The 97,379-nt window shown below is 71.0% G+C and carries 78 protein-coding genes and 2 pseudogenes; 41 read left to right on the forward strand and 39 right to left on the reverse strand.

What is annotated here, in order from left to right:
- The first annotated feature begins 194 nt into the window (after positions 1-194).
- A complete protein-coding gene (locus P3T39_RS24890) occupies positions 195-944 on the forward strand; it encodes a glucose 1-dehydrogenase (protein ID WP_280701158.1) in 750 nt (249 codons plus the stop codon).
- Positions 945-996: 52 nt separating this feature from the next.
- A pseudogene (locus P3T39_RS24895) lies at positions 997-1,173 on the forward strand (alcohol dehydrogenase); the annotation flags it as partial.
- A gap of 59 nt (positions 1,174-1,232) precedes the next feature.
- Here P3T39_RS24895 and P3T39_RS24900 read toward each other — a convergent pair.
- Positions 1,233-2,159 carry an MBL fold metallo-hydrolase gene (locus P3T39_RS24900; protein ID WP_280701159.1) on the reverse strand — a complete coding sequence of 309 codons (927 nt, stop codon included), beginning with the start codon at positions 2,157-2,159 and terminating at the stop codon, positions 1,233-1,235.
- A 373-nt stretch (positions 2,160-2,532) separates the two neighbouring features.
- Between P3T39_RS24900 and P3T39_RS24905 the strand changes: the two genes are divergently transcribed.
- The gene (locus P3T39_RS24905; RefSeq protein ID WP_280701160.1) at positions 2,533-3,105 is read left to right on the forward strand and encodes a TetR/AcrR family transcriptional regulator; all 573 of its coding nucleotides are present in this window, start codon (positions 2,533-2,535) and stop codon (positions 3,103-3,105) included.
- Positions 3,106-3,781: 676 nt separating this feature from the next.
- The gene (locus tag P3T39_RS24910; RefSeq protein WP_280701161.1) at positions 3,782-4,687 is read left to right on the forward strand and encodes a C1 family peptidase; all 906 of its coding nucleotides are present in this window, start codon (positions 3,782-3,784) and stop codon (positions 4,685-4,687) included.
- A 360-nt stretch (positions 4,688-5,047) separates the two neighbouring features.
- Here P3T39_RS24910 and P3T39_RS24915 read toward each other — a convergent pair whose 3' ends face one another.
- Positions 5,048-5,698, reverse strand: a complete 651-nt coding sequence (locus P3T39_RS24915; RefSeq protein ID WP_280701162.1) for a hypothetical protein — start codon at positions 5,696-5,698, stop codon at positions 5,048-5,050.
- 392 nt (positions 5,699-6,090) lie between these two features.
- Between P3T39_RS24915 and P3T39_RS24920 the strand changes: the two genes are divergently transcribed.
- From P3T39_RS24920 to P3T39_RS24935, 4 genes are all read left to right on the forward strand, one after another.
- Positions 6,091-7,713 (forward strand): alpha/beta hydrolase, encoded by a 1,623-nt coding sequence (locus P3T39_RS24920; protein ID WP_280701163.1) that lies wholly within the window; start codon positions 6,091-6,093, stop codon positions 7,711-7,713.
- A 630-nt stretch (positions 7,714-8,343) separates the two neighbouring features.
- Positions 8,344-10,452, forward strand: coding sequence for a SpoIIE family protein phosphatase (locus tag P3T39_RS24925; RefSeq protein ID WP_280701164.1), 2,109 nt, complete (start codon positions 8,344-8,346; stop codon positions 10,450-10,452).
- Between the two features lie 239 nt (positions 10,453-10,691).
- The gene (locus P3T39_RS24930) at positions 10,692-11,846 is read left to right on the forward strand and encodes a uroporphyrinogen-III synthase (protein ID WP_280701165.1); all 1,155 of its coding nucleotides are present in this window, start codon (positions 10,692-10,694) and stop codon (positions 11,844-11,846) included.
- A 23-nt stretch (positions 11,847-11,869) separates the two neighbouring features.
- Positions 11,870-12,139 (forward strand): CbiX/SirB N-terminal domain-containing protein, encoded by a 270-nt coding sequence (locus P3T39_RS24935; protein WP_280701166.1) that lies wholly within the window; start codon positions 11,870-11,872, stop codon positions 12,137-12,139.
- On the opposite strand, the gene P3T39_RS24940 is transcribed toward P3T39_RS24935, so the two are convergent.
- From P3T39_RS24940 to P3T39_RS24955, 4 genes are all read right to left on the reverse strand, one after another.
- Positions 12,125-13,084 (reverse strand): hypothetical protein, encoded by a 960-nt coding sequence (locus tag P3T39_RS24940; RefSeq protein ID WP_280701167.1) that lies wholly within the window; start codon positions 13,082-13,084, stop codon positions 12,125-12,127. The genes P3T39_RS24935 and P3T39_RS24940 overlap by 15 nt on opposite strands.
- Positions 13,085-13,168: 84 nt before the next feature.
- On the reverse strand, positions 13,169-13,519 hold the full coding sequence (locus P3T39_RS24945; RefSeq protein ID WP_280701168.1) for a peptidase inhibitor family I36 protein: 351 nt from the start codon (positions 13,517-13,519) through the stop codon (positions 13,169-13,171).
- Positions 13,520-13,708: 189 nt separating this feature from the next.
- The gene (locus P3T39_RS24950; protein ID WP_280701169.1) at positions 13,709-14,671 is read right to left on the reverse strand and encodes a transposase domain-containing protein; all 963 of its coding nucleotides are present in this window, start codon (positions 14,669-14,671) and stop codon (positions 13,709-13,711) included.
- A gap of 282 nt (positions 14,672-14,953) precedes the next feature.
- Positions 14,954-15,082, reverse strand: a complete 129-nt coding sequence (locus P3T39_RS24955; protein ID WP_280701170.1) for a hypothetical protein — start codon at positions 15,080-15,082, stop codon at positions 14,954-14,956.
- An 840-nt stretch (positions 15,083-15,922) separates the two neighbouring features.
- Between P3T39_RS24955 and P3T39_RS24960 the strand changes: the two genes are divergently transcribed.
- From P3T39_RS24960 to P3T39_RS24980, 5 genes are all read left to right on the forward strand, one after another.
- The gene (locus P3T39_RS24960) at positions 15,923-17,689 is read left to right on the forward strand and encodes a SpoIIE family protein phosphatase (RefSeq protein WP_280701171.1); all 1,767 of its coding nucleotides are present in this window, start codon (positions 15,923-15,925) and stop codon (positions 17,687-17,689) included.
- Positions 17,690-17,852: 163 nt separating this feature from the next.
- The gene (pstS, locus tag P3T39_RS24965; protein WP_280701172.1) at positions 17,853-19,040 is read left to right on the forward strand and encodes a phosphate ABC transporter substrate-binding protein PstS; all 1,188 of its coding nucleotides are present in this window, start codon (positions 17,853-17,855) and stop codon (positions 19,038-19,040) included.
- Positions 19,041-19,110: 70 nt separating this feature from the next.
- The gene (gene pstC, locus P3T39_RS24970) at positions 19,111-20,106 is read left to right on the forward strand and encodes a phosphate ABC transporter permease subunit PstC (protein ID WP_280701173.1); all 996 of its coding nucleotides are present in this window, start codon (positions 19,111-19,113) and stop codon (positions 20,104-20,106) included.
- The gene (gene pstA / locus P3T39_RS24975; protein ID WP_280701174.1) at positions 20,107-20,985 is read left to right on the forward strand and encodes a phosphate ABC transporter permease PstA; all 879 of its coding nucleotides are present in this window, start codon (positions 20,107-20,109) and stop codon (positions 20,983-20,985) included. It begins immediately after the preceding gene.
- A gap of 126 nt (positions 20,986-21,111) precedes the next feature.
- Positions 21,112-21,876, forward strand: coding sequence for a phosphate ABC transporter ATP-binding protein (locus P3T39_RS24980; protein WP_280701236.1), 765 nt, complete (start codon positions 21,112-21,114; stop codon positions 21,874-21,876).
- 144 nt (positions 21,877-22,020) lie between these two features.
- Here P3T39_RS24980 and P3T39_RS24985 read toward each other — a convergent pair whose 3' ends face one another.
- The 13 genes from P3T39_RS24985 to galT all read right to left on the reverse strand — a co-directional run bounded on the left by P3T39_RS24985 (position 22,021) and on the right by galT (position 48,790).
- A complete protein-coding gene (locus P3T39_RS24985; protein WP_280701175.1) occupies positions 22,021-23,145 on the reverse strand; it encodes a class I SAM-dependent methyltransferase in 1,125 nt (374 codons plus the stop codon).
- On the reverse strand, positions 23,142-24,350 hold the full coding sequence (locus P3T39_RS24990) for a glycosyltransferase (protein ID WP_280701176.1): 1,209 nt from the start codon (positions 24,348-24,350) through the stop codon (positions 23,142-23,144). The genes P3T39_RS24985 and P3T39_RS24990 overlap by 4 nt, the downstream gene beginning before the upstream one ends.
- Positions 24,347-25,177: an alpha/beta hydrolase gene (locus tag P3T39_RS24995; protein WP_280701177.1), complete on the reverse strand. Its 831-nt coding sequence runs from the start codon at positions 25,175-25,177 to the stop codon at positions 24,347-24,349. Before P3T39_RS24995 ends, P3T39_RS24990 begins: the two co-directional genes overlap by 4 nt.
- Positions 25,178-25,179: 2 nt before the next feature.
- Complete coding sequence (locus P3T39_RS25000; protein WP_280701237.1) at positions 25,180-25,434, reverse strand: phosphopantetheine-binding protein; 255 nt, start codon at positions 25,432-25,434, stop codon at positions 25,180-25,182.
- A 68-nt stretch (positions 25,435-25,502) separates the two neighbouring features.
- Positions 25,503-30,092: a type I polyketide synthase gene (locus P3T39_RS25005; protein WP_280701178.1), complete on the reverse strand. Its 4,590-nt coding sequence runs from the start codon at positions 30,090-30,092 to the stop codon at positions 25,503-25,505.
- Complete coding sequence (locus P3T39_RS25010) at positions 30,089-36,964, reverse strand: type I polyketide synthase (RefSeq protein WP_280701179.1); 6,876 nt, start codon at positions 36,962-36,964, stop codon at positions 30,089-30,091. The genes P3T39_RS25005 and P3T39_RS25010 overlap by 4 nt, the downstream gene beginning before the upstream one ends.
- A gap of 401 nt (positions 36,965-37,365) precedes the next feature.
- Positions 37,366-38,127 (reverse strand): alpha/beta hydrolase, encoded by a 762-nt coding sequence (locus tag P3T39_RS25015; RefSeq protein ID WP_280701180.1) that lies wholly within the window; start codon positions 38,125-38,127, stop codon positions 37,366-37,368.
- 316 nt (positions 38,128-38,443) lie between these two features.
- Positions 38,444-38,815, reverse strand: a complete 372-nt coding sequence (locus P3T39_RS25020; RefSeq protein WP_280701181.1) for a hypothetical protein — start codon at positions 38,813-38,815, stop codon at positions 38,444-38,446.
- A gap of 664 nt (positions 38,816-39,479) precedes the next feature.
- On the reverse strand, positions 39,480-40,340 hold the full coding sequence (locus tag P3T39_RS25025; protein WP_280701183.1) for a nucleotidyltransferase domain-containing protein: 861 nt from the start codon (positions 40,338-40,340) through the stop codon (positions 39,480-39,482).
- Positions 40,341-40,508: 168 nt separating this feature from the next.
- Complete coding sequence (locus P3T39_RS25030; RefSeq protein WP_280701184.1) at positions 40,509-42,734, reverse strand: RICIN domain-containing protein; 2,226 nt, start codon at positions 42,732-42,734, stop codon at positions 40,509-40,511.
- Between the two features lie 437 nt (positions 42,735-43,171).
- Positions 43,172-44,902: an alpha-galactosidase gene (locus P3T39_RS25035; RefSeq protein ID WP_280701185.1), complete on the reverse strand. Its 1,731-nt coding sequence runs from the start codon at positions 44,900-44,902 to the stop codon at positions 43,172-43,174.
- 74 nt (positions 44,903-44,976) lie between these two features.
- Positions 44,977-47,070 carry an NEW3 domain-containing protein gene (locus P3T39_RS25040; protein WP_280701186.1) on the reverse strand — a complete coding sequence of 698 codons (2,094 nt, stop codon included), beginning with the start codon at positions 47,068-47,070 and terminating at the stop codon, positions 44,977-44,979.
- Positions 47,071-47,662: 592 nt separating this feature from the next.
- The gene (galT, locus tag P3T39_RS25050) at positions 47,663-48,790 is read right to left on the reverse strand and encodes a galactose-1-phosphate uridylyltransferase (protein WP_280701238.1); all 1,128 of its coding nucleotides are present in this window, start codon (positions 48,788-48,790) and stop codon (positions 47,663-47,665) included.
- A 200-nt stretch (positions 48,791-48,990) separates the two neighbouring features.
- On the opposite strand from galT, the gene P3T39_RS25055 reads away from it, so the two are divergent.
- The 10 genes from P3T39_RS25055 (at position 48,991) to P3T39_RS25100 (ending at position 59,412) form a co-directional block, all read left to right on the forward strand.
- Complete coding sequence (locus P3T39_RS25055; RefSeq protein WP_280701187.1) at positions 48,991-49,794, forward strand: DeoR/GlpR family DNA-binding transcription regulator; 804 nt, start codon at positions 48,991-48,993, stop codon at positions 49,792-49,794.
- 328 nt (positions 49,795-50,122) lie between these two features.
- Positions 50,123-51,172, forward strand: coding sequence for a substrate-binding domain-containing protein (locus P3T39_RS25060; protein WP_280701188.1), 1,050 nt, complete (start codon positions 50,123-50,125; stop codon positions 51,170-51,172).
- 117 nt (positions 51,173-51,289) lie between these two features.
- Entirely contained in the window at positions 51,290-52,870 is a 1,581-nt protein-coding gene (locus P3T39_RS25065; protein ID WP_280701189.1) for a sugar ABC transporter ATP-binding protein, read from the forward strand.
- Complete coding sequence (locus tag P3T39_RS25070; RefSeq protein ID WP_280701190.1) at positions 52,867-53,907, forward strand: ABC transporter permease; 1,041 nt, start codon at positions 52,867-52,869, stop codon at positions 53,905-53,907. The genes P3T39_RS25065 and P3T39_RS25070 overlap by 4 nt, the downstream gene beginning before the upstream one ends.
- A 483-nt stretch (positions 53,908-54,390) precedes the next feature.
- Positions 54,391-54,987 (forward strand): hypothetical protein, encoded by a 597-nt coding sequence (locus P3T39_RS25075; RefSeq protein WP_280701191.1) that lies wholly within the window; start codon positions 54,391-54,393, stop codon positions 54,985-54,987.
- A gap of 263 nt (positions 54,988-55,250) precedes the next feature.
- A complete protein-coding gene (locus P3T39_RS25080) occupies positions 55,251-55,787 on the forward strand; it encodes a hypothetical protein (RefSeq protein ID WP_280701192.1) in 537 nt (178 codons plus the stop codon).
- Positions 55,788-55,908: 121 nt separating this feature from the next.
- Entirely contained in the window at positions 55,909-57,120 is a 1,212-nt protein-coding gene (locus P3T39_RS25085; protein ID WP_280701193.1) for a hypothetical protein, read from the forward strand.
- Between the two features lie 728 nt (positions 57,121-57,848).
- Positions 57,849-58,064 carry a hypothetical protein gene (locus P3T39_RS25090; protein ID WP_280701194.1) on the forward strand — a complete coding sequence of 72 codons (216 nt, stop codon included), beginning with the start codon at positions 57,849-57,851 and terminating at the stop codon, positions 58,062-58,064.
- 81 nt (positions 58,065-58,145) lie between these two features.
- Entirely contained in the window at positions 58,146-58,385 is a 240-nt protein-coding gene (locus tag P3T39_RS25095) for a hypothetical protein (protein ID WP_280701195.1), read from the forward strand.
- 610 nt (positions 58,386-58,995) lie between these two features.
- Entirely contained in the window at positions 58,996-59,412 is a 417-nt protein-coding gene (locus P3T39_RS25100) for a hypothetical protein (protein ID WP_280701196.1), read from the forward strand.
- Between the two features lie 182 nt (positions 59,413-59,594).
- On the opposite strand, the gene P3T39_RS25105 is transcribed toward P3T39_RS25100, so the two are convergent.
- From P3T39_RS25105 to P3T39_RS25120, 4 genes are all read right to left on the reverse strand, one after another.
- Positions 59,595-60,011: an arsenate reductase ArsC gene (locus tag P3T39_RS25105; protein WP_280701197.1), complete on the reverse strand. Its 417-nt coding sequence runs from the start codon at positions 60,009-60,011 to the stop codon at positions 59,595-59,597.
- A gap of 31 nt (positions 60,012-60,042) precedes the next feature.
- Positions 60,043-60,795: an MIP/aquaporin family protein gene (locus P3T39_RS25110; protein WP_280701198.1), complete on the reverse strand. Its 753-nt coding sequence runs from the start codon at positions 60,793-60,795 to the stop codon at positions 60,043-60,045.
- On the reverse strand, positions 60,792-61,121 hold the full coding sequence (locus P3T39_RS25115) for a metalloregulator ArsR/SmtB family transcription factor (RefSeq protein WP_348534384.1): 330 nt from the start codon (positions 61,119-61,121) through the stop codon (positions 60,792-60,794). The genes P3T39_RS25110 and P3T39_RS25115 overlap by 4 nt, the downstream gene beginning before the upstream one ends.
- Before the next feature lie 67 nt (positions 61,122-61,188).
- Positions 61,189-61,605: a hypothetical protein gene (locus P3T39_RS25120; RefSeq protein WP_280701200.1), complete on the reverse strand. Its 417-nt coding sequence runs from the start codon at positions 61,603-61,605 to the stop codon at positions 61,189-61,191.
- Between the two features lie 691 nt (positions 61,606-62,296).
- Between P3T39_RS25120 and P3T39_RS25125 the strand changes: the two genes are divergently transcribed.
- Positions 62,297-62,917 carry a DedA family protein gene (locus P3T39_RS25125; protein WP_280701239.1) on the forward strand — a complete coding sequence of 207 codons (621 nt, stop codon included), beginning with the start codon at positions 62,297-62,299 and terminating at the stop codon, positions 62,915-62,917.
- 155 nt (positions 62,918-63,072) lie between these two features.
- A complete protein-coding gene (locus P3T39_RS25130; protein ID WP_280701201.1) occupies positions 63,073-63,663 on the forward strand; it encodes a prolyl oligopeptidase family serine peptidase in 591 nt (196 codons plus the stop codon).
- Here the strand turns inward: P3T39_RS25130 and P3T39_RS25135 are convergent.
- On the reverse strand, positions 63,641-64,108 hold the full coding sequence (locus tag P3T39_RS25135; RefSeq protein ID WP_280701202.1) for a MarR family transcriptional regulator: 468 nt from the start codon (positions 64,106-64,108) through the stop codon (positions 63,641-63,643). The two genes, P3T39_RS25130 and P3T39_RS25135, sit on opposite strands and share 23 nt — an antisense overlap.
- Before the next feature lie 121 nt (positions 64,109-64,229).
- On the opposite strand from P3T39_RS25135, the gene P3T39_RS25140 reads away from it, so the two are divergent.
- The 8 genes from P3T39_RS25140 to P3T39_RS25175 all read left to right on the forward strand — a co-directional run bounded on the left by P3T39_RS25140 (position 64,230) and on the right by P3T39_RS25175 (position 70,345).
- Entirely contained in the window at positions 64,230-64,604 is a 375-nt protein-coding gene (locus tag P3T39_RS25140) for a cupin domain-containing protein (RefSeq protein WP_280701203.1), read from the forward strand.
- Positions 64,605-64,663: 59 nt separating this feature from the next.
- Positions 64,664-65,827: an amidohydrolase family protein gene (locus P3T39_RS25145; protein ID WP_280701204.1), complete on the forward strand. Its 1,164-nt coding sequence runs from the start codon at positions 64,664-64,666 to the stop codon at positions 65,825-65,827.
- 181 nt (positions 65,828-66,008) lie between these two features.
- The gene (locus P3T39_RS25150) at positions 66,009-66,662 is read left to right on the forward strand and encodes a transposase (RefSeq protein ID WP_280701205.1); all 654 of its coding nucleotides are present in this window, start codon (positions 66,009-66,011) and stop codon (positions 66,660-66,662) included.
- Between the two features lie 94 nt (positions 66,663-66,756).
- The gene (locus P3T39_RS25155) at positions 66,757-67,026 is read left to right on the forward strand and encodes a hypothetical protein (protein ID WP_280701206.1); all 270 of its coding nucleotides are present in this window, start codon (positions 66,757-66,759) and stop codon (positions 67,024-67,026) included.
- Between the two features lie 215 nt (positions 67,027-67,241).
- Positions 67,242-67,700, forward strand: coding sequence for a hypothetical protein (locus P3T39_RS25160; protein WP_280701207.1), 459 nt, complete (start codon positions 67,242-67,244; stop codon positions 67,698-67,700).
- On the forward strand, positions 67,693-68,937 hold the full coding sequence (locus P3T39_RS25165) for a cytochrome P450 (RefSeq protein ID WP_280701208.1): 1,245 nt from the start codon (positions 67,693-67,695) through the stop codon (positions 68,935-68,937). Before P3T39_RS25160 ends, P3T39_RS25165 begins: the two co-directional genes overlap by 8 nt.
- Positions 68,938-68,951: 14 nt before the next feature.
- A complete protein-coding gene (locus P3T39_RS25170) occupies positions 68,952-69,146 on the forward strand; it encodes a ferredoxin (RefSeq protein WP_280701209.1) in 195 nt (64 codons plus the stop codon).
- Positions 69,143-70,345, forward strand: a complete 1,203-nt coding sequence (locus tag P3T39_RS25175) for an FAD-dependent oxidoreductase (protein WP_280701210.1) — start codon at positions 69,143-69,145, stop codon at positions 70,343-70,345. Before P3T39_RS25170 ends, P3T39_RS25175 begins: the two co-directional genes overlap by 4 nt.
- A 54-nt stretch (positions 70,346-70,399) precedes the next feature.
- On the opposite strand, the gene P3T39_RS25180 is transcribed toward P3T39_RS25175, so the two are convergent.
- Positions 70,400-71,026, reverse strand: coding sequence for a TetR family transcriptional regulator (locus P3T39_RS25180; RefSeq protein ID WP_280701211.1), 627 nt, complete (start codon positions 71,024-71,026; stop codon positions 70,400-70,402).
- 319 nt (positions 71,027-71,345) lie between these two features.
- Between P3T39_RS25180 and P3T39_RS25185 the strand changes: the two are divergent.
- Positions 71,346-71,468: pseudogene (locus P3T39_RS25185) on the forward strand (nuclear transport factor 2 family protein); the annotation flags it as partial.
- Positions 71,469-71,474: 6 nt separating this feature from the next.
- Here P3T39_RS25185 and P3T39_RS25190 read toward each other — a convergent pair.
- Positions 71,475-71,948 carry a hypothetical protein gene (locus P3T39_RS25190; RefSeq protein WP_280701212.1) on the reverse strand — a complete coding sequence of 158 codons (474 nt, stop codon included), beginning with the start codon at positions 71,946-71,948 and terminating at the stop codon, positions 71,475-71,477.
- 74 nt (positions 71,949-72,022) lie between these two features.
- Between P3T39_RS25190 and P3T39_RS25195 the strand changes: the two genes are divergently transcribed.
- Complete coding sequence (locus P3T39_RS25195) at positions 72,023-72,457, forward strand: hypothetical protein (protein WP_280701213.1); 435 nt, start codon at positions 72,023-72,025, stop codon at positions 72,455-72,457.
- Between the two features lie 32 nt (positions 72,458-72,489).
- Here P3T39_RS25195 and P3T39_RS25200 read toward each other — a convergent pair whose 3' ends face one another.
- The 6 genes from P3T39_RS25200 to P3T39_RS25225 form a co-directional block, all read right to left on the reverse strand.
- Positions 72,490-73,512, reverse strand: coding sequence for an alcohol dehydrogenase (locus P3T39_RS25200; protein WP_280701214.1), 1,023 nt, complete (start codon positions 73,510-73,512; stop codon positions 72,490-72,492).
- A gap of 250 nt (positions 73,513-73,762) precedes the next feature.
- Positions 73,763-74,413 (reverse strand): Type 1 glutamine amidotransferase-like domain-containing protein, encoded by a 651-nt coding sequence (locus P3T39_RS25205; RefSeq protein ID WP_280701215.1) that lies wholly within the window; start codon positions 74,411-74,413, stop codon positions 73,763-73,765.
- 1,575 nt (positions 74,414-75,988) lie between these two features.
- Positions 75,989-77,479 carry a HAMP domain-containing sensor histidine kinase gene (locus tag P3T39_RS25210; protein ID WP_280701216.1) on the reverse strand — a complete coding sequence of 497 codons (1,491 nt, stop codon included), beginning with the start codon at positions 77,477-77,479 and terminating at the stop codon, positions 75,989-75,991.
- A complete protein-coding gene (locus P3T39_RS25215; protein WP_280701217.1) occupies positions 77,469-77,627 on the reverse strand; it encodes a hypothetical protein in 159 nt (52 codons plus the stop codon). The genes P3T39_RS25210 and P3T39_RS25215 overlap by 11 nt, the downstream gene beginning before the upstream one ends.
- 334 nt (positions 77,628-77,961) lie before the next feature.
- A complete protein-coding gene (locus tag P3T39_RS25220) occupies positions 77,962-78,612 on the reverse strand; it encodes a transglycosylase family protein (RefSeq protein WP_280701218.1) in 651 nt (216 codons plus the stop codon).
- Positions 78,613-78,896: 284 nt separating this feature from the next.
- Positions 78,897-79,220 (reverse strand): DUF1330 domain-containing protein, encoded by a 324-nt coding sequence (locus P3T39_RS25225; protein ID WP_280701219.1) that lies wholly within the window; start codon positions 79,218-79,220, stop codon positions 78,897-78,899.
- 396 nt (positions 79,221-79,616) lie between these two features.
- Here P3T39_RS25225 and P3T39_RS25230 point away from each other — a divergent pair, with 396 nt between their 5' ends.
- The 3 genes from P3T39_RS25230 (at position 79,617) to P3T39_RS25245 (ending at position 83,659) form a co-directional block, all read left to right on the forward strand.
- A complete protein-coding gene (locus tag P3T39_RS25230; RefSeq protein WP_280701220.1) occupies positions 79,617-80,582 on the forward strand; it encodes a DJ-1/PfpI family protein in 966 nt (321 codons plus the stop codon).
- Positions 80,583-80,610: 28 nt separating this feature from the next.
- Positions 80,611-81,222, forward strand: a complete 612-nt coding sequence (locus tag P3T39_RS25235; RefSeq protein ID WP_280701221.1) for a DJ-1/PfpI family protein — start codon at positions 80,611-80,613, stop codon at positions 81,220-81,222.
- 544 nt (positions 81,223-81,766) lie between these two features.
- Complete coding sequence (locus P3T39_RS25245) at positions 81,767-83,659, forward strand: carbamoyltransferase C-terminal domain-containing protein (protein ID WP_280701222.1); 1,893 nt, start codon at positions 81,767-81,769, stop codon at positions 83,657-83,659.
- Between the two features lie 220 nt (positions 83,660-83,879).
- Here P3T39_RS25245 and P3T39_RS25250 read toward each other — a convergent pair whose 3' ends face one another.
- From P3T39_RS25250 to P3T39_RS25275, 6 genes are all read right to left on the reverse strand, one after another.
- On the reverse strand, positions 83,880-84,053 hold the full coding sequence (locus tag P3T39_RS25250) for a hypothetical protein (protein ID WP_280701223.1): 174 nt from the start codon (positions 84,051-84,053) through the stop codon (positions 83,880-83,882).
- A gap of 689 nt (positions 84,054-84,742) precedes the next feature.
- The gene (locus P3T39_RS25255) at positions 84,743-87,157 is read right to left on the reverse strand and encodes a helix-turn-helix domain-containing protein (RefSeq protein ID WP_280701224.1); all 2,415 of its coding nucleotides are present in this window, start codon (positions 87,155-87,157) and stop codon (positions 84,743-84,745) included.
- A gap of 567 nt (positions 87,158-87,724) precedes the next feature.
- A complete protein-coding gene (locus tag P3T39_RS25260) occupies positions 87,725-88,327 on the reverse strand; it encodes a DUF4291 domain-containing protein (protein WP_280701225.1) in 603 nt (200 codons plus the stop codon).
- Positions 88,328-88,355: 28 nt separating this feature from the next.
- Positions 88,356-88,952 (reverse strand): hypothetical protein, encoded by a 597-nt coding sequence (locus P3T39_RS25265; RefSeq protein WP_280701226.1) that lies wholly within the window; start codon positions 88,950-88,952, stop codon positions 88,356-88,358.
- 29 nt (positions 88,953-88,981) lie between these two features.
- Positions 88,982-93,187, reverse strand: coding sequence for a DUF6531 domain-containing protein (locus P3T39_RS25270; protein WP_280701227.1), 4,206 nt, complete (start codon positions 93,185-93,187; stop codon positions 88,982-88,984).
- The gene (locus P3T39_RS25275; protein WP_280701229.1) at positions 93,184-94,038 is read right to left on the reverse strand and encodes a WXG100 family type VII secretion target; all 855 of its coding nucleotides are present in this window, start codon (positions 94,036-94,038) and stop codon (positions 93,184-93,186) included. The genes P3T39_RS25270 and P3T39_RS25275 overlap by 4 nt, the downstream gene beginning before the upstream one ends.
- Positions 94,039-94,270: 232 nt before the next feature.
- Between P3T39_RS25275 and P3T39_RS25280 the strand changes: the two genes are divergently transcribed.
- Genes P3T39_RS25280 through P3T39_RS25290 form a run of 3 tightly spaced genes read left to right on the forward strand, consistent with a single transcriptional unit; the run spans position 94,271 to position 95,653 of the window.
- Positions 94,271-94,540, forward strand: coding sequence for a hypothetical protein (locus tag P3T39_RS25280; protein ID WP_280701230.1), 270 nt, complete (start codon positions 94,271-94,273; stop codon positions 94,538-94,540).
- A gap of 10 nt (positions 94,541-94,550) precedes the next feature.
- Complete coding sequence (locus P3T39_RS25285; RefSeq protein ID WP_280701232.1) at positions 94,551-94,937, forward strand: nitroreductase family protein; 387 nt, start codon at positions 94,551-94,553, stop codon at positions 94,935-94,937.
- Positions 94,925-95,653: a hypothetical protein gene (locus P3T39_RS25290; protein WP_280701234.1), complete on the forward strand. Its 729-nt coding sequence runs from the start codon at positions 94,925-94,927 to the stop codon at positions 95,651-95,653. The genes P3T39_RS25285 and P3T39_RS25290 overlap by 13 nt, the downstream gene beginning before the upstream one ends.
- Before the next feature lie 163 nt (positions 95,654-95,816).
- Here P3T39_RS25290 and zapE read toward each other — a convergent pair whose 3' ends face one another.
- Positions 95,817-96,893 (reverse strand): cell division protein ZapE, encoded by a 1,077-nt coding sequence (zapE, locus tag P3T39_RS25295; protein ID WP_280701235.1) that lies wholly within the window; start codon positions 96,891-96,893, stop codon positions 95,817-95,819.
- Positions 96,894-97,379: the final 486 nt, after the last annotated feature.

Below are 97,379 nucleotides of genomic sequence, written 5' to 3' on the forward strand. Positions count from 1 at the left end.
ATGACCACTCGCCTGACCGCCAGCCCCGACAAAGTCGGGCAATACCTCCGACCGAGACCCCTCGCGGCAGCCTAAATCGGTATCGAACACCCTCTGAGAGGGAGAACACTCATGAGCAACACCGTGTACGGCCTGAGCGTCGATGCCACCGACCCCGGGAAACCCGCATGACTCACACAGGAAAGGTCACAGCCATGAACAGGCTGGACGGCAAGGTCGCCCTCGTCACCGGCGGCAGCAGCGGTATCGGATTCGCGATCGCGCAGAGGTTCGTGGAGGAAGGTGCTTACGTGTTCATCACCGGGCGGCGCCGACCCGAACTGGACAAGGCGAAAGACGAGATCGGCAGGAACGTCACGACCGTCAATGGCGACGTCACCGTCTCCGCCGACCTCGAGCGTCTCTTCCGGACCATCGCGAACGAGAAGGGGAAGATCGACGTCGTCGTCGCCAACTCGGGTCGGGTCGACCCACAGGAGTTCGGCCAGATCACCGAAGAGAGCTTCGACCGCACCTTCAACCTCAACGCCCGCGGCACCCTCTTCACCGCCCAGGGAGCGCTGCCCCTGATGAACGACGGCGGATCGATCATCCTCGTCGGATCGATCGCCGCCTACACCGGCCTCGACGGATACACCACCTACAGCGCCACCAAAGCCGCCGTGCGCTCCTACGCCCGCACCTGGACCAAGGAGCTCAAGGACCGCGGTATCCGGGTCAACACCCTCAGCCCCGGCCCGATCGACACCCCGATCATGGACAGCCAAGCAGACTCCAAGGAAGGCGCAGACGCGATCAGGGCGGCCTTCGCATCGGTCATCCCCCTCGGACGCATGGGACGCCCCGAGGAAGTCGCCGCGGCCGCCCTCTTCCTCGCATCGGACGAGAGCAGTTTCTGTGCAGGCATGGACCTGAGCGTCGACGGCGGCATGGCGCAAGTCTGAAGCCGGAGCCCGTCAAACCGCCACCGACACCGCCGCCTGGAACACCACGGCCGGCAGTCTCGTCCGCGGCCACCTGGGCGGGACCGCGCGGGACGCGCAGAACACCATGGCGTTCAGCGCCCCGCACGGGATCCGCCCGATGGTCGAGACCGTGCCGCTGGACCAGGCCGACGAGGAAATCCACCTTCTCAGCCGTGGGCCTGCCGGCGCCCGGCAGGTGTCGTGGTGAGCTCGACCGTTGCATGATCGGTCAAGGTGCTGAGGGATTCGCGGTGGCCGGTTGCCCGGTCAGGACGACGTGACGGTGCCGGGAGTGGGCACGAGCCGGTAGCCGCGCCCTTCGGAGACCACCAGGCCGGCGGTCGGTGGTGGGAAGTGGCTGCCCAGAAGCAGGGTTTCGGTGTCGGCGAGCGCGGCGAGGAGTTCCCTGCGTGTGCGGGCGGCCTGGGTGGCGTCGCTGTCGACGCAGCTGGTGATGTCGGGGTGCCGCAGCTGTACGGGGTGGTGAACGCAGTCGCCGGTGATGACGGCAGACTGCCCGGCGCTGCGGAGTCCGACGGCGATCTGCCCCGGGGTGTGGCCGGGAGTGGGCAGCAGGCGGACTCCGGGAGCCACGACGGCGCCCGTTCCGGGTACGTCGGCCAGGTCGAGCAGACCGGCGTCGCGGATCGGGTGGACCGAGTCGTGGAACATCTGCTTCCGTGCCTCCTCCATGTCCACGTCCGCCCAGTAGTCCCACTCGGTGCGGGACGTCAGGTACCGGGCGTTCGGGAAGGTGGGGACCCATGTGCCGCCGTCGTTACGGGTGTTCCAGCCCACGTGGTCGGTGTGCAGGTGGGTCAGGATGACCAGGTCCACGCTTTCGGGCGCGAAGCCCGCGTCGGTGAGCCGCTGGAGATAGGCGGTGTCCAGGTTGTGCCAGGCCGGGTTGGCCCGGGTCTTGCCGTTGCCGATTCCGGTGTCGACGAGGACGCGCAGGCCGTTCACCTCGAAGGCGAAGCTGTGGCTGGCCAGGTGAAGAACGCCGTCGGGTGTGGCGAAGTGCGGCTGGAGCCACGGCGTGCGGTTCACGATGTCGGGGGTGGCGGCGGGCAGCAGCCAGGAGCCGGTCTGCGGGGGCAGGGCGACTTCGTCGACTCGGCGTACGAGCAGATCGCCTACGGTCCAGGTTGGTGCGGCACTGTCAGGGGTGTGCGAGGGCACGGGCTGAGTCATCCGAGGTCTCTTCCGGGTGAACAGGCAGGGGAGGTGAAGTCGGCCGGGAGAACCTTCCACCTGGCCTAAAGCACTTTCTTTGCTTTAGTGGACGGTATCGCCTACGCCCCACTAACGCAAATAATCAGCTTTTGCAGCGGTGAACCGCAGCGCGTCCCTGCAGTGAAAGGGCCCCTCCAGGCCCAGCCCAGATCTCATTCCAAGGGAGGCGGCCCGCTGTGCCCTCCGGGCCGGTCTGCCTCTCGAAGTCGGGCGGCTCGATCCGGCCGCGTGACGCGATCTCTGCCACGGCATCTCCCCTCCGGCCGAATCTCGCCTGGCCGGAGGGGAGATGCCACAGATTAACGCAAGGATTTTGCGTTAAGATTGACGCATGAGCCCCAGATCAGCGGTCCGCCCCGGAGGTCGCAGCGCCCGCGTCCAGCAGTCGGTGCATGCGGCTGTGCTTGAGCTCCAAGCCGAACAAGGCCGCGCCTCCCTCACCGTCCCCCAGATCGCCGCGCGCGCCGGTGTCACCCCGTCGACGATCTACCGCCGCTGGGGAGACGTCCAGGAACTGCTCTCGGACGTTGCGGTGGAGCGGCTGCGCCCCGAGGCACCGCCGGCCGACTTCGGGAACCTGCGCGAGGACCTGGAGAACTGGGCCGTCGACTTCATCGAGGAGATGTCCTCCCCGCCGGGCCGCTCCTACATCCGCGATGCTCTCGCGGGCGACCCGGACGGAAGCAACGCCGGGCAGTGCTCGGCCTATGCCATCGAACAGGTCGAGGCCATCCTGGCTCGCGCCGCACGGCGCGGTGAGCACGTGCCCGACACCGACACCGTGATGGACCACGTCGTGGCACCCATGATGTACCGCGTCCTCTTCCGCCCGGGCCTCCTCGACCCGCAGTACGCCCGCGACCTGGTCACCGCCGTCTTCTACCGGCTCATGCCCCTGCCGTAACGCGATCGGCATCGCCGTCGGCTCGTTGGGCAGCCGCGTGAACCCGTGACCGTGCGCGAATCCCTCGCCATGGCGGCCGACAGGACCGGGCCCTGCTCGGCGCCGCCTGTGCCGTGGTGTCCCTGGCCACCTGCCGGCACCCGGGGCATCGTTCCAGGCGGCCGCGACGGCGCTCCGACGGGCCGAGGTCGAGGGGCCCGGATCCGGGCGAACCGTACACCGGCCTGATCGACCAACAGCGGCCGCAGTCCGGTGATCTGACTGTTCGCCAAATCGGCTGTGGCGCAGACTGCGGTGGTGGTGCGTGAGGGCATCCCGGGGGACAGGCGTCTGGTCGCGGACGCCCGGTGCGGGTGCGCCGCGCGCCAGGCCGCTCACGCTCCTGGACAGGGCTTCGGAGTGGCAGGGGCTCGTGAAGCCGGGCGTGGAGCTGCAGGGTGGCTTTCGAGGACGGTCTGTCAACTGGCGTCCTACGATGGCGGGTTCACGTCATTGGCATGAACTGCTCATGACGGGAGCATGGCGATTCTTCTACGGTGATCCCCAGGCACGGGGTGACGAATCGTCATCTCGGCCTGACCCCCACACTCGCTTCTCCGTGTTCACCACGCCCCCACGTGTGGCGAGCACGGCGTGCCTGCTGTGACCCAGCCGGCAGCCCCCAAGGAGCCCACGCATGCGCATCACCAGAACGATCGGCATAGCCACCGCCGTCGCGCTCTCCTGCCTGACCACCGCGACCACCGCGACGGCGGCGACCACCGCCGAGCACCCGGCCGTCCACCACTCCCACCGGTTGCACGGCCTGGGCCTCGACCTTGCCGCCCTCAAGGCCCACCGGCACGCCGTCCACCCTTCCGCGACAGCCGACTTGAACGCACTCGCCCCGTTCGCCCGGACCGGCGCCGCACCGGCGAGCGCAGACCTGAGCCAGTACGCGCTCTCGCCCGGTGACCAGGGCCAGGTCGGCTCCTGCGTGACCTGGGCCACCGGGTACTCCGCCTACGGCGTCCTGATGAACGAGCAGGCCATCGGCGGCGCCCCGATGGCCCCGATGTTCATCTACTCGCAGATCGCGCAGGGCAACGACCAGGGCACCTATGCGAGTGTCGCGCTGCCGATGGAGCAGGAGCAGGGCATCGACACCAAGTCCGACTACTGGCAGGGCGACTTCGACTACACCACCCAGCCGGACGCCAACGAGCGCGCCAGCGCCGGGCAGTACAAGCTGTCGGGCTTCAACGAGCTGCCCACCAGCGGCTCGGGGGCGGAGTCGGCCATCAAGGACGCGATATCCCGCGGCATGCCCGTGCCGATCGGTTTTCAGGTGCACCAGAGCTTCATGGACATGGACCCGCAGACCGCGGCCAACTACAGCTACCTGCCCGGTGATTCCGGCAGCGACCCCGTCGTCGGCGGCCACGAGGTGACCATCGTGGCCTACAACGACCAGGGTGTGAGGATCGAGAACAGCTGGGGCAGCGGCTGGGGCGACGGCGGCTTCTTCACGGTGCCGTGGAGCTTCTTCAACACCGGCGACGTCCAGGAAGTCCACGCCATGGGCAAGCTCGTCCAAAGCTGACCCAAGGTAGGCCCATCCCACGAGGGCCCCACCCGGTATCGCCGGGTGGGGCCCTCGTCGGCGTAGACGAACATGTCCTCCAGGATGCGAAGCCGCCGCGCTGCCATGTCTCATCCGGCCTTCCGAATCCGCTTGCGGCGGCCGGGGAAGACTGAGCTTCGGCGCCTTCGGGCCTGGGCTCGGCGGGCGTGTCGTCGCCCGAATGCAGGCCAGGCGGATTGTCACCGGTGTGTGGCCTCGCTGGTTCCGGGCACTGCGGTGGGCCGTTGCCGGGGGGCACCTCGTGGCGCAGGGCGAGGATCTCGGCGTTGTCCGCCGCGGACGAGAGGCCACGCGGCACATCCGTACGGGGTGGCGGCTTCAGCCGGTGCACCAGAACAGGATCGGCGTGCAGCTCGGCTTCGTGCTGTCGCTCGGGCTCGGCGCTGCCGAGGTCGGCTCGGGGCGGCTCGGGTGGGTGGCCGGGGAGGTCGGCTGGGCGACCGGGACGGCCGAGGCGTGGACCGGCGCGGGCGAGGTGGACGGCCGGGTCGAGGGGCCGGCCGACGTCGCGTGCGGCTTCGGGGTCGCCGAGATCGGATGCCCGCTCGGGCGAGGGCTGGGGGAGGGGTCGCTCGGCGGAGGGGTGGTCTGCTCGGACGGGGTCGGCTGCACGCTGGGCGAGACGGCGGGAGTCGCCGAGCCGTCTGAGCCGCCCGAGTACAGGGCGATCGCGGCGAAGCCGATGACCGCGAGGCCCACGGCGCCGATGCCGGCAGCCAGCTGCCAGCGCTTCAGCCCGCCGTCGGCGGGCGGCACGTCGGCCGCCGCCTCCAACGGCTCTGCCGGTTCCCCGGGCCGGACGTCGGCCTCGGCTCTCTGCGGCTCTGCCACGTCGTCGGGCCGGGCGTCGGCTGCGGCTCTCTGCGGCTCCGCCACGTCGTCGGGCCGGGCGTCGGCTGCGGGCTGTGCGCAGCCAGGGCAGGGCTGAGCGCTGTCGAGCCGACCCCCACAGGACGAGCAGTTGTCCATGCGATCTTTCCGTACGTGGCGATGGCACCGGCACCGGCCGGTGGCCTTGCTCAAGTGCACAAGCGGAATCGTGTGCTCCGGGAGCCTAGTTCCCGAGGTGTGCAGGGAGCGGACGCGATTGGTGAGGTTTCTGGAAAGATCTGGCGTGTCGGTGGCCCTGCGGGTGCCGATTAATCCTCCGCCGGGGTCAAGCGGCGTGTTGGTACTCGTGGAGGGTTTCCGCCGAGTCGGTCTCGTCGTTGTATCTCCAGCGGTGTGCCCTGCCCTACCCCGGGTCGCCTGCGGCGATGACTTTCCGAGCCCGGCAGTCCCAATGCCCTTGTGGTCACAGCTTGGTAACGCGTCGTCAGCTGCACTGGCTGTAACATTGCACATATCACATCATGCTCCTCATGAGGAAAGTCATAGCCCTGATTTCGGCGGCTGCGGCCGTCGCTGCCATCGGCGGAGCGTTCGCGGGCATCACGCCGGCCTCCGCCTCCCCGTCCGCTTCCGAGGACATCGCTCAAGGGAAGCTCGCCTGGAGTTCCTGCAACGACGCCACCGCCCCTGCGCTGCAGTGCGCCATGCTCGAAGTGCCACTGGACTATGCGCACCCGAGCGGCGCCAAGATCAAAATCAAGGTGAACCGGCTCCCGGCCACCGCGCCCAAGGACAAGCGGCAGGGGCCGATCCTGCTGAACCCCGGTGGTCCCGGCGACTCCGGCCTGTGGATGCCCGCCTACATCTCCGGAAAGGTCCCCCAGGACGTCGCCTCGACCTACGACTGGATCGGTTTCGACCCGCGCGGCACCAACGCCAGCGACCCGCACGTCACCTGCGACGCGCACTACTTCGACGGCGAGCGGCCGGACTATCAAGTCGGCCAGGGCACCTCGCAGGCGTGGCTGGAGAAGTCGGCCAAGTACGCCGCCGACTGTGCCGCGAACTGGAGTTGGCTCCTGCCGCACATGACCACCGTCGACAATGCCCGCGACATGGACGGCATCCGGCGGGCGCTCGGCGTACAGAAGATCAACTTCTATGGTGGCTCGTGGGGCACCTCACTGGGTTCGACGTACGGCCAACTGTTCCCCTCGCACGTGCGCCGGATGGTGCTGGACAGCATCGTCGGCCCGAGCATCACCTGGTACGACCACAACATCCTGCAGGACAAGGAGCACCAGCGCCGTTTCGACGCCTTCGCAGCGTGGACCGCCAAGGCCGACTCGATCTACCACCTGGGCACCGACACGGCCGCCGTGGAGAAGAAGTACTACCGGGTCGAGGCCGCGCTGCGGGACAACCCGGTGGACGCCGCCCCGGCCCCCGGCAAGATCGGCCCCGCCGAGTTCGAGGACACCTTCTACGGCGGCGGCTACAACTTCCTGCGCTGGCCGCGGATGGCGACCGTGCTGTCGGCCTACCTCACCAAGAACGACCCCCGCCCGCTGAACATCGCCTACAACCGCTACGCGGCCCCGGGCGCCGACGACGGCACGTTTCCGGCGTACAACGCGGTCCAGTGCACCGAGAACAACTGGCCGCGCGACTGGGAGTTCTGGAAGAAGGACCAGGCCAAGGTCAACGCCGTCGCACCTTTCTACGCCTACGACAACATGTGGTACAACGCGGCCTGCATGTTCTGGCCCTACCAGGGCGCCCCGGCCGGCCGACTGAAGATCACCGGCAAGGGCCTGCCGCCCGTCCTGCTCTTCCAGGCCACGGAGGATGCCGCCACCCCCTACGAGGGCGGTGTCGCGATGCACAAGGCGCTGCCCGGCTCCAAGTTGGTCGTCCAGAACGGCGGCAGCTTCCACGAGATCCTGTTCCACGGCAACGCCTGCCTGGACGACACCTTCACCGCCTACCTCAGGGACGGCAGCCTCCCCACCGGCAACGGCCTCATCGCCAAGACCTGTGCCCCCGAGTCCGACCCCGCCCCGGTCTATGTGACCCCGGCGCCCGCCACCACCGCGAAGGCCCGTGCCGCCCTCCCGGCCACCGACCCCGAAGCCATCCACGGCCGCATGTAGTGGGACGAGGCGCATCGGAGTAGTGGTTCACACGCTGCTACGGATTTCGCATGCATGACGCCGGAGAACGCCTTCTGTCCGAGTTCGGCGGCCTGGTCGGAGCGGTTCCGGGTGGAGGAGTCCGAAGCCGCCGAGCGCCCGCGCAGCGTGATGCCGGACCTGCTTGCGCCGCTCCAGCGTCCCCGAGCTGCTCGGCCGTCCGCTGCGCCCGGTCGGGGCGGCGCCGGACCGGGCGACGCGGCCGTTCGGCCTTGCCGAGCACCCGATCGGGTGGTCGCCGGTACGCGAAGCGGACAGGGGATGTGTTCTTCGCCGGCGTCGTCAGCGTGGTGGTGGCGTTCGGGGCATGGAAGGCGTTCGGAGGACATGCGGGTGCGGGGTGAGTCGTTTACGCGGTGCGAGAGGTTCTCACCCCGGATCATGTGGCGAAGGCCGGGGAAGCATGCCGAGGCCAGGACCTCGTCCTCGGCCGACCGGCGGAGACGACCGACTGTGCCGCCTTTCTCGCGGGCTGTGCAGCTGGCCGGTGCGGAGAGACGATAGAGGGCACCGAGGCGAAAGGCGGGGGAGAGGAACGGCCTGGACCGGCACGAGGTTGCCGCTACCTGGTGCAGGCGGAAGGAGCCTGGAATGAGCGCGTCCGATGCGTCTCCAGCCCAGCTCGGCCCGGTCGGCGTCTATCCGTCCGCTCCCGGCGCTCTGCTGGACGTGCTCGGCGTGGCTGCCATTGTGCTGGACGCGGATGGGCGGATCGTGCTGTGGAGCCCGCAGGCCCAGGACCTCTTCGGCTGGAGCGCAGAGGAGGCCCTGGGCCGGTACGCGGCGAAGCTGCTGGTCGCCGAGGAAGATGTCGATCTGATCCTCCAGCTGTTCGCAAACGTCATGGGCGGCGGCGGGAGCTGGGCCGGAGTCTTCCCGCTGCTGCACAAGGACGGCAGTACCCGGCCGATGGAATTCCGCAACATGCGGCTGCTGGACGAGCGCGGCGGCCGGTACGCTCTCGGGATCGCCACCGACGAGGCCACGCTACGCAGTGTGGAGCGGGACCTGGCACTTTCCGTTCGCCTGGTGGCCCAGTCCCCGATCGGGCTCGCCGTGTTCGACACCGGTCTGCGGTACCTACTCGTCAACCCAGCGCTGGAGCGCATCAACGGCCTGCCCGCCGAGCAACACATCGGCCGCACTGTCCACGAGGCACTGCCGTTTCTCGACTCCGAGGCCGTCGAGTCCGCGATGCGCCAGGTACTGACCACCGGCACGCCGCTGCTGGATCAGTTCGCTGTGGGCCGCACGGCCGCCGACCCGCAGACCGAGCACGCCTGGTTGGTGTCGTACTACCGGCTGGAGGACCCGGCCGGGCGGGTAATCGGACTGGCGACTTCGGTGGTGGATGCCACCGATCGGCACCGCGCGGCCACGGAGGCCGCCGAAGCCCGCAGGCGGCTGGCCATCATCGCCCACGCCTCGGTGTTCATCGGTACCAGCCTCGACCTCGTCCGGACTGCCGACGAGCTGGCTGACATAGCCGTGCCTGACCTCGCCGATGTCGCTGCGGTGGACGTCCTGGACTCGGTCCTTGACGGCCGCCACACCAGCACCGCGGGCCCTGCCGCCGCGCCCGCGATCTTCCGGTCCCTGGCGGTAGCTGCGGCGTACCCCAATCCTGCGGTCAGCGCCGCCGGCCCTACTGGCGAGATCGCCGCCTACGCCGCGGATCGTCTGATCACCCGCTGCGTGGCCACCGGCCGGCCGGTACTCGTGGCCCACGTCGAGGCCGGCGACCTGCCGCACATCGCTCGCGACGACGAAGCCGCCGCCCTCCTGGCCCGCGCGGGCCTGCACTCCTATCTCGCCGTGCCGCTGATCGCCCGCGGCGAGGTCCTCGGCGCACTCGACCTCAAACGCACCCGAAACCCGCAGCCGTTCAACGACGACGACTGCATCCTGGCCGGCGAACTGGCTGCTCGTGCCGCCGTGTGCATCGACAACGCCCGCTGGTACCAGATGCAACGCCACGCGGCCCTGACCCTCCAACGCCACCTGCTCCCACGCACGCCACCACAACCGATCGGCCTCAAGGTCGCTTACCGCTATGAGCCCGCGGGAACAGTCGGCGAGGCCGGAGGCGACTGGTTCGACGCCATCAAACTGGCCGGTGACAAGACCGCTCTCGTCGTCGGCGACGTTATGGGCCACGGCATCAACGCCGCTGCCACCATGGGTCAACTCCGCACTGCCACCCGCACTCTGGCTGACCTCGACCTCGACCCCGCTGAAGTCCTGCACCACCTCAACCACATCACCGAAGGGATGGACGAGACCATCGCCACCTGCGTCTACGCCGTCCACGACCCCCACACGGCACAGTGCCGCATCGCACTCGCCGGCCATCTGCCCCCCGTCCTGACCCGCCCCGGCTGCACCCCCGCACTGCTGGACCTGCCCACCGGCGCACCGCTCGGTGTCGGCGGCGTACCCTACGAGGCCACCTTCCTCGACCTGAACGCCGGCGATCGCCTCGTCCTGTACACCGACGGCCTGGTCGAAACCCGCTACGAACCCATCGACACCCGCCTCCGGGCCCTCCTCGACCTGCTCGCCGACCCCCAACTCTCCCTGGAAGCAACCTGCGACCGGCTCCTGACCGCCCTGTGCCACCCCGACAGCCACGACGACGTCGCCCTGCTCATCGCCGAGGTCGTCTCGGCATCCCCAGCTGCCGGCCACCCCGAGCCGTGACCGCCTGACTCGCCGTTGCCGGCCGACGCCACCCCGGCACGGGCCGCCCTGCGCACTGCGGGCCTTGACCATTACGCCGCCGGGTCGCCCGTGTTGCGCTCCCGGTTCGCGTCCTTCACGGCACGACCGGGACAAGGTCGGACGAACGACATCTTCCGTAACATCAATCGGCATTCACCTAACGCCCGTGTGACGGCGGTGCAATGCGGGCGAAACCCTGTGGGCTGAACCTGCACACCATGGGAACTGCAACAACGGCCGCCGGTGAGCCGCCGGGCAGAGAATCGACGGGCCCGCTGACCGGTTTCACCGTCGGCGTCACCGCCGCGCGCCGCCGCGAGGAACTCGTCGCGCTGCTCAGGCGCCGGGGTGCGCGGGTGATCGCGGCGCCCACGCTGCGCATCCTTCCGCTCGACGACGACGGGGCGCTGCGCCGCGCCACCGGGCGGTGCCTGGCCGGCCCGCTGGACTACGTGGTGGCCACTACGGGCGTCGGCTGGCGCGGCTGGATGAGCACCGCCGAGGGCTGGGGCCAGGGAGCCCGGCTCGCCCGGGCGTGCCAGGAGGCCGTCGTGCTCACCCGGGGCCCCAAAGCCACCGGCGCAGTCCGCGCCAGCGGCCTGGACGAGACCTACTCGCCCCGCTCCGAGGCCTGCGACGAGTTGCTCTCCTGGCTGCTCGCCCGGGAGCTGAGAGGGCGCCGGATCGCCGTCCAGGAGCACGGCGCACCCCTCGACGGGTTCGCCGCGGCCCTGCGGGAGCGCGGCGCCGAGGTGATCGAGGTCCCGGTGTACCGCTGGGCCCCGCCCGAAGACCCGGACGCCGTGCGGCGGCTGGTCGAACAGACCGTACGCCGCGAGGTGCACGCCCTGACCTTCACCAGCGCGCCCGCGATCACCGCCTTCCTGGACGCGGCCGACGAGGTCGGGCTGCGGACCGAGGTACTGGCCGCGCTGCGCGACGACGTCATGCCGGTGTGCGTCGGGCCGCTCTGCGCCCGGCCGCTGGAAGACGTCGGCGTGCCGACCGTCTCGCCTGAACGCGGACGCCTCGGCTCCCTGGTACGCACCATCGCGGAGGCTCTTCCCGCCCGCAACCGGCGCGAACTGGACACCGGAACGCAGACCGTCGTACTCCAGGGCAACGCGGTGCTGGTCGACGGCGAGGCCTTCTGGCTGCCGCCGGTGCCCGCCGCCGTCCTGCGCGCGCTCGCCGAACGTCCGGGCTGGGTGCTCAGCCGCGCCGACCTGCTGCGCCGGGTCTGGGCCGGGTCCGCGCCGGACGAGCACGCGGTGGAGGCCGCCGTCGGCCGGCTGCGCGGCGCGCTCGGCCCGCACGCGGGGCTGGTACGGACGATCCCGAAGCGGGGGTACCGGCTGGCGGTGAGTACGTGACGCAGGCCCCGACGCTCCTGGCTGTGGCGCACGGCACCCGGGACCGGGCGGGCGTGGCGACCACCGAGGCACTGCTGGACCAGGTCCGGGTGCTCCGTCCCGATCTTCGAATCGAGGTGGGGTACCTCGACCTCGTACAGCCCTCGCTGGACGAGGCGTTGGCCGCGCTGGACGGGGAGGTCGTACTCGTCCCGTTGCTGCTCGGTGCCGGCTGCCACGTGCGCGTCGACCTTCCGGTGACGATCGCCGCCGCCCCGTGGGTACGGGCCCGGATCGCCTCAGTGCGAGGGTGAAGGGGACGCGGACCTCAACACGTCGGAGGCCACCGCGATCTGTTGCTGCATCTGCACCTTGATGGTCCGCAGCTCGCCCGCGTGCTGCGCCATCAGGGCCCGCTGCTGGTTCGCCTCGGAGGCGTACCAGACGCCTACCACGTTGTACTGCTGTTTGCAGGCCAGATCGGCCTGGGCCGTCTGCGGCTCGCCCGGCGCCGGCTTCGGCCCCCCGAACGCCGGGTCGTTCACCGCGTCCATCGGCGTCGCATAGTGGTACCCCTTGCCGGCCATACACGACGACCAGTCCTTGAACACGGCCTGAACCGCCGGTTCCTGCATGGACTGGGAGAATCCCTTGGCATTGATCTGCTTCACCAGGTCGGCCTCCCCAAGAAAGGTCGCACCGGCCGAGAGTTTCTTCGTCATCTGACCCATGCAGCCACCCGGCGGGACCGTCATCGAGCGATAGGTCGTTGGCGTCCCTTCGTTCTTTCCGGGGGTTCCGTTTCCCTTGAGGACCAGCTGGTACCCCTGGTCCCGGTTCTCCGGCTGATCCGGCGGTGGCGTGAAGTCCAGATATCCGGGATCGGCCGGCCCGAAATGGTAGCCGGTGGTTTTCGCCCGAGCCGAGCTCGTCACCCCGTAGCGCATCTCGGTGATCGTGCTCGGCGCGCTCTTGGGGCCGAGATAATGGTCGGGGAAGGAAAGGCCGTACCCTTTCATGCATTCCTGCAGGACGACCTGTGCGCCCTTGCTGTACAGGGTCTGGTCGGCCTGGGACGGAATGTAGTCGGCGATCGGCAGATGCAGGTCGGTGCTCTCCACGGTCGTCGGAGTGGGGGACGGCGCCGGCGCACCGGTGCCGTCGGCACTGGCGGCGGAGCATCCCGACAGCACTGCCAGCGCCGCACAGGCGCCGACGGCTGCGGCAAGGGGGCGGGACAGCGGGGAACGACCGTGCATGCCTGGTTACTCCTCATCCGACTCGGCGGTGACACGGCCGGTGGCCGGCCGGGGCAGCTGCCCCGGCCGGCCACCGGAGTGCTTCTACCACCAGAACTTGAGCGAGGCGTTCTCGTTGTAGGTGTAGCCCAGACGGTTCTCGCCGGAGTTCGGGGCGAGGTAGTCCGAGCTGCCGGCGTAGTTGGAGTTGTAGAAGACGCTGGCCGCGCCCGGGCCCCAGTTGTAGGCCGAGGCGGCGTTGTTCTTGACCGCATCGCCGTTGCTGAAGGTCCAGCCGGCGAAGTTGGAGACGTCGGAGTACACGTCGACCGTCCCGCCGGCGTAGTTCGAGTTCTCGTACAGCGTCACGTCATTCGCGGACGCGACGCCCGCGGCGCCGAAAGTCGCGAGCGCGGCGCCGGCGATACCGAGCGCGAGAATGTTCTTGATGCGCATTGGTTCCCCTCCATCGTTGACGTACTCGAATGTTCTGCCAATATGCGGGCTTCCCCCGTTGGCATTGAGAACGTTACCCACCGGCATTCGAGCCGGGCAACGCCGTTTGGTTAGCGCGTGGAACAAGCAGACGTTCTGTATGAAGCTCGGCCATCACCACCGTATCCGCCTTTCGGTGCGACTCGGCACCTATGTGAGGCATTCGGGCATTCTGCGCAACGCGTGGTGCACCAGCAGCCGTCCGTATACCTCCTGTCGGATGCCCTCCGCGGTCTTACTGGTCAATGGGCCCTTCTTCCGGTCGGAGCCGAGCAGGACGCCGCGGAGCACCTCACGTTCACCGGCGGTGGCCGAGTCCAGGGCGAGCAGCTCAGCGGCCGGGGCGAGCTCGTGGTCCAGCGCCGTGGTGACCAGCCCGGATCCGACGACCCGCAACTGCCGACCGCCCATGACGGTCAGGAACGAGCCGTCCGGCAGCCATCGGTGGGGCTCGAGTCGCCGCCATCCGGCAGGTGGCAGCCAGGCCACCTCTGCGCGCACCGCCGCCACGGCCCGTAACAGGTCATCGGTGAGCGGGCGCCCGGCCACCATCAGCAGCGTGCCCGGGGGGACGGAACGCAAGAGCGCGCGCTCCGTCCCGTCCCCGCCGAGCACGACGTTCACGATCGCACGGCTGCCGCCCTCGACCAGTCCGACCACCTTCAGCCTCGGGCCGAGGTCGGTGCCTTTCGGCAGCTCGACGGTCTGCTCCTGAAGGAGCATCAGCTGTTCTCCCCACCGGTGGGCGTGGGGGATGTCAGGGGTCTCGATCGGTTGGACGGCCGATCGGACCAGCTCCCGCAGCGGCGCGGATCCCAGCCGCTCGCGAGCCTGGAAGATACTCGCCTTGCTCGGCAGGCGCTCGGCGCTCGGCAACTGCTCGTCCCCCCAGAGTCCGCCGCGGCGGATCCCCCTGGTCAGCCTGCTCATCACGTCGAGATAGGGCGCCGGAGAGAAGAGCGCCATGGCGAGGACGAAGTAGACCATGAGGCGTGCCGACAACAGTCGTCGGCGCTGCTCGGTCCGCCCGCAGGAGGCCACGGCCTCGTCGACGAGTTCGGGCGGATAGCTGTGCAACAGCAGGCCGATCCCCGCGGTATCGGCAAAGATCACAATGACTCCTCTACGCACGAGTCTGGGTGGAAGGGTGCGGTACCGCCCGCGGCAGCGGGCTGCCGGCAGCCGCGGTGGCTGCCGGTACGCCGTGCCGGGAACGAGCGGTCGTCAGCCGGACCGGGTCAGACAGGCCCTAGCAGGAGCCGCCCTACTCGACGCCGGTGTTCGGGGCGTACGCGGTGACCGGGCCCGCGTATGGGTGAAGGTGCCCGCGCTGCGCGCCGAGCCGCTGCCCTGGCCGGCCGGTGTCGGGGTCCCCACCATGCCGAAGTCCGCGCATCAGTACGCGGGACGGCCGCTGACGCCGTCGGAACAGCCGATCTCGAACCGGGAACCGCCGAGGCTGTCGTACGTCGGCGTGTTGGTACAAGTACCGACGTTCTTACCGATGTTGGCGACGGCGAGCAAGGTGGCGCCACTGCCCGCAGGGGCCGAAGCGGTGGGCGGCTGAACGATCGTAAGCAGCCCCGCATCACAACTGCGGCTGACAACCCGGTGATCGACGTATGGCACCCGGTTATCACCACGAACCCTCCCTGGGAGCGACGGCATCTGACGATGCGGAAGCGGCTGGCGAAGTCCTGCGCACCAGGGGGCCTTACTCATGCCATCGCCACCGGTCCGACCAGCATCCGCAGACGCCGTATCGTCTCGGTCGCGCGGCCGGCCGTGAGCTGCCTGGCCCTGGTCACGGCGCCGATTCCGAGCCGCTGCCGCCGCGCCGCCCACAGAGCGGATCAGGGCCCCTGGCCTCCACGCTCGTAATTTCGAGCAGGACTGGATCACCCCGATCGTCGCGGCCTGGATGTAGTACTACGGCTGCTTCTACCGATCGGCCCTGTGTCCCGCTCCTCCTGCCCGTCACTGGACACATTCGAAACACGGCGCCGGTCAGCGCGCCGCACCGGCGACGTGTGGACGGCGGGCAGGCCCGTACCGCGCACGTCCCCGATGATCACGCGGATCCCATGACCGGCCCTGGCTGCAGCGGAGCGGCCGCCGCCGACACGGGCCCCGTCCTCTGCGGTCGAGTGGAGCGCTGCGAGTCGCTGCGGCCCTTTCCCACCCTGACCCGGCCGACCCCCGCCCAGTACTGCCCGGCAGGTGCTGCTCGCTCCAGGGTGTCGCCCGGCACAGGATCACTGATGCCTCTGACAGACATTTCCCATAGCAACATAGGCAGATCATCCACCTTGGTCCGACGATTGGACCATGCACTTCCGATACGGCAGACGAGGAGGCAGGCGGGTGTGCAGCGACACCTCCGGCCGGGACAGCGCCAGGGCCCTCCTCGACGCAGCGGCTGCCTCCCTCTCGGCTGACGACCCCGACGAGGTGTTGCGGAGTGTGCTGGACGGTACGCCGGCCGGTGTCGCGATCGTGGATGTGCAGCTGCGCTACTGCTACGTCAATCCCGCCCTCGCCCGGATGACCGGCGTACCGGCTGCCGACCTTGTCGGCCGGTGCGTAGGAGAGGAGCAGCCGGGCATCGGCAGCAGCACGGAGGTACTCCTGCAGGTCTTGCGTGACGGGCAGCCCCGGGAATCGACGACCGGCGGCCATCCCCTGGCCGGCTCCTCCCATGGAGGCTGCCAGTGGCACCGCGCCTACCACCGGCTGGAGGTCGACGACAGCGTGGTCGGCGTCGTCTGCATCGTGCTGGAGGCCGCCGACTCCCTGCAGGAGCAGCACGAGCTGGAGCAGGCTCATGTGCGCCTCGCGCTGCTCGACGACGCCGCCGGCCGGATCGGCACCACCCTCGACATCGACAACACCTGCGAGGAGCTGGCGGACTTCCTTGTCCCGTTGCTGGCGGACCTGGCGACCGTCGAAGTCCTGCCGGCCGGTCCGGCGGAGGGCCACGGCCCGACGAGGACCCAGGCACTGCAGCTGCGCCGAACCGCGTGGGCCTGCGTGCCGGCACTGCGCAGCCGTGCGCAGGAGCTGGGACTGGCCGGTGAGTCCGTCGGATACCAGAAGGGCTCGGCCATCCAACGGTGCCTGGAGACAGGCCATCCGATCGTGCAGAATCTGCTCGCCGGCGACGAGTCGGGCCTTTCGCCGCCGGATGCGGAGGGCCTTGCAGCCCACCGGGCCGCGGGAATTCACTCGACCCTCGTGGTGCCCCTGGCCGCCCGGGGCCACGCCATCGGCACGGTGTCCCTGGCCCGGGCCGGGGACACCCCGGGGTTCACCGACGAGGACGTGGTGATCATCCAGGACCTCGTCGGCCGTGCCGCCATGAGTATCGACAACGCCCGCCGCTACACCCACTCGCAGAAGATCGCGCTGGAGCTGCAGCGAGCTCTGCTCGCCGAGCCGGGCAGCCCGCACCCCAACCTCGAGTTGGCCTCCCGCTACCTGCCGTCCGGCACCAGCGCCATGGTCGGCGGCGACTGGTTCGAGACGGTCCGGCTGGCATACGGACGGACCCTGCTGGTCATGGGGGACGTGATGGGCCATGGCGTCGAGGCCGCGGTCGACATGAGCAGCTACCGCTCGATGCTCCGCTACGTGTCCGCAACCGACCTGCCACCCCACCGGATCCTGCGGCAGCTCGACGCCATGATCTCCGAGAACGAGTCGGGCCGGCCGGCCACCTGTCTTCTGGCCCTGGCCGATCCGGCCCGTGGCCGCTGCACCTACTCCAGCGCCGGTCACCTCCCGCCTGCCGTCTTCGCCGCGGACGGCGACACCGAACTCGTCGATGTCCCGACCGGACCACCCCTCGGCACCGGCTTCGGCGGATACGAACTGTTCACCGGGGCCTTCCGGCCCGGTCAGGTACTGCTCCTCTACACGGACGGCCTGGTGGAACGGCGCGGTGAGGACATCGACGCCTCCCTGGCCCGGCTCGCGGGACTGCGGTTGCCGGTGGCCGGCGACCTCGACGAACTGCTCGACGAGATCCTCGACGGCTTGATGCCCCAGGCCGCGGAGGACGACATCTCGCTCCTTGCCGCACGGGTCCGCCGCCGACCCGCCGATCGCGAGTCGGGTGAGCTGCCGGGGTGATTGTCGGCTGCGTCCGTTTCCCGGACGGCGCGTCAAACCCGGCGCAGCCACGGAACGACCCGACGATGATGGCTGCGGCGGCCGACGACGGCCGCTACCCGCGCCTTGGGCGGGTCTCCACAACCCCGGAGCCGACCCTGCAATCAGCGAGAGAATGGATCCCATGGCTCGCAAGGCGCTCACCGGGCTGGTCCTGGTCGTCGGGGTAGCGCTGCTCGCCACTGGCTGCGGCAGCACGAACGACGTCAGCAACAACCCTCCGGCCGGCAGCAGCTCCGGTTCCGGTACGTATTTCGGCACCCGGATCTGCGACCGGGCCGACAACAGCAGGCCGGGCTACGCGGCGCCTTTCCCGGACCTGCCCGGTGGTGCCAGCACCCTCTCGGGGGCGGGGTCGACATTCATCGCGCCGATGATGTCGTACTGGACCAAGGCGTACAGCACGTCCTCGGGTGTGCAGGTCGCCTACCAGTCGATCGGATCGGGTGGCGGTGTAGCCCAGATCCTGGCCGGGACGGTGGACTTCGGTGCCAGCGACACCGGGATGAGCGTGGCCGACCAGGCCAAGGCCAAGGGCCCGATCCTGCAGCTGCCGCTGCTCCTGGGCGCGGTCGTGCCCGCTTACCACCTGTCCGGTGTGAGCTCGGGGCTGAAGTTCACCGGCGACGTCCTCGGGAAGATCTACGCCGGAAAGATCAGGATGTGGGACGACCCGGCCCTGACCGCGTTGAACCCCCAGGTGAAGCTGCCGAAGGAGCCGATCGCGGTGGTGCACCGCTCCGACGGTTCCGGTACCACGAACATCTGGACGGACTACCTCACCAAGGCGTCCCCGACGTGGGTGAGCACGCTCGGCGGCCCGAGCGGGAGCACGGGCAAGACGGTGGCCTGGCCGACCGGCATCGGCGGCAAGGGCAACGAGGGAGTGTCCGGACAGGTCAACCAGACCGAAGGCGCGCTGGGTTACCTGGAGCTTCAGTATGCACTGGCACAGAACAGCACATACGGACAGGTACAGAACAAGGCAGGCAATTTCATCCAGCCCTGCGTCGCCACCGTCACCAGAGCGGTCAACGGTGTGACGTTCCCGCCGGACCTCAACACGTCGCTGACCGACGGTACCGACCCCGAGGCCTACCCGATCTCGGGCACCACGTACGCACTGATCCACCAGAACCAGACGGACGCGGCCAAGGGAGCCGCCCTCGTGAACTTCCTGGGCTGGGTGCTCTCCAAAGGCCAGGACTTCACCGCCGACCTGAACTACGCGCCACTCGGCACGGGCCTGCAGCAGCTGGCCGTCAACCAGCTGAAACAGGTGACCGTCAACGGCCGGCCCGCCATCCGGTAACCACGGCCCGGTGGTGGGCAGCCACTCCCGGGCTGCCCACCACCGGATCCGACGGACCCCAGGGAGAGAGATGACCCGCCTCGCTGACACCTGCGCCCCACCGCGGCGGATGCGCGCCCGGTGGCCGGGCGGCGACACCGCCTTCCGGGTCGCTGTCACAGCCGCGTCGGCCTTCGTGATCGTCGTGTTGGTGGCCACTGCCGTTTTCCTGCTCCGGCAGGCATGGCCCGCGCTGCGCCATTACGGGGTTCTCAGCTTCCTCGGTTCCGACCGGTGGGCACCGTCCGAGGCCACCGCCTCCTCGGCGCACCCGAACCCCTACGGCATCGCGCAGTTCGTCTACGGATCCGCAGTCACCTCGCTGATCGCCATGGCGCTGGCGGTGCCGGTGGCGGTCGCCGTATCGCTCTACCTGACCGAGATCGCGCCGAGCTGGCTGCGCAAGCCGCTGTCGGGCCTGATCGACCTCCTGGCCGCGATTCCCTCGGTGGTCTACGGGTTCTGGGGCATCTTCGCCCTCATCCCGGCCATCCGCCCGGCCGGAACCCGGCTGTCGCAGACGCTCGGTTCCACGCCGGTACTCGGGCCCGTCCTCGCCGGTCCCTTCTTCGGTGTCTCCTACGCGGCAGCCGGGATCGTCCTGGCAATCATGGTCCTGCCGATCATCACGGCGATCTGCCGCGAAGTCTTCGCCACCGTCCCCACCACCGACAAGGAATCCGCTCTGGCGCTCGGCGCGACGCGGTGGGAAATACTGCGGATGGCCGTCCTTCCCCGCTCGCGCTCCGGTATTGCCGGTGCCGCGGTCCTCGGCCTGGGCCGGGCCCTGGGAGAGACCATCGCGGTCACCATGGTGATCGGCAACAGCGTCCTTTCGATCACCACGAGCGTGCTCGGTCCAGGAGCCACGATGCCCTCGGTGATCGCCAACGAGTTCACCGAGTCCACCGAGCCCTTCCACCTCCAGTCCCTGATGGTGGTCGCGGCCTGGCTGCTGCTCATCACCCTGAGCGTCAACGTCGTCGGAAGACTCGTCGTACGGCGCAGCGGAGAGGAGAGCGCATAGATGGCAGCCGGTCCGTCCACCCTCCCAGGCCGCCGCAGTGCGCGGCGCGGCCTGGCCGTCAACGCCGCGGTGACCGCTGTGCTGGCACTCGCCGCAGTCGCCGCAGTCGCCCTGCTGCTGTGGGTTCTGGCCTACGTGGCCGGCCAAGGGCTGAGGTACCTCGGTCCGACCTTCCTCACCCGGACGCCGCCGGGTGATCCCGCACAGGCCGGCGGCGGATTCGTGAACGGCATCATCGGCTCCGTGATCATCGTGGGCATCGCCACCGCCCTGTCGGCGCCGATCGGCATCGCGGCCGCCGTCCACCTGGCCGAGTACGGCGGCCGCCTGGCCAGGGCGGCGGGCTTTCTCACCGACGTGCTCATCGGATTGCCGTCCATTGTCACCGGGGCGTTCGTGTACGCGCTGTGGGTGGTCAACTTCGGCTTCTCGGGACTGGCCGGGGCAGCGGCACTCTTCCTGGTCATGCTTCCGCTCGTCATCCGCGCCACCGCCGAGGTGCTGCGCCTGGTTCCGGACGACCTGCGTGAAGCCAGCCTGGCGCTCGGGGCCAGTCACGCCCGCACCATCGTCTCGATCGTGCTGCCCACCGCCCGCTCCGGCATCACCACCGGCGTCCTGCTCGCGGTCGCCCGCGCGGTGGGCGAGACCGCACCGCTGCTGCTGACAGCCTTGGGCAACGATCTGTTCGTCGAGACCAACCCGACCCACCGGATGTCCACCCTCTCGCTGCAGATCTTCAACAACGCCGTCACCGGCTTCCGCACCGCCCAGGCCCGTGCCTGGGCGGGCACACTCACCCTCGTCCTCATCGTGCTGGCGTTCAGCTTCGGTGCGCGTCTCCTCGGGCGCCGCGGCATCGCCCACAGCGCGCGATGAAGCGGGGCTCCGAACCTCGGAACCGCCCCCGGCCGCCCGCTCGCGAAGGAGCCCGCAGTGGCACCCCCGACCTCACCCACCGGCCCGTCCACCGACCCGTCCACCTGCCCGGCGGCCGCGGCCCGCATCGAGGTGGTCGACCTCACCGCCTCCTACCACGGCCGTCCCGCAGTGGCGGGCGTGAATCTGAAGATCGAACCGCGCCAGGTGACAGCCCTGATCGGCCCTTCAGGCAGCGGTAAATCCACCCTGCTGCGCTGCATGAACAGCATGCACCTCACTGTCCCGGGCGCCGGCGTGACCGGCAGCGTGCTGCTGGACGACGTCGACATCTACACGGCGAAGATCAGCCCGGTCGAGATCCGCCAACGGGTCGGCATGGTCTTCCAACGACCGACGCCCTTCCCCACCATGTCGATCCGCGACAACGTCCTGGCCGGTCTGCATCTGGGCCGGCGCCTCGGCCGGGGCTCCCACGACGACCTCGTCGAACAGGCCCTCGTCAGGGCAGGGCTCTGGCACGAGGTCAAGGACCGGCTCAAGGCACCGGGCGGACGCCTGTCAGGCGGCCAACAGCAACGCCTGTGCATCGCCCGGGCCTTGGCGGTGGAGCCGGAGATCCTGCTCATGGACGAACCCTGCTCAGCCCTGGACCCGAGCGCCACCCTGACCGTCGAAGACCTGATCAAGGAGATCAAACAGACCTATACCGTCGTCATCGTCACCCACAACCTCCAGCAGGCAGCGCGGGTAGCGGACACCACCGCCTTCCTGACCGTACCGGCCGCAGGCGAGCCCGGACGACTGGTCGAAGTCGGCCCGACCGAGCGCATCTTCAGCACCCCGCGACAACAGGCCACCGAGGACTACATCACCGGGAAGGCCGGGTGACGACCGGAGATCACACCTCCGCACGATCCGTGCCGCATACCGCGGACGCCTCCAGCCGCGGCCGGACTCCGACCATCACGGTCGGACCTCTTCCATCTCCTCGGGCGCCAGAGCCGAGAAGTCGTCGGAAGCCTCCGGGGGCGATCACTTGGGGCATTCGGCGGAGCCCTGCGGGCCGTCGCGGCGCGCGAGCAGACGGTAGGCGTTGGACAGTCCGGCGCGGTCGGCGAAGCGGGCGACCAGGTGGTCGAGCAAGGTCGCGAGCAGCAGCGCCGGAGCGCCGGCCAGGAAGAGTGCGCCGCGCAGCGCACGCGGCAGTCGCCCCGGTGGCGCCCCCGGGAGCCAGGGGGCGTCCTCGCGCGGTGCGACCGCGTCCAGCAGCAGCCAGCAGCCGGCCAGCAGGTCCACCGGGTCGTGCGGCTCGCCGTGCTGCTCCAGCAGTACGGTGAAGCCGAGTTCGCCCAGTCGGTGGCGCAGGTTGGGCGCCGGCACCAGGTTCAGGTGCTGCGGCTGCAGCCAGGGCAGCCACCACCGGCCCAGCAGGCGGGCATAGCGGCATTGCGGATCGGGGACCTCGATCAGCAGGAGCCCGCCGGGGCGCAGCGCTTCCCGGGCGGCCGTCAGCTCCCTTGCCGGGTCGGCGCTGTGCTCCAGGCAGTGGAACATGCTCACCACGTCGTACTGCCCGGCCAGCCCGGGAGCCAGTTCGGGGAGCGAGCCGCGGAAGCCGCGGGCCAGTCGGCCGTGGCGCTCGGCCAGTTCCACGCCCTCGCTGAGGTCCAGTCCGTCGAAGGAGGTGAGCGGGAACACCTCGCGGGCGGTCTCGCAGAAGTGTCCGTGCCCCGTGCCGACATCCAGCCAGCTTCTCGGTGCTGCGTCGAACGGGAGCACCGAGCGGGCGCGGCTGCGGTAGGCCCCGGCACGGGTGCCGAACACGCTGCCGAGCCGCTGCTCGCCCAGACCGTCGTAGAAGTCGCGGTAGTAGAACTCCAGGCCCGGGCCGGTCAGTCGGGGGTTCTGGAAGACGTGCCCGCAGTCCTGGCACTCGTCCAGCACGAACCGTCCCGGCTTGTGCTGCAGCAGGTCGGTGGTGCGTAGCCGTACCCGCAGCCGGGTGGAGCCGCACCAGGGGCAGTCGGTGCGGCGCGGTTCGAAGAACCGGTCCGTCCCGTCGGCGAGTTCGGCCCGGTAGGCGGGGCGGAGGGCGGCCACCCGCCGGGCTCGGGCCGCCGCATTGCCGATGGTGGGGCCTGCGTCCCTGGTGGTCATCGGTGCTCCCTGTCCGTCGGCTGCGGGTCCGGGCCGAGCATGTGCTCAAGGTGGGTGGCGGCGGCGGCCGCGCCGCCCGCGGCCTGGAAGGAGGCGCCGATGCGCCGTGCCGCGGCCCGGTGGGCGGGATCGTCGAGGACCGCGTCCACGGCCCGGCCGAGCCTGGCCGCGCTGGTCCGGCCGAACCGCACCCGGACACCGGCGCCGGACGCCGCCACGTGGCCGGCCACCACCGGCTGGTCGTCGCGGATGGGGGCGACCACCAACGGCACGCCGTGCCACAGGGCTTCGCAGACGGTGTTGTGACCGGCGTGGCAGACCACGGCGGCGGTGCGCGCCAGCAGGTGCAGCTGTGGTACTGAGCGGAGCACCAGGATGTCGGGGTCGGGTGCGGGGGCGCCAAGCAGGCCGCCCGGGTCGACGATCACCGCCTGCAGCCGTGCGGCGCGGGCTCGCAGTGCATCCCGGCAGGCCGTCAGGAACTCCCTGCCTGCGTCGGTATTGGCCGTCCCCAGGGTGACCAGTACCGTCGCGCGGTTCGGGTCCAGCCACTCCCAGGGGAACGACGCGGTGGTGGGACGCGCCGTGATCGACGGACCGACGAAGCGGACCGGGCCTTGCGGTGCGGCGATGGGCCCGGTCAGTTCCGGGGTGGTGAAAGCGAGCGTCAGGTGCGGGGAGAAGCGCGGGTCGGCCGTCTCCGCCGGGTCTCCCAGGCGTCTGCGAAGACTGGCGAGGAGGCCGCAGATCCAGGCGTCCACCAGCGGCATGCCGTCCAGCGCGCCGGTGAACTCCGCCGAGGTCGTCGCCGACGTGACCCACGGCAGGCCCAGCCGCTCGGCGACCAGCGCGCCCGCGACCGCCTGCTGGTCCACCACGAGGACGTCGGGGGCGAACCGTGCCACCGCCGCCGCCACGCCGGAGGCCATCGCCTCGGCGAGCGGGACCAGGAAGTCCTCCCACAGAAACCTCAGCGCCGCCGGGCCGCGCAGTTCCGGCGGCCGCTCGACCGTGCCGCCCGGGGCCGCCCCGGCCGGCACGGCGCAGGGGAAGACCTCGGCGTCCGGGCCAGCCAGGAGGCCGACCAGCTCCGGCAGTCCCGCCCAGGCCGTCGGATGCCCACGGGCGGCCAGCTCGCCCGCCACGCCCACGGCCGGGTTCACATGCCCGACCAGCGGCGGGACGACGAAGAGGAACCGGGTCACCGGACGCTCCCCTCACGTCGCGCGGCCGGGCCGCGCAGCTCGGTGCCGTGCTCGCGCAGCCAGGACAGAGCGAGTTCGCGCACGGTGTCCGGGGCTTCGATCAGTACGGAGTGCTCCCGCCCGGGGACGAAGGTGCTCCGGCAGTCGGGCAGCAGCTCGTCCAGCCAGGCGGCCTGGTCGGCCAGGTCCGACTCACTGCCGTAGACGGCCAGGACCGGGCAGCGGATCGTGCGCAGCTCCGCCTCACTGGGGAGCCGGCTGGCCGGGATGTCCCGGGCCAGCGAGGTGGTGGCCAGCAGCCGGCCGGCCGAGCGGGCCAGCCGGGCGGTGTGCGCGCCGCGCTTCGCTGCGACCCAGGCCAGCGTGGACCGCTTGACCAGCTCGGTCTCGGCCTGCCGCAGGATGCCGTCCAGTTTGGCGGCCCAGGCCCCGGAGGCCGGTTCGGACTCGATGACCAGGATGCTCCTGACCTGCGCCGGGCGCCGGGCGGCGAGACCGAACGCCACGGTGCCACCGAAGGAGTTGCCCACCAGGTGGACGGGACCGGTCATCTCCAGCCGGTCCAGCAGGACCCCCGCGTCGTCGACGAACTGCTCCAGCCGGTAACCGGTCGGCGGCCGACCGCTGCGGCCGTGGCCGCGCTGGTCGTACATCAGGACCTCCACCCCGGAGGCGGCGAGGGCGGGGGCAAGGGTGAAGTAGAAGCTGGCGAGGCTGTCGGTGAGCAGCCCGTGCAGCAGTACGGCCGTGGCGGCGGCCGGGCCGCCGTCCTGCGGGCCGAGCCGCTGTACGTGGAAGGGGAGCCCGTCGAGTTCGAGGAGGGCCATGGTCAGCTCCGCCCGGCGGTCCGCAGCCGGTCCACGACATGGCCGACCAACCGCCCCACCGTCAGGCCGATGATCTCGTCGAGCTCCAGGCCGGCCAGGAACTCGGCGAAGTTCACCCGCTCGCCCCAGCGCTGCTGGAGCCGCCCGGCCAGGGTCACCAGATCAATGCTCTCCAGATCGAGGTCCTCGGTGAACCGGGACTCCATGGTGACCTCGGCCTCGTCGAGGCCGTACTCGTCGAGCACCGCGGCCAGCATGGCGGTGATCTCGGCGAGAACCTCCTGCTCGGTGGGCGGGTGCAGGTCCTCGGTCGGTGCGCTGCTGGTCACTTCTCCGGTGTCCCTTCGTGGTGTTCGGGGTCGTCCGTGCCGTCTGTCCAGGCCACGACGTAGTCGCGGCGCGGCAGGCCGGGCGGGTTTCCGAGCCGGGTGCACCGCACGCGGTGGGTGCGCGGTCCAGCAGATCCTCCGACCGAGACCAGCAGGGCGGACGGGTCGGCGGCGACCACCGCGAAGTCGCGCGGCCGGTACCGCAGTCCGGTGCCCTCGGCCTTGGCCGCCGCCTCCTTCGCGGCCCAGAACCGGGTGAACCAGAGCTCCTGGGAGCCGCCGTACGTCGCGTGGCAGGCCGCCAGCAGCTCCAGCTCGGCCGGCCCGAGCGCGACGCTCAGGGTCTGGGCCGGACGCTCCGTCACCTCCTCCAGGTCGATGCCCACTCCGGAGCCGCCGCCCGGGTGGGCCGGTCGGACGAGAGCCACCGCGGCCTCGGCCCGGTGCGCGAGCGAGACATTCAGGCCCGGTAGCGTCCGGCCGTGCAGCCCGGACACCCGCGGGCGCCCTGACGGGTCGTTGAACACCGCGATCTCGGCGGGGAAGACCGGGCCCTCGCCCTGCTCCCAGAGCCGGCGCCGCACCGCGTCCTTCACCGCGATCCGGCCCAGCAGCCACGCTCGCCGGCCGCGAGGCTGCTGCTGCTCGTACCGGGCCCGCTCGGCGGAGCCCAGGTGGTTCCGCATGATCAGGTCGCGGGAGGCGAGGTCCGGCCAGCGCTCGTGCAGCAGCATCCAGCCGCCGGGCTGCGGTGTGGAGAGGGTGTTGCGGTCGGCGAAGCGCTCGACGGGTCGAGTGTCGGGGTGACTGTCGAAGCGGCGGTCCCGCCAGCCGCGCACCTCCGCCCAGACGGCGCCGCCGGACAGCAGCTGTACGTCGGCTTCGAGAGCGAGGTCGGTGAGGTCGGTGATGCGGATGTGGCAGTGCAGCTCGGTGCCCGGCCGCGGTGGCGGCCCGTAGAAGGTGAGTCGGCGGATGCCGACCGGGAAGACGACGGTGCGCTCGGCGCGACTGGCCATGATCCAGTAGCCGAGCAGCTGGCCGACGTTGTCCAGGATCGCCCCGGGGGCGGGCGGTGCGGTGATCACGCCGCGAACGTGCGTCCGGCCGATCGCGGTCAGCTCGGTCAGACCCCGGAACGCAGGGCCGTGGAACATCCACCGCTCGTCGTAGAGTCCGGCGGCCGTCAGCTCCGGTCGGCGCTCGGCTGCCGGATCAACCGGCCACGGGCTGGGAGGCGTGACATGACTTGTCGTCAGTTCAACGGTGCCGCGTGCGTATCCGCCGAAATCGGCGGTCAGGCGGCCGGGCCCGGCGTCCTGGAGGGCGATCTCCACCTCCAGGGGAGTCGCAGCCGGGACCCATTGCCCGAAACGCAGGTCGTGCACGCCGGTGGCGACCAGACCGGGCCTGGCCCGCTCCGCGGCGTCTGTGAGGTGCTGCACGATCGTGGTGGCCGGGACGACGGGCCAGCGGTCGGTCAGATCGGGCCAGTCGGGGCGCTGCCGGAAGAAGCAGTGGTCGAGCAGGTACGGCATCGCGGTGGGGGAGATGTGCAGGCGGCTGGTGCGCGCGGGCGTGGCCGCGGGCGGGCCGACCGGTCGTAGTGGGGTCGGCGGGCGCGGCGGTGCGGTGCGCGCCCCGGCCTTCCGCCCCGCGTTGATCAGTTCGGCCGCCGTCCGCTCGGTGTCGCGCAGCAGCGCGTCGAGTCCGGCCGCCAGTGGGGAGCCGGCGGCGAGCGAGGACAGGTCCGACGTGCCACGGGCGACCGGATCGAGCGGTGCGGCACGCCGGTGACGGGGCGCCAGGTCGGCGCGGAGCGTGCCGAGGGCGGCCGGGGCCAGGGAGACGAGCGTACCGCCGAGGTCCAGCCGCACCGTCGGGTGCGGCCTCTCCCGCACCGCCTCACGGGCGGGCAGCAGGGCCGCCGCATCCGGTTCCGCGCCGTCCGCCCAGAGCGCGGCTGCGACCCGGCGGAGCTGCGAAAGCCCGTCACGGTTCGGGGAGTTGGCCGCGACCACCAGGTGTTCCCGGTCACCCAGGGTGTCGCCCACCAGCGAGCCCAGCTGCCCGGTGCCCATCTGCACGAAAGCCCGGAAGCCGGCCGCGTACAGGGCTTCGACCAGTGGCCGGAACCGCACCGGCTCCAGCAGGTGGCGGATGAACAGCGCGCGGACCCCGGCCTTGGTCGGCGGGAACGGCGAGGCAGTCGTCCCGGACCACACGGGCACGGTCGGTCGGTGGAGCTCGAAACGCTCGGCCGCCTGCCGGATCGGTCCGAGGTAGGGGCCCAGCATCGGCGTGTGGAAGCCGGACCGGAACGGCAGCACCTGGCCGAGCACGCCCTGCCTGCGGAACCAGCGGACCAGCTCCGTGACGGGCTGTTCGGGACCGCAGACGATCGACTGCTGCGGCGCGTTGTCGTGCGACAGCACGACCTCCGCCATGCCGTCGACCGTCGCCAGCGCCTTGAGCACCCGGTCGGCCGGGGCGCCGAGCGCGGCGAACGAGAGCCCGGGGACGTGCAGCGTGTCGGGGTCGAAGGACTCCAGGAAGGAGTCCACGGAGGCGCCGGAGTACAGGCCGCTGGTGATCATGGCGGTCCACTCGCCGACGCTGTGCCCGGCCACGCCGTCCGGTCGCACACCGATGCGGCGCAGGGCCGCATCCAGCAGTCGGCCGACGGCGACCACGCCGACGCCGTGCCGTCCGATGTCGCCCACCCGGGCGGCGGACCCCGAGGCGCCGTCGGCCGGGAGGGGACGGGGCAGGCCGAAGTGGTCGGCGACATCGTCCACCCGGGGGGTGAACTCGCCCTCCAGACCGGGGAAGAGGAACGCCACCCGGCCGGTACCGAGGAGCGGTTCGGGCACGAACCACACGTCGCCCCGCCCGCGCCAGGCTCGCTCCCCGGCCAACGCGCGGCGGGCCAGCGCCAGCCGTTTCCCGGTCGGATCGACGACCGCCACCCGGCAGCGCGGCGCGGGCCCGCCCCGCTCCGGCAGGCCGGCGGCCAGGACCGCGGAGTCGTCGGCGGTCAGCAGCTGCGCGAGCCGCTCGGGCCCGTCGGCGGCGAGCCTCAGCACCCGCTCGGGTTCGGCCACGGTCACGGCGGGCCGCCCGGCTTTCGGGCGGGCCCGGGCCGGGCCGGGGGCCTGTTCCAGCACCACATGGGCGTTGATGCCGCCGAAGCCGAAGGCGTTCACCCCGGCGCGGCGAGGCGTGCCGCCGGTGGTCTCCCACGGCTGCGCGGTGCCGATGGTGCGGAAGCGGGTGTCGGCCAGGGCGGGGTGCGGGTCGTCGCAGTGCAGGGTGGGGAGCAGCACCCCGTGGTGCACCGCCAGCGCTGCCTTGACCAGCCCGGCGATGCCGGCAGCCGGCATGGTGTGGCCGATCATCGACTTCACGGAGCCGAGCACGGCCCGCTCCGCCCTGACCGCCGCCGGGCCGAACACATCGGCCAGCGTGGCCAGTTCGGCCGCGTCCCCGGCCGGGGTCGCGGTGCCGTGGGCCTCCAGCAGGCCGAGTGCGCCGGGCGCCGCGGGGTCGAGCCCGGCCGCCCGCCAGGCTGCCCGCACCGCCCGGATCTGGCCGCCCGGGTCGGGGTTGGCCAGCCCCGCCGTCCGGCCGTCGCCGGCCACGCCGGTGCCGCGGATCACCGCGTACACCCGATCGCCGTCGCGCTCGGCATCGGCGAGCCGCTTGAGCACCACCACACCGGTGCCCTCGCCGATCAGGATGCCGTCGGCGCCCCGGTGGAACGGGCGGATCCGCTCGGTCGGGGAGAGCGCCCGCAGCTGCGCGAACACGCTCCACAGGGTGACGTCGTGGCAGTGGTGCACTCCGCCCGCCAGCACCGCGTCGCAGCGCCCGGTCGCCAGCTCGCCGACCGCCTGGTCCACCGCGACCAGCGAGGACGCGCAGGCGGCGTCCACCGTGTACGCCGGGCCCCGCAGATCGAGCCGGTTGGCCACCCGGGAGGCGGCGAGGTTGGGCACCAGCCCGATCGCCGACTCCGGCCGGTCCGGTCCCAGCCGGTCGACGAAAGCCTCGCGCACTCGATCGAGTTGACTCGCCGTCAGATCGGGCAGTAGCTCACCGAGGGTGCGCACCACCTGGTGCGCGCTGCGGACCCGCTGGTCGAGTCGGACCAGGCCCGGCGTCAGGTACCCGCCCCGGCCCAGCATCACCCCGACCCGGTCGCGATCGGGTAGCCGCTCGGGGCCGCCCGCGTCCGCGATGGCGGCGGCGGCGACCTGGAGCGCGATCAGCTGGTCGGGCTCGGTGCCGGACACCGAGCTCGGCATGATGCCGAACCGGGTCGGCTGCACCTCGGCCAGCGCGTCCACGAAGCCGCCGCGCCGGCAGTAGAGCCGGTCAGGGGCCGCAGGTCCGGCGGCCGCCCCCGGGTCGTAGTAGCCCGCGTCCCAGCGCCCCTCGGGGACGTCCGTGATCGCGTCGACCCCGCCGACCAGGTTCCGCCAGTAGGTCGCCAGGTCCGGGGCGCCGGGCAGCAGCACCGCCATGCCCACCACGGCCACCGGCGGCAGCTGATGATCCGTCTGCTTCGCCGCGGGCGGGGTCACCAGCCCGACGCCGTGTAGACCACGGACCGGGCCGACTCCTCGCCCCAGGCCAGCTCGCGCAGCAGCGCCAGGTTGCCCGCAGCCGGATCTATCAGTCTGACGCCCCGTCGGGCGTAGTCCTGCGCCAACTCCGGCGAGACCATGCCGCCGTGCTCGCCGGAGGGCGCCCACGGACCCCAGTGCACGGTCAGCGCCCGGCGCCCGGTGCGGCCCGACCAGCGGGTGCCCAGCTCCTCCAGGGCGTCGTTGGCCGCTGCGTAGTCGGCCTGGCCGCGGTTGCCCAGGGCGGCGGCGACGCTGCCGAAGAGCACCGTGAACCGCGGGCCGCCCGGCAGTTCGGCCAACGCGTCGAGCAGCACCCGGGCGCCGTCCGCCTTGGTGGCGAAGACCCGCCGGAAGGACTCCCGGTCCTTCTCCGCGAACACCCTGTCCTCGATCACGCCGGCGGCGTAGACCACGCCGTCCAGCCGCCCGTACGCGGCGTACACCTCCTTGACCGCCTGCCGCAGGGCCACCGGGTCGGCCGCGTCCACGGCCTGGTAGCGGGCCCGCGAGCCCAGCGCGGAGAGCTCGTCGAGCGTCGCCGCGACCTCGCGCCCGGCCAGCAACCGGGAGGCGGCGCGGTCGATTTCCAGCAGTGGCACGCCCTGGCGGGCCAGCGCGGCCCGCAGCGCGGACCGGTCGCGGGCAGCGGCCGTCACCGGATCCTCGGGGCCCTCCGGCGGCGTGGTGCGGCCCAGCAGCTCCAGCCGGCAGTGCGAGGCCGCCGCGAGCGTCGCCGCGAACCGCGCGGTGATCCCGCGCGCGCCGCCGACCAGCAGCACCACGGCGTCCCGGTCGAGGCCCAGGGCGGCGGCCTCCGCCACGCCGTCGCCGGCCGGCCCCGCCCCGGTACTGCCCAGCAGGCCGAGGTCGGACTCCACCAGCGCCATGCCCCGGCGCCCGGACGGACCGCGCAGCACCACCGGTTCGCGGTCCCCGGCCAGCAGCTCGCCGACCAGTGCGTCCGCCGCGTCGGCCGGATCCGCAGCGGCGTCGAACTCGACGAGCCGGACCGCTGCCTGCGGGTACTCGCGGGCCAAGGTGCGGAACAGCCCCCGCAGTCCGTCCGCCCGGCCACCGCCGGACGGCGACGCCGTGCGGGCGGCGAGCAGCCACCGGGGGGAGCAGGCCAGCGCGGCCTGCAGCGCGGGCACGCAGCCCGGCAGCACCGGCGCCCCGTGCTCGGCGAGCGGGTCCAGCAGCAGCACACCGTCCACCGGGCCGTCCGCCGCGGACAGTTGGTGCTCGGCGTCCAGAGCCAGCATCTGCGCACCGGACGAGGCGAGCCGCAGCGAGAGGGCCTCGGTGACTCCGCTGCCGTCCGTACCGAGCAGGGCGAAGCGTCTGCCGGCCAGCGACTGCGGCGCCCCGACGGGTTCTGCCAGCGGCACGGCCGCGAACCGCAGCCGCGTGGGCTCGTGGCCCGCGACCGTCGGCGCCTCGGGCTGCGGCGCCGTCGCCGCCGACGCTGGAGGCTCCGCCCGGGGCGGTCCCAGACGGGTGGTGAGCCAGTCGGTGATGGCTGCGGCGGTGCGGGCACGTGCGAGCTCTTCGAGCTCCTCGTCGCCGAGTGCGCCGATTGCGCCGAGGTCGGCCCCGGGGCCGGCGGCCAGGCGGCGGGCGAGTTGGCCGATGATTTCGGTGCGTTTGATGGAGTCGATGCTGAGGTCGGCTTCGAGGTCGAGGTGAGGCTCGATCATGTCCGCCGGGTAGCCGGTGCGTTCGCTGATCACCTCCACCACGGTGCGCAGCACGTCGGCCTCCCCGAGGGCCGGCGCCGCGCCGATGGTCGGCTGGGCCGGGGGCACGGCAGGCGCCTCGGGCAGCGCCGCCGTCGCCGTCTCAGGAAGCGGCGTATGCGGCGTATGCGGCGTATGCGGGGAGAGCGGGGAGAGCGGGGAGAGCGGCGGAAGCGAAGCTGCGGCCGGCTCGCCCGCAGCGCCGAAGTAGGTCAGCAGCACGTCCCGCTGAGCCGCGATCATCTCCCGGCTGCTGCTGAGGAAGTCCGCCACCAGTGCGTCCCCGCCGAACCGGCGGCCGTTCGCCTGATCGTCCTGTGGTGCCACCAGAGCCTCCGGTACGGGTCGAGCCGGTGCGAGCGCACCGGGCAGCAGTTCTCCGGCAGCGGTGCGTACCAGCTGCCCGTCCACCGTCCAACCGGGCCGGTGCGGTACCCGCGCCCGGCCCGCGTCCACCGCGTCACGGCCGCGCAGCAGCCGGCCGGTCCGCACCGGCACACCCGCGACGGCCAGTTCGGCCAGCGCGTCGAGGAAGCCGGGCAGTCCGCCGCGCCGCCCCTCGACCGGCACCGCCCGGTGCGGCCGCTCCCCGAGCACCGCCGACACCAGCCGGGTCAGCACCGACCCGGGACCGGCCTCGACGAACACCCGGGCGCCCGCCTCGTACATCGCCTCGACCTGTTCCACGAAGCGCACCGGAGCGCCGATCTGCGCTGCCAACTCGGCACGCACCGCGGCCGGATCGACCGGGTAGGCGGCAGCCGTCCGGTTCGACCAGACCGGGAACTCCGGTGCCCGCACCGTACGGCCGGCAAGTGCGGTGGCGAACCGCTCGCCCGCGCCCGCGACCAGCGGGCTGTGGAAGGCACAGGCGACCGGCAGCCGCTTCACCTCGTACCCGGCCTCGCGCAGCAGCTCCGTCGCCGCTGCCACCTCGGGGGTCGCGCCGGAGACCACCGTCTGCCGCGGTGCGTTGCGGTTCGCCGCCACCACGCGTCCCGCCAGCCCGGCGGCCACCAGCACCTGCTCGACCTGCTCGGCCCCGGCCGACACCGCCGCCATCGAGCCGGGGTCCGCCCCCTCGCCGACCGCGTCCAGGATCGCTCTCGCCCGCTCGGCGCTGAGCGCCGGCAGGTCTTCCGCCGCCAGCGCCCCGGCTGCGCAGAGCGCGACCAACTCGCCGTAGCTGTGGCCCGCGGCCAGCTGCGGACGCACCCCGGCCAGTGCCAGCAGCTCGTACGCCGCCAGACCGGTCATGCCCAGCACGGGCTGGGCCACCCCGGTGTCGGTGACCGCGGCGCGCTGCTTCTCCCGTGCCTCGGGACTGAAGGCCGTCGGCGGGTACAGCACGTCCGCGTACGCCCGGCCCAGCCGCAGATGCCGCTGCACCCCGGGGAACGCCGTGAACAACTCCGCGAACATGCCCGGGCGTTGGCTGCCCTGGCCGGGGAAGAGAAACGCGACCTCGCCGTCCGCCGCATGCCCTTCCTCGGCCAGGTGAAGACCGCCCACCGGATCGTGCTCCCCGGCCAGGGTCCGACGCAGCAGGGCGGCCAACTCGGCGACGCCCGAGGCCACCAGCGCGACCTGCACCGGCCCGTGTCCCGACTCCGCCCGAAGGGAGGCGGCCAGTGCCAGGTCACGCAGTCGCCACGGCGAGCCGTCCGCCTCCGCGAGGCGCAGCAGTTCCGCCACCCCGCGCAGCGCCCGCTCCCGGTCGGCTCCCCGGAAGGTGAACAGCTCGGCAGGCCACTGCTGCAACCCGTGCACCGGCGGCGAACCGTCGTAACCCCGGAGCACTGCGTGGAAGTTGGTGCCACCGAAGCCGAACGCGCTGACCCCGGCCACCCGCTGCGCCGGCGGCGCGGCCCACGGCCGGGCCTCGGTATGGAACGCGAACGGGCTGTTGCCGGCCTGCCAGGCCGGGTTCGGCTGCTTCAGGTGCAGGGTGGGCGGCTTGACCCCGGTGTGCAGTGCCAGCGACGCCTTGATCAGGCCGGCCAGCCCCGCCGCGCACTTGGTGTGCCCGATCTGCGACTTCACCGACCCCAGCGCGCAACTCCCCGGCGCCGCCCCCGCCTCCAGGAACACCTCGCTCAGCGTGGCCAGTTCGGTGCGGTCGCCGACCGCGGTCCCGGTGCCGTGCGCCTCCACCAGGCCCACCTCGGCCGGACCGACCCCGGCACCGCGGTACGCGCGCTCCAACGCCGCCCGCTGCCCCTCGGGCCGTGGCGCCGTCAGGCCCAGCGAACGGCCGTCGCTCGCGCTGCCGATGCCCTGGACCACCGCGTACACCCGGTCGCCGTCCCGCTCCGCGTCCGCCAGCCGCTTCAGTACCAGACAGCCCACGCCCTCGCCGAGCACGATCCCGTCCGCCGAGGCGTCGAACGGGCGGGACCGGCCGGTCGGCGAGAGCGCGTGCACCGAGGCGAACAGCAAATAGTCGTTGATGCCGTTGTGCAGGTCCGCGCCGCCGCACAGTGCCATGTCGCTGGTGCCCGCGACCAGTCCCGTGCAGGCCGCGTCCAGTGCCGCCAGCGAGGACGCGCAGGCCGCGTCCACCGTGAAGTTGGCGCCGCCCAGGTCGAGCCGGTTGGTGATCCGCCCGGAGACGACGTTGGCCAGCATCCCAGGGAAGGAGTCCTCGGTGAGCCTGGGCAGCTGCTCCGCGATCGCCTCCGGGACCGTGCCCAGGTAGGCCGGCAGCAACGCTCCCAGCACGCCCGCGTTCGACAGATCGCTGCCCGCCTCCGCGCCGAACACCACGCTGGTACGGGAGCGGTCGAAGGCCCGCCCGCCGTTCCCACCGCCGCCGTCGTACCCGGCGTCCGCCAGCGCCCGGCGTGCCGCCTCCAGCGCCAGCAGCTGCACCGGCTCGATGCTCCCCAGCGCGGACGGCGGGATGCCGTAGCTCAGCGGATCGAAGGGGATCCGGGGCAGGAAGCCGCCCCACCTGGACGGCGTGGTACCCGGCCCGCCGTCGGCCGAGTGGTACAGCGCCGGGTCCCACCGCTCGGGCGGCACCTCGGTCACCGCGTCCACCCCGGCCAGCACGTTCGCCCAGAACGCGGGCAGGTCGGGAGCCTGCGGGAACATGCCCGCCATGCCGATCACCGCGATCTCCAGCGGCGCCGGCGCAGGCTCCACCGCGTCGCCGGGGGCCAGGCCCAGACGCTCCGTCAGTTCTGCGGATCGGGCGGCCAGGAAACCGGCTGCGCCGGTGCTGACCGCGGCGTGCAGCTCAGCCAGCGTCGTGGTGGCCGAGCGCAGGACGGCGACCTGCCCGGCCATGAACATCCCCTGCGCCAACTGCCCCTGCTCGTCCACCGCGGTGAGCTCGCCCGCCACCCGGTCGACGCCCTTGCTGGCGATCCGCAGCCGACCGACGTTCAACCGCTCCAACCGCGCCCAGGCCTCCCGGTCCGGCACTCCCCGCGCCCGCAGCCGCTCCCGTAACTCCGCGAACTCCGCCGTGAACGGGCTCGGCACGCATCGCGTGGCGTGCCCGGGAGCCGTCTGAAGCAGCTCCGTCCCGCGCGCCGCCACCACCTGCCGCTGGAACTGCGGCTGCACGGCGCCGTACGTCACCGCTTCCTCGGTGAACAGGTACGCCGTGCCCATCAGCACGCCCGCCGCCACGCCTCGGTCCGCCAGCGGCGCGGCCATCGCCGCCACCATCGCCGCAGAACGCTCGTCGTGCACGCCCCCGGCGAACAGCACCTCCACCGGCTGCCGGTCCCGCGAGGCGTCCAGGAAGTCCTCCAGCACTGCCAACTGCGCCTCCCAGAGCGGGAAGCTGTGCTGCGGCCCGACATGGCCGCCGCACTCCGAGCCCTCGAAGACGAATCTGCGCGCCCCGTCGTCCAGGAACTGCTTCAGCAGGCCGGGGGAGGGAACGTGCAGGAAGGTGCGGACCCCTGCCTCCTCCAACATCCTTGCCTGCGAAGGCCGCCCGCCCGCGATCACGGCATGACTGGGCCGCGCGGCCAACACCTCCGCCAGCTGGGCGCTGCGCACCGCCTCCGGAGCGAAGCCCAGCACGCCGACGCCCCAGGGGAGTCCGTCGGCCTCGGCGCCGGTCTGCGCGAGCAGCTCGCGGGTCTGCTCCGGCCCGGCCAGCGCCAGCGCGACGAACGGCAGCGCGCCCGCCGCGGCCACGGCCGCCGCGAAGCCCGGCTGGTCGCTGACCCTGGTCATCGGCCCCTGCGCCACCGGCAGTCGGCTGCCCAGGGCCCGGCCCAGCGCCGCCCCGGGCCCGAGCAGCGCCGCCGCAGCGGCCGGCGCCCGCAGCACGTCCAGTGCTGCCTCCCGTACGGCTCGCACCGCCCGCCCGACCGTTCCCCAGCGTTCGGCGAACCTGGCCGCCAGGAAACCGTCCTGTCCGACCGCCAGCTCGGTAGCCGATCCGCCCGGGCCGCCACGCCGCAGTACTCGCCGCCCGTCGATGACGGCGGTTTCGGACCCGTCCATGCCGCGCACGGCCGCCGCGCCCTCCTCCGGTGCCGCGGACTCGGCCAGCAGCGCGAGCTGACTGTCCAGCACCACCCCGGCCGCCCCGCCGGCCACCGCCGCCGCAGCGGTGCGCGGCCCGATCCCGCCGCAGGCCCACACCGGCACCGCGATCCCGGGATCCGCCAGCAGCTGCTGCAGCAGCACGAACGTGCTCAACTCCCCGACCCGGCCGCCGCTTTCGCTGCCGCGTGCGATCAGCCCGTGAGCCCCGACGCGGACGGCGGCCAGTGCCTGCCCCAGGTCGGTCACCTCGATCAGCAGGCGGTACTCGGCGGCCAGCGCCGCGAGGTCCCAACCGGGGGTGTCCAGGGACAGCAGCAGGGTGTGCGGGCCGGCTCCGCCAAGGGAGTGCAACTCGTCGGGGGAGACCTGGCAGCCGGGGCCCACTCGGACGCCGAACCGGCCGGGGGCTCTCTCACGGAGTCCGGCGAGCTCCTCGCGCGAGCGGCGGTCGCCGCGCCCGAGGTCCAGCACGCCCAGTGCGCCCGCGCGGCACACGGCCTCGGCGAGCCGGGCGTCCGGTTCATGGAAGGGGGTGATCCCGACGACGATGTCGGCCAGCGGGGAAGTGGGCCTCATGGGCTCTCCGGTGTTGAGTCACGGCGCAGTCGGGGGCATGTGCGACTCCCGGAACAGGCGCTGCGGGGCTAGCCCTCGCTGGGGGGGCGAGGGTGCCATCGCCTTCCGCTGTCCGGTCCAACGCTGACGCTACTGAGCGGTAGTGCCTGCCAGGTTAAGCCGGTATTGCGCGCCCATGTCAATATGCGGGCGATGGCCGGTGTCCTTGTCGGTTGACCGGACATGACGGTCCGTCATCGCCTCGCGCCGCTTCGGCACACCCCGGTAGGTGAGCACCCGCCGTCCCTTGCCGAGGTGAGGCGTGTCGTCCCGGCGCCGGCGGAACAGGGGAAGAGGCGGCGGCAGGCCCCGGCGATGCGCACGAGACCGGACCAGCCGGACCCGCGTTGCGCAGCCGGCGGCTACCCGGCCGTCGCGGAATCGCCGCTTTCGACGAGGTGGCGGGTGAAGAAGCGCTCCGAGCTCTCCAGCTCGAACGCGGGTATGTCCGCGTGGCGGCCTGGGTTGGCGTGCAGCGTCTTCTCGGGGGAGGCGAAGGTGTCGAACAGTGCGAGACCCGCGTCGCGCGGCACCAGCTCGTCGTCCCACTGGAGCAGGAACTCGACCGGGACGGTGATCCGGGCTGCCGTCTCGGCCAGGGCCTCGGAGCCCGCGAGGCCGAAGACGGCGGCGGTGATCCTCGGTTCGGCCGCGACGAACGGCACGCCGATCATGCTGCCCATCGACACGCCCCAGTAGCCCACGGGCCCGTTCGCGCCGACGCAGTCGAGTTCCTGGAGGGCGTCCAGGGTGGCCCGCCACTCGGGAACGGCCTGCGCCACCAGGACTGTGTTGTAGCGGGCCAGATGCGGGCCGATGGGCTCGCCCGCCGTCACTCGTTCCCTGATTCCTGCCATCAACCGCTCGCCCTCCTGGACGATGGGCCGCTCTCCGTACCCGGGCGCGTCGATGGCCGCCACCGCGAAGCCGCAGGCCGTCACGTAGTGGTGCGCGCGGGCCACCAGGGAAGGGGCCGTCTTGTGCTTGCCGCCGCCATGGCCCAGCAGCACCAGGGGACGGTGGCCTGCGGCATCGGCTGGTGACCAGAGCACGCCGGGGACGTCGTCGAGGGTGAAGAGACGTTCCGAGACGCCGTTCGAGGTCGTCTGCGAGGTGAAACGCATGGTTTCGTCGCCTTTCGGGATGCCTGCGGGCGTTCCCAGGGCCACCTGTGTCAGATGAACCGCACTGCCGTGAGAGGGGGGACCGCCCAGCCTGATAGGCCGGTAAGGGGTCTCACCTTTTCGGTCGGTCACGTGCATGGTGACGCCAGCAGACACCCACCAAGGGCCGGACAGCCGCTCACACCGTCATCTTCCGTGGCCGCGGCCTGTGTTGACCTCAAGCCCCGCGTTGCTCTTGCCTCTGAGGAAACCACCCGACTCGGCGGTCCGAGGCCGAGGGCTCATTGGACGGACCGTCAGGTCGCCCAGGGCGAGGTCACCACCAGCCGCCGCAACCGCTGGAGTCGCAGGCGCGCATGTAGACGTCGTACGCGCCGTTGTAGGAGTACAGCTTCCCGAATGTCATGTTCTTCTGTTCCAGCCGGCCGGACTCCCAGGTGATGCGCATCTGGACCCACACGCCGTTGTCGCTCTTGACCCACTGGAACTGGCCCGAGTAGCCGCCGTGCCCGTCGCTGTTCCACGTCTTCCACACGCCGACGTTCAGGCCCTTGGGGGACCACAGTTCGCCTTCCGCCCTGGCCTTCGGGCTCGGTTGACCGCTGCCTCCCGCCATCGTTGTGGTCTTCCACGGGTTGGCGTGGCCGGGCGTGGCGCCGGCGGTTCCGGCCCCGGTCAGAGCCGTCACGGCAACGAAGAAAAGTGTGACTGCCGCGCTACGAATGCGCATGAAAGAACCCCTCGTGATTCCGCCCCTGACAATCAATCGAACAGGGGCTCGCTCAATCCACTGGCGACTCTTCACTATCCTTCAGAAAGAACGTGTACCGCGCAACGGTCGGTATCAGCCATTCCGGCCCCATGACCGGCGCGGTCCACTTCGGTTCGAACCTGACTGTCCGATCCTGCTCAGAGCCCAGTCCCGTCCGGGCCGACGCCGTGCAGCGTGCAGATCTGCAGTTCGGCACCGACCAGTCGAGCCCGCTCCGGTTCCACGATCCCTGTCCCCACCTCTTCTCGCGCCTGCCCGCCCGGCCACCATGATGCCCGGTCGCCCGCTCGCCGAGGGCCTGGGTCCCGACCTGGCCGACTTGCTGTCTCTCCGTCACCCACCGGCGAGGGGCTTCCCGTACGTACGGCAGTGATGAGTGGACACTCGTTCGTATCTCCGCCGAGAGCGTCCGCCAGTAGGTAACCCATCAGGACGGGGCATCCCCGGACAGTGCAACTGGCTCCGGTGAGTGTCTACTTGCGGAGCCTCCAAGCGGTGATGATTGCGTTGATGACGACTCGGAAGATCTCGAATCTGTCCGGGTAAGGGCGTCCGCCAGTAGGTCTTCGCGTATCCCGGGTCACCTCCGCAGCGTGTGGGAGCCCTGGGCCCGAGGTGTGTGCTGCTGATACTCGGTGCGGCTCCTGAGCGAGGCGAGGGTCTCCTCGACGAGTACCCGTGCCTCGGCCACTGTTGCCGCCAGCAACTCGGCAGTCTCACCGGGCTTCCCCAGCAGGCTGCGGACTCGCGGGCCGAAGCCGGCCGGCGCGCCCGGCAGTGCCTCGGCGACAGCCAGCGCGCCCTTCTCGTTGAGGCACCAACGCCGATCCTCGGCGTACATCGCCTGCACCAGCACGCCGATGGCCCGGGACAGGCAGAGCGAGACGTAGAGCGTGTCCGCCCGTGCCGCGCCCTTTGCTGCGGCGGCGACCAGGAAGTCCGCCTCCCAGGTTCCCGCCGCCAACGCCTCTCGCAGCGGCTCGGGGTAGGTCGCGGTCCGCCGCCGCAGGTCCGTCAGCTCGCCGGTCGGGTCGGCCAGCACCTGGCCCAGCGCTACCTCGCCCACGTAGCAGGGTGACCAGAACCCGAGCGGGTGCCCCGCTTGCACGCCCACCTCGTACCGGCCCTCGCGGCAGTCCGCCCACACCTGCTCGACCCGGTCCAGATCCCGCAGGATCCAGTCCACGGCCACGCCGCCGGCCTGCAGCCAGGCACCACCGTTCACCCAAGGTCCCCAGCCGCCTGGGCCGGCTACCTCCACGTCGGGTCCGGCCAGCGCGCGCAACGCGGCGAGGTCAAGCTCGCCGCGGTAGTAGACGCCGAGGTCCCAGTCGGATTCCGGTCGGTGCTCTCCGCGTGCCCGGCTGCCGCCCAGTAGCACTGCGACTACGCCCGGCACCTCGGCCAGGCGGTTGGCCATGTCCTCGATGATCACCTGCATGGAGCGAGTCTGGCAGTCGCCAACGCCTCGGGCCGGCTATTTCCGGCTCTTCTGCTGCACCTGTGGGTGTGATCACGCGAGTTGGCGGCGGGGCAGCGCCGGGCGCTCCAGACCGACCCACGGATGGAGCAGAAGAGCCTCATTTCCGGACCGTTCTGCGGGCCGGGATCAGTTGATGGTCCACTGCTGCAGCACGGAGTCGGTGTTCGCCAGCTGGGTCAGCGGGGACCCGTCGGACGTGGAGGCGGTGGTGAGGAGCAGCCCGCTCTTCGCCGAGGCGACGGTGTACGTGCCGTTCGCCTGCTGCGCGATGGTCCAGTGCTGGTTGCTGTTTCCGGTGCAGGTCCACTGGATCACCTTGGCACCCGGGGCGGTGGAGCCGCCGTTGACATCGGCGCAGAGCCCCGACTCGGCGTTGACGAGCTGGTAGGTGCCGTCGGGCTGCTGGGTGAACTGCCAGTTCTGGTTGGCACCGCCGTTGGCGGTCCAGGTGATGAGCCGGGTGCCGGCGGTCATGCTGTGGCCGGGGTCGTCGAGGGCCCTGCCGCCCGTGACGAGGGTGTGGGTGCCGTCGAGGTTGCCGCCTCCGGTCGAGCCGACGGGGGTGACGGTCAGGGTCTGCTCGGCGGCGGTGCGGGAGCCGCCGACGGCGTCGCCGGTGGTGTCGGTCCAGGAGCGGGCAGGCGTGGTCTCGGTGAGCCGGCCGGTGTCCGAGGACAGGCCGATCACCAGGCCGCTGTAGCGGTTGACCAGACGGTAGGTGCCGTCGGCGGGCGCGTTGGGGATGACGAACCACTGCTGTCCGACGGTGGGGCCGCCGGATCCGGTGGCGGTGACGGTCAAGGTGGCGCCCCAGGCCCGGCCGGCGGTGGAGCCGGAGTCGACACCCAGCAGCCGGCCGGTGGCGGAGTTGGTGATCCGGTAGGAGCCGTCTCCGCTGCCGGTGAAGACCCAGGCCCCCAGGTCCGATCCGGTGGCGGTGGCGAGCGAGGTGGTGGCGGAGCTGCCGGAGAGCTGCGCGAGAACGCGGCCGGTGCCGTTGCTGATCCGGTAGGTCCTGGTCGGGTCGAACGGTGCTGCGGCGGGCGCGGTCGAGTCGATGGTGACGTTGGCGTACTCGCCGTCCGAACCGGCGCAGGCGATCGCGCAGTAGGACCGGAAGCCCTTCCCGATGATCGTGGAGTTGGTCCTGTTCGCGCTGTCGACCAGCCAGCGGTACCAGGAGCCCGAGGTGTAGCTGCCGGAGTCACCGATCAGCGTCCACTTCTGCGTGGCGAGGTCGTCGGTCGCGTAGAACCGCTGCGGTGCCGTCCCCGACACGACCTCGGGCTCGCCGATGTACCGGCCGAGGTAGGCGTCGTAGGCGATGTTCATGATGAACAGGTCCGACTTCGCGGGCAGTTGGCCCGCCGCGACCTGCTGGTCCACGGTGCCGGTGTTGGCCGGGTCGTAGTCGGATCCGACCGGGGTGTAGCCCGTGGGGGTGGCGGCGGTGACCGGCACCATGTTGCTCTCCATGCCTCCCACACCGGGCTGCGTCCAGGAGCCGTCGTACCACTTCTGCCAGGAGCCGGTGGCCATCTTGGACGAGAGCGGGGCGCGTGCGACGTGCGCCAGGCCGCCGGTGCTGCCGCCGACACCGCCCTTGGGGACGATCCGCGAGCCGTAGTAGACGTAGAAGTAGCCCGAAGCGGTGTCGACGAACAGCCGCGGGTCGCCGTCACCGTAGTCGTAGGTCTGGTTCGGGAACGCCGTGGTGTCGTTGCGGGTGGTGCTGTAGGGGGATGTGATCGCGTGGCCCCTGATGGTCCACACCTTCCCCTGGTCGGTCGACACGGCGTAGTCGATCGAGTCGTAGTGCAGTCCGTCGCCGAACGGCTGCGGGGTGAACTCGTTGTGCACCAGGCCGTACCAGTTGCCGGTGTCCGGGTCGACCCAGACCCCGACCAGGTCGCAGTAGTTCGGCTGGGAGTAGCCCGAGCCGGACGCCGCGGGCGTGGCCCGGACACCGGTCGGGCTGGTGTTGCACCGCCAGGTCGTGTCGTTGTTCCTGTCCTTGGCGTCGGCGGGGTCCACCGCGTCGCTGATCGCACTGGAGCGGGTGGCGTTGTCGAAGTCCGTGCCGGTGTAGAAGTCCCACTGCCGGGAGTCTTTCGCGCCGTACAGCGAGTGGGACTGCTGGAAGTAGAACGTGCCGTCCTTGTCGGTGTAGGCGCCGGCCGGGGTGTCGTCGGGGTAGGCGTACGAACCGGTCGAGCCGATGGCCACCGTGTACGTGGCGGCGTGCGGAGCTGGCGTCTTCGCGGACGCCGGTGCCGTCAGGGCGCTGCCGCCCGCCATCGCCACCACCGTGGTGACGAGCGCACCGACCAGCCTTCTGCGAGCAGCTGACACAGGTACTCCCTCTTCCCTTGTCGGGTTCGCCCTTGCGGCGGACCCGTGGCGGGCCGGCACCGCTCCCGGTACCGGCTGGACCGGGGCAGGCCCCCCGACCCGGTCCTGCCCCCCTGTGCAAGGCCCTCCCCGCGACCGGAGGGGGCCGGGTCTCGGCCTTCCGGCATGCAGAGGTCGTCAGCCGGCGGTACTGGCTGTCCGGGTGGACCGCGAGCCGGATCCGTCCAGCGAGACTTCTTCCTCACGCACGTCGGCGACGCGGATCCCCCGCCCTCGTTCGGGGAGTTGACGAACCGGAGCACGAACGGGCGATCGGCATCAGTGCTTCCTCTCCGAGGCGCGAGCCTGGCGTCGGCGAGTATCCGCGCTGGACGGATGGGAACGCTACGCCGGGGTCTTTGCCGGCATCCGGGGGCACGGCTTTGCTGGTCAGGCGGTCACTGCGTGGTCCAGCGCTGGTTCGCTCCGCCGTCGCAGCCGTAGACCTCGACTGCGGTTCCGTTGACGTTGCCGGCCGGCACGTTGCCGCCGGTGACGTCCAGGCAGAGGCCGTACTGGCTGGGAGTGGTGACGGTACCGTCGGAGTTGAGGTGCCACTTCTGACCGGCGCTGCCGTCGCAGGGCTGGATCACCACCGGAGTACCCCACGCCAGGCTGCCGTTCGCGGTGCCCAGGCACCGGCTGCCGCCGTAGGCTCGCAGGTCGCCGTTGGAGGTGGCGGACCACTGCTGGTTGGCACCGCCGTTGCAGTCCCAGATCTCGATCTTCGTCCCGGCGGCGGTCTGGTTGTTCCAGGCGTCCAGGCAGCGGCCGGAGGACGCGGAGACCAGCGGCTTCGCCGGGCTCGTGGTGAGCGGGCGCGCGGCCACCCGGTAGAGCACGGTGCCGCCGGCGGGGACGGTGGCGCTGATGGTGCCGTCGGTGCTGGTGGACGTGGTGTGCGCCCACAGGTCGTCGAGGGTGTAGCCGGTGCTGCTCGCCGGCAGGCCGACGGCGGTTGCGGTGGTGGAGATGGCGGCCGGGGCGGAGGTCTCGTTGAACAGGGCCACGGCGACGTCGCCGCCCGCCAGCGGACGGGCGAGTACGTCCAGGCCGTTGCCGGTGCTGACGGGTGTGCCCTGCCTGCCGAGCCGGTCCTGGTCGACGGCGATGACGTCCTTGTTGAGGTAGACACCGAGGTCCTGCCCGCTGATCGGGAAGCCGGAGCCGCCCGCCGCGGCTGCGGTGCGCAGGTCGGCGCCGGAGATCAGCGGGGCGGCGAGCACAGCGGCGACCGAGAGCTCGGACTTCTCCTGGTCGTAGCTGAGGCGCTGGTTGGGGTCGGAGGAGGCCGAGGCGTAGTTCCCGGTCTCCAGCATGTCGATGTCGTTCCAGGCGCCCGGTCCGGCGTACTGGGACTTGTCGAGGTCGGTGTGGACCAGCCTGGTCAGGCCGGCGAAGGAGGCGTCACGGTCGCCGTCGATGCGCCACATGTTGGCCGTGCTCCTGCCCCACACCCAGGGCGTCTCGCCCTGGGCCGCCGGCTGGAGCGAGAGGCTGAGGACGACCGGCCGTCCGGTGGCGGCGAGGGCGTCGCGCATCCAGCCGTCGCGGGTCTGCAGCGGAAGCCGCTCGTCGCCGACCCGTCGGGCGGGGTCGCTGTCGAGGCAGTTGTCGTACTTGAGGAAGTCCACGCCCCAGGAAGCGAAGGTCCGGGCGTCCTGCTGCTCGTGGCCCAGGCTGCCGGGGAAGCCCTGGCAGGTGTGGTAGGTCGGACTCTCGTAGACGCCGAACTTCAGGCCCTTGGCGTGCACGTAGGAGGCGAGGGCGGTGAGGCCGTCAGGGTACTTCTGCGGGTCGGGGACGAGGTTGCCGCCGCTGTCCCGGGACCGGCTCATCCAGCAGTCGTCGATGGTGAGGTACTGGTAGCCGGCGTCGCGCATACCGCTGGAGGCCATGAAGTCGGCGGTGTCCTTGACGGTCTGCTCGGCGGCGTTGCAGCCGAAGGTGTCCCAGCTGTTCCAGCCCATTGGCGGGGTGGCGGCGAGGCCGTTGTCGAGGGCATGGGCGGGCTCGGCGGTGAGCATCGAGGCACCGAGCGCGGGGAGTGCGAGGCAGAGCGAGAGCAGAGTTGCGGCGCTGCGGCGGCGTGGGCGGCGGGGGCGCGTCTGGCGTGAGAGCGCATGCATGTGGGGGCTCCAAGCCTGTTGTGGGGGTGGGAGGTTGGGGCGGAGAGGCCGGGACCGCTCCGCCCCGGGCGGGGTCAGCTCTGGGTGAGAGCGGTGAAGTCGGCCTCGCCGCTGGTGCCTTCGCTGTGGGAGGTGGTGAACACGCCCACGTCCTGGGTGGCCGTCACCCCGGGGAGGGTGGCCGTGCCGACCTGGGTCCAGGTGGTGCCGTCGGTCGAGAAGTAGCCGGTGTAGGCGGACCCGGAGCGGACCAGCTTGAGCCAGCTGGGGTAGACGGCCGTGCCGCTGCCCTGGTTGCTCGGGGCGCTGTTGGAGTCCAGACGACCGCTGCCGGTGCTGTCCCACTGCAGGACGTAGCCCTTGCCGGGAGCCTCGGCGAGGATCAGGTAGCCGGGGGAGGAGCCGGGCTTGGTGATGTCGTTGCGCACCATGATCCCGGCTTTGGCCCACTCACTGGTGGCGGCCTGGGCGGTCAGCTTCACGACGGTGGTGGAACCGTCGTGCTCGGCGCCCGGCTGGTAGATCGCGCTGTACTGGTCGGTGTCGTACCAGAGGTCGGCCCCCGCACCGTCGATGGCGAGTCGGCCGTCCTGGGCGCCGAAGGCCGCCGTGGTGTCGGAGAAGGTCCTGAGCGGGGCCTTCACGGGGGTGGACAGCTCCACGGGGTCGGGTGCGGTGACCGCCTGAGCGCCACCCGGACCGTGCACCGATGCGGTGCCGGTCACGGTGACCCGGGTGATCGGCGCGGGCAGTGCGGCGGGTGCGGTCACCCGGAACGCCGCGATGGCCTGGTGGCCGCTGGGGACCTGGGCGAAGCGGGTCCCGGTGAGCGGGGTGACGGTCCATCCGGCCGGGGCCTCCACCGCCAGCCGGACGTCGCGGGCGGCCTGCACACCGTTGTTGGTGAAGGTCGAGGTCACCGTGCCGGAGGTGCCGGCGGACCAGGACGGTACGACGGTGTTCAGCACCACGCTGGGGGCGTGCTGGCCGGGCCTGCTCGTGGGCGCGACCCGGTACATCACGGTGCCGTGGCCCGGCACGGTGGCGCTGATGGTCCCGGCGCTCTCGGTCGTGGTGTGCGCCCACAGGTCCCGGAGGGTGTAGGCCTTGGCCGTGTGCAGGCCGATCGCGGAGGCGGTGGTGGAGATGACGGCGGGTGCGCTGTTCTCGTTGAAGAGGGTCACCGCGACGCTTCCGTCGGCGAGCGGCTTGGCCAGCACGTCGAGGCCGCCTGCCATGCTGACGGGCGTGCCCTGCTTGCCGAGCCGGTCCTGGTCGACGGCGATGACCTCCCTGTTGCCGTAGACGGCCAGGGTGTCGGCACTCGCACTGCGCAGGTCGGTGCCGGCGATCAGCGGAGCGGCCATCTCGGCCCAGAGCGAGAACTCCGTCCGGTCCTCGGTCGGCGTCATGCCGTTGCCGACCTCCAGCATGTCCGGGTCGTTCCAGGCGCCGGGCCTGGCCACGGAGGCGGCCTTCAGGTTCTGCTGGAAGATGTACAGCATCCGGCCGTAGGAGGCGTCGATGTCGCCCGTGGTGCGCCAGAGGTTGCCGACCGAGGCGCCCCAGCCGGTGACGTCCTCCTCGCCCCAGTCGCAGAGGCTGTAGACGATCGGCCGGCCGGTCCTGGCGAGGGCGTCGCCCATGGCCTGGTAGCGCTGTTTGGCCGGTACGCCCTGGTTGTAGCAGTTGTCGTACTTCAGATAGTCGACGCCCCAGGCAGCAAAGGAGTTGGCGTCCTGCTGCTCGTGGCCGAGGCTGCCCGGGTACCCCGCACAGGTGAGCGTGCCGGCGCTCTCGTAGATGCCGAGCTTGAGGCCCTTGGCGTGGAGGTAGGCGGCCACCCCCGTGATGCCGTGCGGGAACTTGGCCGGGTCCGGGACGAGTCGGCCGTCGGCGTCACGGGTCTTGGTCATCCAGCAGTCGTCGATGTTGACCTGTCGGTAGCCGGCGGCCTGCAGCCCGTTGGAGGCGATCTTGTCGGCGGTCTGCTCGACGAGCTGCTCGCTCACGTCGCAGCCGAAGGCGTTCCAGTCGTTCCAGCCCATCGGCGGGGTGAGTGCCAGGCCGTTGTCGAGGGCGGCGGCCGGGGTTGCGGTGAGGGGGACAGCTGCTAGGGGTGCCGCTGTCAGCGCGGCCGCGATGAGGGCGGCCCACGTCTTGCGCATCGGTTCTCCTGAGTCCGAGGAAGGCGGACGGTACGGCGGATCTGACGCCTTGCGCAGTGCGTGGCCAAGCGAACCAAAATCAACACAATGAGTCAATAGTCAACACAATCCTGTGTGGAGTCTTGATGAATTCACGCAGGATGAAATACTTCCGAACATCCGAGGAGAGTGGGGCCTGACCGGCCGAGGAACTGACGAGGGCCCAACTCGACTGACATGCAGGAGACTTGGGGAGCTTGGAGCGTCCCGGGGCTCCACCGCGGGGTGAGGGGACCCGGAAGTCGTCGCGCAGGGACGCGTGTCCGGCGGTCAGCACCGGGCCGAGGCCGGCCGGGGCGCCCGCGTCCAGCAGGGCGACGGCTTGCCGGACGCGGGCGTTCTCGGTGACCACGTGCCGTACGAGCAGCCGGAGTTCGGCCGGAAGCCCGCCCGACACGGAGTCCAGCCCGGCGTACCGGAGGTCGCGCAGGGCGCGCAGTCCGAGCAGTTGCGCCGAGTGCTCGCAGCCGGCAAGTCGCTCACGGATTCCCCGGGTGGTGGTCGGCGGTGGCGACCGGGATTTCGCGGCCGATGGCCCGGCAGACCGCCTCGATCACTTCGCGGACCGGGAAACCGCTGCCGTTGCAACCTCCCGCAGGCGCTGTGCCGCCGCCTCTGGCGACACGTCGTTGACGAACGCGTCCATTCCGGATTCGACCCCGGCCAGGAACTTGAGCCTGCCCACCGTACGCCGGATCGTGAACAGCTCCAGGTGAAGCGCGAGTTCGTCACCCCCACGGGTGGGGGCCTGGTGCCAGGCCGCGATGTACGGCGTCGGTGCGACCGGGGCAGTCTGCCCCCGTTGGATGAAGAGCCGGTCAAAACGGCGCAGCAATTCGAGGTAGAGCAGGGGAAACTCCGCGCGTTCGGGTTCGGTCAGGCGGGTCAGGTCGGTGACCCTGCGGTTGGGGTAGAGGTGGCACTCGTAGGGCCAGCGGGCGGCGTACGGGACGAAGGCCGTCCAGTGCTCGCCCGCGAGGACCACCCGTTCGGGGTCGGTGCGTTCGGCGGCCAGCAGGTCCTCGAAGAGGTTGCGGCCGGTGCGGGCGCGGTGGGCCGTGGCGGCGGTGAGCATCTTGACGGTGCGTGGGGTGGTGAAGGGGAAGGCGTAGATCTGGCCGTGCGGGTGGGCCAGGGTGACCCCGATCTCGGTGCCCCGGTTCTCGAAGCAGAAGACCTGGCGGACGCCGGGGAGGGCGGCGAGGGCGGCGGTGCGGTCGGTCCAGGCGTCCAGGACCAGGCGGGCCCTGGCCTCGGTGAGGTCGGCGAAGGAGAGGCCGTGGTCGGCGGTGAAGCAGACCACCTCGCAGCGGCCGGTGCCGGGGGAGGAGAGGTGCAGTGGGTCGGGGCTGCCGCTGCCGCCGGTCGCGGTGCTGCGGGCCAGTGAGGGGAAGCGGTTCTCGAAGACCACGACGTCGTAGTCGGCGGCGGGGATCTCGCTGAGGCGGCCGTCCCGGGAGGGGCAGAGCGGGCACTCGTCGGCCGGGGGGTGGTAGGTCCGGCCCTGCCGGTGGGCGGCGATGGTGACCCAGTCGCCGGTGGCGGGGTCGCGGCGGACCTCGGAGAGCGGGGCGCCCCGCTCCAGCGGCCGCAGGTCGGGGGCGTCCCGCACGGCGGAGTCGTCCGCGTCGAAGTAGATGAGCTCGCGGCCGTCCGCCAGCCTGGTCGTCGTCTTGTTCACGGCTTCCTCTCGCTGCTGGTCCTTGCCGAGGGAACCCTCGATCCGACCGGCAAGGACCAGTTGCAACATAATTGAACACTATCCACCATCAGTCAACGTCCATGTGAGGTGCCGGGTCCGACCGGCCACCTACGATGATGTTGATAGTTGTGTGAACGAGAGCAGTTGGTGGCAGCTGTGCCTGTTGATTGGGGTGCCGTATGACTGACAGTGCACAGTTGCTGGCTCAGCAGCGACGCACGCTGATCCTGGCGTGGATCAGGCAGCGGGGTGGAGCGCGGGTCAACGAGCTCACGCGCGAGCTGGGCGTCTCGGACATGACCGTTCGGAGGGACCTGGACGCTCTCGCCCGGCGGGGTCTGGTCGACAAGGTGCACGGCGGGGCGGTTCGCGCCGACGAGCCCAGCAGCAGAGAGCCGGGCTTCGAGGCCAAGTCCTCCTGGCAGTTGTCGGCCAAGGACGCGATCGCGCGGGCCGCCGCCGCACTGGTCCAGCCGGGAATGGCCGTCGGCCTCGGCGCCGGGACGACCACCTACGCCGTCGCGCAGCACCTCACCGAGGTCGAGGGGCTGACGGTCGTCACCAACTCGGTCCGGATCGCGGAGCTCCTCGAACAGTCCGGGCGCGGCGGGCCGGGCGCGGCGACCGTGTTGCGGACGGGAGGCGTGCGCACCCCTTCGGATGCCCTGGTCGGCCCGCTTGCTGATCAGGCGATCCGGTCGCTGCACGTGAACGTGTTGTTCCTCGGCTGCCACGGAATCGCGGTCGAAGCCGGGCTGACCACGCCCAACCTCGCCGAGGCGGAGACCAACCGCGCCTTCATCGGCTCCGCACACCGGGTGGTCGCGGTCGTGGACCACACCAAGTGGGACGCCGTCGGCCTGGCCACCTTCGCCACTCTCGACGAGATCGAGGTCCTGGTCACCGACGGTGAACTGTCTCCGGAACGTCGGGCCGCCGCTGCCGAGCGGGTCGGTCGAGTGATCGTCGCCGAGGGTTCCTGACGGCCGACGGCAGCCCGCGGCAGCCTCGGCTCGGTCGCGCCGGGGCCGGCCGCAGTGCACCGGGGGCCGGCCACGTCCGTTCGAATCAACAGAACGCACCGCATCACCCATGATGACGCGTCACTTCGGCCGCTCCCCGCGACGGTTCGCCGCTGGGGTATCGGCACCGGTAACGGGAGCATCTCAAAACGGCGTCCGCCTGGGGAGGCTCTTGACGAACGTGTGAATGGGGCGTTTCCTGTGAGCCGATGCGTTTGATCAAGTTAGTTTCTGGTCGGTTGTGTTGCATTGATCCGATCAGGGCTGTCCCACCTTCAGGAGCCGATCCATGCATTCCTCCCGCAATCGCCAGGCTGCCGCTGCCGTGCTGGGCATGGTGTTCACCCTCGGTCTGACCGCCTGCTCGACCGGTCAGGAGTCGACTGCCTCCGGCGGCGGCCAGGTCGCCAAGGTCGATGGCAAGATCTCCCTGACCTACCTCCAGAAGCAGGGGGACCAGGAGTACTTCGTCGGCGAGGCGGCCGGGGCCAAGGCGAAGGCCGCCGAACTGGGCGTCGACCTCAAGGTGGTCAACCTCGGCAGCGACGCCAACAAGACCGTCAACGAGGTGCAGTCCGCGATCGCCCAGAAGAGCAACGGCCTGATCGTCGTGGTCCCGGACCCTGCCGTCGGTCCGCAGGTTATCCAGACCGCCAAGGATGCCAAGGTCGCCCTGCTGACCTCGGACGACCAGATCTGCACCACCGGGCCCGACCCCGCCGCATGCGACAAGGCGAACCTGGTGCCCAGGATCGGGTTCAGCGGCGAGCAGATGGGCGGCGAGGTGGGCAAGCGGGCTGCCGAGGAGTTCAAGAAGGCCGGCTGGAGCGCCGCCGACACCCGTACCGTCTCCGCCTGGAAGCAGGACGTGACGGTCTGCGGCGACCGGGTCAAGGCTGCCAAGGCAGCCTTCGGCTCCGCTGCGGGCGCGACGGTCCAGAACATCGACGTGGCCACCGACAACACCCCGACCGGTGCCCAGGACAAGATCGCGGCCACTGTCACCGCCAACCCGGGTGTCAAGCACTGGGTGCTCTGGGGGTGCAACGACGAGAACGTCCAGGGCGGCGTCACCGCGATGCAGAACGCCGGGATCAGCCCGGACAACATCATCGGGATCGGCCTCGGCGCCTACCTGGCCTGCAAGGACTGGGGCTCCGGCAAGCCCTCGGGCATGAAGGCCGCGCTGTTCATCAACGGCAAGGACGTCGGCGCCCTTGCCGTCGAGACCATGTACGACAAGCTCAAGAACGGTAAGGACTTCCCGGCCGAGGCGTTCGCCCCCACCAAGATGGTCGACGCTTCCGACTGGCAGACCTCCGGCGTGACCTGCAGCTGACCGCCGTTGCCGGACCGGGCTCGGTGCGGCAGAAGGCGAGAGCCCACGCCCGCCGCACCGCACCGGACCGAACCGGCCCACCAGCCCCGTCCGTACCGCACCTCCAGTGAGGCCCCGATGACCGCACTCGACCTCTCGCCCGCCGACGCGCCGCCGTCCGGCCTCGCCGCCGAGAGGGTCGCCAAGAGTTTCGGCAGTGTCCAGGCGCTCCAAGGCGTCACTCTCCACTTCCCGTCCGGGCAGGTCACCGCCCTGATGGGGGAGAACGGTGCCGGCAAGTCGACCCTGCTGCGCATCCTGACCGGTGATCACCGCCCGTCCGAGGGCCGGGTGCTGCTGGACGGCACACCGCTCGACCTCGCCTCGCCGATCGACGCCCGCCGCGCGGGAATCCGGATCATCCCGCAGGAACCGGAGATCATCCCTCACGTCTCGGTCGCCGAGAACGTCTACGTCGGCAGCCTGCCGCGCCGGTCCGGACGCCGCCTGGACCGCGCCGAACTGCGCCGCCGGATCACTGCGGACCTCGCCAGGCTCGGCTTCGACAAGGTCCTCGACCCCGACCTCCTCGGCTCCGAACTCACAGCAGCACAACGCCAGTTGGTGGAAATCCTGCGTGCGCTCACCGGGGAGGTGCAGACCCGGGCCATCGCCTTCGACGAGCCGACCTCCTCGCTCTCCGAGCACGAGGTGGAGGCGCTCTTCGCGCTGATCGGCCGACTGCGGGACCAGGGCATCGCCGTCATCTACGTCTCGCACCGGATGAAGGAGATCTTCCGTCTCGCCGACCGGATCGCGGTACTGCGCGACGGTGCGCTGAGCGGGGTGCTCCAGGCCGCCGAGACCGACGAGCGCGAGCTGGTCCGGCTGATGGTCGGCCGGGACATGTCCAGCCTGTTCGTCCGTCAGGACGTCGCCACCGACGAGGTGGTACTCGACGTGCGCGGGCTGACCACCGACGACGTACACGACGTCAGTCTGCAGGTGCGGGCCGGCGAGGTGGTCGCCCTCGCCGGGCTGATCGGCGCCGGCCGCTCCGAGCTGGCCCTCGCACTGGCGGGCGACGCGCCGATCCGCTCCGGCGAGATCCGGCTCGGCGGCAGGCTGCTGCGGCTGCGCAGCCCCAAGGACGCGATCCGGGCCGGACTCGGCCTGGCGCCCGAGGAGCGCAAGGCCCAGGCGCTGTTCCTGCAGCGCACCATCCGCGACAACACCTCCCTGGTCAGCCTCGACCGGTTGAGCCGCTGGCGCTTCGTCAGGCGCCGCGACGAGAGGGCGCTGGCACAGGAGTACACGGACCGCCTACGGGTGCGTGCCCCCTCGATCGAGGCCGAGGCGCGCACCCTGTCCGGTGGCAACCAGCAGAAGGTGGTGCTCGCCCGCTGGCTGGCACGCCGTCCACAGCTGCTGATCCTCGACGAGCCGACCCGGGGCGTCGACATCGGCGCCAAGGCGGAGATCTACCAGATCATCGCGGACCTGGCCCGGGCCGGGAGCGCCGTTCTGGTGATCTCCTCCGAGCTGCCCGAGGTGCTCGGCCTGGCCGACCGTGTCGTCGTGATGCAGAACGGCAGGGTGACCGGCGAACTCGGCCGTGCCCAGGCTTCGGAGGAGGCCGTTCTCGCCCTGGCCATGACGGACGACCTGGCCGGAGCCCCCCGTACCGAACCCGACACCCCCACCGGAGTTTCCCGATGACCACCGGCACCGCCTCCACCACCGAGCAGCCACACGCCCAGCCGGAACCCGGCCGGACGGCGGGCCTGGGCACACTGCTCGGCTCCGTCGGCGGCCAGAACCTCAGCCTGGTCGGCGCCCTGGCCGTCGTGCTCGTGCTCTTCGGCTCACTCAACGGCAACTACCTGAGCTGGGAGAACATCCAGGTCATCGCGGAGGCGGTGACCATCGCCGGACTGCTCGCGGTGGTTCAGACCGTCGTGATCATCTGCGGCGGCCTCGACATCTCGGTGGGCTCCCAGGCGGGTCTCGCCTCCGTCGTGAGTGCCATGGCCTTCACCTCCACCGGGTCCAGCGCGCTGCTGGGCATCGGAGCGGCAGTGCTGGTCGGCGGTGCGGTCGGCCTGCTCAACGGGATCGTGATCATCTACGGCCGGGTCAACCCGACCATCGCCACCCTGGCAGGCCTGGCCGCCTACAAGGGAGTGGCCCAGCTGGTCTCCGCCGGGCGGGCCCAGGGCTACGTCCTCAACGACCCGCTGTTCATCTTCCTCAGCCGTGGGAAGATCGCCGGACTGCCGACCATGGTGTGGATCCTGATCCTGGTCGCCGTCGGAGTGCACGTGCTGCTCAAGTACACCGACATCGGCCGCAACATCTACGCGATCGGCGGCAACGACACCGCCGCCCGCCTGGCGGGCATCAACCTCAACAAGTACCTGGTCTCCGTCTACGCGCTCACCGGCACGGTGGCGGCGGTGGCCGGCGTCCTGCTCACCGCGCGGACCGGCTCCGGCCAGCCGGTGTCCGGCAGCGAGGGGCTCGAACTGCAGTCGATCACCGCTGCCGCGCTCGGCGGCTGTGCCCTCAAGGGAGGCAAGGGCGGTGTCGGCGGGACGCTGCTGGCGGTCGCACTGCTCGGCGCACTGCAGAACGGGCTGACAATCCAGGGCATCAACAGCTTCTGGCAGAACGTCGCCCAGGGGCTGCTGCTCGTCGGTGCCGTGGTCATCCAGCAGCGCCGCAACCGCGAGCGGGCCATCGGCCTGCCCGCGTGACGACGGCTCACGGAGCCCTCGGGTACGGCGGACCCACGAGCCGAGCGGGAGGGGCAGGCGCTGGTGGCTGCGCCTGCTCCACCGCTTCCCAAGATCGCTGCTGCAGAGTGATGGTGACACAAGGTGAGTGGCCCTCGGCAGGGCCGATGCCATCGAGCTCGACCGCCGCGCACCGGACGATCACCGGGTTCGACAACGGCACAACATAGGGTCCGCCGGTCAGCGGCCTTCGTCGGAGCGCTCGGGAGTGCCGTTGAGGATGCGGTCCATGGCGGCGCGGGTGCGGCCGTCTTCGGTATCCCGACCGTTGTGGGCGTTCGAGCCGGACGCCGGTCGCCGGTCGCCGGTCCGCCACCCGCAGGGGGGAGGGCGGATTCGGTCGTGGGGAGGAGCGGGTTCACCCCGCAGGGGGAGGTGGCGGAACGGTGAGACGCGCGACAGTGGTGGCGACGCCGAAAGTCGAACCGAATGGAGTGAACAGCCATGCAGCTTTCCGTACTTGGCCGACGTCCGCACCGCAGCCGCCGCACGGCGCGGGCCCGGGCGTCGACCGCCGTCGCACTCGCGGTACTCGGCACGCTCGCCGCGTACGTTCCCTCGGCTGCCGCTGCGCCCGCTCCCGAGAGCACCGCCGGCTCGCCGAGCAGTGCGGTGCGGGTGTCCGGTACCGCGGGTACCACGCTCACCAAGGACTTCATCGGGTTCGCCGGGGACGACGTCCGGATCGAGATCGACGCCCGGACCGCCGTGAACGGTCAACCGGCCGGCGGCACCGGGCACTTCCATGTCGTCCACCGCCACGTCGACGGCCGCCTGGTCGCCGACTTCACGGGTGACATCACCTGCCTTGTCGCAGGCGGCCGGGACGCGATCGCCACCGGTGTCATCACAGGCGGCCAGGCACCGTGGTTCCCCGGGCGTCAACTCCTCGGCACACGAGTCTCGCTCACTCTCCAGGACAACGGCCGGACCAGCCGGGCCGGTTGGCTCTGGGGTGCCCTCGGCGCACCGGTCTCCGACTGCCAGGGAACCGTCCCCTTCATCGGGATGACGCACGGCCACTTCACGGTGCGTGGCTGACGATTCACCCGGAACGCGGCCCGGCCACACGAGGGGATGGCCGGGCCGGCCGGTCGATGCCGCCGGACGGGGCGCCGCCCCCGGCTCTCGTTCCGCACCTCGACAAAGCACATGTCAGATGCGGTCTCCGCGCGTTGATCGAACCGTTGCTGACTCGACATCAGGAGTTCTCGTGGCGCGCCCTGTCGGCGGCCCGAGGGGGGTGATGTCATGCCCACACCGCTCGGGTTCCAGTGCCCGAGCCCCCCTCTACGGAGCTCCCCATGCACTCCGCCCCACGCCTCTTGGCCCCCGCCGCCGCCTGCGCCCTCGCGCTCGGCGGCCTCGTGCTCGGCACCGGTTCCGCGCACGCGGCCGCCGCGTCCTGCTCGCAGGGCTACCTGCCGCTGCCCGACTCCGCCTGCACCCCGGGTGCCACCAACCCCGACGTCACCCAGGACACCATCGGCTCCACCATCTGCGTCTCCGGGTGGACGGGTACCGTGCGCCCGCCGACCTCGTACACCAACGCGCTGAAGGTGCGGCAGATCGCGGCGTACGGCTACAGCGACACCTACACCGGCGACTACGAGGAGGACCACCTGATACCGCTGGAGCTCGGCGGCGCACCGAAGGACCCGAACAACCTGTGGCCCGAGCCGAGATACGACACGGGCGTGGGCGTGACGGCGTACTCCAAGGACTCGGTGGAGAACAAGCTGAAGACGGCTGTCTGCAACGGTTCGGTGCCGCTGGTGGACGCGCAGAACGCGATCGCCACCGACTGGACCACCGCCCTGCAGAACCTCGGCCTGGCCTGACCGCACCCTGCTGCGCGCCGGCGCAGCCACCGCCCGGGCCGCCCCGCGCCCGGGGCCGGACAGACCAACGGTAGGGCCCGGGCCGTCCACACGGCCCGGGCCCTACCGTTACGGTGACGCCATGACGATCAACGGGGAGGACCAGGCCACGGCCCGGGGTGCGGTGCTGCTGCTGGCCGCCGCCCCGCGCACCTCTCGCCGGCGGCTTCTCGACCCAGAGCTCGGGATTGCCGAGGTTTCGACGGTGCCGACCAGGGCCCTACTGGCCGGCTGGACCGGGGCCGTGGACGTCGTACCACTGATGAACCCCGCAGAGCCGCAGGCCGTCCTCGCCCGGATACGGGAGGCCGCGAGCATTCGGGGCCCGCTGCTGGTCTACCTGTGCGGCCAGCTCATCAGGGACCACCGGCAACGACTGGTCCACTTCGCGCTGTCCGACACCACCGACGCCACCGTCCGCTACACCGCACTGCCCTGGGCCTGGCTCGCACGAGAGCTGGCCACCCGTCAGTCCGGTACCACCGCCGTGATGGTGGACCTGGTCGCCGATGCGTCCTGTGTCCCCCTCCAGCTCGAAGACCTTCCTCTGCCGACACAGATCCGCCGGTGGGGAGTGATCGCCCCACCGGCCCGGCGTGGAACACTGCAGCCGCCCTCCTACACGATGGCCCTCGCACGGCTGCTGGGAGCCGCCTCGGACTCGCAACACATCGCTGACCTGCACCCGCTCGCCCTGGCTCAGGCCAATCTCACCCCCGGGAGCATCGTCCTCGACGCACAGACCGCAGTCGAGCCCGGCACCGACACCCGGCCCCGACCGGCACAGCGCGCCGAAGCCGTGGCCACCAGGTCGGAGCCGCCCAGGACCTTCACCCCGGTGGACCCGGCGGTCGACCGGCGCCCGGCGATCGCCGAGGCGGTGCGCAACGGAAACCACCACATCGCCGCCCAACTGACGACGGACTGGGAGCAGGACATCCTGCGGTCGGCAGGTCGGGAATCGGCGGCGATGGGCGACGTACTGGAGGTCCGGGCCACCGCCGCCACCGCTGCCGGCGCGACCGTACGAGCCGCCGAGCTGTGGGTGACCACCGCCGAACACCGGCTGAACTGGACCCACCCCCAGAACCCCCAGGTCCAGCTCGCAGTCCGCAATGCCCTGTACTGCTGGCAGCGGCTGGCGGACGAGGAACCGGCGGTCACCGCGCTCGGACAGCGGCTGACCGAGGTGTTGAGGACGACCGGCCGAGAGAGCGCGGCCACTGCGGCCGAGGACCGAGTCGCCGACCTGCAGGGTCCCGCCTACAGGCCGCCGACCGGATGGCGTGCGTAGGCAACAGGAACCTGGAGGAGGGTAGGACAGGCCGAGCTACCGGGGCTGCCCACGCCTACGCCATTTCCTCCGGCGACGAGGCGGCTCGGAGCCCGGGAACAGGGCCCGGCGGTGCTTGCGTATTCGGCGTAGCGCAAGCCGTGCGCTGACGTACTCGAAGCTCATGGCCCAGCCCACCACCAACGTGAAGATTCCCAGGCCGATCAGCTCTCCCCACATGACCTCCCCTTTCATTGCAGGCGGCAGGTCCTCCATCGCCTACTGGTCCGGCTCCGCGATCCGGTGGGGTGGATGCGCACACCGCCGCCGAGGTTCCTCAATCAGTTCACTCTCCACGCCGAGCACGGTAGGGGCCCTGGCGGCTCCCACCTACCGATCTGACGGCAAATCAGAGAGTTCGCCGGCCAACGTGCAGCAGCTGGTGGTCAGTTCGAGGCCCTCCGGAGCTGCCCCTGCTCGAACCCGCCATAAGGCGTGCGGGCCCGGATCCGGCGGTGTCGGATCCGGTCGGTCCCCTGCCGCAGCGGCTTGCCATGACGGATCGCCGGAAGCGACCGACGAGCACTGCGCCCCTCGTACTGCGATCACACGCACAGTCCTTCGAGCCCAGCCGGTCCGCTGCAGGCGGCGCTTCGACGTTCAGTCCGGGCGTCGGCGGGTCAGGCTTGCCGGGGCGGGCTCAGCTGCACCAGAACAGGAAGCGGGTACAGGTCGGTGACGGCGACGGCGTGGGTTTCGTCGGCCGGGGTGAAGCGGACGGCTTCGGACCGCTCGTCGAACCGGAGCCGGGTGGCGCCGAGGCGGTGGCGGCCGGAGCCGAGCCCGACGAGGTGCCGCTCGGCCGCGGGCGGGCGGTGGACCTGGTCGCGCCGGGCGATGGGGAAGTGCGGGAAGCGACGGGCAGCGGGGTGGGCGCGGCCGTCGCGGGGTCCGTGCTCGGCTGACTGTTCTCGACGGGAGTGGGGGTCAGCGCGGCCGGTTGGCCGGACTGCGGGGAGCTCAGCGCCAGCGCGCCCGCACCGCCGATGGCCAGTACCACAGCCGTGGCGGTGAGCACCCGCCCGCCCCGCCGGGACTTGCGTCTGCTGCGCCGGTTGCGACGGGCGTCGGCCCTGGTCGGCCCGGGTCTCGGCTCGGCAGCGGGGACTCCGGTCGCGCCGGGCATCGGCTCGCTGACGAAAGCCGGGGCCGCGGCCGAGGCCGGCATGCCGCAGCCGGGGCAGGACAGTGCACCGTTGAGGTGGCGGCGGCAAGGCGCGCAGTAGTTCATCGTCATCTTTCCGTACTTTGTCTCGCGCCTTGGACGCGACCAGCCTCAGGAGACAGTAGGCATGCCACCCGATCGGCGGACAGGTGCCGGGTGTGAGGTTTTGGGAGAGACCCCATGGTGATGACAGCGCGTCGGTGAACAGGGACGTCGGCAGGTGGCCACCACGAACGTGTCCGGATGCCCGTTCGTCGCTCCGGCGGGCGAGCGGATCGCCGGTGACGGCCTCTCTCGACGAGTGACCGTGACCAGCACATTCGCAGCATGCCTTGGAAGGGCTGACGGGATGTCGAACGGAAGTCCGGCTCCGGGCATGTTGGTTGAGCCGACGAGCCTGGGAGAACTGCCGATGTACCTGCGGAATGGGGGCGCCCTGGTGTCCGCCGCCGCCGGTGCCGAGAGGCTCGTGGCGTTGAGGCTGCTTCTGGTCCTCAGTGGATCCCGTGCTTGACCATCCATCGGAAGGACCTCACATGCGCAAGACCCCGACCGTTTTCCGGCGGGATCCCGACGACCGTGCCCACGTGCTGCCTGTGGTGCACCCCGGGTGCCGGTGGGTGCTCGACGGTGAAGGCCGGGCCACACGAAAGTGGGATGGCACGTGCGTGATGCTCGATGAGGCCGGCCGGTGGTGGGCCCGGCACGAGGTGAAGCCCGGGAAGAAGGCGCCTGATGGCTACCTGCTCATGGAGACGGACGAGGTCACTGGCAAGACGGTCGGATGGGAGCCGGTGTCGGGATCGCCGTTCGCGAGGTTCCATGCCGAGGCCGTCGGCGACGGCGGCCCGGTGGATCCCGGGACGTACGAGCTCCTCGGCCCGAAGATCAACGGAAACCCGGACGGCTTCGCCGTGCATGTCCTGATGCCGCACGGGTGGGAGCCACTGTCCGAGTACAGCGTGCCGGGCACGGCCGAGGCCGCGGGTACCGGAAGGGCGAGCGCGAGGGTGAGAGTGGTAGCCGTCAGGCCGGCCGAGCAGGCGGTGGCGCGAAGTGTTCGCAGGGTCGGATTCCCCCTGGTATGAAGCGAATTGATCGCCTCGTGCCGTCGGATGAACACAACACAAGACGAGGCGATCAGCATTATGGGGGTACGACCGCAGGCGCCTCTCAGCTGGCCCCCGGTCACCGATCGTCGCGCCCGCCGTCTTGACGTGTCGCTGTCCTCAGTGCGTGGCACAGGTGCCGATGCGCACGGCGGCGGTTCTCACGCGACTGTCTCGACGCCGAGCTCGGTGAGCAGGCCGTGGACGCGCTGCTGGATCTCGTCGCGGATCGGGCGGACGGCCTCGACACCCTGGCCGGCCGGGTCCTGAAGCTTCCAGTCCAGGTAGCGCTTGCCGGGGAAGTGCGGGCAGGCGTCACCGCAGCCCATGGTGATCACCACGTCGGAGGCCTGGACCGCCTCGACGGTCAGCACCTTGGGGGTCTCGGCGGCGATGTCGATGCCGACCTCGCGCATCGCCTCCACGACGGCCGGGTTGACGCTGTCGGCCGGCGCGGAACCGGCCGAGCGGACCTCGACACGGCCGGCGCCGAGGTGGGTGAGGAAGGCGGCGGCCATCTGGGACCGGCCGGCGTTGTGGACGCAGACGAACAGTACGGACGGGACGGCAGTGCTCACGGGTGTTCTTCCTTGCTCCGGCGGGGCCGGTTCAGCGGCCGGGGGAGGGAGCGGCGGGCTCGTGCTCGCCGTGGGGGACGACGGCGTCCTCGTCCGTCGGGGTGGGGTGGCCGAACAGCGCGGCGAGCAAGCCCAACCCGACCACGGTGCCGACGAGTTGGGCGGCGACGAACGCGAGGACCGAGGCCGGGGCGATCCCGGCGAAGGTGTCGCTGAAGGCCCGGCCGATGGTGACGGCCGGGTTGGCGAAGCTGGTCGAGGAGGTGAACCAGTACGCCGCCCCGATCCAGCAGGCGACCGCGACGGGCCCGAAGTGCGCTCGGCCGGTCCGGGCCAGACCGAAGATCAGCAGGACCAGGCCGGCGGTCGCCACGACCTCGCCCAGCCACAGGTGGCCTGCGAAGCGGTCGTGGGTGGACCAGGTCACGAGCGGCTTGGCGAACATGGCGTCCGCCAGGACGGCGCCGCCGATCGCACCGGCGATCTGGGCGCCCGCATAGGCCGCGACCTCGCGCGGCCCCGGGCCGTCGCCGGTCCGGCGGCCGGTCCACCAGGTGGCGAGGGTGACGACGGGGTTGAAGTGGGCGCCGGATATCGGGCCGAGCAGGGCGATCAGCGCGCCCACGCCGAAGACGGTCGCCAGGGAGCCGGCCATCAGCTGCACGCCGACGTCCTGGCTGAGCTGGGTGGCCTGGATACCGGAGCCGACCACGATCGCGGCCAGCGCAGCCGTGCCGAGCGCTTCGGCGGCCGTCCTGCGGCCCAGCGGAGCAGGCTCGGTCATCCGGTGCCTCCGGTGGCGGCCGGGGCTGCCGCCGGAGTCTGGAGGAGGGAGGAGAGGCGGGCCAGGGCGGCGGGCAGTACCCAGTAGTAGACCCAGGTCCCACGGCGCTCGGAGCCGACCAGGCCGGCCTCGCGCAGCACCTTCAGGTGGTGGGAGATGGTCGGCTGGGACACGTCGAAGGGCCCGGTCAGGTCGCAGACGCACGCCTCGCCGCCCTCGTGGGAGGCGATCAGGGAGAGCAGTCGCAGCCGCACGGGGTCCGAGAGGGCCTTGAACATCCTCGCCAGGTCGGTGGCGGCCTCTTCGCCGAGCGGTTCGCGGACCATCGGCGAACCGCACGCCGTCCGGTCGATCACCTGAAGCTCCAGTTTCGACATGTGTCTATGTTGACAGTTATCTATTCAGGGAGCAACCTCTCGTACTGCAGACCGGCCTGGGCGAGGGCCTGTCATGGAGGTAGTGCAGGACGACGACGGTGCGCATTCCCATCGGAAGAGAGTGCAGTGCCCGCACGAGCTCGTCCCGCAGCTCGATGGACCGGTACGCGTCGTGCGGGTCGGCGCGGTCGGCGATGCCGGGGCGGTCGGGGTGCTCACCGGACCGGCCGAGGCGGCGCCAGCGGTCGTTCGCCAGGTTGGCGAACTCGTCGTCTGCCATGGCGACGCCTGCGCTCCCAACACCCTGGTCGGCAACGACGGCACGTGCACCGGGCACGTCGACCTCGGCGTGCTCGGTCGTCGTCCGGATGGGCTTGGCGGTGGAGGCGTTGGCCTGGTTGAGGATGGCGGCGATGGCCAGGTCGAGGGTCATGAACGGCACCTTTCCTGAGGGGGACGGTTCTTCGGGTGGAGGGGCCCGCAGGGATTGCGGCCCTCTCTGCTCGATGGCCGGGGTACGTCCGGCGCTCGCGATCCCGCCGGGCCGCAGGCCCCGGAGACCCGGCGCCGACAGCGCGCCCTCGGGACGCCGAAGGTGTGCTTACGCGTTCGTGGCGGGATCCGGACGGTGCAGCGCCGCGGGGCCGCAGTCCTCGGGCAGGGCTGCCAGCAGGAGGGCAACTCTGCGGAGGTGGGCGCTTTGAGGGGTCGCACGGCGCGAGGACGGCGACATGATCTACGCCGGCCTCGCCGATATCGAGCGCCGTTTCTCGTCGAGGCCGTACGTCGCCTGGCACGAGTCCCCGACCGCGATCCGCTGCGCATGCCGCACTCGGATAGGAGAGAGAAGGCAAGGAACGAGCAGAGCGGTACTTGCGGACGATCACCGCCGACCGGACGGCAGCACAGGAGCCCGGCACCGCTCCACGCCACCGTCAAGAGACCTGCCGAGGTCCGATCCGGCCGCGGCTCTGTTCCCTGGACACCGTGCCCGGCTCGTGCCCGGCGGCGTACTGGAGGTGGGCGGTCGGTTGTGGGAGTACGGTTCATGACGTGTTCGGTTCTCGCGCGGGACTGCACGTGGGCCCTGGGCCCGGGACGGCCGGGCCTCCGTGAGTGGGGTGCTGTTGGCCGTGGACCCGACGAGCGGGGCGTCACTGCTCGCGGCCTTCGGCGCACTGGCCGTGCTGATCGTGCTCTTCGCCGAGTCGGGGCTGCCGGTCGTGGGCTTCTTCCTGCCGGGGGACACGCTGCTCTTTCCAGCAGGGGTGTTCTGCGCCGGGGGAAACCACCCCGGGCCGCATCTGTCGCTTTGGCAGGTGATGGTCTGCGCGGCCGTCGGATCGGTGGCAGGGGCGCAGTTCGGCTTCTTCCTGGGGCGGCGCGGGGGCCGGACGGCCCTGGCGCGCAGCCGGAGCCCTCGGCTGAAATCGGTGGTGCTCCGAGGCGAGGAGCTGTTGCGTCGCTACGGCTATCGCAAGGCGATCGTGCTGGGCCGTTTCGTGCCGATGGTCCGTACAGTGCTCAGCCCCCTGGCGGGGATGCTGGAAGTGCCCGTCCGCACCTTCACCGTCTGGCAGATCACCGGGGCCCTGGCCTGGTCGCAGAGCCTTGTGCTGGCCGGGTACTGGCTGGGGGCCGCGGTGCCGGGTATCGACCGGTACCTGCTGGCGGCGGTCGCACTGATCGTCGCGCTCTCGCTGCTGCCCCTGCTCCTCCAGGCCCGGGGAAACTCCCGTTCTTGATGACAGCGTGGCCCGCACCGCCTGGGGTCGACCCGAGCCCGGCCGGTACGCGGACCCGCTGACGCCCGCCCCCGGGTGCACGCCGTTGCAGGCGACAAGGGCATCCGTCCCGCCTGGACTCCGGACGTCGCGTTCACGTTGGGGCAGGCACGGCAGTGGATATCGCGTTCGGCCTGGACGAGTGGACCGACATCGTCAGCGGGATCGACCTGCTGATTGCCGACGGGGTCGCGGATCCGGATCGGCTCGGGATCGGCGGATGGAGCCACGGCGGATTCATGGCCGCCTGGGCGGTAGGGCAGACCGACCGCTTCAAGGCCGCTCTGATGGGCGCCGGGATCAGCGACTGGGGCATGCTCGCCGCGACCGGCGAGCTGGGAGCCCAAGAGGCGGGGCTCGGCGGCAGTTTCGGCTGGGAGGGAAACGGCCCGCACCACCACGACCGGCTCAGCCCGATCTCGTCCGCCTCGAAGATCCGCACCCCGGTGCTGATCCTGCACGGCGAGGACGACACCAATGTGCCGCTCGGCCAGGCGACCTTCTTCCACCGGGCACTACGCCGATTCGGGGTCGAGCACGAATTCGTCGTCTACCCACGCGAGGGTCACACGATCTGGATCAACTCCGAGCGCGGCCGCCGAGGTGGCGCCCGCACCGGGCCTCGCCCGCTGCGCCGCCCACCGTCCCCGCGAGCAGCCTCATCACCACCGGGGCCGCGAGCTCTCACCAGACCGGTCGGATGTTGATCCGATGGTCGCCGTAGACGTGGTCGAGGTAGGCGCGCAAGTCCGCATGGACGGCGTCGAGGCGGTCGGCACCGATGACGGCGGCCCACTGCTTCTCGGACTCGGCCCACAGCTCATCGGCGAGGTGGAGGTACTCCCGGCCGCGTTCGGTGAGCACGAGGATCTGCGCACGGCCGTCCGTGGGGTGGGACCGCCGTTCCAGGTAGCCCCAGTCGGCTAGTTCCGTGACGGTCTTGGACGCCGACTGCTTGGTCACGTCGAGCCTGGCCGCCAGATCGACCACGGTGGCACCGGGGTGGTCGGCGAGATAGCGGAAGACATAGCCGTGCGCCGGGCGCAGGGGCTCGCGTCCGAGTTCGACCAGGCGGGCGTGCAGGTGGTCGGTCATGGCGCGGAACGTCATGGCGAGCAGCAGCGGGACTTCTCCGGGGCGGCGGTCGTCCATGAGGATCCTTGCGGGTCGCGGGCGCTTGCACACCCTAGATAGTCAGTTGAGTTGACCTTATCCGATGCCCGGCGTAGCGTCTGACTAGTCAGCCCAGTTGACTATCTGCCGGAGGAAACCAATGCCCTTGTCGACCATCGCCGACGCCGCGGCGTTCGCCCGCGACGGCTTCACCTTCCGCCCCCTGGCCGTGCCGTCCCGCGGGAGCGCGGAGCTCGCGATCTGGGCGCTGGAGATCGCCCCGGACGCGGCCAGCGAGATCCACTCGATGGACCGCGAGGAGGTCTTCGTCGTCGTGAACGGCAAGGTCTCGGCCACCGTCGGCGGCGTGGAGGTCACCGCGCAGGACGGCGACGCGATCATCGTCCCCGCGAACACGCCGCTGCAGATCCGCAACGCCTGTCCCGAGAACCCGGCGACACTGACCGCGGCGACCTCGGTCGGGATGAAGGCCACGGTCGGCGACGCGACGTTCCCGCCGCCGTGGGCCCAGTGAACCGACGATCGGAGCTGGCACCGGCGACCAGCAGACCCTGCGGCGAGGAGCAGAGCACCATGGCCGCCACCACCCGCATCGACGTCCACGCCCACTTCCTGCCCGGCGCCTACCTGGAAGCCGTCCAGGAAGCCGGCCTGGCCAGCTTCGACGGGGGCATCCCCGTCCCTGGGTGGAGCCTGGCCGGAGCGCTGGACTTCATGGGCCGCCAGGGGGTGACTGCCCAAGTCCTGTCAGTTCCCTCACCCACCGCGCACCATCTCGCCGGCCCCGCTGGCGCACCGAGGCTCGCTCGCCGCCTCAACGAGGCGGCGGCCGAGATCATCGACCGGCACCCGACTCGCTTCGGCGCCCTGGCGCACCTGCCACTGCCCGACGTGGACGCGACCCTGTCAGAGATCGACCACAGCCTGGACGGCCTCGCACTCGACGGCGTGATCCTGGCGACCAACTACGCCGCCACCTACCTCGGCGAGCCCGCCTTTGACCCGGTCCTGGCCGAACTCGACCGGCGTGGCGCCACCGTCCTGCTCCACCCCACCGCCCCGGCCTGCTTCGCGGAGACCGGGCTCGGGCACCCGGCGCCGCTCGTCGAGTTCGTCTTCGACGTCGCCCGCACCGTCACCCACCTCCTCTACACAGGTGCGCTGGCCCGCTATCCGAACCTGCGGATCATCCTCCCCCACGCGGGAGGGGCCGTACCGGCGCTCGCTTGGCGGCTCTCCGCCTTCGCGGCGCAGCCCGCTCTCACCCCCGGGGCGAACCTCGACCCCGATACCGTGCTGGCGCAGCTGCGTAGTCTCTACTACGACCTTGCCCTCGGCGCGAACCCCCACGCACTGTCCACCCTGCTGGAGATCGCCGACCCCGGGCACCTGCTGTTCGGCACGGACTACCCCTTCAGCCCCGAACCCCTCATCAGCGCCAACAGCCGCAGCCTCGCCGGCTACCCGGGGCTCACCGACAACACCCGGTGCTCCATCGCCGCCGACAACGCGCTGCCGCTGTTCCCGCACCTCGCCGCACGCCTGGCACAGATGGCCCGCGGCGGGATCGTCGCCGGAACCCGCCCGGGCCACGCACTGGCCGGCGCGGCAGAGTGCCCGGCTTCGGCCCCGGCTGGGCCGGGCCTGGCTCGGCTCGGCCACCCAGTCCGTCCCCTTCGGTCCGGGCCGGATCGAGCGACCGGCCCTGCGCTTCCTGCTGACCAGCGCCCAGCTTGACTCTCTCGGGGATCTTGAAGTTGCTAGGCGTGACCAGGAGATCACGGCGCATGCACGGGGTCGCTTCGAGATCGTCGCGATAGTTGGGGCGCCAGTGTCCGTCCGTCCGCGTTCCGGTGTGCGGGTCCCCTCCCTCACTGCGCAGGTCGCACGGGCGAGCAGCCCGAAGGGTACGACGGCGATGTGGGTGGAAGACCGGCTGGACGGGCTGTGGCGCGGCGAGGACTTCACCCACTGGTACCCGCGCGATGGGCGCCCCGGCCTCTCGCCCGCGCAACTGGCCACCGTCTGTGTACTCCAATTCCTGCTCGACCTGTCCGATCGTCAGGCGGTCGAGGCGGTGCGCCGCCGCATCGACTTCAAATACGCCCTGGCCATGGACTTGGACGACCCGGGCTTGCACCACAGCGTGCTGGCTGACTTCCGCGAGCGCCTCACCCGGGGCGACCGTGCTGACCGCCTGCTCGATCTCGCGCCGGCACGTCTGAAGGACGCCGGACTCGTGCGCGAACGCACCACGCAGCGCACCGACTCCACTCATGTTCTGGCCGCGGTGCGCGACCTGACCCAGCTGGAGCTGATCACCGAGGCGATGCGGGCCGCGCTGGAAGAACTCGCCGCCCCGCCCCGCACCTGCTGGCCGGCCTGGTCGCCGAGGACTGGGGCCGCCGCTACGGCCGCACGGTCCGGGCCCCGTCCCCGGCCCACAGGTCCAGGCTCTGCGGCAGATCGTCGTGCAGGACTGCTACCGCGACGCGGAGGGCCGGCTGCGCTGGCGCACGGACGACAGCGGCGGACTGCCACCCTCGTCCCGCGCGGTCGTTTCCCCCTATGACCTGACGGCCCGCTACGCACGCCGGGGACAGACCACCCGCTGGAAGGGCTTCGTCGCCCACCTCACCGAGACCTGCACACCCGACGGCACCCGCGTGATCACGGACGTGGCCACCACGGCGGCCACCACGAACGACGCCCAGGTACTGCCCGGTAATCACACCCGGCTGAGGCGTCGCGGCCTGCTTCCCGCCGAGCACCTGGTCGACGGTGGCTACACCTCCGTGGTCCACATGGAGCAGGCCGTCCGTGAGCATCAGGTCGCCCTCATCGGCCCGTTTCCGGGCAACCCACCCGCCGGCACCGCAGGAAGGAGGGCTTCGGTCGGGACGACTTCCGCATCGACTTCGACCGCCGGGAGCTGACCTGCCCCCAGGGCCAGGTCAGCAGGGGCTGGCACGGCCCCTACGCGACCTCTTCTCCCACCGCGGCCCCGCTGATCGTGTCGAGTCGGAAGCCGTGCCGCTCAGGCTATTTTGGCAGTTGTGCCACTTTGTCTATACTGGCACTACTGCCACTTTCTGAGTGTGGCCTGTGCCTGTCGATGGCGTCCCCGCGGCCGCCGCGAGAAGGAGCTTTCATGGCGGACATCGAGTCTGTGGGCCAGGGCCCGCACAGCGGCGTGATTCGCGTCGGCTACGCCCTTGTCGGAGCCTTTCTGGCCTGGCGTTGGGCGACTGGTGGGAGCGAGCCGGCGTGGGAGCACGGTCTGCAGGTCCTGGCCACCATGGCGGCGCTGATGGCGCTCTTGCAGCTGGCCCGTCGGCGGCGTATCCGCCGCGTGGGCTGGAGCGTCCTGGACCGGGTGCCCCTGCGGATCCTTCTCCCGGCGAAGGTGCTGCTGGTCGCCGTCGCGCTCGGCGCCCAGTGGCTGCTCGCCCGGTGGACGTCCGAGGCGCAGTCGATCGTCGCGCTCGGCCTGTTCCTGGTGATCGCGGTGGGCGGGCCCGTCCTGCATCGGCGGGGGGCCGGGTCGGCGGGCCGCCCCGGCGAAACGCGCCGACCCCTTGAGGAAACCGCTGGAGGCTTCCATGAATGAGACAACCGTCAACGAACCGACAACGAATGACGCCGTATCACCGCTGCCCGGCATGCCGCGGGTGCGTACCTGCCCCTTCAGTCCGGCGCCCGAGTACGCGCGGCTGCGCGAGAACGCTCCGATCAGCCAGATCGCGTTCCCCGGCGGAGGGTCCGGCTGGCTGGTCACGCGGTACGAGGACGTGCGGGCGATGCTGGCGGACCCGCGGTTCAGCTCAAGCCTGGGCATGGGTGCGCCGCATGTGCGTCCGGTCCCGGCGATGCTTGAGAAGCCGCGCCCGGGGGCGCTGCTGCGGCTGGACGAGCCGGAACACACGCGCTACCGGCGCCCGGTGATGCGGGCGTTCACCGTCAAGCGGGTCCAGGCGCTGCGGCCCCGGATCCAGCAGATCGTCGACGAGTGCCTGGATGCGATGGAGCGCTCCGGCGGGCCGGTGGACCTAGTGGCCGAACTCGCCCTTCCGGTGACCTCGCTGGTCATCTGCGAACTGCTCGGCGTGGACTACGAGGACCGCGACACCTTCCAGGGCCTGGCCGGACAGCTCCTGGCCATCGATGCCTCACCCGAGCAGACGCAAGCGGCCCGCCTGGAACTGGGCCTGTTCATCGCCGGTCTGGTCGCGGCCAAGCGCGAGCAGCCCGGCGAGGATCTGCTCAGCACCCTGATCCAGGAGGCCGACGCCGACCAGGACAGTCCCCTGACGGACGAGGCGCTGACCATCCTGGGCTCGCTGCTGCTGATCGCGGGCCACGAGACGACCGCGAACATGATCGCCTTGAGCACGTTGACGCTGCTGCACCACCCCGGCCAGTTCGCCGCCCTGCATCACAACCCGTCCCTGGTCCAGGGCGCGGTGGACGAACTGCTCCGCTACCTGACGATCATCCAGTTCGGCCTGACCCGGGTGGCGACCGAGGATGTCACGCTCGGCGGCCGGCTCATCTGCGCCGGGGAGTACGTGATCGCGGCCCTGCCCTCCGCCAACCGCGACCCTGCCCTGGGCATCGACGCCCCCGACCGCCTCGACGTGACCCGCGACCCGGCCGCCCACGTGGCCTTCGGATACGGCCCGCACCAGTGCCTGGGCCAGCAACTCGCCCGCGCCGAACTCCAGATCACCCTCACTTCGCTGATCCAGCGCTTCCCCACCCTGCGCCTGGCCGTCCCGCCAGAGCAGGTGCCCTACCGCGACGACATGATCATCTACGGCGTCCACCGACTGCCCGTCACCTGGTGAAAGGACAACCCACCATGCGCGTCACCCTCGACCAGGACAAGTGCTGCGGCGCCGGAACCTGCGTCCTGTCCGCCCCCGACGTCTTCGACCAGGACGACGACGGCATAGCCATCCTCCTCGACCCCACTCCGCCGGCCCACCTGGCCGCGGGCGTGCGCGACGCGGCCACCCGCTGCCCGGCCGCCGCCATCCGCCTGGAAGCCGAATGACCACCACCCCGCGCCACGTCGTCATCGCCGGCGCCTCCGCCGCCGGGCTGACCGCGGCCGAGACCCTGCGCCGCGAAGGCTACAACGGGCACCTGACCCTGATCGGTGACGAACCACACCTCCCCTATGACCGACCGCCCCTGTCCAAGCAGGTCCTCGCCGGTATCTGGCCACCGACACGCACCGCCCTGCGCAGCCCCGACGACCACACCCGCCTCGACGCCGACCTCCTGCTGGGCCGCCGCGCCACCGCCCTGCACCCCAGTCGGCGCATCATCGAAGTCGACTACGGCGAACACATCGAGTACGACGCCCTCATCATCGCCACCGGCGTCACACCCCGCCACCTACCCCAAGGACACGACCTCACCGGCGTCCACGTACTGCGCACCCTCGACGACGCCCACAGGCTCCGCACCCACCTGCTGCAACGCCCCCGCCTCGCGGTCGTGGGCGCGGGATTCACCGGAGCCGAGGTCGCCGCCACCGCCTGCGGCCTCGGCCTGGACGTCACCCTCATCTGCCGCGGACCGGCCCCACTGGCCGAACGCCTCGGAGGCGACATCGCACACCTGGTCGGCCAACTCCACACCGACCACGGCGTACGGCTGCGCACCGGCGTCGGCGCCACCTCCCTGGTCGCCTCCCACGGCCGGGTGGCCGGCCTGACCCTCACCGACGGCACCCTCGTGGAAGCCGACGCCGTCGTCGTCGCCATCGGCTCAACACCCGCCACCGACTGGCTGCGCACCAGCGGCCTGGACATCACCGACGGCGTGGCCTGCGACGCCTACTGCCAGGCCGCACCCGGCATCTACGCGGCGGGTGACGTCGCCCGCTGGCACCACCCGCAGCTCGACGCCCCGATACGCCTGGAACACCGCACCAACGCCACCGACCAGGCGATCACCGCCGCCCGCAACCTGCTCGGCGCCCACGAACCGTACGCGCCCGTCCCATACTTCTGGACCGACCAGTACGACACCAAAATCCAGGCCCACGGGATCTGCACCCCCGGCGCACAGATCACCGTCGTACACGGCGACCCCGCCCAGCGCTCCTTCGTCGCCCTCTACAGCCACGACGGACGCGTCACCGGCGCACTCGGCTGGAACAGCCCCCGCGAACTGCGCCCCTACCGCGAACTCGTCGCCCACCCCACCCCATCGGAACACGCCACCGCCACCGGCGGTCCCTGAAAGCGGTAGTGCCCGGGGGCGGATTCTGAAGGCGGGGCGCTGCGGGCCCCGTCTTCAGAGCTCCGCGCCAGCCTCGGCCAGAGCGGCGAACGCAGTCGGCAGCAGCCGGGCGAACGTGCCGACCGGCATGTCCTCGGTCTCACGTCGCCGGCGCACCGTGCGGATCACCGCCCGGACCGCCGACAGGGCCGCGTTCGCGATCACCGCCGCCCGTAGATCAACATCCGGCCCCGGCGCCAACCGATCCACCAGCAACCGCGCGAGGCGCTCCTCGAATTCGGCGAAGGCACGCACCAGCCGGTCAGTGATGACGGCCTCGGCGCCCTCGAACGGATGGACCAGGGCGACGAGAGTGGTCCGCGGGGCGGTCGCGACCGCGGCGAGCATGGCCTCGCGCACCGCCGCGAGCACGGGCTCCTCCCGCGGTCGGCGCTCCAGCGCCAGTTCAAAGCTGTCGAACCACTCCGCCATGTCCGGCAGAAGAAGGTCTTCCTTACTGTCGAAATAGCGGAAGAAGGTCCGCGGGGACACCCCTGCGGCCTCCACGATCTCCGCGACCGTCGTCTCGGCGAAGCCCCGCTCCGCGAACAGACGCGCCGCCACGGAGCGCAGCTCCCGCCGGGTCTTGGCTTTCTTGCGCTCCCGCAGGCCAAGGGGGGCGGCACCGTCGGATCCAGTCATACCGTCAAGATAGCCCCAATGGCATCACTGTCGATTGACATGACTGCCGAAATGCCCAGGTCGCGCGCGCAGCGCACGGGCGTCGGCAGGGCAGGCCCTCCCGCCATATCAACAACGGCGCCAGCAATGGCGGGCCAATGTGGACGATCTGAGCGTTGCCGGTTGGCACCTTGTCCGGCGGAATCCCGAGGAGTTCGGCGGCTTCTCGGTGTCGCGGGGACGGTGCGCGCGGAGCGGCTACCACGCGGTGCCGCTGGACCCGGGGCGAAGTCCTGACCTGTGCGGGGGCGGCGCTCCCGGCTGTCGTCCGGGGTGCGGGTTCGACGAGACGGGCCGGGTCAAGGAGTTCACCGTGATGCTCCGCCCGAAGTCCGCGGTGCACGCCCTGAGCGAGGCGGTACTCGCCGGCCTGGTAGCCGATTGGCCTCATCCCCAAGCCTGACGGCCGCTAACGGGGGGCCGAAGACGGGAACAGCCGACCCTGCACCCTGGCCCAAGGCTGAAACCCCGCCGCCAGGACGTGGAGATCCTGGCCCTGCGCCATCAGATCACCGTGCTGGAGCGGCAGCTGAGCGGACAGCGGGTACGGTTCGAGGCGAGCGACCGGGTCTTCCCGGCAGCCCTGCTGCACCGGCTGCCGGCGCACGCGCTGCATCGGATGCGCTTGCTGGTACGGCCGGACACCGTTCTTCGATGGCACCGTGACCTGATCGCCCGCCGCCACACCACCCGGTCCCGGCCCAAGCGCGGCGGCCGACCGCGTACCGTGCGCTCCATCCGCGCCCGCCTGGGCATAGCGCAGTGTGAACTCCGGTGCCATGATCTTCTCGGCCAGATCCAGGTTGAGGTTCCACATCGCCGTCCACTGGTCGAACAGGTGGATACCGACCTGGCGCGTGTCGTTTCCGCTCACCGTGGCCATCCTTACGCTTCGGGATCTACAAGGGACGTGACACTACCGAGCAGCTACGACAATCCTCACTGACCGGTCTGACCATGCCGACGGTGCTGGCGCTCTCCGTACTGGTCTCGCTGCTCATGATGGCCGGGACGGTCCGGCTCTGGCCGAGGCTCGCCAAGCGCGGCTGGGCGGCCGTGCTCGGCCGGATCGCCACCATCCTCGGCACCCAGCTCGCGGTGGTCTGCACCCTGGCCCTGGTCGCCAATAACTACGGCTCCTTCTACAGCAGTTGGGCGGAACTGCTGGGCGCCGGCCAGGACGGCTCGGTCACGATCCAGGACAAGCTCGCCGGTGACGGCAAGCCGCTGGGCGTGCAGACGCTCGGCAAGGACTACGTGCACGGCTGGGCGGTGATGGGCGACTCCACCGGTGGCTACCGCGCGCTCAAGTTCGCGATAAAGCACCCGGATGATCGGCCGTTGACGAGATCGAGTCGGCGGGACCCTCACGAGCGCCGGCATACGCTCTGAACCGGGCGGATGATCAATCGGCAGGTGCGACCTCAGCGGATGGCGAGCACCATCCGGAAGCGTGCGCCGCCGGAGAGCATCTTCTGGTAAGCCTCGTCGGTCTGCTCCAGCGGCACGATCTCGACCATCGGGCGGATCCCGTGCAGGGCGCTGAACGCCATGGTGTCCTGTACGTCCTGTGCGGTACCGGACGGGTGGCCGCGGACGATCATGCCGCGCATGAGGAGCTGGGTCGGGCTGATGCCCAGCGGGGCGGGGTCCGCGCCGATGACCACCAGCTCGCCGCGGTGGGCCAGCCCGTCCACGGTCGCCGTGATGGCAGCGGAGTTGGCGGCGGTGGCCAGGACGACCTTGGCGCCGCCGAGGGACCGCAGCGCGTCCCCGACGGGGGTGTCCCCGGTGCTGTCGATGTAGTGGTGCGCGCCTAGCTGCCTGGCGAAGTCGGCCTTGCCGGCCCCACGGGCGATGGCCACGGTCTCCAGACCCATCGCGGCCGCGTACTGCACTCCCAGATGGCCCAGGCCACCGATACCGAGAACGGCGACCAGGTCACCCGGCCGGGCGGAGCTGCGCCGCAGCCCGTTGTAGGTGGTCACCCCCGCACAGGCCATGGGCGCCGCGTCGGTCGCCGCCAGCGTGTCGGGGATCCGGGCCAGGGCGTCGGCCGGCGCGATCACGGCCTCGGCGTAGCCCCCGTCGTACGCCCACCCGGGGACCTTCAGGTTCTCGCACACGACGAAGTCGCCCTGTCGGCAGGGCGTGCAGTGGTGGCAACTGCCGCCGAACCAGCCCACCGCGACCCGGTCGCCCACCTGCCAGCCGTCCTGCGTTCCCTCGCCGAGCTCCTCGATGCGCCCGGCGATCTCGTGCCCGGGGACCAGCGGAAACCGTACGCCCGGGAACAGGGCGTCCACGAAGGCGCTGTCGCTGTGGCAGATCCCGCAGGCGTCCACGGCAATCCGTACCTGGCCGGGCCCTGGCCGCGGCACCTCACGCTCGACGATCTCGAACGGCTCGCCGACGGCGGCGACCTGGGCGACTCGATAGCTGCTCATCTGGATCTCCCCGGGCTACGGGTACGACAGCCCCTCGAACCAGCAGACCAGCTCCGCCCCGATCACGCGCGCCGAACTCAGGAGGCGAGCCCCGCACACCGGGCACGGACCCGCCCATGCGTTGCCCGCCCATGCGCTGCCCGGCCGGTCGTGGGCCGACCCGGTCGGCGTCTCTTCGCCGAGACGGTCCCGCTCCTCAGATCGCGACGTCCGGCAGATACGTCGACGCCTGTCGTCGGCAGGCTGCCGCTCAGTGGATGCGTGTGTCCTCGCCGTCGATCACGAGAGCCTGCCCGTCCCGCAGGGTGAGGTGTGGGGTGCCGTCCGCACGGTAGCCTGCGGCGACGACACCGAGAGCCTCCGTCTCCGGGTGGCCGGGGGAGTCGACATGGGGCACCACGGCCTGGTCGAGGATGCCCAGTCCTTCCCAGACCACCGGGTCGCCGTAGGTCTCGGGGACCACCTGCGGATCGTCGCAGTAGTCCAGTCCGTGCAGACTGGGAGCGAGCACGCACGGGCCGGCGCTGTAGCCGGCGTAGACCACCGCGTCCCGTCGCAGCAGCTCGGTCAGCGCCGCGTCCGCGCCGCTGCGGGCGAGAGCGTATCGGAGCATGAACACGTTGCCGCCGCGGAGCCAGACCGCAGGGAACCGGGCGAGTGCGGTCTGGACGGCGTCCGTGGGCCGGCCGAAGAACTCGCGCAGGTCGAGTTCGGTCGGCCGCAACCCCAGCGCGGTGAGCGCGTCGACCTCGCGCTCCACGCCGGCCAGCCGTTCGTGCTCGGGCTGGGCGTCCATGGCGTTTGCGATCACGGCGATCTCGGCCGGGCCCCGCCCGTCCAGCAGCGAGAGCAGCCTGTCCGGACTGTCGCCCAATCGAAAGGAGGAGAGATACATACGCATCCCAGAACCCTAGTTGCCTCCGTTCACCCGTGGTTCAGCCGGGCACCTCGGGGTGTACCGGCGAGGGCCTGACGGTCTTACCGAGCAGCTCAGTGTGAAACTCCGAGCTGCTCGGGACCGGAGCCGAAGTCGTCGGGAGCAACTCGCAAGCCGTCGCGCCCTGTTGGGCGGCAAGGAACTCGGTGGCGGAGCGCGCCGTTGGCCGCCGGCGCGCGGTACCTGTCCGACCTGCCCGCGGTCGCTTCCTGTGGCCGACCACTCGAGGAGTCACAGCACGGGCTATCGCACCGAGTTCACCGGCCGTATCAGCGTCGACCCTCCGCTCGACCCCGAAGAGGCCGCCTACCTGCGGAAGCTGCGCCACCTCGGCTGCCATCCCTCGATACCCCACGTCGACTCCACGGACCCCAGCACACACCATGGCCGGTCAACGGTGCCGCCTCGTTTCGGCAGCCCGCATCGTGCCTGCGGCCCCGTGTTCGCGGCCGCCGTTGACCTGACGGTTCGGTGTGCCGGGCGGTACGACGCCACGGACCTGTCGGTCCACGTACGGTGCAGTGTCCTCGTTCAGCACTGGGGCCGTCGACCGTGGTTGGCGGCGCTCTTGCGACGTGTCTTCTTCTTACGGCGTCGCTTCGATGACATGACCTCTCCTCTCTCTGCTCTCTGCGATACGTTTCGCCTGATATCCAAGTTTTCACATCGATGTCCTGTCGGCGACCGGATGTGTCGTGTCAGCCGTTCTGGGGCGTCGTGGGATCCGGTTCGGCGGTGCGGCCACCGCCGGGGCGGGAGCAGTTGTCGAGAGGTGCCGTGAGCGCGTCCTGCTCGGCCTGGTTGGTCGTCAGGCCGCATCCGGTTCTCACCGTGACCAATGGCACGAAGTGCTCGGCAGTGCGCCACGGCGAGGCCACCGGCCCCGGTCGGTCGCAGCCGGCACCGCGGTTGCTGGACGGATGGGCACAAAGCCGGCCAGGAGGCAGGCATTTGTCATGCAAGCAGGTCCGTCTCACCGGGTATACAGCTGGCAGGCCCGGTCGGTACTCCCCCCACGGAGCAGCAACCGGGCCTCAGCTGGGCAACAGGGTCCGGTCGGCGCTCCCCCCACGGGGCGACGGCCGGGCCCTAGCGTCGTTCCATGCCAGCAGCACGCAGCGTACATGACACATCTACGCATGGCTACCACAGTGTTGACCGAACGTTCGGGTGCCTACCGCCGGCCATCGTGCCGGTGGATCTGCCGCGACGCCGAGGCCGGGGCGGTTGGACCCCAGGGCCAGGCGGCCATCGCTGCCGCCCAGCACCGCCAAGCCGAGATCGGCGGTCCGCCTGTCGCGCTGTCCGGAGGCATCCTGCGCGCGTTGCCCTTTCTCGGCGAAGTGGGCCGATCGCACCGAAGGTTGACGGTCACCAGTTCGTCCGACCGCGCACGGGGCCGCCAGTCGGGCCGGCCCGACACCGTGGCGGGGGGTGGCGCGTGAGCGGGCCGGGCCGTTGGCGTGGGCGCTCACCGCTTGGCACGCGACGAGGCGGGCCCCGGTCCGCTCCTTCCCGGAGGCCGACCCGCGAGGGGCTTTAACCGGCCAGTGGCAGCCGTACCACCAGATGCCCCCCGTCTCCGCCCGGCGGCTCCTCCGCCGCCGCGCTGCCGCCCAGCGAGCGGGCGATGGTGCGCACCAGCGCGAGGCCCAGGCCGGCGCCGCCGGTGGCCCGGTTGCGGTCGGTGTCCAGGCGGACGAAGCGGTCGAAGACCCGCTCGCGATCCTCGGGGGGGATGCCGGGTCCGTCGTCGTCCACGGTCAGCTCGGCCCAGCCGTCGGCGGTACGCAGCCGGACGGTGACGGCGGTCGCCGTGTGCTGGGCCGCGTTGTCCAGCAGGTTGCGCAGGATCCGGCCGACCAGCACCTCCCGCCCGGGCACGGTGGCCTCGGCCGGCTCGAAGCGGAAGGCGAGGCCGGGGTCGGTGTGGGTGCGTTCGGCGAGCTGTTCGGTGATCAGGTCGTGCAGCTCGACGGTGCCGTCGGCGGTGGCCGCCTCGGTGCGGGCGAGCAGCAGCAGGTCGTCGGCGAGTTCCTGGAGGCGTTCGGTGTCGGTCAGCGCGCCGGCCACCACCGCGGGCCAGTCGGCCTGCGCCGGGTGCGCCAGCGGGACCTCCAGTGTGCTGCGCAGGGCGGCGAGCGGGCTGCGCAGCTCGTGCGAGGCGTCCGCGACCAGCCGGCGCTGCTCGGCCAGCGCCCGCTCCAGCTTGCCGAGCGTGACGTTGGTGGTGACCGCCAGCCGGGCGATCCCGTCCCGCGCCCTGGGCACCGGGACCCGCTGGTGGTAGGCGCCGTCGCCGATCTCGGCCATCCGCCACCGGATCGACTCCACCGGGCGCAGCGCCAGCCCGGTGGCCAGCCAGGCCATCAGTGCGACGAAGAGCGAGGCGCCGGGAGCCAGGTACCAGCCCAGGACCCGGGTGACCGTGGCGGCGGCCTGGTCGGCCTCCTGCGGGTCGATCATCACGTAGACGGTGAGCCGCTGGGCGGGCAGCCCGCTGACGCCGGAGTACTGCTCCAGCTGCGTGCTGTTGTACGACGCGGTGAGCGCCCGGTGGAACTGCACCGACCGCCCCTTCAACAACACCGAGTCCCGGTCGGGAGCCATCCCGGCCGGGAAGTGCAGCGTGACCGGGTTGAACAGGCTGTGGCTCCGGTGGGCGAGGTCGTACTCGATGTTGCGCCGGTCCTCCTCCGGGTCGATCGGCACCAGGCCCACGCCGTAGCCCTGATGCTGATAGACCTCGTTCAGCTTGTTGGAGCGCAGCCAGCGCCCGTCCCGGGTCATCACCACGAACGTCGCGTCCTGGTACGCCTCGTCGGGGCCTTTCGGGATCTTGGCCCACACATTCTCCATCGCCGTGAACGCCCGGTTGCTGGCCTTGCGCTCCAGGTCGCCGTGCACGGCGCGGCCGACCCAGAAGGCCGCCACGCCGAAGGCCAGCGCCGAGGCCGCCAGTGCGGCGAGCGCGGCCCGCATCCGCACCCCGGGGATCAGCCGCCCCAGCAGCGGCCGGTCAGTTCGCACGGGGAGCCGGCCGGTAGCCGATGCCGCGGACGGTCTCGATCGGGCAGCGTGTACCGGCCCGGTCCAGCTTGCGGCGCAGTGTGGCTATCAGGCCCTGGCTGAGGGACTGCGCGAGTCGTTCCTCGTCTTCGACCATCAGAAGGTGCATCAGTTCATGATAAGTCAATTCTGAAACTGCTGAAGTCCGTTGACCGATGTGCCGGAAGAATCCGTCCTGAACGGATCCTCAGGTTCATTCGGAATTCCTTCGGCGGAGCTTTCCTGGTTCCCACCGTGTGAGAACGATCCGATCCGCCAATTCACTTGAACAGCGCCCTGCGCTGCTGACATTACGGGGCGAGGTGAGTTCCACACACTCGATGAACATCTCGCCCGGCGCGTTGAGACTCCAGCATGCGATCCGCGGAGCTGTGGACGGTCCGGCATCCCATCAACACCTCGGCCGTTGCCAGTGCCTGCTTCTGCACCGACCTGACGGTCTGTCATGCGGGCAGGTGCAGGATCTGGCCGGGGAGGAGGAGGTCGGGATCTTCGCCGATGGTCGTGCGGTTGAGTTGGTAGAGGGCTTCCCATCCACCTGGAACGTGTTCGCTGTCGGCGATGGCGCTGAGGGTGTCGTTCTCCTGGACCGTCCGACTGTCGGTGCCGTCGGTGCCAGTGCTGTCGGTGCCGGTGTCGTCGGCCTGCGGGGCGTCGGCGATTGGGGGAGTGGTGTGTGCCGCTCCCGTGTACCGGTGGTGGCCGACTGCGCCGGTCGGGTGTGTGCCGGCGTGGTGGGCGTGGGTCCCGCACACGGGCCAGGGGGCGAGGCCGTGCCGTCCGGCGAGGTTTTCGGCGACGGCGATCTGGTCCTCGCGCGTGGCGAGGTCGGCGCGCGGGGCATGGGCCAGGCCGCCGTTGGCGCGCCAGGTGCCCTGGTCGAACTGCAGGCCGCCGTAGAACCCGTTGCCCGTGTTGGTGTTCCAGCGTCCGCTGCTCTCGCACCGGGCGATGCGGTCCCAGTCCACGCCCCCCGCACCGTCCGCCACCCGAGCGCCTGCGAGGGCACTGCGGTGGCCGGGTGCGGCGAACGCGCGAGGAGCAAGCCCGGCCGGAATGCCGAACATGCACAGCAGCAGGAGCAGCAGTTTCACGGTGGACCGGGGCAGTGACGGGCAGGTTGGCACGGGTACTCCATACCTTTGGCGACAGGGACGGGGCGCCGCAGCGCCGCCCTTCCACCCATGCACACCGTCCGTCGGCTTCTGCGGCAGGCGCGGTGGGGCAGTCACCCGCCCGGCCGCCGTGTGCCACCCGCACGGCCGCGTGCCCGATGCGCCCTGCGGGGTGGACCATGGACGTCCGGCCGCGAAAGGGGCGTCCGGTGGCGAGCAAGGCGGCCCCAGCGGACGCCGTCGGTTTCCGGCCCGAGGCCGCTTCACTTGCGGAGCTTGTCTGCGCCTTCGTAGTCCGCCGGTACGCCGTCCGCGAAGAACACGTCCGCGGTCATGTGATCGGTCCGTAGTTTGAGGATCGCTTGGTAGGCGGGCGAGTCGTACCAGCCGCGCACGTGGTCGCGGTCGGGGAACCGGATGACGATCAGATCGCCCTTCCAGCTGCCCTCGACGGGCTCGACCTCGCCGCCGTGCACCATGAAGCGGCCGCTGAAGGGCTTCAGGGTGGCGTCGATCCGCTCGAGGTACTCGACGATGTCGGGGCCGTGTTCGACTCGGTGGACGACGGCGACGGCGTAGGCTGGCATGGCGACCTCCGGTGGTCCTGGGTGATCGGGAGACTCGGGGACGGAGCCGGATCTGCACTCGCTCCCCGTCACGTCCCTGACGGTATGCCGGAGCCGTCCGGCGGCGAATCAGTCACCTATCAGTCGACGGGCCCGGGGGCCTCGACCACTCCGGAGCGGTCACCCACCTCGCCTCGCTCGACGTGCTGCCGACCGCCGGCTACCGGGCCTCCGCCGGTACCGCTGCCCCCTCGCCACCGTTGTCCAGCGACGGGGCGCTGAGATCAGGTGCCGACACTTCGCGTCGGATTTGACGAACTGCCTGGTCGGACTGCCGCCGGCCAGCGGGCGGCCGATGGCGCGAAGTGTGGGGTGCATGTCGTTGACGCCGTTCTGGCCGGAACGCAGGATGAAGGCGTGTACCAACGACGAATCGTGTTTGTGGCCTTTGAGGGGTACCAGTCGCTCGACCTCGCCGGGCCGTACGAGGTGTTCCAGCAGGCAGGCCGACGCTGTCCCGACTACGTCTGCCAGATCGTCAGCCCCGTCGCCGGACGGGTGCGCTCGGACAGCGGCCTGCAGGTATATGTTGACGACAGCGTCGCTGAGCTGAGCCCGGACGGGATCGACACCTTGGTGGTGGTGGGAGGCAGCGGGGTCGATGCAGCCCGGGTGGACCCGGAGTTGGTCGCCTGGCTCGCCGCCGCGGGTGCCACCGCGCGCCGGGTGACGTCGGTGTGCAGTGGGGTGTTCCTGCTCGCGGCCGCCGGGTTGGCCGGCGGCCACCGGGTCACCAGCCACTGGAGTCGCGCCGACCAACTTCGGTGCGAGTACCCGGAGTTGACCGTCGACACCGATCCCATCTTCATTCGTGACAGGCGGGTCTGGACCTCGGCCGGGGTGACCGCCGGTATGGATCTGGCGCTCGCGCTGGTGGAGGACGATCTCGGGCGGGACATCGCGCACGCCATCGCCCAGGAGCTGGTGCTGTTCCTGCGCCGTCCGGGCAGCCAGTCGCAGTTCAGCGTCCCGCTGTGGTCGAGCCAGCCGTCCAGTGACCCGATCCGTTGCGTCGTGTCGGCAATCCATGCCGATCCCGGTGCCCGGCATCGCATAGGTGACCTGGCCTGCCGCGCCGGACTGAGCCCTCGCCACCTCCAGCGAAGGTTCACGGCCGAACTCGGCGTGCCCCCGGCCGAGTACGTGGAACGGGTACGCATCGAGGCAGCCCGGCGCGCTCTGGCCGAGGGTGAGGAGCCGGTCGCGGCCATCGCCCGGCGATGCGGCCTGGGCACCGCAGAGACGCTGCGGCGGGCGTTCCATCGCCACCTCGGCGTCGCGCCGTCCGACTACCGTGACCGCTTCCGATCCACCGACTGCTGACTTCCGACCACTCGACAGAGGAGTACGTGTGACGACCTACGGGCTGCTGATCTTCGAAGGCGCCGAGGAACTGGACTTCGCCGGACCATGGGAGGTGTTCACCGCCTCCTCGATGCTGCGCGACCATGCCGACACCGTCGTTCTGGTAGCCGAGGCCCTCGGCCCGGTCCGGTGCAACAAGGGCATGCGGGTGCTCCCCGACCACACGCTCGACAGATGTCCGCCACTGGACGTGCTGCTGGTCCCCGGCGGCAACGGCACTCGCCTTCAGGTGAGCAACTCCGCACTGATCGAATGGATCACCAAGGCCTCCGCCGAGGCCACTTGGGTCACCAGCGTGTGCACCGGCGCCCTCCTGCTGCACGAGGCCGGCCCTGCCCGTGGCCGGCGCGTGGCCACCCACCATGCCTTCGAGGACACCCTGCAGTCGCGTGGTGACATCACCGTGGTCCGCGACGCCCGCTATGTCGTCGACGGAAACCTGATCACCAGTCAGGGTGTCTCCGCCGGGATCGACATGGCCCTGTGGCTGATCGGCCGGATCCACGGACGCGAGCACGCACGCGCGGTCCGCCGGTACATCCAGTACGACCCCGCGCCGCCCTACCTCGCCGACGAACCGACGATGTCTCCCGCCTGATCCAGCCCGACCGGCGGGTGAGCCGGGCGGCGCCGGGCGTCGGAGTCGTGTCAGTGGTCGAGGACGGCGAGATCGACTTCACGGAGGCGGTCCGGCTCCGCGATCACGTGGATCTCGGTGATCGTGGGGGACGCTGTAGTCGGCCAGGGGCTGCACGACCCACGTGGCGCGGGGGAAGACGGCGGCGGCCGAGAGGCCCGCCATGGCGGCGGCCAGGAGGGTGACGACGAGGCAGGCGGTGGACGTCGGAAATGCTCGCATCAGGCATCTGCCGGTGCGGGCTGCTCCGGCGGAGTCTTGCGTTCGTCACCGCTATGACCGGCCGCGACGTGGGAATGTGACCGGTGATGGACTTCAATCTGCGCGCATCGGTACCTGTTTCGTCCTCCCGGCCGCCGAGGCGGCCCTGGACCGGACCGCTGACGGGCAGTGGATCCCGCCTGACCGGGCGTCCGGCACGAGCCGCAGGCGCCATCGCCGCAGCAGCGGAGCACCGGGCCGTGTCCCACGCTGCAACGGGCCGCCGAGCTGCTTCCATGACGGTATGCCTCACTCACGTGCGCTGCGGACCGGCAGGATCCTGGGGATCAACTACAACGGGATGCACGACAGTGCGATCTGTCTGCTCGACGAAGCCGGGGAACTGACCTACGCGGTCAGCGAGGAACGGTTCTCGCGGATCAAGCAGGACGGGCGGTTCCCCCGTTGCGCGCTGGCCGGTGTCGACCTGGCCGGGGTGGAGGCGATCGGCGTCCCGTACCTGGACCCGTGCCCGGACCGGCTGGCCACCGATCAGCACCTCGCGAAGCTGTTGCACCCCGTGCCGCCCGGGTGGGACGTCGCACCGTTCGCACCGGTCTGGCGCCAGCGCCTCGAATCGCTGGACCGGCCACTGCACTTCTTCGACCATCACGCGATGCACGCCTACACCGGTCTCGTGCTCTCCCGCTATCCGGAGGCGTTCGCCCTCACCTGCGACTACGGCGCGTACACCTGCCCGATCACCATGGGCGTCCACCACGTCCGACGCGGTGAGGTGACCCGGCTCGCGGCGGCCTCGGTGACCGAACACCGGGCGCTGGCCGGGCTGTACTCCGATGTGACCGCGCTGCTCGGCTTCACCCCGGGCCGCCACGAGGGCAAGGTCACCGGCCTCGCCGCACACGGTCGGCCCAGTGCCGACTGCCGCGAGCGGGTGTGGGACCTGCACCGGCGCATCCAGGACAGCGAGCACCGGTTGTACGACTGGATCGGCTTCCTTGAGGAGGAGGGGCGGGCACCGGCCTGTGAGACCAACCGCTATCTCGCCCGGTCGTACCGCAGCGAACTTCCCTACGACGACTCCGACATCGCGCGCGCCGCCCAGGACCTGCTGGAGGAGAAACTCCTCGCGGTCGCCGACTGGCTCGCCACCGAACACGGCAGACGCCTTCCGCTCCTCCTGTCCGGCGGTGTCTTCGCCAACGTCCGCGCCAACCAGCGGCTGGCCTCCCTGGGTTTCCCCGCCGTCTTCGTCGCCCCACCGATGGGTGACGACGGTCTGTGCATCGGAGCCGCAGCCGCCGCCCACGACGCCCTCGCGAAGGACGCCGGCTCGGCCATGGATCTGGCCGTCGCCATGGCCAAGCCCACGGTCAGGCCCACGTCCATGGCCGTCGGCCCTGTTCCGACCCGCGACCTCGACAGCATCGGAGACCTCCTGGACCGACTGGGCGTGGTCCACCGGACGCCGCAACCCGCCGCGCTGGCCGACCACCTCGCGGCGGTCCTGGCGCAGGGCCGTACCGTCGCGCTGGTCCGCGGAGCACAGGAGTTCGGTCCACGGGCTCTGGGCCGGCGCTCCATCCTCAGTGCCGCCACCGACCCCGGGGTGAACGACCGCCTGAACAGCAAGCTCGCACGCACCGAGTTCATGCCCTTCGCGCCGGTGCTGCGGATCGAACGGCTCCCGGACGTGTGCGACCTCGACGGGCTGACCAGCGATGTGAGTGACTGCCTGCCGTTCATGACGATCTGTCTGCCCGTCCGCCGGGCGGTCGCGGCCGCGGCACCCGCCGTCGTGCACATCGACGGCACCGCACGCCCCCAGGTCGTCAGCCGCGACCAGGACCCCTTCCTGCACCAGGTCCTTGCCGACTACGAGGAACGCACCGGCATCCCCGTCCTGATCAACACCAGCTTCAACATCCACGACGAACCGCTGGTCTCCAGCGCCGAGGACGCGATCGCCGCCTTCCTCACCGCCGAACTCGACCTGCTCTGCCTGGAGGGCCACCTGGTCGAACTCGCCGAGAACCGGCGACTGGTGTCACTCACCCGTCTCCTGAGCCGTAACAGCCACGGGCACCTCAAGAAGCGCCACACCGCTCTCAGCGAGGTCTTCGGCCGCCTGTCCGTCCACGGCCCCGGCCGGTTCAGCGCATTCGCGCCCGACTAGGCCTGTCTTTCGCAGGTGGGGAATCGAGTGTCCAGCCAGCGTGGGCGGGTTGGATCAACGTCGAGCAGGTCCAGGAGTTGAGCTTGGATGCCTTCGGTGATCAGGACGGTGGGTGGGCTGGTGGCGGTGCCGGGTCTGATCCGTAGCTCGGACAGGGCGGTGAGGATCAGCTCGCCGGTCGGTGCGGGGGCTTGTGGCTGATGCCTCCTCAGGTGGCCCCCTACGTTGTCGATGGGTCGGTCGGGGTGTAGGCGGCGGCCTGCAGGCTGAACAACTCCCGGTAGGTGAACCGCAGGGCCTTCGCCTCGATGGTCGTCGGTGCCGGACAGGGCAGGCCGCCGTCCGGAATCCTGGCGCGGTCGGCCAGGTCGCAGGCGTCGTACCAGTCCGACACGTACAGGCCGTACTCGAAGAGTCTGCCGAGGGCCTGGGCCAGTCCGCCACGGACCCGGCTCGTTCACCAAGCTGGCCACCGGCGTCCTGGGCGGCGGCACGTTCGCCGCCGACAAGGCGCACGGAACGGCCCGCCACAAGGCAGTCCAACTCCCTACACGCGACCGCGCACCTACCGGTTCCCTCCCGCTATCCAGAAACCGCTGAGCAGCGGGATGCCGTGCTCACGGTGGAGAGCGGGCTGAACAGCGGCATTGTCGCCCCGGCCTCTCTGCTCTGCCTCGCGGGCGTCGAGGCGCACGGAGGCGTTCTGCTCCACCGACTGCCCCCGGCGGTCTCTGCCGGGGGCAGTTCGAACGATGTTTACGCAGGCGCCTGCGGCTGTAGAAGGTCTCGACGAATGCGAAGACCTCCGCGCGGACGGTGGCACGGTCCGGCCGGATCCGGGTACCGGTCCCCTCCTTCAGCACGGCGAAGAAGCTCTCGCCGGCGGCGTTGCCGTGACAGGAGCCGACTCACCCCATCGACTGCCTCATGTTCAACTTGCTTGTCTTGCTCAGGAATTAACTCGACTCGGCAGCGAACACCGTTTGCGGGCCTGGGAGGTCGGGCTGACCGCGCGGCCCTCGCGAACGGCGGTGCGCGGTGCGGATGTGCCTCCGCCAGGCAGTGCTGTGCCCTCCAGCCCGGTCAGCCTCGTCGTGAGGGGGAGCCGTGGAGCCTGGTCGCCCGTTGCCTGCGCGGGTTCGACAGCCCCGGGGCGCCGTCGTCCGCTACCCGGCAGGGTGCGAGCCCGGCGAGACAGTTCCGGACATCCTGTTCGCGGGGATCTCCCAGTGTTTCGTAGATCGCCCACGCTCGCAGCCAGGCCCGCCGCGCCTGCTGCGGCTTCCCCTGGATGCTCAAGCAGGTGCCGAGCTGGTGCAGGGCCTGCGCGGTGCCGGCGAGCATTCCGGTACGGCCGTGGAGTTCCAGGGCCTGTCGGTAGCATTCCTCGGCGCGCGTGTGTTCGCCCAGGTCCCGGTACGCGGTGCCGGTGAGCGTCCAGGCCGATGCCTGCAGCCACAACGAGCCGTGTGCGCGGTGCAGTTCGCGTGCCTGGGCCAGTGGCGCCAGAGCCGTGCCCGGACGGCCCTGCGCGAGTCGCGCCTCGCCGAGCCCGGACAGGGCCAACGCCGTCCCCCAGGTGTTGCCCTCGGCTGTGAACAGGTCCAGCGCCCGGTCCACGTGCCCGGCCGCTTCCGCCGCGCGGCCCTGCCGCATGCAGGACATGGCGTACCCGAGCAGCACACTCCCTTCGCCCACGGCGTCCCCGGCGGCGGCAAATCGGTCGACCGCTCGGCGGTAGTGTCCGTCGGCGGCCGTGTGCTCTCGCAGCCCGGCACGAGCACTGGCCAGAACCACTTCGGCGCACGCCTCGGCCAACGGCCCGCCGTCAGCGGTGGTGGCTGCGCGGGCGATGAACCCGGCGCCCAGCTGGTCGTGGTGGTGGTAACGGAGAAAGAAGAAACCCCAGAGCGCGTAGGGCAGTTGCCAACCCACCACGCTTCCTGCCGCATGCGCGGCCCGAGAGCAGGCCAGCAGGTTCACACGCTCGCTCTCGCACCACTGCAGCGCCTCGGCGGTGGACGCGAAGCGCAGGGGCTCGCAGCCCTTGGGCGCAGGGCCGATCGGTGCGCGGTGGCGCCCCTGTCCCAGCAGCTGGTCGGCCGCAGCCTCGGCGGAGTGCAGATACCAGGCGAACAGCCGCCCGGTGGAGGTGCCGAGCGCCGCCGCGGACTCCTCGGCCTCGGCACGTTCCATCGCGTACTCCCTCAGCAGGTCGTGCATCCGGAAACGGCCCGGCGCGACCTCCGCCACCAGATGGGCGGCGTGCAGCTCGCCGAGCAGCCGCGAGGCGACGGCAGAGGACTCACCCAGCAGCGCGGCTACGGCGTCCACCCCTGCCACGGCGCCCGGATGAAGTGCCAACAGCCGGAACGCCCGGGCCTGTTCGACCTGAAGCATCCGGTACGACCAGGCGAACACCGAACGCACTGCGGTCTCGGCCTCTCCCGGTATCGCCAGGACGTCCAGCCGCGACTGCGCGCGCCCCAGTTCCTCGGCCAGCGAGGCGGCGAAGGCGGGTCCCCGCCCAGCCATACGCTCGGCCGCGATCTGCAGCGCCAACGGGAGATACGCACAGTGCTGCGCGATCGCCGCCAGCACCGCATCAGCGCCATCGGATCCGCTCGCTTCAGCAGCAGTCGGACCGGCCGATCCGCTCTGCGCGGTCGGCACTGCGCGGCGGTCGAGCGTCCGTCGCAGAAGCAGCACAGCCTCATCGGTGGCCAACGGCTCCAGGCTCAGGCGAAGCGCGCCGTGCCGGACGCTCAAACCCATCAGCCGCCGCCTGCTGGTGACCATTACCAGACTGCCCCCCGTCCCGGGCAGTAGCGGTGCCACCTGCGCAGCCGAGGCCGCGTCGTCGAGTACCACGATCACCCGGCGCTCGGCCAGGGCGCTTCGCAGCAGCGCCGTCTGCTCGGCCGGCTCGACGGCTATGTCCTCCGGGGCCGTCCCAAGGGTGCGCAGCAGCCCGGCGGCCACGTCACCCGGCATCGCCGGGGCGCCGACCGGGCCGTGCGCCTGCAAGTCGGCGAAGAGCGTCCCGTCGGGGTAGGAAGGGCTCAGGCGCCGAGCCAGCGAGACGGCGAAGGTGGTCTTGCCGACGCCGCCCATCCCGTCGACTGCGATCACGGCGGAGCCGTGGTGCTGTGCGAGGAGCGCCTCGACGCGGGCCAGCTCCCGGTGCCGGCCCCACATCTCCCCGGCGGCGGGGAGCTGAGCGGGGACGGGCCGCTTGCGGCTCCCCGCAGCCGCAGCCGTCGCAGCCGCTGGCTCCCGGCGGTCCTGAGCCGGCGGTACCGCCGCGGCCAGCCGGGCCAACTCACCGTCCGTACCCATGACCTGGTCGCACAGTTGGGCCAGTTCGAGGGACGGCGCGCGGGAACCGTTCTCGACCCGGCTCAGATAGCTCTTGCTGTAGTGAACGAGCTGCGACAGCTGTGACAGAGACCAGCCGTGTTCCACGCGCAGGGCCCGAATCCGCTCCCCGATCAGCACCCATGCCCCCGCACCGTCTGCGATAGGCCTGCCGTGCGCACCGCCCGAGGGCACATCGTAGCCTGTTCTTCAGCTTTCTTGATCTTGGTGTTCAGCCATGGCGGGGTTGCGTTGGACGGCCCCGCTGACGTCATGGCGGGTTGGAGTCGCGATTTCTGGCGCTGGGTGAGCTTCCGAGGCCGGGGCCTGCCGGGTTTCGATGCGCGCCGGATTCCGCACGAGTCCTCCACGAGGTGGCCTGACTGTCTGTCAGACACCTCACGACCGGTCTAAGCGAGTCGAGCTGCGGTCACGAGTGGGGCCGGGGAGGCGGTGTGATGGCGTGGTGGTGGTTCCGGCGGCAGGTTCGGACAGCGCGACTCGCCGGGGGGACCCGAGTGCGGGGCGGGAGCGGCGGGGAGAAACCTTGGTCAGGGGGACGACGTGGATGGGGTCGGCGCCGTGTAGGGAAGTGATCCGCTCTGCTGCGGGGGACACCCAACCGACTTGGAGCGTCCGCCAGTAGGTGACCCGTCAGGACGGGGCATCCCAGGGGCGTGAGGGCCGCCGCCCCCTCGTCGGATCCCTTCAGCCGGTGGCGGCGATCCGCGCTGCGAGGTGGCCGGGCAGGGCATAGGGGGTCTCGACCGGGATCTTGGCGTCGGCCGCCTCCGGCTGTCCCGCCTGCACCAAGGCGTGGGCCTCGTGGGCCAGGGCGGTGACATCGGTGAGGTCCAGGATCCACTCGTCGAGGTACCGGTCGACGGCCTCGCCGGTCAGCCCGATCTGGATGGCGCGGTGGGGCAGTGTGCCGAGGTCGGTGGAGCGCTCCGGATCCCACTGGATGCGCACCGGGCTGGCGGCGAGCTTCGCCATCCAGGCCTCGGCGGAGGTGTGGCGGTCGCGGTCGTAGTGGCTCAGGCAGGCATGGGCGAGGGCCCACTCGAAGCCCTCGCGGCTGATCCGGACGGCCAGCACACGCTCCTGTCCGGGCTTGGTGCCCCAACCGGACCGGTACATCATCCAGCGGAAGGACGGCTTGATCCACGTCATCCGCTCGCGCTTGAACGGGGCCACGAAGGTGCCCGCCGCCAGGGCGGCCCCGGCGATGGGTGCGGGGTACGCCTGGTAGACGACGAGGCTGTACTCGTCGTGCGAGGCGCGGATCTGACGCAGCAGGGGTTCGGTCATCGGTACTCCAGGTCGGCCGGGGTGCTGGTCAGACCGAGGGCTCGCTCAGCCACCCGTCCAACTTCAGGAGCCGGGGGCCGACGACGGACACCGCCCCGGAGGTGTAGGCGGCCCAGCGAAGCTCGTCGCACGCGAAGAAGTCCTCGCCCCCCGCATCGACCCACAGGGACAGCGTGTGATCGCCGGCCTGGGTGAGGTCCCACCACGACCACGTCCTGAAGGGATCGTCGGGGTCGAACCTGTCCAGCCAGTCCGGCAGGTCCCAGGAACTGCCGTGGCCCGCAGCGGTGTACCGCTCACTGCCACGCCGGGCGAAGTCGGGAGCGACCCGCTCGCCGTCCTGGCCGTCGCAGATCGCGGCGAACCACTCGGGGACCTGACGGGGAGTGATCTCCCTGCCGATCCCGGACCGGGCGACGGCTCCGTCCAGGGCAGCGCCCAGGACGGCACGCAGCCGGCTCGCGTACTCCTGCGCCGACCCCTCGACCGTCGCTACGAAGCAGCTGAGCCCGGGCGGGGCGGCATCCTCCTGCGGGCGGGTGCCGATCCGGTCGCGCTCGTCGAGGAGCGCCTGCTCCTCCTCGTTCAGAGGGTCCTTGCCCCGGGATGCCTCGTTCTCGTCCATTCCTAAGTCCCCTCTGGCGCCGGCCCGGGTCAGGGCGTGTGCCCTCGCTCACTGTCCCATTCCGTCTTCTGCTGCTCCCAGGTGAGCGGATTACCGTCCTTCATAGCCGTCCACCCGTGCTGGGAAAACGGCTCGGAGAGTCCGCTCCCCGGGATTATATGCGACTCCAGTTCGGACAGGCGACTTCCCGGTATTCCGTAGAGGTGGGGCCCCTGGGTCGGGTCGGATATCTCCGGGAACCTCTTCTTGTAGTCCTTCCAGGATTCACCTCCAAGGTCTCCCTTGAAGTGATTCGGGTTCTGTGGGAGAGCCTCGCTGTGCACCTTCTCCACATAACTCAGCGGTACCTCGAAGGACTGCACGCGGCCACCGCTCGGCCCATGTTCAGGGCCGTTCTGGTAGTGGTCGGTGTGGTGCCGGTCGCCGCTCATGTTCACGTAGAGGCTTGTGTTCGGAGGCTGGGGGATCGTGACATTTCCATGCTTGTCGACCTCGACACGGTAGCTTTTGCCGGGGGCTCCCCGGAAATCCCATTTCTCCTTCCGGTACACCCGGACCACATCCATCTCGCACATGGCGAGACCCAGTGGGTCCAGCCAGGTGTGCGGATTGACGACGTAGTTCGCCGGATTCGGGGACGGCTCCAGGCCGAGCGGGTCGGGAGAGGTGTAGCGGGCGGTTTCCGGGTCGTAGTAGCGGTTGACGTTGTAGTGGAGGCGGGTCTCGGGGTCGAAGTACTGGCCCGGGAAGCGCAGCGGGGTGTAGGTGCTGCTGCCGGAAGGCCAGGTGGTGGCACCCCACAGGGTGGTCCTCGCTCGCCAGGCGATGCCCCCGGAGGTGTCGACGAGCTCGGTGGGGGTGCCCACCAGGTCCGTGACGATCGCGAAGAAACGGCGGCTGGTCTCATTCCGGGAGGCGTCCGCCCCGGTGACAATGGTCTCGGCCTGGGCCAGCGGGTAGTGGCCGTCGTGTTCCCAGGTGAGGGTGTGCGGGCCTGGGAGGTGGGGGGCGTGGGTGGTCTGCTCGCAGAGGTTGGGGCCGTCCCAGGTGAAGTCGGTCCGTTCCAGGACGGTGGTCCCGTCCTCGGCGATGCGCAGCTTGGCGGTGCGCCGGCCGAGCGGGTCGTAGCTGTAGCGCCAGAGTTGACCGTCGGGGGCGGTGACGGCGACCAGGCGGTCCTCGGCGTCCCAGGTGTAGGTCCAGCGCTCGGAGCCGCTCGCTCCGCCCGTTTTCTGACGCGTGGTCACCCGGCCCGCGCCGTCGTAGGTGTAGTGCACCGAGCCCGCGCGGGTGAGTTCCGTTCCGCTGTAGGAGCGTGGGCCGACGGCGCCGGAGTTGGCGGGCGAGGCGGGCCAGCGGGCGTCGGCGAGGTTGCCGGACGCGTCGTAGGCGTAGGACTCGGTCCAGCCCCTGGCGGTCACGGCGGTCACGCGCCCGACCGCGTCCAGGGTGAAGGCGCGCGGGCCGGCGAGGTGGTCGTCGATGCCGCAGAGGCCGCCGCCGGAGCGGTAGGTGTAACCACGACGCTGGACGATGCGGCCGCCCGGTGCGCCGGCCCCTGGGGCCGATCCGTCCGCGGCGTCCAGTTCCAGCAGCTGGGAGGTCAACCGGTTTGCCCCGTCCCAGGTCTGGCGCAGGCTCACCTCGGAACCCCAGCGGCGCGAGGTCTCCCGTCCCGCCGCGTCCCACGTGAAGGAGAGATGCTTGCCGGCGAAGCCCAGGTCCGCGGGGTTGCCCTCGCCGTCGTACGTCCAGCTGCTCTCGACCCCGGCGGGGGTGCGTCGGGCGGTGCGCCGGCCCTGGGCGTCGTACCGCACGGTCAGGGTGCGCCCGTCGACGGTCTCGACAGCTGTGCCGTCGGGGCCGAAACCGCGCTCCAGGACGCTGGTGGGACTGTCTGCGGACCGCAGCCGGCCGGTGGAGTCGAAGGTGTAGCGGGTGACCGTTCCGTCGACGTCCTTCGACAGGATCCGGCCCAGGACGTCCCTGCTGAAGGTGGTGCGCTGGCCCAGCGCGCCGACCCGGGCCGTCAGCTGGCCGCCGGCGTCGTACTCGTACCGCAGGGTGCGGCCGTCGAAGTCGGTCTCGGACAGCGGATTGCCCAGTGCGTCGTAGGTGTAGTCCCAGTGCAGGCCCTGGGGGTTGGTGACCCTGGTGAGCCGCAACTCGGTGTCGTACTCGAAGGTGTACCGGCTGCCGTCCGGGTCGGTGCGGGAGGCCGGCAGGTCGAAGTAGGTGTACGTGTGGACGGTCACCGCGCCGAGAGCGTCGGTGTGGCGCAGCAGGTTGCCCTCGCCGTCCCACTCCCAGCGTTCGACCGCGCCGTCCGGCCCGGTGCGCGAAAGCGGGAGGCCCTCCGGCGTCCACGTTGTGCGGGTGAGGCCTCCGACGGCGTCGACGACCTCGACCGGGCGGCCGAAGGCGTCGCGGACGGTGGTCCGGGTCCCGCCGAGGGAATCGCTGACCTGGACCGGCAGCCCTGCTGCATCGCAGCGGACGAGGGTGGTACCGCCCGAGCCGTCCGTGACGGTCGCGAGGTGGCCCTGCTCGTCGTAGCCGTAGCGGGTGACCGCCCCGGTGGGGTCGCCGACCTCGGTCGGGTTGCCGCAGTCGTCGTAGGCATAGGACCAGGTGGCGCCGTCGGGGCCGACGTGGTGGACCGGCAGGTACAGCTCGTTGTGGACGATGGTGGTCCTGCTGCCGTCGGGCCGGGTGACGGCGGCCGGGTTGCCGTCGATGTCGAACTCGAAGGACACCGTGCGGCCCAGGGTGTCGGTGCGGCTGAGCGGGCGATCGTACCGGTCCCAGGCCCGGTGGACAGTGTGTCCCAGCGGATCCGTCTCCATGACGCTCTGGCCCAGCTCGTTGAGCTGGTAGACGGTGCTGTTGCCCAGCGAGTCCCGGACGGTGGTTGTCCTCTGCTCCGTGTTGTAGGCGAAAACCGCGTCCAGGAAGCCGCCGTCGCCGCGGGTCTGTACACACCGCCCCGCACGGTCGTACAGGTAGCGGTACCGGCGCTGATTGCGGTCGGTCCAGCTGGTGATCCGCGCCTGCCCGTCGTAGGTGAAACGTCCCGGCTGCCCGGACGAGTTGACCACCTCGGCCAGGTTGCCGTTGCCGTCGTAGCCGAAACCGACCAGCGGCAGTGCATCGGCGTCCGGGCCGTACTCGGGGCCCGCGCCGAGCAGCCGGAATCCGGTGATGCGCGAGTCGGCGGTGTCGACCGCGATCCGGTAGCCGCCCGAGTGGCGCACCTCCACCGGTGTGCCGGAGTCGGTGTACAGAATCTCGATGCGGTGGCCGTTACGGTCGGTGAGGGCGACCAGCGGCAGGTACAGCGTGCCCGAGGCATCGGGCTGCGCACCGGGCGGCAGGTCGAAGTACCGGGTCACTCCGGCCCTGGGGTCAGTGATCCGCAGTGCGGTGCCGCTCTCCGGATCACGCTCCAGCTGAAAGCGCGGACCCTCCAGCGCAAGCACGGGCTCGTCCGGGTCGGGCGCCGGGTAGTGCAGCACCATGCCGTCCTCGGCCGCGAACAGGGCGCCCTCGGCGTCGAGTTCGACCCGCTGGTCGAGGGTGGAGGCCCAGGAGGGGCCGAACCAGCCGCCCACTCGGTAGGAGGAGATGTGGGTGCGGGTGAGCAACAGCGGCAGGGCGCCGCCGAGTTCGACGTCCGTCTGCGCGAGCAGCATCTCGCCGGAGGCTATGTCGACGGGGTCGCTGCGCGTTACCCGGGTGGAGATGGGCTTGGCGGTTTCGCGCGGAGGCCTGGCGTCATTCCGCAGCGGCCGGGAACCGGAACCCTGACCACCCCTTCCACCGCCCCGGCCGCCCCTTCCGCTGCCGCCGCCCCTCCCGCCGCCGCTGCCGCTTCCTCCACCCCGGCCGCCGCCGCTGCCGTTGCCGCCGCCCCTCCCGCCGCCGTTGCCGCCGCCCCGGCCGCCGCCGGGCCCGCTGCCGCTGCCACCCCTGCCGCCCCGGCCGCCGCCGGACCCGCGGCTGCTGCCTCCATCGCCGTGTTTGACGCCAGGCACGTCCTTCTTGCCACCGCCGAGAATCTTCTTCAACTCGTCGGCGTGCTTCGCGTCCGTCTCGGCGGTGTTCTTGGCGACTTTCTTCAGGTTGTTGCCCGCCGAGCTGTAGAGGTCCTTCGCCGCCTTGCCGGCGTCCTCACCCAGCGTCTTGCCCAGCTTCTGCGCCCCGTGCTCCAAGGCCTTGACGATCTGATTGGTCACTCGAAGCTCACCCCCGCCATCTTGGACCGGAACAGCTCGGCGTGCGCCGCCACCGTGTCGGCGTGGTCCTGCATCGTCTGCGCGTGAGCCATCAATTCCTCCGGATGGATCCGGAACCCGGAACCCGCCGACCCGCCACCACCGCCGGCCCCGCCACCGGACACCCCCAGCGCCGACTCCGCAGCCTGGAACACCATCCCGCTCACCGCGCGCCCCACCACCTCCACCAACGGATTGATCGCCGCCTCGACGACCTTCCCGATGATGTACTGCTCCAGCTGCTGCTCAAGGAAGTTGACGACCTTCTTCGCCGCCTCCTCGATCAGCACCACCGCGGCCTCCGCCAACCCGAACGTCGCCACCGCCGCCGCCTGGTCCGCCACGAACGCCGCCGCCATCACCACCAGCTCGGCGATCGCCTCGACCTTCATCGCCACGATCACATCGGCCGCCACGTCCAGCGCCGTCGCCACAGCGTGAGTCGCCTGCACCAACTCGTCCATATGGCTGTTCGACAGATCCGCCCACTTGGCGAGCAGCGCCTCGTACGACGCCCCCTCGTACGAGGCACCCAGCTGCTTGATCGTCGCCGTCGAACCCTGGTGTGCCGACTCCAGGTTCTCGCCGAACTCCCTTACATGCGACGCGAACTCACGGACCTTGTCCTCATTCACCGTGGGCCAGTTGATCCCGATGAACTGCAAGAACGACTCCACCGCGCCGGGCAGCTCGATCGCCACAGTGCCCTCCCCTATTAACAGTGCACGATACCACCTACGGATTGTCTGACAGAGGCCCATCACCGGGCTGACCAGGACACAACCGTGCTCGCACCCTGCCAGGTTCGCCATCGGCCGACGCCCCCGGCAGGGGTTGCCCGTTGCCTACCGGTTCTGGCAACGTCCGGCCCGCCATGCCGGGGCAGCAGGCGCGCGTCTGCTGATCGTGCGGGCGCCGCGACTTGGCACGTGGCACACAGCAGCCGAGGCAAACTCACGGTAGACCTGGCGCTTCAGCAAGGTGGCCGAGCGTCGGATTCGCTTGAACACAGGCTCACGGAGACCGATGCCGGCGGTGGCCGCCGTGTGCAGTTCGGTTGCGCAGCACTCGCGCTGCTCGGCAAGCCGGCTTCCCTGTCCCGCGCTGGCGCTCTCCGTCCCGGCCCTGACGGCAGGCCGCCGGAGTCGGCTGCTGCTCTTCGTCTGCGGCGCCAACACCTGCCGCTCGGCCATGGCCGAGGCGGTTGCCCGGGCCGAACTGGCAGCACTGCCACCGGGTTTCAGTGTGGCACCACTGCGGGTGGCGAGCGCCGGACTCTCGGTCGCCCCGGGAGGCCGCCTTGGGGACGGCTGAGTCTCTGTCGGTGATAGTCGGGCGGCACCGCAAGCGCGCCTACCTGGACCGCGCCGTCCCGCACGGTGTACTGACCGACGTTCTGCTGGCGGCCGGCCAGGCTCCGTCCAGCCGCAACACCCAGCCATGGCGGGTCGGCGTACTGACGGGCGGAACTCTGGAGGTGGTGATGCGGACGCTGCGCGAGGCGTTCGACCGGGGCGAGCCCGCGCAGCCGGACGTCGCCGACCGACTGCCACTGCTCGACCCGGTGGCCGCCGAGCGTGCGCGGGACGCCTTGTCCGGCGCGCTGATCGTCAGCACCCTCGCCGTCGGCTACCCGGACGAGAGCGCCCCCGTAAACCGGTTCGTCCCGCAGCGGGCCCGCCTGGAGGAGTACACCGAGTGGTGCAGCTGAGCGGCGCCGGACGCCGGGCCGCGCTGGTTGCCGTGACAACCGCCCCGGAGGATCTCGACGGGAGCCGGCTGAGCCCGCTCGCCCCGGAGGCCGGCGGTCCTGGCGAAGCCGCGAGTCCCGGGCGGTCCGTGGGAATCGAGGTCCGGGCCGATCTGGTGGGGGACCCGGACCCGCACCGGCTGCGGCGGTACGTCGACGGCCCGCTGACGTACACACTGCGTACGCGGCGCCAGGGCGGGCGCTACGACGGGGGAGCGGTCGAGCGGCGGGGCCGGCTGCTGTGCGCCGCGGCCCACTGGGACCTGGTCGACCTGCAGTGGCGACTGCGACTGCGCGGCCTGACGGTGACCTCCCCGCACAAGGAGGCCGCGGTGGCACTGGCCGACCGGCTCAGCCCGGCGGCCCGCGCCGCCGGTGCCGCCGCCGTTCTGTGGTGCGAGGACGGCGGCTGGCATGCGGACACCACGGACACCACGGCCGTCCTCCACTCCCTGGGCCGGCTGAGCCTCGATCCGGCGGGGTCCGCACCGCCGTGGTCGGCTGCGGTGGTGCCGCCCGTGCCTCGGGCCGCCCTACCCGGTCGTCCTGGTGCCGGGGTGAACGCCTCCGGCCGACCGAGCCGAGCACGGCCCTGCGCGACCGACTGCTCGCAGCTCTCGCCCGGTGGTACGACGTTTCGCCCTCGACACCACCGTGCATCACCTGCGGCTGCGTGAACTCGCCGCTCGCCGGGGTGAGCGGGCGGCGCGGGGCCGTCGTGCGGCCAGCGGTGCGGCGGGGTGGAAAAAAGTTTGGTCGGAAGTGCGACCTGGATGAGGTTGGAGGCGTTTTAGTACTCCAGCAGGACTTCTCCATTCCCGCTGGTTGCTCGGTGGGCGCTCAGCCGGCGGCCTCCTGAGCCGGCCAGCGGAGGAGGGCGAGGCGGCTGGCGGTGCGGTCGAGGTCGCGCATGAGGGTGGAGCCGGTGGAGAGGCCGGCGAGCGGATCAGCGCCGATCAGGACCAGGCGGACGTCGCGGTCGCAGCAGACGTCGACCAGGTTGGCGAAGCGCCGACGGCCGTCGGGGGATGCCTCGGTGAGCGGTGGGACGCCGTCGAGGACGATGGTGGGGAAGCGGTCGGCGAGTGCGAGGTAGTCCGCGACGGCGGTGAGGCCCTCGCACAGCTCCTGGAAGCCGAACCACACGTGGTCCTCGCGGACTGCCCGGGCCGACAGCTCACGGTGGTGGGCGGCCACCGAACCCGCTTCCTCGGGCCGGGGCGGAGTGAGACCGACCGAGGTCTCGTCGCCGGGGCGGAGACGGGCGCCGAGGTCGAACCCGTGAGCGCGGTCCGACCGGGGCTGCAGCCGGAAGTCGACCGGCCCGGAGACATCGAGCACGTCCATCCGCTCCTCGATCAGCCTGATCGTCGGCTCGAAGAGGTGGTGGTACAGCGGGTCGGGCATCAGCCCGGCGGGCGGGTAGTTGGACGTGGTGACAAGAGTGATCCGCCGGTCCAGCAGGGTGCGGAGGAGACGGGCGACCAGCATCGCGTCACCCGCGTCGTGGGCGTGGAACTCATCGAAGACGAGAATCCGGCAGTTGCCGAGCAGCTCGTCCACGGCTCGGTCCACCGCCGCGCCGTCCGCGGTCCGACTCTCGGCGTGGTGGGCGACACCCTCGTGCAGTCGGCGGAAGAAGTCGTGGAAGTGCAGCCGCCGCTTGCGCGGGGTCGGCAGCCCGTCGAGGAAGGTGTTCACCAGCCAGCTCTTGCCGCGGCCGACCGGGCCCCAGAGGTAGAGATGCCGCGGACTGCGGCGCAGCCGCCAGGCCGGGTGGGCCAGCTCGCCGGCCAGCCGGCTGAGTCGTTCGACCGGGAACTCCTGGGCGGGGTCGAGCGTGAATCCGTGCTGCCCCGCGGCCCGGTGGAAGTGCCCACGCATCGCCTCGTACTGCTTCTGCACCCTGTCCGTCACGGGTTCGGACCATAGCAGGGCATCAGAGCCATCAAGATCACCGGGAGTTGCCTGGTCCGTGGCCCCTTCGCAGCTCCTCCGGCGTGAGGCGGGACTCGACCGAACGTCCCGCACCCGCCCGACCGCGATTCCCACTCCCAGACCGTTGACCAGCGGAAATGGAGAATTCCTGCTGGAGTACTAGTTCCCAGATCCTGCGAGGTGACGCTGGAGATCGAGGTGGCGGAATTGGTACACCGCTCCCACCTGCCGGAGCACACCTCGCTCGTGAGCATCGGCCAGAAAACTCATAAAACGCCAAGGCACACGCCCCAGTACCGCCAACCCGATCCACGCCAGCAGAAACTCCACCCACACGGACCGACTGAAGTTTCCCCAAGGCCGGGAAGTTAGGGCTCGCAGAGCATTAACCCGTAGCTTCCCGCTCTTTGGCTCGTTGCTGTGGTATGAGCGCGTTGGAGGGGGAACAGGCCTCACTGGCAGCCA

It is taken from the genome of Kitasatospora sp. GP82 (assembly GCF_029892105.1).
GTDB lineage: Bacteria > Actinomycetota > Actinomycetes > Streptomycetales > Streptomycetaceae > Kitasatospora.

Bases quoted from the DNA above. Each gene is read 5' to 3' on its own strand.
- P3T39_RS24890 (WP_280701158.1), top strand. From the start codon at position 195: ATGAACAGGCTGGACGGCAAGGTCGCCCTCGTCACCGGCGGCAGCAGC.
- P3T39_RS24900 (WP_280701159.1), bottom strand. From the start codon at position 2,159: ATGACTCAGCCCGTGCCCTCGCACACCCCTGACAGTGCCGCACCAACC.
- P3T39_RS24905 (WP_280701160.1), top strand. From the start codon at position 2,533: ATGAGCCCCAGATCAGCGGTCCGCCCCGGAGGTCGCAGCGCCCGCGTC.
- P3T39_RS24910 (WP_280701161.1), top strand. From the start codon at position 3,782: ATGCGCATCACCAGAACGATCGGCATAGCCACCGCCGTCGCGCTCTCC.
- P3T39_RS24915 (WP_280701162.1), bottom strand. From the start codon at position 5,698: ATGGACAACTGCTCGTCCTGTGGGGGTCGGCTCGACAGCGCTCAGCCC.
- P3T39_RS24920 (WP_280701163.1), top strand. From the start codon at position 6,091: ATGAGGAAAGTCATAGCCCTGATTTCGGCGGCTGCGGCCGTCGCTGCC.
- P3T39_RS24925 (WP_280701164.1), top strand. From the start codon at position 8,344: ATGAGCGCGTCCGATGCGTCTCCAGCCCAGCTCGGCCCGGTCGGCGTC.
- P3T39_RS24930 (WP_280701165.1), top strand. From the start codon at position 10,692: ATGGGAACTGCAACAACGGCCGCCGGTGAGCCGCCGGGCAGAGAATCG.
- P3T39_RS24940 (WP_280701167.1), bottom strand. From the start codon at position 13,084: ATGCACGGTCGTTCCCCGCTGTCCCGCCCCCTTGCCGCAGCCGTCGGC.
- P3T39_RS24945 (WP_280701168.1), bottom strand. From the start codon at position 13,519: ATGCGCATCAAGAACATTCTCGCGCTCGGTATCGCCGGCGCCGCGCTC.
- pstS (WP_280701172.1), top strand. From the start codon at position 17,853: ATGGCTCGCAAGGCGCTCACCGGGCTGGTCCTGGTCGTCGGGGTAGCG.
- pstC (WP_280701173.1), top strand. From the start codon at position 19,111: ATGACCCGCCTCGCTGACACCTGCGCCCCACCGCGGCGGATGCGCGCC.
- pstA (WP_280701174.1), top strand. From the start codon at position 20,107: ATGGCAGCCGGTCCGTCCACCCTCCCAGGCCGCCGCAGTGCGCGGCGC.
- P3T39_RS24985 (WP_280701175.1), bottom strand. From the start codon at position 23,145: ATGACCACCAGGGACGCAGGCCCCACCATCGGCAATGCGGCGGCCCGA.
- P3T39_RS24995 (WP_280701177.1), bottom strand. From the start codon at position 25,177: ATGGCCCTCCTCGAACTCGACGGGCTCCCCTTCCACGTACAGCGGCTC.
- P3T39_RS25000 (WP_280701237.1), bottom strand. From the start codon at position 25,434: ATGCTGGCCGCGGTGCTCGACGAGTACGGCCTCGACGAGGCCGAGGTC.
- P3T39_RS25010 (WP_280701179.1), bottom strand. From the start codon at position 36,964: ATGAGGCCCACTTCCCCGCTGGCCGACATCGTCGTCGGGATCACCCCC.
- P3T39_RS25015 (WP_280701180.1), bottom strand. From the start codon at position 38,127: ATGCGTTTCACCTCGCAGACGACCTCGAACGGCGTCTCGGAACGTCTC.
- P3T39_RS25025 (WP_280701183.1), bottom strand. From the start codon at position 40,340: ATGCAGGTGATCATCGAGGACATGGCCAACCGCCTGGCCGAGGTGCCG.
- P3T39_RS25035 (WP_280701185.1), bottom strand. From the start codon at position 44,902: ATGCATGCGCTCTCACGCCAGACGCGCCCCCGCCGCCCACGCCGCCGC.
- P3T39_RS25040 (WP_280701186.1), bottom strand. From the start codon at position 47,070: ATGCGCAAGACGTGGGCCGCCCTCATCGCGGCCGCGCTGACAGCGGCA.
- P3T39_RS25055 (WP_280701187.1), top strand. From the start codon at position 48,991: ATGACTGACAGTGCACAGTTGCTGGCTCAGCAGCGACGCACGCTGATC.
- P3T39_RS25060 (WP_280701188.1), top strand. From the start codon at position 50,123: ATGCATTCCTCCCGCAATCGCCAGGCTGCCGCTGCCGTGCTGGGCATG.
- P3T39_RS25065 (WP_280701189.1), top strand. From the start codon at position 51,290: ATGACCGCACTCGACCTCTCGCCCGCCGACGCGCCGCCGTCCGGCCTC.
- P3T39_RS25070 (WP_280701190.1), top strand. From the start codon at position 52,867: ATGACCACCGGCACCGCCTCCACCACCGAGCAGCCACACGCCCAGCCG.
- P3T39_RS25075 (WP_280701191.1), top strand. From the start codon at position 54,391: ATGCAGCTTTCCGTACTTGGCCGACGTCCGCACCGCAGCCGCCGCACG.
- P3T39_RS25080 (WP_280701192.1), top strand. From the start codon at position 55,251: ATGCACTCCGCCCCACGCCTCTTGGCCCCCGCCGCCGCCTGCGCCCTC.
- P3T39_RS25085 (WP_280701193.1), top strand. From the start codon at position 55,909: ATGACGATCAACGGGGAGGACCAGGCCACGGCCCGGGGTGCGGTGCTG.
- P3T39_RS25095 (WP_280701195.1), top strand. From the start codon at position 58,146: ATGGCCAGTACCACAGCCGTGGCGGTGAGCACCCGCCCGCCCCGCCGG.
- P3T39_RS25100 (WP_280701196.1), top strand. From the start codon at position 58,996: ATGCTCGATGAGGCCGGCCGGTGGTGGGCCCGGCACGAGGTGAAGCCC.
- P3T39_RS25110 (WP_280701198.1), bottom strand. From the start codon at position 60,795: ATGACCGAGCCTGCTCCGCTGGGCCGCAGGACGGCCGCCGAAGCGCTC.
- P3T39_RS25115 (WP_348534384.1), bottom strand. From the start codon at position 61,121: ATGGTCCGCGAACCGCTCGGCGAAGAGGCCGCCACCGACCTGGCGAGG.
- P3T39_RS25120 (WP_280701200.1), bottom strand. From the start codon at position 61,605: ATGACCCTCGACCTGGCCATCGCCGCCATCCTCAACCAGGCCAACGCC.
- P3T39_RS25135 (WP_280701202.1), bottom strand. From the start codon at position 64,108: ATGGACGACCGCCGCCCCGGAGAAGTCCCGCTGCTGCTCGCCATGACG.
- P3T39_RS25140 (WP_280701203.1), top strand. From the start codon at position 64,230: ATGCCCTTGTCGACCATCGCCGACGCCGCGGCGTTCGCCCGCGACGGC.
- P3T39_RS25145 (WP_280701204.1), top strand. From the start codon at position 64,664: ATGGCCGCCACCACCCGCATCGACGTCCACGCCCACTTCCTGCCCGGC.
- P3T39_RS25150 (WP_280701205.1), top strand. From the start codon at position 66,009: ATGTGGGTGGAAGACCGGCTGGACGGGCTGTGGCGCGGCGAGGACTTC.
- P3T39_RS25160 (WP_280701207.1), top strand. From the start codon at position 67,242: ATGGCGGACATCGAGTCTGTGGGCCAGGGCCCGCACAGCGGCGTGATT.
- P3T39_RS25165 (WP_280701208.1), top strand. From the start codon at position 67,693: ATGAATGAGACAACCGTCAACGAACCGACAACGAATGACGCCGTATCA.
- P3T39_RS25170 (WP_280701209.1), top strand. From the start codon at position 68,952: ATGCGCGTCACCCTCGACCAGGACAAGTGCTGCGGCGCCGGAACCTGC.
- P3T39_RS25175 (WP_280701210.1), top strand. From the start codon at position 69,143: ATGACCACCACCCCGCGCCACGTCGTCATCGCCGGCGCCTCCGCCGCC.
- P3T39_RS25180 (WP_280701211.1), bottom strand. From the start codon at position 71,026: ATGACTGGATCCGACGGTGCCGCCCCCCTTGGCCTGCGGGAGCGCAAG.
- P3T39_RS25190 (WP_280701212.1), bottom strand. From the start codon at position 71,948: ATGGCCACGGTGAGCGGAAACGACACGCGCCAGGTCGGTATCCACCTG.
- P3T39_RS25195 (WP_280701213.1), top strand. From the start codon at position 72,023: ATGCCGACGGTGCTGGCGCTCTCCGTACTGGTCTCGCTGCTCATGATG.
- P3T39_RS25200 (WP_280701214.1), bottom strand. From the start codon at position 73,512: ATGAGCAGCTATCGAGTCGCCCAGGTCGCCGCCGTCGGCGAGCCGTTC.
- P3T39_RS25205 (WP_280701215.1), bottom strand. From the start codon at position 74,413: ATGCGTATGTATCTCTCCTCCTTTCGATTGGGCGACAGTCCGGACAGG.
- P3T39_RS25215 (WP_280701217.1), bottom strand. From the start codon at position 77,627: ATGCACCTTCTGATGGTCGAAGACGAGGAACGACTCGCGCAGTCCCTC.
- P3T39_RS25225 (WP_280701219.1), bottom strand. From the start codon at position 79,220: ATGCCAGCCTACGCCGTCGCCGTCGTCCACCGAGTCGAACACGGCCCC.
- P3T39_RS25245 (WP_280701222.1), top strand. From the start codon at position 81,767: ATGCCTCACTCACGTGCGCTGCGGACCGGCAGGATCCTGGGGATCAAC.
- P3T39_RS25260 (WP_280701225.1), bottom strand. From the start codon at position 88,327: ATGACCGAACCCCTGCTGCGTCAGATCCGCGCCTCGCACGACGAGTAC.
- P3T39_RS25265 (WP_280701226.1), bottom strand. From the start codon at position 88,952: ATGGACGAGAACGAGGCATCCCGGGGCAAGGACCCTCTGAACGAGGAG.
- P3T39_RS25275 (WP_280701229.1), bottom strand. From the start codon at position 94,038: ATGGCGAACCTGGCAGGGTGCGAGCACGGTTGTGTCCTGGTCAGCCCG.